Source organism: Pseudomonas sp. TE4620, assembly GCF_056279045.1.
In genome coordinates this window covers 3,687,037-3,797,992 of record NZ_JBWBQO010000001.1, presented here as the reverse complement: position 1 = coordinate 3,797,992, position 110,956 = coordinate 3,687,037, and the positions used below count along the sequence as shown (strand labels likewise).

Sequence of the window (110,956 nt, the reverse complement as noted above, 5' to 3'; positions counted from 1 at the left end):
TGACGATGATCGCCCCCAGGTCGTCGATGATCGCCAGGGTCATCAGGAACAGCTTGAGTGAAACCGGTACGCGCTTGCCGAGCAAGGCCAGCACGCCGAGAGCGAAGGCGATGTCGGTGGCCATGGGGATTGCCCAGCCAGCCACGGCAGCCGGGTTGTCCTTGTTGAGGAACCAGTAGATCAGCGCCGGTACCACCATGCCGCCGATAGCGGCTGCGCCGGGCAAGACGATCTGCGAAGGCTTGGACAGATGCCCGTCGACCACCTCGCGCTTGACCTCCAGGCCAATCAGCAGAAAGAACAGGGCCATCAGCCCGTCGTTGATCCATAACAACAGGGGCTTGGCGATTTTCAGCGCGCCAATCTGGGCGACTACGGGAACATCCAGCAAGCCGTTGTACAGGTACGACAAGGGCGAGTTGTTGATGATCAAGGCCAGGGCAGCTGCAGCAATCAGTAATAGACCGCTGGCAGCTTCCAACTGAAAGAAACGAGTGAAAGTGCTACGCAGGGGCAAGGGCGCTCTCCATCCTGAAGGTTCTGATAGGGGCACACCCTACCCTGTGGTGATATTCTTTAAAACAAAAACTATATTCTTTTTTGTTATAAGCTGTAACCAACTCACGCCATGCAGCCTAGCAGTTGCAGTCGATAATTCACCGTGGCTGTATCTGTAGCAATTATCAGAATTTTCCTAACATGTTCTGCTGAACTTCGAACTTTTTGCCCGAGAATCGACTATGACCGATCACCGCCAGTGGGCCCGTGAAGCCATCCGCATCATCGAAGCGGACTTCCAGCGCAGCGCCGATACCCACCTGATCCCGCTGCCGCTGCCTGGGTTTCCTGAGGTCGAGCTGTATTTCAAGGATGAGTCGAGCCACCCCACCGGCAGCCTCAAGCACCGGCTCGCGCGTTCGTTGTTTCTTTATGCCCTGTGTAACGGCTGGTTGCGTCCGGGCGCGCCGGTGATCGAGGCGTCGAGCGGCTCGACGGCGATTTCCGAAGCCTACTTTGCGCGCTTGCTTGGGCTGCCCTTCATTGCCGTGGTACCGGCCAGTACCTCGCAGGAAAAGATCGCCCAGATCGCCTTCTATGGTGGCCAGAGCCACCTGGTGCAGGATCCGACGCAGATCTACGCCGAGTCCGAGCGTCTGGCCCGGGAAAGCGGCGGACACTTCATGGACCAGTTCACCTATGCCGAGCGCGCTACCGACTGGCGGGCGAACAACAACATCGCCGAGTCGATCTTTGCCCAGATGCGCTTCGAGCAATTTCCCGAACCGAGCTGGCTGATTTCCAGCCCCGGTACCGGTGGCACTACCGCGACCCTGGGCCGTTACGTGCGTTATCGCCAGCACGCCACCCGGGTGTTGTGCGCCGATGCCGAGCGCTCGGTATTTTTCGACTGCTACAAGACCGGTGACCGCTCGCTGCGCCTGGACTGTGGTTCGCGCATCGAAGGCATCGGCCGACCGCGGGTCGAGGCGTCGTTCCTGGCGCAGGTGATCGACGCCATGGTCAAGGTGCCGGACGCCCTGTCACTGGCGGCCATGCATTACCTGGCCCAGCGCCTGGGGCGGCGGGTCGGCGGCTCCAGCGGCACCAACCTGATCGGCGCCCTGGCGGCGGCGCAACACATGCGCGCGGCGGGGGAGGCCGGCTCGATCGTGGCGATCCTCTGCGACGGCGGCGATCGCTACGCCACTACCTACTATGACCAGGACTGGTTGAGCGGGCAGGGGTATCAGCTGGAGGGGATGATCGCGGCGGTGACGGCGTGTGTCGAGCGCGGTGAGGCGTTGCCGGAGTCGGTGTTGCGCGAGGGTGTTTGAAGGCGGGCTGCCTTGCAGCCCATCGCGGATCACGTCGAGTCGTCGCACCGCTGCTCCCACAGGATTGCAGATATCTCTGTGGGAGCGGCGGTGCGGCGACCCGACTTGACCCGCGATAGCTACTTAGGCCTGCAGACCGAGCATGCTGCGCGCCACCGCTTCAGCAATGCGAATCCCGTCGACACCTGCCGAAAGGATCCCGCCGGCATAACCAGCACCTTCACCCGCCGGGAACAGGCCCTTGAGGTTCAGGCTCTGCATGCTGGCATCACGGGTGATGCGCAGCGGCGATGAGGTGCGGGTTTCGATCCCGGTCAACACCGCGTCTGGCAGGTTGTAGCCCTTGATCTGCCGATCGAAGGCTGGCAATGCTTCGCGAATGGCTTCGATGGCAAAATCCGGCAGGCTTGGCGCCAGGTCGCCGAGGTTCACCCCCGGTTTGTAGGACGGCTCGACACTGCCGATGGCGGTGGACGGCCGCCCGGCAACGAAGTCACCGACCAGCTGCGCAGGTGCCTGGTAGTTGCTGCCGCCCAGCACGTAAGCGTGGGCTTCGAGTTTTTCCTGCAGCTCGATACCGGCCAGCGGGCCACCCGGGTAGTCCTGCTCGGGGGTAATGCCGACAACAATACCGGAGTTGGCATTGCGCTCGTTACGCGAGTACTGGCTCATGCCGTTGGTGACTACCCGGCCCGGCTCGCTGGTAGCGGCAACCACGGTGCCGCCCGGGCACATGCAGAAGCTGTAGACCGAACGGCCGTTCTTGGCGTGGTACACCAGCTTGTAATCGGCTGCACCGAGTTTCGGGTGGCCGGCATACTTGCCCAGGCGCGCCTGGTCGATCAGCGATTGCGGGTGCTCGATCCGAAAACCGATGGAGAACGGCTTGGCTTCCATGAACACGCCACGGGCGTGTAGCATGCGGAAGGTGTCACGGGCACTGTGGCCCAGGGCCAGGACGACGTGGCGCGAGTGCAGCTGTTCGCCACTTTCCAGGACTACGCCATTGAGCTGGCCGTCGTCCATCAACAGGTCGGTGACCTTCTGTTCGAAGCGTACTTCGCCGCCCAGCGCCTGAATTTCCTGACGCATGTTTTCGACCATGCCGGTCAGGCGGAAGGTACCGATGTGCGGCTTGCTGACGTAGAGGATCTCGTCCGGTGCACCGGCTCTGACGAACTCGTGCAATACCTTGCGGCCGTGGTGCTGCGGGTCCTTGATCTGGCTGTACAGCTTGCCGTCGGAGAAGGTCCCGGCGCCGCCTTCGCCGAACTGCACGTTCGACTCGGGATTGAGCACGCTTTTGCGCCACAGGCCCCAGGTGTCCTTGGTGCGCTGGCGAACTTCCTTGCCGCGCTCGAGGATGATCGGCTTGAAGCCCATCTGCGCCAGCAGCAGGCCGGCGAAGATCCCGCACGGGCCGAAGCCGACCACAATGGGCCGCTCCTGCAGGTCGGCAGGTGCCTGGCCAACCACTTTGTAGCTGACATCGGGGGCGACGTTGACGTTGTGATCGTCGGCGAACTTTTGCAGCAGTTCGGCTTCGTTGCTCGCCTGCAGGTCGATGGTGTAGATGAACAGCAGCTCGCTGTTCTTCTTGCGCGCATCGTAGCTGCGCTTGAACAGGGTGAAGTCCAGCAGTTGCTCGTCGCTGATCCCAAGGCGTTGCACGATGGCCTCGCGCAGGGCTTCATCAGGATGATCCAGCGGCAGCTTCAGTTCGGTGATTCGTAACATGGCAGGGTCCAGTATCCCGGCCATGGACGGCCGGCGGCTTTACACAAACCGCCAAGTATAAGCTGTTCGCCGCCTTTGCAGGCAGGTTAAACGCAGGCGCCGATGATCAGTCGTTGCGTGAGCCACCGTAGTAGGCGCAGCCGCGCAGGGTCTGGCCGTCCACCCGTAGCTCGGCGATCAGATGCTGGACACTGCCGGTGGCGCTGTCGACGCAGCGTTGCGGAGCGACCCAGAGCTCGACTTTCTGGCCGTTGGCCTCGGTGTTGAGGCTGAAGCGCCCGTCGGGCAGCTGTTCTTCCAGGAAAGGGACCGCCAGTGTTGGCTGGCCGAGGCGTTCGAGGACCATGCCCTTGCCGCCGGCCTTGAGGTTCCAGTCCGGCTCGTGGCCACTGGCGCGCAGGGTCAGGCGCTTGAAGTTGGGGTCGCTGCAGGCGCTGCTGGAGTGTTCGATGCGGTACAGGCGTTGTACGTTCAACTGGCCGTCGTTGCCGGCCTTTGCGCTGGCCGACAAGGTACCGCGCACGTCGGCGAACAGGGTGCCGGGGGTGGCCGCCAGCGCGCTGGCTTCCTGCAGCAGGCCGGTGTTGCCGCTGTCGGTCACGGCAAAGCGGCGGGTCTCTTCACAGGGCTTGAACAGCAGTTGTCCGCCCTGGGCCGTCAGTTCGCCCTGCATGCGGGTCTGGCCGGCGGTAGAGGCGGCTTGCGGCTTTTCAGCCAGCATCTGGCAGCCGGCGAACAGCGGCAACAAGGCGACAAGCAACAGCGAAGGGGCAGCACGCATCAAGCAAACTCCAGCATCTCGAGCAAAAGGTGCCGCCACGTTACGCAGGCTGGTCGCCGATCACAAGGCCTTAGCCCACCTGGTAGGTCTGGCCGGTTTGCAAACCTTCGACGCTCTTGGCATAGGCCAGTGCCACGTCGGCGGCCGGAACGGGTTTGAAACCGCGAAAATATGGCGCATAGGCCGGCATGGCTTCGACCAGTACAGTGGGGCTGATGGTGTTGACCCGCAGGCCACGGGGCAATTCGATGGCGGCAGCCTTGACGAACGCATCGAGGGCGCCGTTAACCAGCGCGGCCGAGGCCCCGGTGCGAATCGGGTCGCGGTTGAGGATGCCGCTGGTAAAGGTGAACGAGCCGCCATCATTGATGAACTCGCGGCCGATCAGCAGCAGGTTGACTTGGCCCATGAGCTTGTCGTTCAGGCCCAGGGCGAAGTGCTCCGCGTTCATTTCATCGAGGGCGGCGAAGGTGACATTGCCGGCGGCGCAGACCAGGGCATCGAAGCGGCCGGTTTGCTCGAACAGGCGCCGGATCGAGGCGCTGTCGCTGATGTCCACCTGATAGTCGCCGCTGCTGCGGCCGATGCGCAGCACTTCATGACGTTGCTCCAGCTCTTTGGCAACCGCCGAACCGATGGTACCGCTGGCGCCGATCAACAGGATTTTCATTGAGCCATTCCTCGTAGGGTGTGTAGACAAGGCTCAAGTCTAGGGTGGATTTTTCTGTAGATAAGCGTGCTAATAGGCAACCTTTGGTTTTCATATGGAAACAATCCATGAGCGACCTCGATGATCTGGCGGCCTTTGCCGTGCTGATGGATGCCGGCAGCTTTACCTTGGCCGCGCAACAACTGGGCTGGAGCAAGGGGCAACTGTCCAAGCGCATCAGCGCCCTTGAAGCCAGCCATTCGGTGAAGTTGCTGCACCGCACTACCCGGCGGCTGAGCCTGACCGCTGCCGGCGCCATGTTGCTGCCCCAGGCGCAGGCACTGGTGCGGCAAATGGAAGGGGCGCGGCAAACCCTGGCCATGCTCAAGGACGAACTGGCGGGACCGGTGCGTATCACCGTGCCGGTGTCGTTGGGCGAGACGTTTTTTGAAGGATTGCTGCTGGAGTTCGCCGCTCGCTACCCGGACCTGCAAGTGGAGCTTGAGCTCAATAACGGCTATCGCGACTTGCTGGGCGACGGCTTTGACCTGGCGATTCGCACCGATGTCCAGGATGACGCGCGACTGGTTGCCCGCCCGGTGCTGGCCATGCAGGAGCTGACCTGCGCCAGCCCGGCCTACTTGCAGCGCTATGGCGAACCGATGGTGCCGGGCGAACTGAGCAGCCATCGCTGCCTGCTCAACAGCCATTACAGCGGCCGTGAAGAGTGGTTGTATCACCAGCAGCACGAACTGTTGCGGGTGCAGGTGGCGGGCAGCTTTGCCAGCAATCATTACAGTTTGCTGAAGAAGGCGGCGCTGCTGGGCGCCGGGGTCGCCCGTCTGCCGTCGTACATGCTCCATGCAGAACTGGCTGACGGCCGCTTGCAGTGGTTGCTGCGCGACTATCAGACGCGCAGCGTGCCGTTGTTCCTGGTGCACCCCTATCAAGGCGGGATGCCGCAGCGGGTCCAGGTGCTGGCCGATTACCTGCTGGCCTGGTTCAGGCGCAGCAGCCAGGCCTTGCGGACCCTGTAGGGGTTACATCTTGTCGTCGTGCATTTCGTTTTTCATCATCTTGTCGTTCTTGTCCATCTTCTTGTCCATCTTCATGTCGTTGCTCATGTCCATCTTCTTGTCGTCGGCCATTTTCTTGTCCATTTTCATGTCTTTCTCCATGCTTGCTTCCTTGCTCATTTTCATGTCGTCGGCGGCGTGGACAACAGGCAGGAAGGCCAGGCTCGAGCCCAGGGAGAGGATAAGTGCGGCGGCGCTGAGGGACTTGGTCATGATGAGGCTCCAGTAGTAAGGGGAGGTTAGAGCCAGCGCTTCTGGCCCACCTGCAGCACTAGAGTCCGGTGCCCTGGAGGCGTTACAGCAGGCAAGAAAAAAGGCCCGAAGGCCTTTTTTCATTTGTGGCATAAAGCGTCTGGCATCAACCGCCCAGGTAGGCGTCGCGGACTTTCGGGTCGGTCAGCAGCGCTTCACCGGTGCCTTCCATCACCACCCGGCCGTTTTCCAGCACATAGGCACGGTCGGCGACTTTCAGCGCCTGGTTGGCGTTCTGTTCGACCAGGAACACCGTCACGCCATCACGGCGCAGTTGTTCGATGATGTCGAAGATCTGCTGGATGATGATCGGTGCCAGGCCCAGCGATGGCTCGTCGAGCAGCAGCAGCTTGGGTTTGCTCATCAGCGCCCGGCCGATGGCGAGCATCTGCTGCTCGCCGCCGGACATGGTGCCGCCACGCTGGCTGAAGCGCTCCTTCAGGCGCGGGAACAGTTGCAGGACCTTGTCCATCTGCTCCTGGTAATCGCCCTTGTCGGTGAAGAAACCGCCCATGGCCAGGTTTTCTTCCACGGTCAGGCGGGCGAACACGCGGCGGCCTTCAGGGACCACAGCGATGCTCTTGCGCATGATGTGCGAGGACGGCTGGCCGACCAGCTCTTCACCCAGGTAGCGGATGCTGCCGCTGCTCGCTTGCGGCGAGCCGCAGAGGGTCATCAGCAGGGTCGATTTGCCGGCACCGTTGGCACCGATCAGGGTGACGATCTCGCCCTGGCGGATCTCGACGTTGACGCTGTGCAGTGCCTGGATCTTGCCGTAGAAGGTGGAAACGTTTTCGAACTGCAGCATTTACGCTTCCCCCAGGTAGGCTTTGATCACTTCAGGGTTGTCGCGGATCTGTTCCGGCGTACCGTCGGCCAGGGGCGTGCCCTGGTTGATCACCACGATGTGGTCGGAGATGCTCATGACCAGTTTCATGTCGTGCTCGATCAGCAGCACGGTGACGTTGTGCTCTTCACGCAGCACGCTGATCAGCGCTTTGAGGTCTTCGGTCTCTTTCGGGTTGAGGCCGGCCGCCGGTTCGTCGAGCATGATGATCCGTGGACGGGTCATCATGCAGCGGGCGATTTCCAGGCGCCGTTGCTGGCCGTAGGCAAGCGTACCGGCGGGGCGGTTGGCGAACTCGAGCAGGTCGACCTTCTCCAGCCAGTACCGTGCGTACTCTTTTGCTTCGAGCTCGCTGCGGCGGAAGGACGGGGTCTTGAGCAGGCCGGCAAAGAAGTTGGTGTTCAGGTGCCGGTGCTGGGCGATCAGCAGGTTTTCCAGGGCGGTCATCTCTTTGAACAGACGCACGTTCTGGAAGGTCCGCACCACACCCTTGCGGGCGATCTGATGGCCGGCCAGGCCCTGGATCGGCTGGCCGTCGAGCAGGATGCTGCCGGCGCTCGGCTTGTAGAAACCGGTCAGGCAATTGAACACCGTGGTCTTGCCGGCGCCGTTCGGGCCGATCAACGCCACTACCTGTTTTTCCTTGACGGTCAGGGCCACGCCGTTGACCGCCAACAAGCCGCCGAAGCGCATGCTCAGGCCGCTGACTTGCAGAATTTCGCGGCTCATCGACGCAGCTCCATATGTGGACGTTGCATAGGCAGCAGGCCTTGCGGACGCCAGATCATCATCAACACCATCAGCGCACCGAACATCAACATGCGGTATTCGCTGAATTCACGCATCAGCTCAGGCAGCAGGATCATCACGATGGCCGCAAGGATCACGCCCAGTTGCGAGCCCATGCCGCCGAGCACGACGATGGCGAGGATGATGGCCGATTCGATGAAGGTGAACGACTCCGGTGTCACCAGACCCTGGCGTGCGGCGAAGAAGCTGCCGGCGAAACCGGCGAAGCAGGCACCCAGGGTGAACGCCGAGAGCTTGATGATGGTCGGGTTCAGGCCCAGTGCGCGACAGGCGATTTCATCTTCACGCAGGGCTTCCCAGGCGCGACCGATCGGCATGCGCAGCAGGCGGTTGATCACGAACAGCGCCAGCAACGCCAGCAGCAGCGCCACCAGGTAGAGGAAGATCACCTTGTTGATCGAGTTGTACTGCAGGCCGAAGAACTCGTGGAAGGTCTGCATGCCCTCGGCGGCCTTGCGTTCGAAGGTCAGGCCGAAGAAGGTTGGTTTCTCGATGTTGCTGATCCCGTTGGGGCCGCCGGTAAGACCGGTGAGGTTTCGCAGGAACAGGCGGATGATTTCACCGAAACCCAGGGTCACGATGGCCAGGTAGTCGCCGCGCAGACGCAATACCGGGAAGCCGAGCAGGAAGCCGAAGGTCGCCGCCATCAGGCCGGCAATCGGCAGGCAGATCCAGAAGCTCAGGCCGTAGTAGTGCGACAGCAGGGCGTAGCTGTAGGCGCCGACGGCATAGAAGCCGACGTAACCCAGGTCGAGCAGGCCAGCCAGGCCGACCACGATGTTCAGGCCAAGGCCCAGCAACACGTAGATCAGGATCAGGGTGGCGATGTCGACCGCGCCGCGTGAGCCGAAGAACGGCCACACCAGTGCAACCATGATCAGGCCGATGATGATCCAGCGCTGGGTCTTGGGCAGGGTCAGGAAGTTGCTCATGGCCGGCGAGATCAACTTACGGCCCGAACGGCGGCTGGTTGCCGCGCTCCATTGCTTGTCGAACAGCACGCGCAAGAACATCAGCACCGAACACACGGCGATGACCGTGAGGGTGAAAGGCCCTTGGCTGTGAACGATCAGGTTGATGCCGTCGATGCTGAGTTTCAGGCCCAGCACCGGGAAGGCGACAGCCCAGACCAGCAAGGCGCTGAAGAACGCCTGTTTAAGATTTTTGTTCATACTTTTTCAACCTCCGGACGGCCGAGGATGCCGGTCGGACGGAACAACAGCACCAGAACCAACAGGCCGAATGCCACGACGTCCTTGTACTGGTCACCGAAGATATCGGCGCCAAAGGCTTCAGCCACCCCCAGCACCAGCCCGCCGAGCATGGCGCCCGGAATGCTGCCGATGCCGCCCAGCACAGCCGCGGTAAAGGCCTTCAGGCCCACCAGGAAACCGGCGTTGGGGTTGATCACCCCGTACTGCATGCTCAGCAGCACGGCCGCCACGGCCGCCAGGGCGGCACCGATGACGAAGGTCAGGGCGATGATGTTGTTGGTGTTGATGCCAAGCAGGTTGGCCATCTTGATGTCTTCGGCACAGGCCCGGCAGGCCCGGCCCAGACGCGAGCGGGAGATGAACAGGGTCAAACCGGTCATGGCCACCAGGGTGACTACGAAAACCAGGATCTGCATGTAGGAGATCAGCACTTCCTCTGCGCCGCCCGGGCCGAAGGAGATACTCCCAGGGATCAGGTTGGGGATGGACTTGTCCTTGGAGTCCTGGGATAGCAATACGGTGTTTTGCAGGAAAATCGACATACCGATGGCAGAAATCAGCGGGATCAACCGGTTGCTGTTACGCAACGGACGGTAGGCGACCCGTTCGATACTGTAGCCATAGGCACTGGTAACGAAGATCGTGGCGACGAAGGCGACGGTCATCAATATCGGCAGTGAATCGATCCCCATCATGGCCAGGCCCGCAAGGGCGATGAAGGCCACGTAGGAACCGATCATGTACACCTCGCCATGGGCGAAGTTGATCATTCCAATGATGCCGTAAACCATTGTGTAGCCAATGGCTATCAAGGCATAGGTGCTGCCAATGGTCAGGCCATTAACCAGCTGTTGGAAGAAGTGATAGATCTCAGGCATTACAGCGCTCCTAAAAACCTGATACGCATTTCACTGGTGGGGATGCCCCCGGCCTGGTCTTGTGGTCTTGGCCACTTCGGCACAGGCAACTGCCAGCGAACCGCTGGTGACGGTTTTAAGATTTTCAGGTGAACCTGCTCCCGGATCGCGGGAATCAGGCCCATGAACCTCGTAAAACAAAGCCCACTGCTCGCACAGTGGGCTTGTAGTCATATAGTCAGACGGGATTACTGAGGGGAAACTTCGGTTTTAGGTTTGCCGAAATGCCATTCGTAGACCACGAATTTGAAGTCTTTCAGGTCGCCTTTGGCGTCGTACGACAGGTCGCCGGTCGGGGTCTTGAAGGTGCCGGCATGGATGGCTGCAGCCACTTTATCGGTGTCTTCGGACTTGGCCGCCTTGATGCCTTCGGCGATCAGCTCGACAGCCGAGTAGGCCGGGAACACGAACGGGCCGCTTGGGTCTTTGCCGTCAGCCTTGATGGCATCGGCGATGGCCTTGTTCGCAGGGTCGGCGTCGAAGGATTTCGGCAGGGTCACCAGCAGGCCTTCGGAAGCGCCTTGGGCGATCTGCGAGATGGAGTCGTTACCGACACCTTCAGGGCCCATGAACTTGGCGTTCAGGCCTTTCTCTTTGGCTTGACGCAGGATCAGGCCCAGCTCCGGGTGGTAGCCGCCGTAGTAGACGAAGTCGACATTGGCTTGCTTGAGCTTCTGAATGATCGAGGAGAAGTCCTTGTCGCCGGCGTTCAGGCCTTCGAACACGGCAACCTTGACGCCTTTGCCTTCGAGGGTGGTTTTGACCGCGCTGGCGATGCCTTCACCGTACTGCTGCTTGTCGTGCAGTACCGCAACCACTTTCGGTTTCACATGGTCGGCAATGTAGTTGCCAGCCGCAGGGCCCTGGGCGCTGTCCAGGCCGATGGTGCGGAAGATCAGCTTGTAGCCGCGGGAGGTGATTTCCGGGCTGGTGGCAGCCGGGGTGATCATGATCACGCCTTCGTCTTCGTAGATGTCGGACGCAGGCTGGGTGGAGCTGGAGCACAGGTGGCCGACTACGTACTTGACGCCGTCGTTGACCACTTTGTTGGCGACTGCCACGGCCTGTTTAGGGTCGCAAGCGTCATCGTATTCTTTGGCTTCAAGCATCTTGCCGTCGACGCCGCCCTTGGCGTTGATGTCCTTGATGGCCTGTTTTGCACCGATGAACTGCATGTCGCCGTACTGAGTGACCGGGCCGGTTTTCGGGCCGGCGATGCCGATCTTGATGGTATCGGCTGCAAACGAATGGCTGGCAACCCCGGCCAGAACCATTGCGGCAAACAGTTTGGAAATCTGCTTAGTAGCCTTACTCATAGTGCTCCACTCATTCTGTTGTAATTTTTATAGTCCTGGCGGCCAGAGCTTGAGGACCGGATCAGGTTCCATGAGAGGCCACGCCTCGTCACGGACCCGGATAACCCCCGGAACGGCCCTGGCAACTGTACCGGTACAGTGTAGAGCGCTGCTTTGTCGCTTGAAAAGCAGGCCCGCCGGGGCAAAAACCAGGGGTGTCGCCTAATCGACAGAAAGTTATAGAAAAACGCCGTTGTTTTGCCAGTTTCTCTGGTCAAACCCGGGCATTTACCACCTTGTCGATCAATTACTTATTTTGAAACTGGGTTTTTCTGCAAAAATACCGACCTTTATCGCGGTCGAATTATTTCTGGTAGGAACCCATGACAGATCAACCAAGCACCCTCTATGCCAAATTGCTCGGCGAGACAGCAATAATCGAGTGGAAAGCGCTGGAGCGTTTTTGGGCCAAGGGTGACCTGATTTGGGTCGAGCCGACCCTGGACCTGATCGATGTTGCACAGGCAATGGCCGAAAACCGTAGCGAAAGCGTCGCTGCATGGCGTAATGCTGGCACTGTCGGAGCGGTCACTGCAGAGCAGGCACTAGACCTTCAGAGCCGCGATCCAGAGATCTGGGCCGTGGTGGTCTCGCCGTTTATTGTGATTCAGGAAAAGACCAACGGCTGATCACGCGCCAAAATGGTGCGTGAAAATGCACAGCGGGATGGTTTTGGTGCGCGGGACTGTTCAGCCGGGGTGGCTGTTGGTAACAGTTGGGTGTGCCAAGGCAGTGCGGTAACAGTCTGATCGCGGGGCAAGCCTGCTCCTACCGATGTAGGAGCGGGCTTGCCCCGCGATGCTTTCAATCAGTAATCCACTTTGCCGGTATGGCTGTTCAACGAGATCACCCGGGTCTTGCCGATGCGGTGACGGTAGATCTCACGCAGGTATTTCACCGCTTTCTTCACGCATTCGCGTGACAGCCGGATGTCATTGATCGAGACGAACTTGCTCTTGTCGTTGATCAGCTCGCGGTATTTCTTTTCGTACATCGGTTTGATCGCGTACCAGTTGGTATCGAGGATCTTCGCCGGGTTCTCGAACTCGTTGAGCAGGTCATCGATGCGGTCTTCATCGAAGGCATCGCTGGTGATGAACTCAAGGATGGCATTGTCCAGGGTATCGTCGAAGCGGTACGGGTTACGCGCAAAACAGCGCTTGATAAAGGCCACGATCAGGGTCAGGAAGTCGTCCGACAGGCACGGGCTCTTGGCGATCAGGGTGGTCAGCGACAGGTTCGCCGAGGCACCGATCACCAGCGCATAGCGCTTGAGCGTGGTGTTGGGGAACAGGCTGTTGAGGTGAGTCTTGAGCCGGTTCAGGTCCATGTACGACAGCTTGTAGTCCTTGGGCAGCGACACGATCGACACCACCGACGAGCAGTTCTTGAAAAAATGCAGGTCGTGCAGCGCCGCCGCGTCGTAGCCGGAGGCCTGGTATTGCTCAAGGGCGGCGCGGTAGCGGCGGGATTCAATCGGCAGCAGGCTGATGCCTTCGATCGCCTGGGTCACCTTGTTGAAGTGCGGCAGGTCGATGGAGCGGAAGAACAGGTCGTCGATGTTCAGCCGCGGCTGCTCTTTCTCGAACACTTTGAATTTGTCCGAGCTGGGCGAGGGCTGTTCCGGCACTACCGATTCGGCGTAGGCGATGGCCACGGGGCCTGCCAGGCTCATGAACAGGTCGTTGGCATCCAGGCGGATGGTTTCGCCGATGTCGATGCCGGCACGACGGAAGTAGTTCTGGTCGTAGTCGGTGGTCACTGCCTGGGCGGTGAGGATGTTGAAGATCTGCTGGGAGATGTACTGGTTGGCGTGCTTCTCCATGGCGTTGACGTCGATGTTCTGGATGTTGCCGTCATCGTTCTCTTCGGCGTAGCGCATGATGTCGTTGGAGATCAGCATCATGGCGTTCCAGGGGCGGATGCGGCCCATGACGCTGGCCTCGCTGCTGTCTTCATTGTCGAAGTTGTACGAGAAATCCCATTCCTCGGACAGGTACTTGCACAACAACCGGCCGGCGTTGATGTGCAGGGCTTCGGACATTTCGCTGCGATGATCGGAGATGTTCGGCAGCACGCAGATACCGCTGGTGAAGATCGGCTCGAAGACGAACGAATGACCGCTCTTGCCATCGTTTTCGTCGGCCGGCTTGGTGTCGAAAGTCTTGTTCATGTACGAATATTGCTGGGCCAGGCCGAACTCCGAAGCCATGCCCGAGCCGGTACCGCCACCGGCGCTGAAGATGTAGAAATACAGGCGTGACTGGTTGGCCTTGATCCCGCAGGAGTCGATCAGGTACGAGTGGATCAGCTTCCAGTCGGCGCTGGAGAAGCGGTGGGTTTCCTTGTTGAGGATGATCTTGGCCAGGTACTGGCCGAGGATCGGCGCGTTACCGGCGCCACCGGCATGGACTTCCGACAGGTCCATGATTTTCATCTTGCTGTAGTCGCGGATAAAACCGCTCTTCTCACCCTTGCGCGAAAAACGGATGCGTCCGGCGATGTCCTTGTCGAGGTCGCCGAGCATCACCAGCGGCTCTACCAGGAACACCGGCTTGGTGCCCTTGTTCTGCACCAGGCGCAGGTTGTTGCGAATCCAGCGCGCCGGGCTGTAGTTCGGTTCGCTGCCGGCGCGGTCTTCGTTGTTGAATTCGTTGAGGTAGAAGGTCCTGGCGTTGTATACAAGTTCTGCGACATCCAGGGCGATGTTCGAGCCACAACGGCCCAGGCCAATCAGGCACACCGAGGGGAACTGCTGGTCCAGGCGCAGCTGGGTGTCGTCTTCGACATGCACGCTGGGCGGGAACACCAGGTCACGCAGGCCATCGAGGTTGTCGAGGATGCGCTGGATATCGGTTTCGGTGAAGTACAGGTACTGCTGCGGGTTGAGCGCCCGCGGGCTGTAGTAGCTCGAGCCGGGAGCGCTGTACGCGGGAGTGGGTGATGTCAGCTCGGAAACCGCGTTGGCAGAAGTAGTCTTGGAGGTCATTTTGCGCCATTTGCCTGGGGGTGGGTGGCTGTTCTAGTAGGTAGCATAGAGCCATCACTGGATGAGGTTCGCGACTGTATCAGTGCGCATTTGGCGTGGGCGATAGGGGTTAACCCGATGCCTGTGTAGGAGTTTTCCTTGCCACGCCTGCAAACTGAATCGTCCGATCAGTCAACTTCTTTAATCTGTCTGGAGCTGTACATGAGCACTGCACGTCCTTCGTTGGGGTTTGCCGGTATCGGGCTGATGGGCTTGCCCATGTGTCGGCGGTTGCTGGCCGCAGGTTATCCGCTGACGGTGTGGAACCGCTCGGCGGACAAATGCGCCGAACTGGTCAAGGCCGGTGCCCGCCAGGTGGCGACTCCGGCCGAGCTGTGCCAGCACGCCGAGGTGCTGATGCTGTGCCTGGCCGACACGGCGGTGGTGCGCGAGGTGGTGTTTGGTGAGCAGGGCATTGCTGGCGCAGGCAAGGCCGGCCAGTTGCTGGTGGATTTTTCCAGCCTCGAGCCGACCGCTACCCGTGAGATGGCCAGCGAACTGGCGGCGAAAACCGGCATGCACTGGCTCGACACCCCGGTCTCCGGCGGCACGCCAGGCGCCGAAGCCGGCACTTTGGCGATCATGGCCGGTGGTGAGGCGGCCGACCTTGAGCGCGTGCGCCCGCTGTTGTTGACCCTTGGTCAACGCGTGACCCACATGGGGCCGGTCGGGGCAGGGCAGGTAACCAAGGCCTGCAACCAGATGATCGTTGCCTGCAATGCGCTGGTGATTGCCGAGGTGGTGGCGCTGGCCGAGCAATCAGGCGTCGACGCCAGCCTGATCGCCGAGGCCCTGGCGGGTGGTTTCGCCGATTCAAGGCCGCTGCAGATCCTGGCCCCGCAAATGGCCGCCAGTCGCTTCGAGCCGGTGAAGTGGCACGTGCGCACCTTGCTCAAGGATCTGGATAGCGCGGTGAAATTTTCCCGCGAACAGGGTTCGTCGACCCCGATCAGCGGCCTGGCCGCCCAACTGATGCGCTTGCATGGTAGCCAGGGCTATCTGCAAAAAGATCCGGCGACACTGATTGATCTGTACCGGCGTAAGGATTGATGCTGCTCAGCGCCTGTTCATGGCGCTGGTTGAGTTCGCCCAGGATCGGCCGCAGTTCACCCAGTGGCACGGGCCGGCTGAGCAGGTAGCCCTGGAGGTAATCGCAGCCTTGCTGGGCGAGGAACTGGTACTGTTCGGTGGTTTCAACGCCTTCGGTGATCACCTGCAGGTGCAGGGTGTGGGCCATGACGATGATGGCCTGGACGATTTCCATGTCCTGGCGGCAACGCGGTACATCCTGAATGAACGAGCGATCGATCTTCAGGGTGTCCAGCGGCAAGCGCTTGAGGTAGGCCAGTGACGAGTAGCCGGTGCCAAAGTCATCGATCGACAGCGACACGCCCTGGGCGCGGATGCGCTTGAGCAGGGCGATGGTGTTGTGAATGTTGCCCATCAGCGCGTTTTCGGTGACTTCCAGCTCCAGCTGGCGCGCCGGAATGCCGGCCTGACGCAGGGCATCTTCGACTTCCTGGGCCAGTTCTTCGCGGGCCAGGGTCAACGCCGAGCAGTTGACGGTCACCTTGAGCCCGTCGTAACCGTGGCGGTTGAGCTGGGCCAGGTCTTCGCAGGCATGGCGCAACACCCATAGGTCGAGTTCGGCGATCAGGCCGTTGGCTTCGGCAATGCCGATGAAGCGGTCCGGGCTGAGCAGCCCGTGCTGTGGATGTTGCCAGCGCACCAGGGCCTCGAGCTTGGCCACCTGGCCGCTGTGAAGGTCGAAAATCGGTTGGTAGTGGATGCGCAGGCCACGTTCTTCGAGCAGGGCGATGCGCAGTTCTTCTTCCAGTTGCAGCTCGAGGGTGGCGCGGGTTTTCAGGTTGCTGTTGAAGAAGTTCAGGTTGTTGCGCCCGCAACCCTTGGATTGATACAGGGCCAGGTCGGCGTTTTTCAACAGCTCGTCACAACTGCGGCCATCATCGGGGAACACGCTGATACCAATGCTGGTGGTCATGACCATGCGCCGACCGGCCAGGTCGATCGGCTCCTTCATCTTCTGCATGATGCGCTGGGCCAGGTGCCGGGCCTCATCGCGGCTGTGCAGGGCGGTGAGGATGCAGAACTCGTCGCCACCGAAACGGGCGACCACGTCCTGGCTGCGGGTGGCGGTCTTGATGTGCGCGGCAATCACCTTGAGCAACTCGTCGCCTGCATCATGGCCGAGGCTGTCGTTGATGCGCTTGAAGTGATCGATGTCGAGGAACATCACCGCCAGCATGCCGTCATTGGCGGTTTGCTCGGCCAGGCGCTCGGCGAACACCTGGTTGAAGCCGCGGCGGTTGACCAGGTTGGTCAGGGCGTCGTAGTGGGCGGCCTGCTGCAAGGACACCCGGGCCTGGTCGAGCTGGCTGAGCAGCACGTTGACCCGGCGCAGGTCGTGCTCCTTGCTTTGCAGCTTCTTGTCCGAGAGCGCGGCGCTGATGCTGCTGGCGCTGATCAACAGGGTAATGAAGGCGATGGTCAGGCTCAGTTGCAGGCTGTTGTCGCTGACCGGCAGCGACAGCGCGGTGTCCGCGGGTAGTACCAGGGTCAAGGCGGCCATGCCCAGCAGATGGGTCGCGACAATGCCGCCGGCCATCAGCAGGCTGGCGCCGTATTTCATCAGTTGAAAGAGGGTGCCGCTGCCATTGCGCAAATAACGGGCGAACAGCAGCGCCGCGAGGCTGGTGGCGATGGCGGCAGCGACCGAGGCGGCGAACAGGTCGGGGCGATAGAACTGCTGGGCGCTGGAGCGCATGGCGGCCATGCCGGTGTAGTGCATGGCAATGATCCCCAGGCCGAAGCACACCGCCGCTTGCAGGTAGTGGCGCGGCAGCAGTTGCTGGCGGCTCAGGGTATTCATGGCCATCCAGCCGGCCAGCAGCATAATCAGCAGCGAGACCCCGGTCAGGGCCACGTCGTAGTGAACCTCCAGCGGCGTTTGCAGGGCCAGCATGCTGATGAAGTGCATGGCCCAGATGCCGCCAGCCAGACAGCAGGCGCCGAGCAAGCGCCATTGCCGCTGGGCCGCGGGTTGCTCGACGTGGCTCAGGCGCTCGGCCATGTCGAGGGTGGCGAAGCTGCCGGCACAGGCGATCAGAAAGGCAAGCAGCACCAGGTAGGGGTTGTGCCTGCAATCGAGAAGGATCTGTCCGGTTGCCGGAAGTTCGGCGAGCATTTGCAGCCCCAGCCACTCCATAGCATGCCTCTTTTTCGAGTTGGCACTCGTCCCCCTATAGCCCGCTTGGAGACCGTTGTGCAGGAGTATAGGAACTCAGCATTAGTCCATCCTGAATAATGGCATATTGATTCCTACGATTTGGTCATTGAACCAATAGCGCCAGGTTCTAAAACTGCAAATGGTTACAATTACCCGGTATCAGTCCGGTCAATGGTGGCAGACAGATCGGCAAGTGCCCTCTAGATTCAGTTCGGCGTGCTGGAAAGCCCCGAACAATAATAACGAGGGACTGATCGATGCAGAGCTCCACTCAAGCGGCCAACGCCTGGCGAATCCTGTTCCTGCTGTTTCTGGCCAACCTGTTCAACTTCTTCGACCGCACCATTCCCGCCATCATCATCGAGCCGATCCGCCTGGAATGGCACCTGAGCGACTTTCAGATCGGCTTGATCGGTACCGCCTTCACCCTGGTCTATGCCATTGCCGGCCTGCCGCTGGGGCGCCTGGCCGATAACGGTTCACGCAGCAAACTGATGGGGTGGGGGCTGATGGCCTGGAGCGGGTTGACAGCGGTCAATGGCATGGTCGGCAGCTTCTGGAGCTTTTTGCTGGTGCGCATGGGCGTAGGCATCGGTGAGGCCAGCTATGCGCCAGCCGCCAACTCACTGATCGGCGACCTGTTCCCCGCCGAGAAGCGCGCGCGGGCCATGGGCATCTTCATGCTCGGCCTGCCGTTGGGCCTGTTGCTGGCGTTCTTCACCATCGGCGCGATGGTGCAGGCCTTTGACAGCTGGCGGGCGCCGTTCTTTATCGCCGCAGTGCCCGGGTTGTTGCTGGCGCTGTTCATGTTCATGATCCGCGAGCCGGCGCGCGGCGCGGCGGAGTCGGTGGCGATCTCCCAGGCGCCCGTGGACCGGCCGTTGCGCCGGGTTCTGAGTGTGCCGACCTTCTGCTGGCTGGTGCTTGCGGGCCTTACCTTCAACTTCGCCACCTACGCCTGCAACTCGTTCATGGTGCCGATGCTGCAGCGTTACTTTTTGCTCTCGCTGCAGCAGGCCGCGGTGGCCACCGGGGTCATTGTCGGCCTGACCGGGCTGGTTGGCCTGACCCTTGGCGGCTGGATTGCCGACAAGGTACACCAGCGCTTTGCCAACGGGCGCTTGTTGTTCGGTGCCCTGAGCATGCTGATCGCCACCCTGGCCACCGCCTGGGCACTGCATGCCGGGCGGATCGAGATCGGCGTGTTCGTGGCGGTGTTCGGTGTCGGCTGGTTGTTTGCCTACAACTTCTATACCTGTGTCTACACCGCGATTCAGGATGTGGTGCAGCCGCGTCTGCGGGCCACGGCCATGGCGCTGTTCTTTGCCGGGCTTTATCTGCTCGGTGGCGGCCTGGGGCCGGTGGTGGTGGGGGCGCTTTCGGACCATTTTGCCGTGGCGGCCATGCAGGCAGCGGGGGCGGTGCAGATGAGCGAGGCATTCAAGGCTGAAGGCCTGCACGGGGCGATGTACCTGATACCGGTGGCGTTGATGTTGACGCTGGTGTTCCTGCTGCTGGCCTCGCGGTGCTTCAGCCGGGATGCGCAGAGGATGCGCGAGGGGATGGTGGCTGACAGCGAAATGATGGCCGCCAAGCCTGTGGTGGCTTGAAAAAGCATCGCGGGTCAAGTCGAGTCGTCGCACCGCCGCTCCCACAGAATCATCAATATCTCTGTGGGAGCGGCGGTGCGACGACTCGACTTGACCCGCGATTGAACCGATGCAAATTATCCGGCGACCAGCACCCGAATCGCTTCCAGGCGCAGCGCCGCTTTATCAAGCATCGCCAGGCCTTGTTCACGCTGCTTGCGCAGGGCGTCGATTTCGCTGTCGCGAACGGTCGGGTTGACCGCTTGCAGGGCGATCAGGCGCGCCAGCTCTTCATCGGTTTGCGCCGCCAGCCGGCGTTGGGCTTCGGCGACACGTTCGGCATGGCGCGGCATGATCTTGGCTTCGCCGTCGTTGATCCGCGGCGCCAGCACGTCGCGCTGGGCCTGGATGAACTTGTTGGCGCTGGCCTTGGGCACGCTCTCGAGCTGGTCGTTGAGGGTCTCGAAGGACACCCGCGAAGCCAGGTCGTTGCCGTTGGCGTCGAGCAGGCAGCGCAGCGCGGCCGGCGGCAAGTACCGGCCCAGCTGCAGGGCGCGCGGAGCCACCACTTCACTGACGTACAGCAGCTCCAGCAGCACGGTGCCGGGCTTGAGCGCCTTGTTCTTGATCAGCGCCACCGAAGTGTTGCCCATCGAACCGGACAGCACCAGGTCCATGCCGCCCTGGACCATCGGGTGCTCCCAGGTGATGAACTGCATGTCTTCACGTGACAGCGCCTGGTTGCGGTCGTAGGTGATGGTCACGCCTTCGTCGTCGCCCAGCGGGAAGCTGGCGTCGAGCATTTTTTCGCTCGGCTTGAGGATCAGGGCGTTTTCCGAGTGGTCTTCACTGTCGATGCCAAACGCGTCGAACAGGGTTTCCATGTAGATCGGCAGGGCGAACTGGTCATCCTGCTCAAGGATCGCCTCGACCAGCTCCTGGCCTTCACCGGCGCCACCGGAGTTGAGCTCCAGCAAACGGTCGCGACCGCTATGCAGCTCGGCTTCGAGGCGCTCGCGTTCGGCATGGGCCTCGTCGACCAGCGCTTGCCACTCATCGTCATCGCCGCTTTCGAGCAGCGGCAGCAGGCGCGGGCCAAACTGGTGCTGCAGGGCGTTGCCGGTCGGGCAGGTGTTGAGGAAGGCGTTCAGGGCCTGGTTGTACCACTGGAACAGGCGCTCTTGCGGGCTGTTCTGCAGGTGCGGCACGTGCAGCTCGATGGTGTGCTTCTGGCCGATGCGGTCCAGGCGGCCGATTCGCTGCTCGAGCAGGTCCGGGTGGGCTGGCAGGTCGAACAGCACCAAGTGGTGGGCGAACTGGAAGTTGCGGCCTTCACTGCCGATTTCCGAGCAGATCAGCACCTGGGCGCCGAATTCTTCGTCGGCGAAGTAGGCCGCAGCGCGGTCGCGCTCAAGAATGCTCATGCCTTCATGGAACACCGTCGCGGGGATACCGGAACGCACGCGCAGGGCGTCTTCCAGGTCCATGGCGGTTTCGGCGTGGGCGCAGATCACCAGGACCTTGACCCGCTTGAGCATCTTCAGGGTGTCGATCAGCCAGTCGACCCGAGGGTCGAAGCGCCACCAGCGCTCTTCTTCGCTGCCTTCGCTCTGGGACTGGAAAGCAACCTCAGGGTACAGCTCGGCGTGCTCGCCCAGCGGCAGCTCCATGTACTGGTCGGGGTTGGGCAGCGGGTAGGGGTGCAGGTTGCGCTCAGGGAAACCCTGGACCGCCGCGCGGGTGTTACGGAACAGCACGCGGCCGGTGCCGTGGCGGTCGAGCAACTCGCGAATCAGGCGGGCGCTGGCCTGGGTATCGCCATCGTTGACCGCAGCCAGCAGGGCTTCGCCTTCGGCACCGAGGAAACCCTCGATGGTGGCGTGGGCCTTGGGCGACAGGCGGCCTTCGTCGAGCAGCTCCTGGACCGCTTCGGCTACCGGGCGATAGTGCTCGCTTTCGGCGCGGAACGCGGCCAGGTCGTGGAATCGGTTCGGGTCGAGCAGGCGCAGGCGCGCGAAGTGGCTGTCCTGGCCCAGTTGCTCCGGGGTCGCGGTGAGCAGCAGCACGCCGGGGATGACCTCGGCCAGTTGCTCGACCAGGGCGTACTCGGGGCTGACCTGGTCTTCATGCCAGACCAGGTGGTGCGCCTCGTCGACCACCAGCAGGTCCCAGCCGGCGGCAAACAGCGCGTCCTGGGCCTTTTCGTCTTCAGTCAGCCATTCCAGGGCAACCAGCGCCAGTTGGGCATCCTCGAAGGGGTTGCTGGCGTCGCTTTCGATAAAGCGCTCGGCATCGAACAGCGCGACCTGCAGGTTGAAGCGCCGGCGCATTTCCACCAGCCACTGGTGCTGCAGGTTCTCCGGGACCAGGATCAGCACACGGCTGGCGCGGCCCGAGAGCAACTGGCGATGGATCACCAGGCCGGCTTCGATGGTCTTGCCCAGGCCTACTTCGTCGGCCAGCAGAACCCGCGGGGCGATACGGTCGGCCACTTCACGGGCGATATGCAACTGGTGGGCAATCGGTTGCGCGCGGGTGCCGCCCAGGCCCCAGAGCGACGACTGCAACTGACGGCTGGTGTGCTCGAGGGTGTTGTAGCGCAACGAGAACCACGGCAGCGGGTCGATCTGCCCGGCGAACAGGCGGTCACTGGCCAGGCGGAACTGGATGAAGTTCGACAGCTGGGTTTCCGGCAGGGTACGCGCCTGGTTCTGCGCGTCGAGGCCGTGATAGACCAGCAGGCCGTCGACATCCTCGACCTCGCGCACGGTCAGCTTCCACCCTTCGAAATGGGTGATCTGGTCGCCAGGCGAGAAGCGCACCCGGGTCAGGGGCGCATTGCGCAGGGAGTACTGGCGGGTGTCGCCAGTGGCCGGGTAGAGCACGGTCAACAAGCGGCCGTCCTGTGCCAGAACGGTCCCCAGACCTAGCTCGGCTTCGCTGTCGCTGATCCAGCGTTGCCCCGGTTGATACTGCTGCGCCATACTGCCTGACTCCCGCCATGAAAAAGCCGACTATCTTAACGGATAGCTCTGTGCAGACCAAAGAGTCTAGCAACTTCATCGACGAAAACCGCTGTCGCCATTGAGGGCCCGATACAGCCATGCCGATCTCCAACCCGTGGTTCATCCGAACGCTGGCCGTGGCGGGCGTGCTTCTGCTGGCTGCCTGTGACAACAAAGGTTTCGAAATTCTGGCGCCGATTCCCGCTGCGCAACTCGAGGCCCTGGGCGTGCAATCGCCGGTGCAGAGCGTGCATTACCACGACCGCGAGGGCGAAGGTTTGCTGGTGCTCAGCCGCAATGACGACCAGGTCAGCGATGAAGAGACCGATCAGGACGTCGATCGCGTGGTGCTCACGGCAACGCTGTATGAGCGCCAGGGCGATGACAGCTTCAAGCCGCGCTGGAAGATCGAGAACGAGACCACCTGCTCCGGGCTCGACCTGGATGTCGGCTTTTATACCGACGTCAGCGGCGTCAGTGACCTCGACAACAACGGCCTGGCCGAGCTGACGGTCGCCAGCCACGCCTTTTGTGGCGGCGGCGTCGACCCCCATGAACTGCGTGTCGAGTTGCGTGAGGGCCAGGCCAGCTATGCTATCAATGGCCAGTCGCTGATCGCTATCGAGGGCGAGCAGCCATATGGCGGTGAGCGCGAAGACAGCCCGTCGCTCAAGGATGCACCACAAGTGTTGCGCGATCACGTGAACGACGTCTGGAACAAAGTGCTCAAACGGCCGTGGAGCGAAGCCCAGCCCGCCCCGACGGACGAGGACGAAGAACAGTAGCCGGCAACTGTGAAGCGCCCCGCACATTTTGCCGGCACTGGCTCAAGGCCCGTGGCCATCAGCCGACACACTGGCGACAGGAGATCATCCCATGCTGCCGCCCCTCATCCCGCTCAGTGCTGCACCCGTGACACAACAACTGGACCCGGTAAAGCCGACGCCAGACATCAAGCCCGTGGTCCCGGCGCAACCGAGCTCCAGCGACAGTACCATTGACCTCAAGCAGCGTGACCCGGAGCAGGCCGCGATCCTCTTGCGCGAAGAGCAGCGCCGTCAGCAGCGCCGACGCCCGTCGAGCCAGGACGAAGAGCTGTACCAGGCGTTGCCCGGCGATGAAGTCAACGCCGACAACACCGTGCCGGTGGCACCCTTGATGGGTGAGCAGCCGCGCCAGGGGCTGCTGGTGGACATCGAAGTCTGAAGATACAAGCGCCACTGGTCAGCGCCGGCTGCAGCCTTCATGATTGCAGCACTGCAGTCAGCTTTCCGAGCCCGCCATGAGCCAAGAAAACAACCTGATCGACCTCGGTGCCGAACGTGCACGCCGGGTCCACGACCTCAATGAAAAGCGTCTGAACGAAGTTCGTCAGGCGTTCGAGCAGGCCATGCCGCTGGGCAAGGCCAAGAAGAAAAAGCCCAAGGGCAAACCCAAGAAGCGCTGAAAACTTGATGCAGGTCAAGCCTGCACCCGCCTTGCGCGCCCGGTTCCGGGCGCTATTGACCTCGGTCAATTTCCTCCCCCGAACCATTCGCTACCTTAAGCCCATCGGACAGGTTCAGGCGAATGGAGGCCGACATGTTCTTCGATAATGTGGTTATCGCTGGAGTGATTACGGTCGGTCTGATGCTGATGTTCTTCGTCGGATTCGGAATTTTCATCTGGAAAGACTCGAACAAGCGCAAAGAGCGCTGATCCTTTCCAGTCACGAGCACGCAAGGCATTTAGGGCGACTTCGGTCGCCCATTTTTTTGTCTGGTGAAAAAACCTTTCAGCACCTCTGGACTATTAATAGTTAGCTAGCTAATAATTAAGCCCTGAACTTCTCGCTTCATCCTGACTATCTTTACTACACCGTCGTTCAAGGTGCGTCCCGTGCCCATCACGTTGCAGGCCCTGCTGGCGCCAAACAAAACCGCTGTGCAATTTGCCCTCAAAACCCTGCTCGGTGGCGGCCTGGCCCTGTGGCTGGCGCTGCGCTGGGGGCTTGAGCAGCCGGCCTGGGCACTGATGACCGCGTTCATCGTTGCCCAGCCGCTGTCGGGGATGGTGGTGCAGAAGGGCCTGGCGCGCCTGCTCGGCACCCTGGTCGGCACGGTCATGTCGGTGCTGTTCATTGGCGCCTTCGCCCAGACCCCGTGGCTGTTCCTGTTCGCCCTGGCCTTGTGGCTGGCGCTGTGCACCGCCTGCTCGACCTTGCTGCGCAGTGCCTGGGCTTATTCGTTCGTGCTGGCCGGTTACACCGTGGCAATCATCGCTTTGCCGGCCATCAACCATCCGCTGCTGGTGTTCGACCAGGCGGTGGCGCGCTGTACCGAAATCTGCCTGGGGATTGTCTGCGCCACGGCCACCAGCGCCTTGCTCTGGCCGATGCGCGTCGAGCAACAGCTGAGCGGGCAGGCGCGCCAGGCCTGGCAAAGCGGGCTGCAGGCCGCCAGCGCCGCCTTGAGTGGTGAAGAACAGGGGCGCAAGGGCCTGCTGGAGATTCTCGGGCGCATCGTGGCGGTGGATTCCCAGCGTGAACATGCCTGGTTCGAAGGCAGCCTCGGCCGTCAGCGCGCCCGGGCGATTCGCGGGCTGAGCCAGAAACTGCTGGTGCTGCTGCGCATTTCCCGTTCGGTGCGCCGGCAATGGCGGCAACTGGATGAACAGCAGGCGCAGCACCTGGCGCCGTGGCTGGAAGAGGTTCAGGCGCTGCTGGCCAGCCCCGACCAGGCCAGCCTGTTGCTGTTGCGCCAGCGTGTCTGGGATGCAGCCCACGATGAGCAAATCAGCTCCGCCGAGCATTACTGCCTGGCGCGCCTGACCTTGCTGCTGGACAACGCCATGGCTGCGACCCTAGCCCTGCGTGGGGTAGAGGAGGGCAAGCCGGCCGTCGATGTACCCGACAGCCTGGCGGTTCACCGCGATGTATCGCTGGCGCTGCTGTTCGGCTCGCGCAGCGCCCTGGCGTTCCTGGCCATGGCCAGCTTCTGGTTGGCCACTGCCTGGCAGGCTGCCCCCGGTGGCCTGGTGCTGACCTGCGTGGTCTGCAGCTTGTTCGCCAGCCGCGAGAATGGCGCGCAGATCGGCATGAGTTTTTTGCGCGGGATACTGTTGGCGATACCGGTGGCATTCGTGGTCGGGCAGATCCTCCTGCCGGAGCTCAGCGGTTTTGCCATGCTCTGCCTGGCCATGGGCGTGCCGCTGTTCTTTGGCGCCCTGGGCATGGCCAATCCGCGTATTGGCGCCACCGCTACTTCTTATTGCCTGCACTTTATCGTGCTGGTGGCGCCGCTCAATGTCATGAGTTTCGATGTCGCCAACTTCTTCAACAGCGCCCAGGCCATGCTCATGGGGGTCGGCGCCGCAGTGCTGGCGTTCAAGTTGCTGGTGCTGCGCAACCCGGCCTGGCATGGCAAGCGCCTGCGCGCTGCCACCCAAAGCGATCTGGTGCGCCTGACCCGCTGCGACCTGCGCGGCGCCGACAGCTGGTTTGGTGGACGCATGGCCGATCGCCTGTTGCAACTGGCCCGGCACTACGGCGCCTTGCCCGAACAGGAGCGCGGGCGTTGGGACGATGGCCTGCACGGCCTGGATATCGGCGACGAGCTACTGCACCTGCGCATGTGCCTGGCAGTCGCCCAGGCGCCGGTGGCCGCCGCCGAGCGCCAGTACCTGCAACAACTTGAATCAGTATTGGCCAGCGGCCCGGCCCCGGGGCGTGGCCAGCGCCTGGATGCGGCCAGCGAGCAGTTCATCGACGCACTGCAGAGCGTGCCTTCGAGTGACCCGCTGCGCCTGGCCATCGGTGCTGTGCTGCAATTGCAGAAGAGCTGGGGCAAGTGGTGCCGTCGACAGGAGGAAATCCATGGGCTTGCGTGAATGGGCGCTGGGCGGTGTGTTGCTCAGTCCGTTTCTGCTGTATGTGTTGTTGGCCTTGCTGCTGACCGGGGTGTTGCGCCTGTTGTTGCGCTACACGCCGTTGGGGCGCTGGGTCTGGCATGAGGCGTTGTTCGACTGCGCGCTGTTCGTTTGTATTCTGACCCTGGTGACCCACGTGCTGGGGCCGTTATAAGGAGTGTGACCATGCGTGCTGCTGTACGTATCGCAGTAACCCTGTGCCTGGTGGCGGTGGCGATTTTTGCCGGCTGGAAGCTCTGGCAGTACTACATGCTCACGCCCTGGACCCGTGATGCGAAGATTCGCGCCGACGTGGTGATCATTGCCCCGGACGTATCTGGCTGGGTACGTGAGCTGAAGGTGCGTGACAACCAGCAGGTCAAGGCCGGCGAGTTGCTCATGTCGATCGACCGTGACCGCTTCGAGGCCGCCCTGGACAAAGCCAACGCCGTGGCCGAAACCCGCCAGCAACAACTGCGCCTGCGCGAACACGAAGCCTCGCGCCGTGCCGCCCTCGGCCCTCAGGCGATCAGCGCGGAACTGCGCGAAAATGCCCAGATCAACGCCGCCGTTGCCCGTGGCGAATTGCGCGAAGCGTTGGCTGAGGTCAAGGTCGCGGCCATCAACCTGGCGCGCAGCCAGGTCAAGGCGCCGCGCAGCGGGCATATCACCAACCTGCGCCTGGCCGAAGGCAACTACGTCAATGCCGGGCAGTCGGTGATGGCCCTGGTGGACGACTCGACCTTCTACGTCCAGGCCTACTTCGAAGAGACCAAGCTGCCACGCATCCGCGTCGGTGACCCGGTCAAGGTCTGGCTGATGAGCGCTGGCGAGCCTATGCAGGGGCATGTCGAGAGCATCAGCCGCGGCATCACCGACCGCAACGCCAACCCCGACAGCCAGTTGCTCGCCGAAGTAGAACCGACCTTCAACTGGGTGCGCCTGGCCCAGCGCATTCCGGTGCGGATCAAGCTTGATCAGGTGCCTGAAGGGGTCAACCTCAGCGCCGGCATGACCGCCAGTGTGCAGGTGCGCGAGGACCAAGTGCAGCGCTGAGCGCTTAAAGAAACATGCCGCCGGAGACTTCCAGACGCTGGCCGGTAATCCAGCCGCCGCCATCGCCAAGCAACAGGGCAACTGCGGCGCCGATGTCGTCTGGCAGGCCGACCCGGCCCAGGGCGGTGTTGCCGGCGATAAAGTCATTGACCTCGGTGTTGTCACGCACCACGCCGCCGCCGAAATCGGTTTCGATCGCCCCCGGGGCGAGGATGTTGACGCGAATGCCACGCGCCCCTAGCTCTTTGGCCTGATAGCGGGTCAGCACCTCCATGGCGCCTTTCATGGCCGCATAGGCGGCATAGCCGGGCAGGGCAAAGCGGGTCAGGCCGGTAGAAATATTGACGATCCGGCCCTGCTCGGCAATCAGCGGCAGCAAGCGTTGGGTCAGGAAGAACGGGCCTTTGAGCTGGATATTGAACAGCTGCTCGAACTGCGCTTCGCTGGTTTCGCTGAACGGTGCATTGATACCGATGCCGGCATTGTTGACCAGAAAGTCCAGCTGCTGACGGCCAAACACCTGTTGCAGGGTGGCGCTCAGCTGGTGGGCAAAGGCCTCGAAGCTGGCGCTATTGCTCACGTCCAGTTGCAGCATGGCCGCTCGAACGCCGCTGGCCTCAAGGGTTTTGACCAGCGCCTGGGCTTCGTCGGCCTTGCTGTGGTAGGTGCCGATGATATCGATGCCCTGGGCAGCCAGGTGCTGGGCGGTGTTCTTGCCCAGGCCGCGGCTGGCGCCGGTGATCAATGCGATTTTGCGGGTCATGGTGTGGTCCTCGTGGTCGAACCGGTGGCTGAAGTCGGGAGGAGTTTATTGGTCGCACATGGGCTGATAAATCCACCGAAATCGGAAATACTGGTCGGATAATCCGAACAGTTGGATGCCCCTTCATGAACAAGCTGGAACTGCTGCGCACCTTTGTCCGGGTCAGCGAGCTGGCAAGTTTTACCTTGGCCGCCGAGAGCCTGGGGTTGCCGCGCTCGAGTGTCTCCGAACAGGTTCAGGCCCTGGAAACGCTGCTTGGCGCGCGCCTGTTCAATCGCACCACGCGGCGGGTGCAGGCGACCCAGGATGGCCTGCAACTGTACGAGCGTAGCAAAGACCTGCTGGGGCGCATGGATGAGCTGGAGGGGCTGTTTCGCACGGATGCCGCCGCCCTCAGCGGACGCTTGCGCATCGATCTGCCGACCTTGGTGGCACGGCGCATCATCTTGCCGAACTTGCCGCAGTTCGTTGACCGCCACCCGGGCCTGACCCTGGAAATCAGTTGCACTGATCGCCAGGTCGACCTGCTGCGTGAGGGTTTTGACTGCGTGCTGCGCATCGGCATGTTGAGCGACCTGAACCTGGTCGCCCGGCCCCTGGGTAGCTTGCCCATGATCAACTGCGCGAGCCCCGCCTACCTGCAGCGCTTTGGTACACCCACCCGCCTGTCGGACTTGGCCAACCACCAGTTGATTCACTATGTGAGGCAACTGGGCGCCCGCAGCCCGGGCTTCGAATATCAACAGGATGGCGCCACGCGTTACCAGGCCATGCCCGGGGTCATCACCGTCAACAGCAGCGAAGCCTACGAAAGCGCCTGCCTGGCCGGGCTGGGGCTGATTCAGGCACCGGCCGCAGGTTTGCGCGAGTACATCGAGCGCGGCGAGCTGGTACCGGTGCTGCAGGCCTTCAATGCGCCGCCGATGCCGGTGTCATTGCTTTACGCCGGGCAACTGCACCTGCCGCAACGGGTGCGGGCTTTCATGGACTGGCTGGCGCAGTTGCTTCAGGCACCACTCGATCAAGCGGCAAGCGAAAGGTAAACAGCGTACCGGCTTCGGCGCTCGACACCACCTCCATGCGTCCGCCGTGGGCCAGGGCAATCTGGTTGGCGATATACAGGCCCAGGCCCAGGCCGGGTTGCGGCGCATCATCGCGTGGCCGTGAAAAGGGCTGGAACAACTGCGCCATCACCTGGGGTGCAATCGGTTCACCGAGGTTGTGCACACCGAGGACGAACACCCGCTCGCGGATATCGGCCATGACATTTACCGGGCTGTCGGCGGCGCCGTGGGTGAGGGCGTTGGCAATCAGGTTGGACAGCAATTGGGTGACCCGTTCACGGTCGCATTGGATGTCGCCGAGATCGCCGATGTTCAGCCGAATCAAGCGCTGCGGATGCACCCGTTGCAGCTCCGAAGCCACGTGGCTGAGGGCGTCGGCTAGATCCGGGCAGGGTTGGACGTTGATCATGATGCCGTTGCCCAGGCGGCCACGGGCAAAGTCCAGGACATCGCGGACCAGCTGGTTGGCGCGCCGGCCACAGGTCAGGATGTGCTGGGCGATGGCGCGGCTTTTTTCGTCTTGCAGGCGCTGGCTGAGCAGTTCGGCACCGGCGGTGATGGCGAACAGCGGATTGCGCAGGTCGTGGCCGAGCACGGCGATGAACTGTTCACGCAAGTCGGCGATGGCGCGTTCTTCTTCCAGGGCCTGTTCGGTTTGCTGGGCGTTCTCTTCGCTTTCGATCTGGATCGACAGCAGGCGGGCGAAGGACTCCATCATCGGCTGGATGGCGCTGCCTTTGAGATTGGCCGGCAATGGGTCGAGGGCGCAGATGGTGCCGAAGAAGCTGCCGTCGGTGCGAAACACCGGCACCGAAATATAGCTTTCGAACTTGTAGATACGCGGGGTGTGGTGGTTGCAGTACAGCTCGTCTTCGCTGGCCTTGTCGATCACGATGGTCTGGTGGCTGGCGCGGATCTCGTGACACAGGGTGGTGATCAGGTCGAGTTCGCCGCCGACCTCCAGGCCAAAGCCCAGCGAGTCGAGCACCGCGCAGGCCGTCCAGCTGCTGTCGGTGACCCGGGCGACGGCGGCGAAACGCAAGCCGGTGGTCTCGCAGATCACCTGCAGGATGGCCGGTACTGCGTTGATTCGGCTGATCGTGGCGATATCGGAAGTGACGGCGGTGCTCATGAATCATCCACGTTCGCTGACTACTGGAAGGCGTTGAGAAAGATAAGTCTAGCGAGCAACTGCCGCTTGGGTAAAAAAATCCTTTACCGAATGCGATGAATTTCCATTAACCTTGATCCCCGAGTTGCCCGCCAGAGCGCAACCCCTATCGCCCAGCGTGCCAATCCCCTTTTTCAAGTGAGGTTTGACATGCACATCACATCCCAGGATATCTGCGCCGCTGCTGACCAGCTCAAGGGCTTTGTCGGCTTTCATCGCAAGCTTGGCAAGCACATCGTGCGTTTCAGCGAAGACTCGTTCGGCATGGACGTGGCTGACGATAGCATCACCCCGAGCAACGAATTCGTCTGGCAGGCCGCCGAGGCCGAGGTCATGACCTTGAGCCGAGCCTTGATCGAGATTCTTCTGGCGCAGAACGTCGATGAACGGTTGAATGTGACCGAGCCGCTGCGGGTTTACCTGCGCCGCAAGGATTTGCCGGAGATCGCCGCGCAGCGACGGCTGCGGGCCTGAGCGGCCACATCGCCGGCGTTGCCGGCGGTGCTTTTCAACTATGCGCCGCCCAGACCGGCGGGGTGCGCCCGCGCCAGGGCAACGCCTGCTCCAGTTGCCCGGCCAGGCTCAGCAGCAGGCGCTCCCCCGCAGCCCCGGCGGTAAACTGCATACCCACCGGCAAGCCGCTGGCCGGATCCTGATACAGCGGCAGCGACATCGACGGCGTACCGCCGATGTTGGCCAGGGCGGTGAAAGGCGAGTGGTTGAACACCCGGTGCATCCAGCCCAACCCGTCGAGCTGTTCCTGGCCGGCGTTGTAGGCGCCGATCACCGGCGGCAACTGGCTCAGGGTCGGGCTCAGCAACAGGTCAAAACGCTTGAAGAACCCGCCCAGTTGCCGGCTGACCTGATTGCGCTGGTCCATCGCCGCCAGCAGGTCGGTAGCCGGCAGCGCCTGGCCGTAACGGTGAAGCGCCAAGGTTGCCGGTTCAAGCCAGTCAGCATCGAGCGGGCGACCCGTCTGGGCACTCAATGCGTCGAGCCAGGCTGCGGTATTGCTGGCCCAGAAGCGCGCGTTCATCTCGACAAAAGCATCCCACGACAGGCCGATGTCCAGGTCTACCTGATCGCACTGGTGGCCAAGACCTTCAAGGGTGCGGACCAGGCCCTGTAGCGCCTCGAGCATCAGCGGATCGCTGCGCTGGCCATTGAGCGGATGCAACTGCACGGCAATTTTCAACGGCCCAGGCGCTTGCTTGAGCGCACTCAGGTAACTGCCCTGTGCTGGCGCCACCTGGAACGGGTCACCGGGTTCTGCCCCGGCCATGCAATCGAGCAGCAGGGCGCTGTCACGCACCGAACGGCTGAGCACCCCCTGTACCGCCAGGCCGTTCCAGGCCTCGTCCAGGAACGGCCCCATGGAAATCAACCCGCGGCTGGGCTTCAAGCCAAACAAGCCGCAGGCTGCAGCCGGCACCCGGATCGAACCGCCGCCATCGGTGGCATGGGCGACCGGCACCATGGCGCTGGCTACCGCTGCTGCCGAACCGCCGCTGGAGCCACCGGCGCTGCGGTTCAGGTCCCAGGGGTTGCGGGTCGGGCCGCACAGGCGCGATTCGGTGGTGGTGCTGATCGCCAGTTCCGGGACGGTAGTGCGCCCCAGGGTGAGCAATCCTGCGCGGCGAAACCGCTGCATCAGGAACGAGTCGGCACTGCTTCCGGTGCCCTGGGCCAGGCGGCTGCCGAACTCATGAGCACGGCCCTGCATGCTGATCGCCAGGTCCTTGATCAGAAACGGCACGCCATACAACGGACCTTCAGCAGCGCTTGGCAGAGGTTCGTCCTGCCAATGTTCAGCCAGCGCATTGAGCCGGGGTTCGACGTTGGCGATGGCCTGTCGCGCCGCCGCCTGCACTTCAACGGCACTGACTTGCCTTCGAGCAATCAGCTCGGCCAGGCCAATGGCATCGAATTGCACATATTCACTCACCTTCATTGCGCACTCCCGGGGCAATTGACGATAAAATACCGATGGGTATCGAGCGATACTCAAGAGTATAGAATGATACTGATTAGTATCGTCGTCAACCGGAGTTTGCCCATGCGTTCGCAACGAATCGCCCGCTTGCCCCCACGCGAGCGGGTCCTGGATGCCGCCCACGAGCTGTTTTTCAACGAGGGCATCAGCCGCGTCACCGTCGATGCCATTGCTGCCAAGGCAGAAACCACCAAGATGACCGTGTACCGGCATTTTGAATCCAAGGACGTGCTGGTAGTGGAGTGGTTGCGTCTGTTGATGGCCGAATACGATGAGCTATGGGCGCGCCTGGCCGAACAGTTCAACGGCCAGCCGACGCGACAGATCCTCGGATTTGCCGAATTCCTGGTCCAGGAACCGCTGCTGTCTTCGCACCGTGGCTGCGCCTATACCAACACCCTGGCGGAGTTGCCGGTGTGTGACAGCCCGGCACGCGAGTTGATCGAGGCGCACAAGCGTCGTCAGGCGGCGCGCCTGGTGCGCTTGTGCGAAGAGGCAGCGATGGTCGAACCGCAGCAGGCAGCGTTCGAGCTGACGCTGCTGCTTGAGGGGGTACAGATCGTTGCGCAGAACAAGGGCTTCGACCAGGTCGGGCCGAACCTGCTCAAGCTGGTGCGGGCGCGGTTGGGGTTACCTGCGGCCTAGGAGACGCTGGCGCGGTTGTTGGCGGCAGATTGCAGCAGCGCCTCGAAAGCCAGTTTGTCGATCGGTTTGCTCAGGTAGTAGCCCTGCACCTCGTGGCATTGCTCCTTGCCCAGGGCCTTGAGTTGCTGCTCGGTCTCCACCCCTTCGGCGGTCACGGTCAGGCCCATGGCCTTGCCCAGGTTGATGATCGCCTGCACCACGGCGCGGTCGTTGCCATCGCTGCTGAGCCCGGCGATGAAGCGCTTGTCGATCTTGATGCTGTCGAACGGGTAGGTACGCAGGTAGCCCAGCGACGAGTAACCGGTGCCGAAGTCATCCATGTTCAGGCGCACTCCCAGTTCCTTGAGTGCATTCATGGTGCCCAGCGCACCTTCGATATCGTTGAGCATCACGTTCTCGGTGATCTCCAGTTCCAGGCGCTGGGCCGGGAAGCCGGTCTCGACCAGAATCTGGTGAACATCCCTGACCACGTCGCTGCGCGAGAACTGCGCAGGCGAAAGGTTGACCGAAACCAGCAGGCCGGCCGGCCAGTTGCGCGCGGTTTCGCAGGCTTCGCGCAGCACCCAGCGGCCCAGGGGCACGATCAGGTCGGTCTGCTCGGCCAAGGGGATGAAGGTGTCCGGGCCTAATAGACCCTCGACTGGATGCTGCCAGCGCACCAAGGCCTCGACCGAGACGATCTCGAGGGTCTCGAGGCGGTAGCGGGGCTGGTAGTGAAGGATGAACTCGTTGTTTTTCAGCGCCTTGCGCAAGTCGTTTTCCAATTGGCGGCGGTACTGGATCTGCTCGTTCATCTCTGGCGAGAAGTAACGCCAGGTGTTCTTGCCCTCGGCCTTGGCCTGGTACAGGGCGATGTCGGCGCAGCGGATCAGCTCGCCGGCATCGAAGCCCTGCAGGCGCGTTTGCGCCACACCGAGGCTGGCGCCGATGTGCAGGGCCTGTTCTTCGAAGTAGATCGGCTGGTGCAGGCTGTCGATCAAGCGCGCGCAAAAGCGGTCGATTTCGTTGCGGCTGTCCATGCCGTTCATCACCAGCACGAACTCGTCGCCACCCAGCCGCGCCACCAGGTCGCCGTCACGGGTCGATTCGCGCAGGCGCGCGGCTACCTCAAGCAACACGGCGTCGCCGGCAGCGTGGCCGAGGGAATCGTTGATCGGCTTGAAGCTGTCCAGGTCAAGCAACAGCAAGGTCAATGGAGTGGCGTCCTGGCCCTTGAGCAATGCCTGATCAAGAAAGCGTGAGAGCTTGTTGCGGTTGGCCAGGCCCGTCAGCGCGTCGTGCATCGACAGGTGCTGGATGCGCGCATGGGCCGCCACCTCATCGGTAATGTCGCTGGCGGTGCCGCGATAGCCGACCAGCTTGCCATCGAACACGATCGAGCGCGCCGAGACCCGGCAGAAGCGCACCTGGCCGGTATGGTCGCGGTAGGCGCAGCGCAGGTTGGCGACCTGCTGCGAGTCGGAATCGGCCTGGTTGTCGAGCCACTGGATCAGCGGCGTGGTCTCGCAACTGAGCAATTGATTGAGCGGCTGGCCCAGCCAGTCTTCACTCTGAAAACCGGTCACGGCGACGAAGCGCTGGGACAGGTAGCTGAGGCGGTGATGGCGGTCGGTTTCCCAGATCCAGTCCGAGGCCGCCTCGGCCACGGCGCGAAAGCGTTGCTCGCTGGCTTCCAACGCCAGGTTGCTGGCTTGCAGGCGGCGCAGGTTGGCATCGATTTGCCGTGAAGTGCGCAGGGCATAGCGGAAGAAGTACACCATCAGCAGGCCCAGCACCAGCATGGCGCCAAGCAGCGGCGGCAACACGGCCCAGAGCAGTTGGTCGCCAGGGCGCGGGGTGATCCAGTCGAGCCGGTAGCCGGTGTCGCCGAGCATCAGGCTGGGCTGGTCCGCCAGCGGCGCGTCGGCTTTTTCGATGTGCATGCCGGCAAGGCCGACACCGGTGCCCAGGCGGGTGAGTTTTTCCGGGGTCAGCTGATCGACGAAGAGCATGACCGAGGTGGTTTGCGGGTCGATGCTCAGCACCTCGTCGTCCGGGCGAATGGCGGCGGCAACCAGCACGGCGGGCCAGCCGTTGAACAACACATGCTCGGTGATCTGCTGGCGCTCGGCTGCAACTTTGCGCGCCTTGGCGATAATCGGGCCCAGCGGGTTCTCTATATAGGTGCTCGCTGGCGCCTTGCTCAACTGGCCTTTGAACAGGGCGTATTTGGTGGTTTGGTCATCGACGACGAACACCCCTTCGTAGCCGCTGGCGGTGTACAGCGAATCGCCGACGTTCTTCTCGTCATAGGCCCAATGCAGGTCGGGGCTGGCATTGAGGTGCTCGTAAGCGGCGTTCCATACCGCATAGCTGGAGAGAAACTGGCGCGACGACTCCAGGCGCTGGTCCAGGGCTTTATGGGCGTAGAAACTGCTTTTTTCCCGCTCGTTGGCATTGAGCGTGGTGGCGATGTTGAACAATGCCCCCAGGGCGATCAGGCAGGCCAGGGCGAACAACGCGGCAATCGCGGCAATAAGCTTGCGCGTCTGCAGGCTGGGGCGCTGGCTGGCTGGCGGAACATCGGCAATCCTGTCCATACGCGAGCTGTTCCTTAATGAAGCAGCATCCCTGCGGCCGTACCGCAAGGACGAACGTTCAGTCAGGATAGGCCAGCTTCAGCGCGCTGAGGTCCGAATGGGCGAAATTGACCTGGTTACGCCCGGCTTTCTTCGCGCAGTACAGGGCTTTGTCGGCCTCGTTGAGCCAGGCTTCAGGGTCGGGCAGGGCCGCGCTGCAACTGGCCAGGCCGATACTGAGGCTGATGCGCAGCTCCGGCAGTTGCGGGTTGCGGTAGCTGCCAACCCGCTCGCGCAGGCGTTCCATGGCCTGACTGGCGTGTTCCATGCGGGTATCCGGCAGAATCACGCAGAACTCGTCACCGCCGTAGCGTCCGGCCAGGTCATCTTCGCGCAGGGTGCGTTTGAGCTCGTTGCTCAACTGGTGCAGGACGCAATCGCCGACCACATGGCCGTAGGTGTCGTTGATGGCCTTGAAATGGTCAATATCGATGATCGCGATCACCGCCTCGCGGCCTTGCTGCTGGCAGATCTGGAACTTGAGCTGCAGCAGGTCCTTCCACGAGCCGTGATTGAGCAGGCCGGTGAGGCTGTCGGTACGGCTCAGGGCGCTTAGCCGGCGCTTGTGCTCAGACAGCTTCATCGCCAGGCGGTAGCAGACCCAGCCAACGGCCATGGGATACAGGGTCAGCATCGGCAGGCAGGCATAGACCTGCAGGGTGCTGGCATGCAATTGCAGCCCGGGGCCGAACAGGGCCATCGACACCAGCATGCCCAGGCCCTGGATCAGCAGGCCCTTGATGAACAGGCGCTGGCCACCGGCAGCGAAGTTGTTCATGGCCATCATCGCCAGGATGGTCACGCTGGGCAGGGGATTGAACTGCAGGGTGGCGGTCCAGAACCCGCCCATCAGCGAGTCCAGTTGCAGGTTGCGGTACTCGGCGTGATACGGAACCTTGGCGCGCAAGGCAATCTGATAAGCCAGGTGCGGCCACACCAGGCCGTTGAACAGCAGCAGGCCCCATACCCAGGCGGGCACCGGCAGGCTGGAAATCCCGGCCATAACGCTGAGCATGCCGATCCCCAGGCCGATGATGCGCGGCAGGTAGATCCGCTGTACAAATGAAAGTCCCTTGCCGTTTTTCTTTTCCATCATGGATGCTGGTCTGTTCCGGGGCGCCGTTTATCGCATAAATGCTGTCAATATTGTTGAACAATCGCAGGCTGTTGAAAAATGGCCTTACAAGCCATTTCACGGTTGATGCAATCACTGTGGGGTACCATGAAACTTACCTTCATCCTTGGAGTGTTTCTGCTCATGGCCCCGCTGACTCCCCAGGCCGGTGAACCGGCGCAACGCCAGGATGGGCGTTATCGCAACCAGGCGCAGTTGCCCCAGGACGGGGTGATGAAAAAACTGCGTATCGGCCTCAAGTACCTGTTCCTGAAAAAGCCCGCCGATACCCGCCCCAGTGTCAGCATCGCCGTGCAGCCACTGAGCCGCCAGCAGTTGCTCGAGGCCCCGGACCACAGCGTCTGGCGCCTGGGGCATTCCACGGTATTGCTGAAACTGCGCGAGCGCTTCTTCATTACCGACCCGGTGTTCGCCGAGCGCGCCTCGCCGGTGCAATGGGCCGGGCCCCTGCGCTTTCACCCGCCACCGCTGAAACTCGAGGAGTTGCCGCCGTTGACCGCGGTGATCCTCTCCCATGACCACTTTGACCACCTCGACGAGCAGGCCATACGCCAACTGGCCGTTAGCGCCGAGCACTTTATTGCGCCTTTGGGGGTGGGCGATATTCTGATCGGCTGGGGCGTACCGGCGGCCAAGGTCAGGCAGCTGGATTGGTGGCAGGAAACCAGCGTCGAAGGTGTGCGATTTGTCGCCACCCCGGCGCAGCATTTTTCTGGCCGCGGCCTGTTCGACAGCAACAGCACCCTGTGGGCCTCCTGGGTGATGATCGATGACCAGCTGAAAGTGTTCTTCAGTGGCGATACCGGCTATTTCGACGGCTTCAAGGAAATCGGCAGGCAGTACGGTCCCTTCGACCTGACCCTGATCGAAACCGGCGCCTACAACGTCAATTGGCCTGATGTACACATGCAGCCCGAGCAAAGCCTGCAGGCGCACCTCGACCTGCGCGGGCGCTGGCTGTTGCCGATTCATAACAGCACCTTCGACCTCTCCACCCACAGCTGGCATGAACCCTTCGACCGTATCCTGGCCCTGGCCAACGCGGTGCAGGTACCTTTGAGCACGCCGCAGATCGGCGAGCGGGTCAGTATCGAGCAGCCACACAGCGGGCCGGCCTGGTGGCAGCCCAAGCCACAACGGGAATTACGCAAGGGCGGTGAGCGGGCGCTGGCGGCGCGCGAGCCCTAGGGCTCCTTGTCTGCCGACGGTTGTTTGTGCGGCTCACGGCGGGGCAGGGCGGAGGGTGGCTTGCCGCTATCGCTGCGCACCTGGGCGTGGCTGATCAGGGCGAATATAAAGCTGCCGCCTATGATGTTGCCGATCAGCGTCGGTGCTGCGAAGTCCAGCCAGAAGGCCGCCCAGCTTACCTCTCTGGCCCAGACCAGGTAGGAAACTTCCACCGAGCCTACAACAATATGGGTGAAATCACCCAGGGCCATCAGGTAGGTGATCATCAGGATGATCCATACCTTGGCAGTCTCCATCGACGGGATCATCCACACCATGGTGGCGATCATCCAGCCCGAGATGATGCCCTTGGCGAACATCTGGTTCAGGTCGTTCTCCATCACCTTGCGGCCAACGTCGAGAAAGGCGACGTCGGTCTTGCTGTCGAAGATCGGCAGGTTGAGCATCACGTAAGACACCAGGATGGTGCCGGCCAGGTTACCGACCAGCACCACCGACCATAAACGCAGCAAGCGGCCGAAGTTGCGCACGGTCGGTTCGGTCATTACCGGCAACACCGCCGTCAGGGTGTTTTCGGTAAACAGTTGCTGGCGGGCGAGGATCACCGCGAGAAACCCGGCCGAGTAGCCGAGGCTGGCAATCACTTGGCTGCTGTCGCCTTGCGGCAGGCGCGAATAGAACAGCCCCATGGCCATCAGCGACAGGCCCATGGTCAGGCCGGCAGCCAGCGCCGACCAGAACAGTGCGGCAATGGTGCGCTCCAGTTCCTGATCACCCTGATAACGAATGATCTCGTGTAGCACCGCCGCGCGGGGCGGCTGGTTGTGGCTGACTTCCTGCTCTTCGTCTGCAGACAGGCCCGGGGTCTTGCCGCTTTGCGCTTCACTCATGGCGGTGGCTCATCTTGTAGGGTGCCTTATCTACAGATCAACGCGGCTTTGAATAGTTGCTTTAAAGGATGGTAGCTGCAAGCTTCAAGCTTCAAGTTGAGCGCGGTGCTGCCGCTTTTACTTGCAGCTTGAAGCTTGTGGCTTATAGCCAAAACGCCCCCGCTGAAACAAAGTTGAAATAAGTCCTTGACGCCCCCGCGGATGTGTCTATAATTCGCCCCACTTCCGGCGCAGTCGGAACTGAAAACTCCTTGAGTTTCAAAGAGTTAGCGGTTCCAGGGTCATCCGGAGGTGCTTCGATCGAAAGATCGGCAGCGGTGAAAAAGGCAGTTGACAGCGGTTTGAAACGCTGTAGAATTCGCCTCCCGCTGACGAGAGATCGCAGCGAGTCAAGTGGTTGAAGTTGAAAGAGAAATTCTGAAAAACTTCAAAATAAACGCTTGACAGGCTCTGAGGAAAGCGTAGAATGCGCGCCTCGGTTGAGGCGAAAAGCTCTTAACCAACCGCTCTTTAACAACTGAATCAAGTAATTCGTGTGGGTGCTTGTGAGCTCAGACTGATAGTCAAAAAGATTATCAGCATCGCAAGTGGCTACACGAAAATCGAAAGATTTGAAAGTAAGTCATTTGAGATTGCTGAGCCAAGTTTAGGGTTTTCTCAAAACCCAAGCAGTATTGAACTGAAGAGTTTGATCATGGCTCAGATTGAACGCTGGCGGCAGGCCTAACACATGCAAGTCGAGCGGATGAGAAGAGCTTGCTCTTCGATTCAGCGGCGGACGGGTGAGTAATACCTAGGAATCTGCCTGGTAGTGGGGGACAACGTTTCGAAAGGAACGCTAATACCGCATACGTCCTACGGGAGAAAGCAGGGGACCTTCGGGCCTTGCGCTATCAGATGAGCCTAGGTCGGATTAGCTAGTTGGTGAGGTAATGGCTCACCAAGGCGACGATCCGTAACTGGTCTGAGAGGATGATCAGTCACACTGGAACTGAGACACGGTCCAGACTCCTACGGGAGGCAGCAGTGGGGAATATTGGACAATGGGCGAAAGCCTGATCCAGCCATGCCGCGTGTGTGAAGAAGGTCTTCGGATTGTAAAGCACTTTAAGTTGGGAGGAAGGGTACTTACCTAATACGTGAGTATTTTGACGTTACCGACAGAATAAGCACCGGCTAACTCTGTGCCAGCAGCCGCGGTAATACAGAGGGTGCAAGCGTTAATCGGAATTACTGGGCGTAAAGCGCGCGTAGGTGGTTTGTTAAGTTGGATGTGAAATCCCCGGGCTCAACCTGGGAACTGCATCCAAAACTGGCAAGCTAGAGTAGGGCAGAGGGTGGTGGAATTTCCTGTGTAGCGGTGAAATGCGTAGATATAGGAAGGAACACCAGTGGCGAAGGCGACCACCTGGGCTCATACTGACACTGAGGTGCGAAAGCGTGGGGAGCAAACAGGATTAGATACCCTGGTAGTCCACGCCGTAAACGATGTCAACTAGCCGTTGGAATCCTTGAGATTTTAGTGGCGCAGCTAACGCATTAAGTTGACCGCCTGGGGAGTACGGCCGCAAGGTTAAAACTCAAATGAATTGACGGGGGCCCGCACAAGCGGTGGAGCATGTGGTTTAATTCGAAGCAACGCGAAGAACCTTACCAGGCCTTGACATGCAGAGAACTTTCCAGAGATGGATTGGTGCCTTCGGGAACTCTGACACAGGTGCTGCATGGCTGTCGTCAGCTCGTGTCGTGAGATGTTGGGTTAAGTCCCGTAACGAGCGCAACCCTTGTCCTTAGTTACCAGCACGTTATGGTGGGCACTCTAAGGAGACTGCCGGTGACAAACCGGAGGAAGGTGGGGATGACGTCAAGTCATCATGGCCCTTACGGCCTGGGCTACACACGTGCTACAATGGTCGGTACAGAGGGTTGCCAAGCCGCGAGGTGGAGCTAATCTCACAAAACCGATCGTAGTCCGGATCGCAGTCTGCAACTCGACTGCGTGAAGTCGGAATCGCTAGTAATCGCGAATCAGAATGTCGCGGTGAATACGTTCCCGGGCCTTGTACACACCGCCCGTCACACCATGGGAGTGGGTTGCACCAGAAGTAGCTAGTCTAACCTTCGGGAGGACGGTTACCACGGTGTGATTCATGACTGGGGTGAAGTCGTAACAAGGTAGCCGTAGGGGAACCTGCGGCTGGATCACCTCCTTAATCGACAGACATCAGCTGTCTTATGAGCTCCCACACGAATTGCTTGATTCATTGAAGAAGACGATATCGGTAACAGCTCTTAACTGGGTCTGTAGCTCAGTTGGTTAGAGCGCACCCCTGATAAGGGTGAGGTCGGCAGTTCGAATCTGCCCAGACCCACCAGTTTCTTGTTGGGGCCATAGCTCAGCTGGGAGAGCGCCTGCCTTGCACGCAGGAGGTCAGCGGTTCGATCCCGCTTGGCTCCACCACCCCTTGCTACCGTGTCAAAGCTTAGAAATGAATATTCGTATCGAATATTGATTTCTGAACTTTTTCAGAATCGTTCTTTAAAAATTTGGGTATGTGATAGAAAGATAGACTGGACAGCACTTTCACTGGTGTGTGTTCAGGCTAAGGTAAAATTTGTGAGTAATTACAAGTTTTCGGCGAATGTTGTCTTCACAGTATAACCAGATTGCTTGGGGTTATATGGTCAAGTGAAGAAGCGCATACGGTGGATGCCTTGGCAGTCAGAGGCGATGAAAGACGTGGTAGCCTGCGATAAGCTTCGGGGAGTCGGCAAACAGACTTTGATCCGGAGATCTCTGAATGGGGGAACCCACTCAGCATAAGCTGAGTATCTTGTACTGAATACATAGGTGCAAGAGGCGAACCAGGGGAACTGAAACATCTAAGTACCCTGAGGAAAAGAAATCAACCGAGATTCCCTTAGTAGTGGCGAGCGAACGGGGACTAGCCCTTAAGTGGCTTTGAGATTAGCGGAACGCTCTGGAAAGTGCGGCCATAGTGGGTGATAGCCCTGTACGCGAAAATCTCTTAGTCATGAAATCGAGTAGGACGGAGCACGAGAAACTTTGTCTGAATATGGGGGGACCATCCTCCAAGGCTAAATACTACTGACTGACCGATAGTGAACCAGTACCGTGAGGGAAAGGCGAAAAGAACCCCGGAGAGGGGAGTGAAATAGATCCTGAAACCGTATGCGTACAAGCAGTGGGAGCCTACTTGTTAGGTGACTGCGTACCTTTTGTATAATGGGTCAGCGACTTATATTCAGTGGCGAGCTTAACCGAATAGGGGAGGCGTAGCGAAAGCGAGTCTTAATAGGGCGTTTAGTCGCTGGGTATAGACCCGAAACCGGGCGATCTATCCATGGGCAGGTTGAAGGTTAGGTAACACTGACTGGAGGACCGAACCGACTACCGTTGAAAAGTTAGCGGATGACCTGTGGATCGGAGTGAAAGGCTAATCAAGCTCGGAGATAGCTGGTTCTCCTCGAAAGCTATTTAGGTAGCGCCTCATGTATCACTGTAGGGGGTAGAGCACTGTTTCGGCTAGGGGGTCATCCCGACTTACCAAACCGATGCAAACTCCGAATACCTACAAGTGCCGAGCATGGGAGACACACGGCGGGTGCTAACGTCCGTCGTGAAAAGGGAAACAACCCAGACCGTCAGCTAAGGTCCCAAAGTTATGGTTAAGTGGGAAACGATGTGGGAAGGCTTAGACAGCTAGGAGGTTGGCTTAGAAGCAGCCACCCTTTAAAGAAAGCGTAATAGCTCACTAGTCGAGTCGGCCTGCGCGGAAGATGTAACGGGGCTCAAACCATACACCGAAGCTACGGGTATCACTTAGGTGATGCGGTAGAGGAGCGTTCTGTAAGCCTGTGAAGGTGAGTTGAGAAGCTTGCTGGAGGTATCAGAAGTGCGAATGCTGACATGAGTAACGACAATGGGAGTGAAAAACTCCCACGCCGAAAGACCAAGGTTTCCTGCGCAACGTTAATCGACGCAGGGTTAGTCGGTCCCTAAGGCGAGGCTGAAAAGCGTAGTCGATGGAAAACAGGTTAATATTCCTGTACTTCTGGTTATTGCGATGGAGGGACGGAGAAGGCTAGGCCAGCTTGGCGTTGGTTGTCCAAGTTTAAGGTGGTAGGCTGAGATCTTAGGTAAATCCGGGATCTTAAGGCCGAGAGCTGATGACGAGTTGCCATTAGGCGACGAAGTGGTTGATGCCATGCTTCCAAGAAAAGCTTCTAAGCTTCAGATAACCAGGAACCGTACCCCAAACCGACACAGGTGGTTGGGTAGAGAATACCAAGGCGCTTGAGAGAACTCGGGTGAAGGAACTAGGCAAAATGGCACCGTAACTTCGGGAGAAGGTGCGCCGGTGAGGGTGAAGGACTTGCTCCGTAAGCCCATGCCGGTCGAAGATACCAGGCCGCTGCGACTGTTTATTAAAAACACAGCACTCTGCAAACACGAAAGTGGACGTATAGGGTGTGACGCCTGCCCGGTGCCGGAAGGTTAATTGATGGGGTTAGCTAACGCGAAGCTCTTGATCGAAGCCCCGGTAAACGGCGGCCGTAACTATAACGGTCCTAAGGTAGCGAAATTCCTTGTCGGGTAAGTTCCGACCTGCACGAATGGCGTAACGATGGCGGCGCTGTCTCCACCCGAGACTCAGTGAAATTGAAATCGCTGTGAAGATGCAGTGTATCCGCGGCTAGACGGAAAGACCCCGTGAACCTTTACTATAGCTTTGCACTGGACTTTGAATTTGCTTGTGTAGGATAGGTGGGAGGCTTTGAAGCGTGGACGCCAGTTCGCGTGGAGCCATCCTTGAAATACCACCCTGGCAACTTTGAGGTTCTAACTCAGGTCCGTTATCCGGATCGAGGACAGTGTATGGTGGGTAGTTTGACTGGGGCGGTCTCCTCCTAAAGAGTAACGGAGGAGTACGAAGGTGCGCTCAGACCGGTCGGAAATCGGTCGTAGAGTATAAAGGCAAAAGCGCGCTTGACTGCGAGACAGACACGTCGAGCAGGTACGAAAGTAGGTCTTAGTGATCCGGTGGTTCTGTATGGAAGGGCCATCGCTCAACGGATAAAAGGTACTCCGGGGATAACAGGCTGATACCGCCCAAGAGTTCATATCGACGGCGGTGTTTGGCACCTCGATGTCGGCTCATCACATCCTGGGGCTGAAGCCGGTCCCAAGGGTATGGCTGTTCGCCATTTAAAGTGGTACGCGAGCTGGGTTTAGAACGTCGTGAGACAGTTCGGTCCCTATCTGCCGTGGACGTTTGAGATTTGAGAGGGGCTGCTCCTAGTACGAGAGGACCGGAGTGGACGAACCTCTGGTGTTCCGGTTGTCACGCCAGTGGCATTGCCGGGTAGCTATGTTCGGAAGAGATAACCGCTGAAAGCATCTAAGCGGGAAACTTGCCTCAAGATGAGATCTCACTGGAGCCTTGAGCTCCCTGAAGGGCCGTCGAAGACTACGACGTTGATAGGTTGGGTGTGTAAGCGCTGTGAGGCGTTGAGCTAACCAATACTAATTGCCCGTGAGGCTTGACCATATAACACCCAAGCAATTTGAGCGAAAGCCAGATTGCGGTGTTGTGAAGACTGCACAGCCGAAGATTTGTAACTCACAAACATCACATACCCGATTCGCTGGAGTGTCTAACAAGACCTTCTGGCAACAGAATTTCTTGACGACCATAGAGCATTGGAACCACCTGATCCCATCCCGAACTCAGCAGTGAAACGATGCATCGCCGATGGTAGTGTGGGGTTTCCCCATGTGAGAGTAGGTCATCGTCAAGATTAAATTCCGAAACCCCTATCTGCATATGCAGGTAGGGGTTTTGTCTTTCTGGCGATTCAACTGCTAGTTGCGATCCCTGTGGGCGCCGGCCTTGCCGGCGATGCAGGCAACGCCTGATTAGCTGGAAACACCCGCTAGCATGATTGCCCTTTCCCCAACCCAAGACCATTCCCGCCCCAGCTTCAGACCCGCCTGACTGTCTTATCTAACCGAGTGTCCGCTTAACTGGCGTCCCTCCATAACGATAAGAAGGCCAACGCCCATGTCTGCAAATGCTGCCCCGATCAGTCTCTCTCGCTCCTGCCATCTGGTTACAGGAGCTGGCGTATGACCCTGCCCAAACTCGCCATAGGAACCCTGGGCGGTACCCTGAGCATGCTCCAGTCAGCGGCAGGCGAAGGTGTCACGCCGGGCCTGGACAGCTTGCAGATGCTCGCCGACGCGCCCGGGCTTGCAGATCTTGCGCACATCTCGGCGAAAACCCTGCAGCTGTTACCCAGTGCCTCGTTGTCGTTCATTCAACTGATCGATGTCCTGTACTGGGCCAAGGTCCAGGTGGAAGAGGGCGCCCACGCCGTGGTGCTGAGCCAGGGCACTGACACCCTGGAGGAGGTAGCGTACTTTCTCGAACTGCTCTGGCCCTTCGATGCGCCCCTGATCCTCACCGGTGCCATGCGTGCCGCCAGCGAGCCCGGCGCTGACGGCCCTGCCAATCTGCTGGCAGCGGTGCGGGTGGCGCTGGATGCGCAGAGCCGCGGTCGTGGTGCGTTGGTAGTGATCAATGATCAGATCCATGCCGCGGCCCATGTGCGTAAAACCGAGAGCCTGGCCATGGCGGCTTTCAGCTCACCGCACTTCGGCTGCGAAGGCCTCCTGATAGAGGGGCGTGTCTGTTACCTGAAACCCGCCCGGCCGCGTCAGCCGTTACCCGAACCCTGGCGCCTGGATCAGCGTGTGGTGCTGCTGGAGGCTTATTTTGCCGCCGATACCCTGCTGCTCGAGCAAGTCGCCGGGCTTGGTTATGAAGGGCTGGTGATCGCCGGGTTCGGCGCCGGGCATGTGTCGGCAGCCTGGGCCAAGTGCTTGGGTTACATCACCACCCGGATGCCGGTGATTATTGCCTCGCGAACCGGTTCGGGGCCTACGGCAAATCACACCTATGGCTTCGACGGCGGCGAAATGGACCTGCAACGCAAAGGCGCACTGATGGCGGGTTTCTTGTGTCCGCGTAAATGCCGGGTACTGCTGTGGGTGCTGATCGGCTGCGGGATGGATGACGAGCTGGAGCACTGGCTGGCCGGGTATCGTCAGCCGCGATGAGGGGAAGGTCACGTGGGGCCGCGTGTCGGCCCCACGTGTCTTCGCAGGGGCCCTTAGACGAAGCGCTGAGGTGCTACGCCGCGCGGCAGGCGGCTGCTGCCAGGCAGGGCGCTCAGGCGTGCACGCCAGTTGGCCTTGAAGCAGAACGTGCTCGGGGCAGGGCTGGCCTTGGCCATGCGTTGTTTACGCAGCTCTGCCAGGGACGGGGTGGATTTCTTGGCCGACGCAGGCGACTCCGTCTTGACCAGGGACCGCTGACACGATTTGCAGGAAACCTGGTCAGGGGTGGAGGTGCTGGTGAGGTTATTACCGGCGCGACCGCAAGCGACTGCGTCGCCGCTGGTTGAGTAGTGCATTACCAAGCTGTACATCTCCAAACATATGAACAAAAGCCCCCTATTTTCGCACAGGTTGGCGGCGGATGCGGCGCCATCGTCAACGCGATGCTGGAGGCTTGAGTCAGAAGGTTGAAGAACGGCGTTGTTTACAGGGGAGAAATGGTACCGAGTGCGCCAATCGCAATGGCCAGCGCCAGAAAACCCACGACGAAGATTGCAAGCTTACCCATGGAGCGCTCCAGATGAAGGTTTTGCGGTGCAGCGCCAGGCTGCAGTCGCGAAATGCGCCCGGTAGAGCGGGGCGCAAGACTATTTTCGCTCTGGCGCTGTTACCGAAACAGATTCAGATGGCGCGGCAAAATGCGGATCAGATCAACTGGAGTGCTGTTGTTCAACGTCGCCAGGCACCTTCAGGCACTTCAACCTCCCGCTCGGCTTGCGCCAGGGCGCGCTTCAAGTCCTCGGCATCAAAAGGTATGCAATAAGCCGGTTTGGCCCGTTCGAACCGCCAGCTTTCATCCAGGCCCCCGGCATCGACCGCGTCGTAACCCAGGTCGTCGAGCAGCCTGCTCACCACCGATTTCGCTTCATCATCATCGCTGGCAACAGGCAGGGCGCGCCGATCTGCTGCGCCGTTACCACGGGCGTCTTTCTCCAAATCCTGGGCAAGAATTGCATTGAATACCTTCACTACCCGCGAACCCGGCAGATGCTCGGCAAGCAGGCGACTGGTAGTGGTTTCGAAACGGTCCAGCGCAGGAAACAGACCATCGCGGTCCGGGTAGTAGTTGTTGGCGTCCATGACGATTTTGCCCTGCAGCCACTGCGCGGGCACGCTGAGGTAGTGCGCGAAGGGAATTGCCAGCAGTACCACGTCAGCAAACCGTGCAGCTTCTTCTGCACTGCCCACTTCGCAGCCGAGAATGCCGCTGCGCACGCTGCTCATGGTCTGCGCCCCCCGTGAGTTGCTGAGCATCACCTTATGCCCGGCGGCCAGCGCCAGCTGCGCCACTGCCCGACCGATAAAACCTGCCCCGATTATGCCAATGCGCATGTCCTTGCTCCGTTGCGTGATAGGAGCGTTTATGATGATTGGCAACCAGTAGTAGATAAATTACCAAGCTGGATCGAGTGTCGTTACCAGGAGTGTTGAATGATGGATCGCCTGACCAGCATGGGCGCCTTTGTAATGGCCGCTGAAGAGGGGTCCTACGCCAGTGCGGCGCAGCGTCTGGGCATGTCGCCGCAGATGGTGGCCAAGCATGTAGCCGCCCTGGAGCATCGCCTGGGCGCGCGCCTGCTCAACCGTACAACTCGACGGCAAAGCCTGACCGAGCTTGGCAGCGCCTACTACGAGCGCTGCAAGCATATCCTCAGCGAGGCGCAGGCGGCCGATTCCCTGGCGCAGATCATGAATGATACGCCGCGGGGCAAACTGAAGGTCAGTGCGCCAGTTACCTTTGGCTCCTACAGCCTGATGCCAATGGTTACCGACTTTCTACGCCAGTACCCGCAGGTCGAAATTGACCTGCACCTGACCGACCGTTTCGTCGACCTGGTCGAGGAGGGCTTCGAAGTGGCATTTCGCATCGGCCCCCTGGGCACTTCCAGCCTCACCGCCAGGCCCCTGGCACCTTACCGCCTGGTGACCTGCGCTTCACCGCGCTACCTGACCGCCCACGGTATCCCAGGAACGCCAGCCGATCTCGAACAGCACGACTGCCTGGGCTACGCCTACTGGTCGCGCCCAGCCGACCGTGAATGGCAATTCGTCCAGGGCGATACGCTGCACAAGGTGCAGGTCACCAGCCGTTTGCAGGTCAACGAGAGCAGGGCGCTGATGTCAGCGGCGCTGGATGGCTTCGGCATTGTGCTGGGGCCGGAAGACTTTCTGCGCCCGGCGCTGCAAAGTGGCGAGCTGGTGCGGGTGCTGGCGGACTACCAGCCGCCGAGCCGGCAGATGCATTTGCTCTATACGGCAAGCCGTCAGCGCACGGCCAAGCTTCGGTGCTTTGTCGAGACTGTACTTGGGCGTTTCGCTGAGGCTTGAGCAGGACAAATAAAAAAGGCCGCCTAGCGGCAGCCTTTTGTTGTCGAACATGAACGTGGAAATCAATCCCAGCTCAACGCCCCACCAGTCTGATACTCGATAACCCGAGTCTCGAAGAAGTTCTTCTCTTTCTTCAAGTCCATGATCTCGCTCATCCATGGGAACGGGTTGGTGGTACCTGGGTACTCTTCCTTCAGGCCGATCTGCGACAGGCGACGGTTGGCGATGAACTTGAGGTAGTCCTCCATCATCGCTGCGTTCATGCCCAGCACGCCGCGCGGCATGGTGTCGCGGGCGTATTCGATTTCCAGCTGGGTGCCCTGCAGAATCATCTGCGAGGCTTCTTCCTTCATTTCGGCATCCCACAGGTGCGGGTTTTCGATCTTGATCTGGTTGATCACGTCGATACCGAAGTTCAGGTGCATGGACTCGTCACGCAGGATGTACTGGAACTGTTCGGCAACGCCAGTCATCTTGTTGCGACGACCCATGGACAGGATCTGGGTGAAGCCGCAGTAGAAGAAGATGCCTTCCAGGACGCAGTAGTAGGCGATCAGGTTGCGCAGCAGCTCTTTGTCGGTCTCGACGGTGCCGGTGTTGAACTCAGGGTCGGAGATCGCGCGGGTGTAGCTCAGGCCCCAGGCGGCTTTTTTAGCGACCGACGGGATCTCGTGGTACATGTTGAAGATCTCGCCTTCATCCATGCCCAGCGACTCGATGCAGTACTGGTAGGCGTGGGTATGGATCGCCTCTTCGAAGGCCTGGCGCAGGATGTACTGGCGGCACTCGGGGTTGGTGATCAGGCGGTACACGGCCAGGGCCAGGTTGTTGGCAACCAGGGAGTCGGCGGTGGAGAAGAAGCCCAGGTTGCGCATGACGATGCGACGCTCGTCGTCGGTCAGGCCTTCCGGGTTTTTCCACAGGGCGATGTCCGCGGTCATGTTGACCTCTTGCGGCATCCAGTGGTTGGCGCAGCCGTCCAGGTACTTCTGCCAGGCCCAGTCGTATTTGAACGGTACCAGCTGGTTGAGGTCGGCGCGGCAGTTGATCATGCGCTTTTCGTCAACCGCGACGCGGGCAGCAGAACCTTCCAGCTCAGCCAGGCCTTCGGCGATGTCGAGTTTGTCCAGGGCCGCCTTGGCGCGTTTGACCGCTTCGGAGTCGTCGGCAGTCACGGCGCGCGCTTCCAGGGCAGCCACACCGCCAGCGTTATCGAGCTTGTCGATGCCTGCGGCAGCAGCTTGAGTGGCGGTAGTGCCTTTTGCGGCTTCTTCGCCTTCGTCTTTATCGAATTCGTCCCAGCTCAGCATGGTGGGTCTCCTGCTTGAGGGCCATATCAGTATGGCCGGTGGATCTTGGTTGCGGTGCTTGCGGTTGGGTACTGCGGTGCACGCAAAAACTTGGAATGCTTCCCCGGGCTGAGGCCCTCGGGGGAGGTCGGGGTGGCCCCGACCTTGTTGTTCGGCGCTTTGGAAAGGGGGCGGCAGGGCCGGCCCTTTCGCGGGTCAAGCCCGCTCCTACAGGGAGCGGGCCTTCAGGCGCTTATTGGCAGGCTTCGCAATCCGGCTCGTCGATCGCGCAGGCCTTTGGTACCGGAGCAGGGCCGGCTGGCGCTGCCTGTACCGGGGCGCTGTCGCCACCGCTGGAGACGGCGTTGAGCTTGCCGGTGTTGATGGTCGACTTCTCGGTGCTGGTCGCGGCCAGGGCACGGAGGTAGTAGGTGGTTTTCAGGCCACGGTACCAGGCCATGCGGTAGGTCACGTCGAGCTTCTTGCCCGAAGCGCCGGCGATGTACAGGTTCAGCGACTGGGCCTGGTCGATCCACTTCTGGCGACGGGAGGCGGCATCGACGATCCACTTGGTTTCCACTTCGAAGGCGGTCGCGTAGAGGTCTTTGAGCTCTTGCGGAATGCGCTCGATCTGCTGCACCGAACCGTCGTAGTACTTCAGGTCGTTGATCATGACCGAGTCCCACAGGCCGCGGGCCTTGAGGTCGCGAACCAGGTACGGGTTGATCACGGTGAATTCGCCCGAGAGGTTCGATTTCACGTACAGGTTCTGGTAGGTCGGCTCGATGGACTGCGATACGCCGGTGATGTTGGCGATGGTCGCGGTCGGCGCGATGGCCATGATGTTCGAGTTACGAATACCTTTTTGTACACGGGCACGTACCGGTGCCCAGTCCAGGGTTTCGTTCAGGTCGACGTCGATGTACTTCTGGCCACGGGCTTCGATCAGGATCTGTTGCGAATCCAGCGGCAGGATGCCTTTGGACCACAGCGAGCCCTGGAAGGTCTCGTAGGCGCCACGCTCGTCGGCCAGGTCGCAGGACGCCTGGATGGCGAAGTAGCTGACCGCTTCCATCGACTTGTCGGCGAACTCGACGGCAGCGTCGGAGCCGTAAGGGATGTGCTGCAGGTACAGCGCGTCCTGGAAGCCCATGATGCCCAGGCCGACCGGACGGTGCTTGAAGTTCGAGTTACGCGCTTGCGGCACCGAGTAGTAGTTGATGTCGATCACGTTGTCGAGCATGCGCACGGCGGTGTTGACGGTGCGCTGCAGCTTGGTGGTGTCCAGCTTGCCATCGACAATGTGGTTCGGCAGGTTGATCGAGCCCAGGTTGCAGACCGCGATCTCGTCCTTGTTGGTGTTCAGGGTGATCTCGGTGCACAGGTTCGAGCTGTGCACCACGCCCACGTGCTGCTGCGGCGAACGCAGGTTGCACGGGTCCTTGAAGGTCAGCCATGGGTGGCCGGTCTCGAACAGCATCGAGAGCATCTTGCGCCACAGGTCTTTGGCCTGGATGGTCTTGAACACCTTGATCTTGTTGTACTCGGTCAGGGCTTCGTAGTACTCGTAGCGCTCTTCGAAGGCCTTGCCGGTCAGGTCGTGCAGGTCTGGCACTTCCGATGGCGAGAACAGGGTCCACTTGCCGTCATCGAAGACGCGCTTCATGAACAGGTCAGGGATCCAGTTGGCGGTGTTCATGTCGTGGGTACGACGACGGTCATCACCGGTGTTCTTGCGCAGCTCGATGAATTCTTCGATGTCCAGGTGCCAGGTTTCCAGGTAGGCACAGACAGCGCCCTTGCGCTTGCCACCCTGGTTAACGGCGACGGCGGTGTCGTTGACCACTTTCAGGAACGGCACGACGCCCTGGGATTTACCGTTGGTGCCCTTGATGTAGGAGCCCAGTGCACGCACAGGGGTCCAGTCGTTGCCCAGGCCACCGGCGAATTTCGACAGCATGGCGTTGTCGTGGATCGCGTGGTAGATGCCCGACAGGTCGTCCGGCACGGTGGTCAGGTAGCAGCTCGACAGCTGCGGGCGCAGGGTACCGGCGTTGAACAGGGTCGGGGTCGAGGCCATGTAGTCGAAGGACGACAACAGGTTGTAGAACTCGATGGCACGGGCTTCTTTGTCTTTCTCTTCCAGCGCCAGGCCCATGGCCACGCGCATGAAGAACACCTGAGGCAGCTCGAAGCGTACGCCATCCTTGTGGATGAAGTAGCGGTCGTACAGGGTCTGCAGGCCCAGGTAGGTGAATTGCTGGTCGCGCTCGTGGTTGATCGCCTTGCCCAGTTTTTCCAGGTCGAAGTCGGCCAGGGCAGGGTTGAGCAGTTCGAACTCGACACCCTTGGCGATGTAGGCAGGCAGGGCCTTGGCGTACAGCTCGGCCATTTCGTGGTGGGTGGCGCTCTCGGCGACTTCGAGGAAGCCCAGGCCTTCGGCGCGCAGGGTGTCCATCAGCAGGCGGGCGGTCACGAACGAGTAGTTCGGCTCGCGCTCGACCAGGGTACGGGCGGTCATCACCAGGGCGGTGTTGACGTCGGTGAGGGCCACGCCGTCGTAGAGGTTCTTCAGGGTTTCGCGCTGGATCAGGTCGCCATCGACTTCGGCCAGGCCTTCGCAGGCTTCGCTGATGATGGTGTTCAGGCGGTTCATGTCCAGTGGCGCCAGGCTGCCGTCGGCGCGGGTGATGCGGATGCTTGGGTGCGGCTGCACGCCGGCGTCTTCGGCGTGGCCACGGGTGGCACGCTCCTTGGCACGCTGGTCGCGGTAGATCACGTAGTCACGGGCGACTTTCTGTTCGCCGGCACGCATCAGGGCCAGTTCGACCTGGTCCTGGATTTCTTCGATGTGGATGGTGCCGCCCGAAGGCATGCGACGCTTGAAGGTCGCGGTGACTTGTTCGGTCAGGCGGGCAACGGTGTCGTGGATGCGCGACGAGGCGGCGGCGGTGCCGCCTTCAACTGCGAGGAACGCTTTGGTGATGGCCACGGTGATCTTGTCATCGGTGTAGGCGACGACAGTGCCGTTACGCTTGATCACGCGCAGTTGGCCCGGAGCGGTGGCAGCCAGATCCTGGTTCGAATCAGCGGCCTGCGGCGCCAAAGCCTGCGGGTTCTCGCGAGTTGTGTCGGTTTGCATGGGTGTCTCCACGTTCTCTAAGTATGTTTAGGCGCTTTGTGAGCGCCAACCGTTCCGTCCGAAAGCCCAACAACCGACCTTGAGGGCGCGCAGGAACGAGCGTTCCGGCATGCCGCACAGGTCGGGCATACTCACTTCGGGACAGTTCAGGAATTAGGGCAAATGCTTGCCGCTCCCTGGCCGAAGTCAAAGGTCTTGAATCTACGACTCAAAACTGTTGCTGTCGGGTGTGCCGATGGCTTGCAACACCCGTACCCGAAACAACACCCTCCAAGGGTTTGCAACGGAAGCCTGCGCAGGAGCGGTTTGGCTGCTGATCTCTTCTAAAGTTCCAGCAAAAAATCTAGCCGTTGAGGGCTTGAGTTCTCTGCTTGACTTGTGCTTGGGATTTTCAGGAAACCCCAAGATGTAGTGTTTTGTTTCGCTTGGGATACAAGATAATGCGGTCTTGGGGGTAATGCAAGGTCGCGGTCTGTGGATAACTTGTGCGTATTTTGTGAGTGATTTCACTCAACCCCTTGTAGGCCGCGTCTTAGCGCGCAATGACCGCCCGTCACCGATTTTTTCGCGGGGCAAAGGGTCGCAGGCGGATTTTGCGGGCGCGAACCCTATCACAAAAAATCGGCTTGTCCGAGCGCCTTGCCCACTGGTTTTTTACTGCGGGTAACGGCGGTTGGCAGGCGCCGGTACCCGACGTAGTATCCGGGGCCAATGTTGCCTTTTGGTGATCTGGGCACTCTTTATAACAACAAGCTGTTGAGGTGAGCCGTGGAGCAGAGCAGTCGGGTATTGATCGTCGAGGATGACCAGCGGCTGGCTGACCTGACCCGTGAATACCTGCAGGCCAATGGCTTTGTCGTGGACGTGGAGGGCGATGGCGCCCGGGCGGCGGCGCGAATCATCGCCGAGCAGCCCGACCTGGTGATCCTCGACCTGATGCTGCCTGGCGAGGACGGCCTGAGTATCTGCCGCAAGGTGCGCAAGCAGTACCCCGGGCCGATCCTGATGCTCACCGCGCGCAGCGACGACCTCGACCAGGTCCAGGGCCTGGACCTGGGCGCCGACGACTACGTGTGCAAACCGGTGCGCCCGCGCTTGCTGCTGGCGCGTATCAACGCCCTGCTGCGGCGCAGCGAGGCTGCGGCCGAGCCGCAAGTACCGCAAGCTTTGCAGTTCGGCCCGTTGCGGGTCGATAACACCTTGCGCGAGGCCTGGCTGTACGACAGCGGCATCGAACTGACCAGCGCCGAGTTCGACCTTTTATGGCTGCTGGTAAGCAACGCCGGGCGCACCTTGTCGCGCGAGGAGATCTTCACCTCCCTGCGCGGCGTCGGCTATGACGGCCAGGACCGCTCCATTGATGTGCGTATTTCGCGCATCCGCCCGAAAATAGGCGACGACCCGGAGCACCCACGGATGATCAAGACCATCCGCAGCAAAGGCTACCTGTTCGTTCGTGAAGCGGCCCAAGCCATGGGCCAGGTGCCATGAACTCGATCTTTTTGCGCATCTATGGCGGCATGCTCGCCGCCCTGGTGCTGGTGGCGGTGCTTGGCGTGCTCAGCCTGCACCTGCTCAACGAGGTGCGCGCCGGCCAGTACCGCGAACGCCTGGCCCACGGCACCTTTACCCTGATGGCTGACAACCTGGCGCCGCTGGATGCTGTCGAGCGCAAGCGCGCGCTGTTGATCTGGGAGCGCCTGCTGGGGATTCCCCTGGAGTTGCAGGCGCTGAGCAGTACTGCGCTGGACGGTAGCCAGCGCAGCGGCTTGCAGCGTGGGCAGGTACTGGTCGAGAAGACCGGCCCGCACGCGGCCAAGGTGCTGCGCCAGGTCGGTGATCAGGATTTGCTGCTGGTCGGTGAGGTGCAGCAGATCAGCGAGCAACTGGCCCGCGCCACTATTTATCTGCTCGCCGATGAACTGGTGCGCTACCCGGTGGCCGAGCAGCCCCAGCGCCTGGCCGCCCTCAAGCAGAGCAAGGGTTTTGGCTTCGACCTGCGCCTGCAGCGGGTCAATCAGACCGACATGGACGAAGACCAGCGCCGGCGCATCGATGAAGGCGACACGGTGATGGCCCTGGGCAAGGACGGTGACTCGATCCGCGTGTTCGCCGGCCTGGTCGGCACGCCCTGGGTACTGGAAATCGGCCCGCTGTACCAGATGAACCCCTATCCGCCGCAGTTGCTGGTACTGATTGCGGTGCTGGGCCTGTGCCTGATCGGCCTGATCGTCTACCTGTTGGTGCGCCAGCTGGAGCGGCGCCTGTCGGGGCTTGAGGCCGCGGCAACGCTGATCGCCCAGGGCAGCCTGGAAACCCGCGTGGCGGCCGACGACGCCGACTCGGTCGGGCGCCTGGCCGCAGCGTTCAATGGCATGGCCGAACACCTGCAGCGCTCGCTGACCATCCAGCGCGAGCTGGTGCGGGCGGTGTCTCACGAGCTGCGCACGCCGGTTGCGCGCTTGCGCTTTGGCCTGGAGATGATCGCCAGCGCCAGTAATGACCAGGCCCGGGACAAGTACCTGACTGGCATGGACGGCGATATCCAGGACCTCGACAAGCTGGTCGATGAGATGCTCACCTACGCGCGCCTGGAGCAGGGCGCGCCGGCCCTGCATTTCCAGCGCGTCGACCTGGATGCCTTGCTCGACCAGGTGATCGCCGAGCTGGCGCCGCTGCGCCGCGAGGTGCGGGTGCTGCGCGGTCCCTGCCAGGGCGGCGAAAAGGGTCCGGACGGGCAGGGGCCGTGGGTCGAGGCCGAGCCGCGCTACCTGCACCGGGCGCTGCAGAACTTGGTCAGCAATGCCATGCGCCACGCCGAATCACAGGTCAGCCTCAGCTATCAGCTGGGCCTGCAACGGTGCCGGATCGATGTCGAGGACGATGGCCCCGGCGTGCCGGAAAGCGTCTGGGAGCGCATCTTCACCCCCTTTACCCGCCTCGACGACAGCCGCACGCGTGCCTCTGGCGGGCATGGCCTGGGCTTGTCTATCGTGCGGAGGATCATTTACTGGCATGGCGGGCGGGCGTCTGTGGGGCGCAGCGAGCGCCTGGGCGGCGCCTGCTTCAGCCTCAACTGGCCGCGCAACCAGGACGGCGCATGAGTTCGCCGATCACCCTGCAGGCGTTGCTCGACGAAACCCGCTTCGATGCCTTGCTGCTGGCATTGTATGGCCCCGAACTGATGCCAGCGCAGCGGCCGGTGCTGGTCTCGCAGTGGTCCAAGTACTATTTCGCGCTGCTCTGGCGGACGTTGCGCGAGGGTGCAAGCCTGGCGGCTTTCAGCCAGACATCGCTGCTGCTGGATGAGCGCGGCTTGCCGCTTGCGCTGATCGCCGACGGCGCCCCCTGCCAGGACTTGCTGGCTGAGCATCTGCAACCGCTGGTTGCGCGCCTGGCCGAGCGGGGCGCGCTGGCAACGGCGGTGTTGTGGGGCAATGCCGGTGATTGCCTGGATCAACTGCTGCAAGGCAGTGGCGACAGCTCAGGCTTGCAGGTGCTGCTGTCAACGCCCGGCAGCCCTTTGTATGCCGCCGTCAGCCAGGATGCTCGAGGACGGCGTCGGCGCCGCACCTGCTGCCTGAGTTACAAGGTCAACTGGGTCGGGCATTGCGAACATTGCCCGTTGCTGCCCTGAAACTCAGACGCTGATCAGGCTCAACAGCTGGTCATCCTGCAGGCAGAACTGCCCCTCAAGCTCCCGGCCGTGGTGCCAGTGCGCCGACAGGTCGGTCAGCAGGCGCAGGCGCGCATGGCCGTCTGCGGACCACTCCAGCACTTCGGCATGCTCGAAATAGAAGCGCTGCTTGACGATCGGGTAGAGCGCCTTGAACAGGCTTTCTTTCAGCGAGAAGGTCAGGGTCACGGTCAGGCCCACCTGGCCGGGGTCCATACGCTGCAGTTCGGCGTCGGTAAGAATCTCCCGGGCCAGGCGTTCGGCGCGCTCGTCGCTGAGCAGGCATTCCTGGTCCAGGCCCAGGCCCTGGCAATCGCTGCTGCGCGCCACCACGGCGGCGGCCCAGCCTTTGCCGTGGGTGATCGAGCCGCAGATGCCGGCCGGCCAGATCGGCGCGCGGTCTTCATCGGTGCCGGGGACATAGTCGCGGCCATCGAGCTGCATCAAGGCGGCGCGGGCACACACCCGGCCGGCCAGGTACTCGGCCTGGCGCTTGGCCACCGAGCGTTGCAGGCTGGCGGTTTGCTCGATACCGGCGCGAGCGAAGTCGTCGCTGGCAAGCAGGGCGGGGTCGAACGGGCAACTGACCAGGATCGCGCCGGGGACCGGACGCGGCAGGGGCCAGTGGTGCAGGAGCGGGGCGCAGCAGGTGGGCAGTCGGTTCATGGCCGGTATTGTGCCGTGGCTGCTGCCAACGTGTCACGGTATAGGCGCGGGCTTGCCTCGCGCTAGCGGCGTGTCTGTCACACCGCTAGCGCGGGGCAAGCCCGCTCCTGCCGGGGGTCAACCTTTAGTGAAGATCTTCTTGAAGAACGCCTGCAAGTCCGCCCACGAGCTTTCATCCGCCGCCTTGTTGTAGCCAATATCCGGCCCGCCATGCTCGCCATGGCTGAGGCGGTCGGCATCGGGGTTGGTAAAGCCGTGCTTGGCCCCGGGAATGCTGACGAACTCATAGGTCGCCCCGGCTGCGTCCATTTCTTCCTTGAATTTCTCCACCTGCTCCGCGGTCACCATGCTGTCGCTGGCGCCATGCTCTACCAGCACTTTGGCCTTGACGCTGCCCGCTGTCGCCGGCGTGTTGGTGACCAGCGCACCATGGAAGCTGGCCACCCCGGCCAGCGCTTCACCACGGCGCGCGGCGTCGAGCACCACCTTGCCGCCGAAACAGTAGCCGATGGCGGCGATCTGCTCTTTATCGGTCTGTGGCTGAAGCTTGAGCAGTTCAACCCCGGCATCGAAGCGCTCGGCTGCCGCGCTCGGGTCTTTCAGCGCGGCAGCCATGAACGCCTGGGCATCGGCCGGGTGCTCGGTGTGCTTGCCGTCGCCATACATGTCGATGGCCAGGGCGCTGTAGCCAAGCCCGGCAAGGTCGCGGGCGCGGCGCTTGGCATAGTCGTTGAGCCCCCACCATTCATGCACCACCACCACGCCCGGGCGTTTGCCCTCGGCGGCGTCGTCGTAGGCGTAATAGCCGACCAGGCGCTTGCCATCGGCATCCTGGTAGGGAATCTCACGGGTTTGCACCGCCGCCTGGGCCAGGCTGGCGGCACCGATCAGGGCCAGAGCGAGCAGACAACGCATGGTCGTACTCCTTGATTGCAGTCGGTTTTGCTCTCAGTGCAGCTGTTCAGCCGAGGTTCAGCCAGGGTTCAGCGGCGGTTCAGGAGGGCTTGCTTACTCTAGCTTCCACACCAACACAGTGCATCACCTGGAGTACCACACGATGAAAAAGCTCAACACCCTGCTGCTCACCGTTGCTTTCCTTGGCGCCAGCGCCGCCGCCCAGGCCGCTGACACCACCTTCGCCGGCGTCACTTATGGTCAGACCAGCGACAAGATGAAAAAGTCCGGCCTGTTGACCCGCAACACCGATCACCTGAACACCGACGGCATCATCAGCAAGAACAGCACCTACGGCATCCGCGTCGGCCAGATGAACGACCAGGGCCGCTACTACCTGACCTACGACAACGTCTCCAACGACCACAGCGGCCTGAAAGTACGCCAGGAAAACCTCCTGGGCAGCTACGACATGTTCTACCCGCTGGGCAACACCACCAAGCTGTTCGGTGGCGCCAGCGCCGGCCTGACCAAGATGAGCATGGAATCCTCCGGCTACAGCCGCGACACCGACACCGGTTACGCCATCGGCCTGCAGGCCGGCGTACTGCAGCAAGTCAGCGACAATGCTTCGGTTGAACTGGGCTACCGTTACCTGCGCAGCAACGCCAGCACCGAGCTGTCCGAGCATGACGGTCCGAAAGTCGGCAGCCTGCGCCTGAACAGCAGCGCCCAGACCTACCTGTCGGCCAACTACGCGTTCTAAGTCGCCTGGCGATGTCCGAACCGGCCTGCATGCGCACGGCCGGTTCGCTGTTATTCTGCATTCGTCTACAAAATTGACTGGCCAATGAAGGCCGGCACGGGTCTGGAGGAGCGTATGAAACTGCTGGTGGTCGAGGATGAGGCACTCTTGCGTCATCACTTGTACAGCCGCTTGACGGAAAGCGGGCATGTGGTCGAAGCGGTGGCCGATGCCGAGGAGGCCCTGTACCAGGCCGAGCAGTTCAACCATGACCTGGCGGTGATCGACCTGGGCCTGCCGGGCATGAGCGGGCTCGACCTGATCCGCCAATTGCGTTCCCAGGGCAAGAGTTTCCCGATCCTGATCCTCACCGCCCGTGGCAACTGGCAGGACAAGGTCGAAGGCCTGGCCGCCGGCGCCGACGACTATGTGGTCAAACCCTTTCAGTTCGAAGAACTCGAAGCCCGTCTCAACGCCTTGCTGCGCCGCTCCAGCGGCTTTACCCAGTCGACCATTGCCGCCGGTCCCCTGGTGCTCGACCTCAATCGCAAGCAGGCCACCCTCGACGAACAACCCCTGGCGCTGACTGCCTATGAATACCGCATCCTCGAGTACCTGATGCGTCATCACCAGCAGGTGGTGGCCAAGGACCGCCTGATGGAGCAGCTGTACCCGGACGATGACGAGCGCGACCCGAATGTCATAGAGGTGCTGGTCGGCCGCCTGCGGCGCAAGCTTGAGGGCAGCAACGGCTTCAAGCCGATCGATACCGTGCGCGGCCTGGGTTATCTGTTCACCGAGCGTTGCCGATGATCCGTTCGTTACGTCTGCGCTTGATGCTGGCGGCTGCGGTGCTGGCGCTGCTGTTCATGCTCGGCTTGCTGCCGGCCTTGCAGAAGGCCTTCAGCCTGGCCTTGCAGGAATCGATCGAGCAGCGCCTGGCCTCGGACGTCACTACCTTGATTTCCGCCGCGCGCATCGAGAAAGGCAACCTGCAGATGCCGGTGCTGTTACCCGACGAGAAATTCAACCTGCCCGACAGCCGCCTGCTCGGCTACATCTACGACCGCCAGGGCAACCTGGTGTGGCGCTCACGGGCCACGGCGGATGAGAACATCAACTACACCCCGCGCTACGACGGGCGCGGCAACGAGTTTGCGCGGATTCGCCAGGACAACGGCGAGGAGTTCTTCGTCTACGACGTCGAGGTCAAGCTGCTTGGCGGCAAGACCGCCGCCTTCAGCATCGTCGCCCTGCAACCGGTGCGTGAATACCAGCACACCCTCGACGGCCTGCGCGAAAAACTCTACCTGGGCTTTGGCGCGGCGTTGCTGGCGTTGCTGGTGCTGCTCTGGGCCGGCCTGACCTGGGGCCTGCGTTCGCTGCGGCAGATGAGCCGCGAGCTTGATGATGTCGAATCCGGTGCCCGCGAAGGCCTGAGCGGTGAGCACCCGCGGGAGTTGCTGCGCCTGACCGATTCGCTCAACCGCCTGCTGCGCAGCGAACGCGAGCAGCGCCGGCGCTATCGGGATTCGCTCGGGGACCTGGCCCACAGCCTGAAAACCCCGTTGACCGTGCTCCAGGGCGTCAGTGAGAGCATGGCCCAGCGCCGCGAAGACCGTGAGCAGGCGCGGGTGCTGCAAAGCCAGATCGAGCGCATGAGCCAGCAGATCGACTACCAGTTGCAGCGCGCCAGCCTGCGCAAGAGCGGCCTGGTGCGCCACCAGGTGCAGTTGCGACCATTGCTCGACAGCCTGTGCAGCACCCTGGCCAAGGTCTACCGCGACAAACATGTGCACATCAGCGTGGACGTGCCGGCCAACGCCATGGTGCCTATGGAGCAGGGCGCCTTGCTCGAGCTGCTCGGCAACCTGCTGGAGAACGCCTACCGCCTGTGCCTGGGCCAGGTTCGCATCAGCCTGCAGGCCAATGAGGCACAGGTGGTGCTGTGCATCGAGGACGACGGCCCGGGCGTGCCGCCCGACCAGCGCGAACGCATCCTCCAGCGTGGCGAGCGCCTCGACCGGCAGAACCCGGGGCAGGGCATTGGCCTGGCGGTGGTCAAGGACATCATCGAAAGCTACGACGCCACCCTGACCCTCGATGACTCGCCGCTGGGCGGTGCGGCCTTTCGCATCCGTTTTGAGCTGGAGCGAAATACCTAGGCGGATTACCGCCATCATTGTCACAAACCTTTGCATGGCGTGCGGAAATCCGCCAACCCCAGCCCCTCGACCTGCAACCTCTTTGTGCATCGCAGCCCCGTAAAACCGGGGCTTGCACCGTTAAAGCGCATTTTGGCATCGGGCTTGCTATGGACTCATCAGAGTTCTGCCAGGCAGCTCGACACAACAAATCCCTCCAGTGCAGGAGGGTTCGCGCTTTAGGTACCCCGCATCCTGGGAAGGATGAGCCGGTACCCTTGAGGAATTAGCCATGACGACGCGTCAGCCACTGTACAAATCGCTGTATATCCAGGTGTTAGTAGCGATCACCATCGGTATCCTGCTGGGCCATTACTACCCTGAAACCGGCGTGGCCCTGAAGCCACTGGGTGACGGGTTCGTCAAACTGATCAAAATGGTCATTGCTCCGATCATCTTCTGTACCGTGGTCAGCGGCATCGCCGGCATGCAGAACATGAAGTCGGTCGGCAAGACCGGTGGCTACGCGCTGCTCTACTTCGAAATCGTCTCGACCATCGCCCTGATCATCGGCCTGGTGGTGGTCAACGTGGTCAAGCCGGGCGCCGGCATGCACATCGATGTCAGCACCCTCAACGCCAGCAGCGTGGCCGCTTACGCCGCCGCCGGCGCGCAGCAGACCACCGTCGGCTTCCTGCTCAACATCATCCCCAACACCGTGGTCGGCGCCTTCGCCAACGGCGACATCCTGCAAGTGCTGATGTTCTCGGTGATCTTCGGCTTCGCCCTGCATCGCCTGGGTGCCTATGGCAAGCCGTTGCTGGACCTGATCGACCGCTTCGCCCATGTCATGTTCAACATCATCAACATGATCATGAAGCTGGCGCCGGTCGGTGCATTCGGTGCCATGGCCTTCACCATCGGCCAGTACGGCGTCGGTTCGCTGGTGCAACTGGGCCAGCTGATGATCTGCTTCTACGTCACCTGCGTGCTGTTCATCCTGGTGGTGCTCGGCGGTATCGCCCGCGCCCACGGTTTCAGCATCCTCAAGCTGATCCGCTACATCCGTGAAGAGCTGATGATCGTCCTCGGTACCTCCTCCTCGGAGTCGGCGCTGCCACGCATGCTGACCAAGATGGAGCGTCTGGGCGCGAAGAAATCCGTGGTTGGCCTGGTGATCCCGACCGGCTACTCGTTCAACCTCGACGGCACCTCGATCTACCTGACCATGGCCGCGGTGTTTATCGCCCAGGCCACCGACACCACCATGGACATCACCCACCAGATCACCCTGCTGCTGGTGCTGCTGGTGGCTTCCAAAGGTGCTGCCGGCGTTACCGGTAGTGGCTTCATCGTCCTCGCCGCAACCCTGTCGGCCGTTGGCCACCTGCCGGTTGCCGGCCTGGCGCTGATCCTTGGCATCGACCGCTTCATGTCCGAAGCCCGCGCCCTGACCAACCTGATCGGCAACGCTGTGGCCACCGTGGTCGTGGCCAAGTGGGTCAAGGAACTGGACGAAGACAAGCTGCACGCCGAGCTGGCGTCCGGCGGCTCGCCGCTGACCGACACCCGCCCGATGGATGACCTCGGTGTGGCTGAAGGCCCTGCTCGCTAACCGGCAGGCGCTGTAATGCAAAAAGCCCATCTTTGGATGGGCTTTTTTGTGTCTGCGGGGGCTTCATCGTGGGGCAAGCCCGCTCCTGCAGATGGGGTGGGAGCGGGCTTGCCCCGCGATGCTTTTACTCCACCCGGGTCTCGCCGCTATACACCAGGGTATGGCGACAGCGCCGGCACAGGTAGCGCCGCCCCTGGCGCACCAGGCTGTGGCGTTGCGCCGAGAACGGGAAGTCGCTGCCGGCGCACGGGCAGCGGTAGATGTAGCGGGTGACCGTGCGGCGCTTGACCGCGTAGTTGTGGCAGCGGTGTGGCGGCAGCTCGTACACGCCGCGCATGATCAGCTGCCATTCCTCGCCATGGGGCTGGATACGCTCGCCAAACAGTTGGTGGGCCACCAGGTGGGCGACCTCGTGGGGTACGGTCTGCTTGAGGAAGTCTTCGCTGTTTTCGCGGTACAGCTGCAGGTTGAAGCGCAGCAGGTTCTCGTGCAGGTGCGCGACGCCGGCCTTCTGGCCGCGCAGCTTGAAGCTGACTTCGGGGCGCGGGAAGGGCCGTTTGAAAAAGGTTTCGGCTTGCTGGTAACAGGTTTCGACGCGGGATTTGAGCAGTTCGGGCATATCGGGGAACACTCCTGGCCGACAATTATGCCGCAACCGCGGCGGCGCTGCCGAGCCACCTGTCAGCGCACAGTATCAGGCCGCCTTGCGGCGGCCTGATGGTGAGTGCACCTATGTTGCTGTTTCTAATAATGCAGGTCAGTTGGTGTAGACGGGCCCCACGCCCAGTCCCCAGACAATCACGGTGAAGGCCATGATGGCGACCAGCACCACCAGCCCTACCGCCAGTACCGAACTCGAGAACAGAAAGCCCTCATCGGAAGGAATGATCATGAAGGTCGGCAGGCCGACATACAGCAGGTACACCGTGTAGCACACCGCTGCGGTGCCGACGATCATGCCCAGCCACAGGTGCGGGTACAGCGCCGCCAGGCCGCCGACGAACAGGGGCGTCGCGGTGTAGGTGGCAAAGGCGATGCAGCGCGCCAGGCTTGGGTTGGCATCGTAGGTGCGGGCCATCCAGTGGATGAACGCGCCCATCACCGCCACGCCGCCGAGCATGGCCAGGTAGGACATGATGGTCATCCACAGCGCGCTTTCCTGGGTCAGCATGACCGGCGCGCGATCACCGATGACCCAGCCGACCTGGGTGGTGCCGATAAACGCCGAAACCGCCGGGATCGCGGCGAGGATCAGCGTGTGGGTCAGGTACATGTGGCTTATGCTTTCTTCTTCACCGCGTATTTCTTTCCATTCCTGATCGGGATGGGTAAATAGCCCAACAACGTGATGGATCATGCCGGTCACTCCTTTCGTTGTTGCCATCGCCCCCCAGCGGAGCGCTTGCGGCCCCAAGTCTGGGCCAGAGGTTGGAGGTCACCTTTGTGTGGCCTTATGTCGCAGTATAGGAAGGCGTTCGCCGCATAAAGCCGGCTTTTTAGAGCAAATCGCGCTGTCAGGGCCGTGCTTAATCACGATGCAGTCTTTATCGGATTGGCCTACGCCCACTGGCGGTTTAAGGGTAAAATGCTCGGCTTTTGTCACACCTCGCGGATTCCAAGCGCTATGGGCACCCTTTCGGTCAACCAGAACAAACTGCAAAAACGCCTGCGTCGTCTCGCCGGCGAAGCCATCACCGACTTCAACATGATCGAAGACGGTGACAAGGTCATGGTCTGCCTGTCCGGCGGCAAAGACAGCTACACCATGCTCGATGTTCTGCTGCACCTGCAGAAAGTGGCGCCGATCAAGTTCGACATCGTCGCGGTGAACATGGACCAGAAGCAGCCGGGCTTTCCCGAGCACGTGCTGCCGGCCTACCTCGAGGCGCTCGGTGTCGAGTACCACATCGTCGAGAAAGACACCTACTCGGTGGTCAAGGAACTGATCCCGGAGGGCAAGACCACCTGCTCGCTGTGCTCGCGCCTGCGCCGTGGCACCCTGTACACCTTCGCCGACGAAATCGGCGCGACCAAGATGGCCCTGGGGCATCACCGCGACGACATCGTCGAGACCTTCTTCCTCAACATGTTCTTCAACGGCACCCTCAAGGCCATGCCGCCCAAGCTGCGTGCCGACGACGGGCGCAACGTGGTAATCCGCCCGCTGGCCTACTGCAGCGAGAAGGACATCCAGGCCTACTCGGACATGAAGGAATTCCCGATCATCCCGTGCAACCTCTGCGGCTCCCAGGAAAACCTGCAGCGCCAGGTGGTCAAGGACATGCTGGTGGAGTGGGAGCGCAAGACCCCGGGGCGTACCGAGAACATCTTCCGTGGCCTGCAGAACGTGGTGCCGTCGCAGCTGGCTGACCGTAACCTGTTCGACTTCACCAGCCTGAAGATCGACGAAACCGCCACCCCGCGCTTTGTCGACGTGCTGAACATCTGACGGCCATGCGCGATTACCAATGGCTGCATGAGTATTGCCTGAACCGCTTCGGCTCGGCCGCCGCCCTCGAAGCGCACCTGCCCCAGGCGAAAAGCCCCGGGCAGTTGCGTGAGATCGGCGCCGACCGCTACCTGTCGACCCTGGCCCTGCGGGTGTTTCGCGCCGGCTTGAAGCACAGCCTGGTGGACGCCAAGTGGCCGGCCTTCGAGCAGGTGTTTTTCGGCTTCGACCCGCAAAAGGTCGTGCTGATGGGTGCCGAGCACCTGGAGCGGCTGATGCAGGACACGCGCATCATCCGCCACCTGGGCAAGCTCAAGAGCGTGCCGCGCAATGCGCAGATGATCCTCGACATCGAGAAGCAGCACGGCAGCTTTGGCGCGTTCATTGCCGACTGGCCGGTGACCGACATCGTCGGTCTGTGGAAGTACCTGGCCAAGCATGGCAACCAGCTGGGCGGGCTGTCGGCGCCGCGTTTCTTGCGCATGTGCGGCAAGGACACCTTCATCCCCACCAATGACATGGCCGCGGCGCTGATCGCCCAGGACATCATCGACAAGCCGCCGACCAGCCAGCGCGACCTGGCCCTGGTGCAGGAAGCCTTCAACCAGTGGCATGCGCAGAGCGGGCGGCCGCTGTGCCAGCTGTCGGTGATGCTGGCGCACACCGTCAATCACTGAAATCGCTGGTGCCGCCATCGCTGGCAAGCCAACTCCCGCAAAACCCTGTGGGAGCGGCGGTGCGGCGACCCGACTTGCCCCGCGATGAACTCACCGCCTAGTGCGAACCTTCTCCGGCCAACCGCCGCTCATACTGAAAGCGCCAGCGCACATACAGCAAGGCACTGACGAACAGCGCCAGGCTGATCGCCACTTCCAGCCAGCCGAACAGCGCCCGCGCCGGGTCGAAGGCGGCGAGCACGCCCTTGATGAAGTACAGATTGACCACAAAGCAGGTCCAGGCATGGGCGCGGGCGTTGCCCAGCAGCATGCCTGGCAGCAGCAGGGCCAGCGGCACCAGCTCGATCGCCAGGATCACCCCGACCCGCGCACCATGAAGGTCGGCGAACAGCAGGTTGTTCAGGGTCAGCAGGGCGACCAGGCCGAAAAAGCTCGCCAGGCTCAGCGCCCGGGTCAGGCGCAGGCGCGGCGCCAGCCATTCGAGCGACGGCAATACCTTGGGCTTTTTAGCCACGGCCGTTCTCCAGTAGTTTGGCGGTAGACGCCAGACGCTGGCCCAGGGCGCGGCACAGGGCGATTTCGTCGGCATCCAGGTCGCGCTTGCCGTCGGCGCCAGCATGGTGGCTGGCGCCATAAGGCGTACCGCCGCCCCGGGTTTCCAGCAATGCCGACTCGCTGTAGGGCAGGCCCATGATCAGCATGCCGTGGTGCATCAGCGGCAATAGCATCGACAGCAGGGTCGATTCCTGGCCGCCGTGCAGGCTGGCGGTGGAGGTGAACGCCGCCGCTGGCTTGCCGACCAGGCCGCCGCTCAGCCACAGGCTGCTGGTGCCGTCGATGAAGTACTTGAGCGGTGCGGCCATGTTGCCAAAGCGCGTCGGGCTGCCCAGGGCCAGGCCCGAGCAGTGGCGCAGGTCGTCGAGGCTGGCATACAGGGCGCCGGTGTCGGGGATGTCCGGGGCGACGGCTTCGCACTCGGTGGAAATCGCCGGTACCGTGCGGATACGTGCCTCAAGGCCGGCCATCTCGACGCCGCGGGCAATCTGCCGGGCCATCTCGCTGGTCGAGCCGTGGCGGCTGTAGAACAGGATCAGGATATATGGCGCGCTCACGGCAGGATCTCCAGCACCTTCTCTGGTGGCCGGCCGATCGCGGCTTTATCGCCGGCAATCAGGATCGGCCGCTCGATCAGCTTCGGGTGCTGGACCATGGCCTCGATCAACTGCGCCTCGCTGAGGCTGGCATCGGCCAGGTTGAGCGTCTTGTATTCGTCTTCACCGCTGCGCAGAAGCTGGCGGGCACTGATGCCAAGCTTGCCGAGCAGGGCCTTGAGCTCGCCGGCCGTCGGCGGGGTTTCCAGGTAGCGCACCACGGTCGGGGCCAGGCCGCGGGCTTCGAGCAGCTCCAGGGCGCCACGGGATTTGGAGCAGCGCGGATTGTGATAGAGGGTCAGGTCAGTCATGTTCGGGTCGCATCCAGCAGGGTGTGGCGGCTATTCTAACCGCAGCGACTTCGCATTTTGCTTGAATCTTCGAGAAGGATTGACCCATGACAAGGCGTTTGGCAGCAGCACTGGCCATCACCGCGAGCCTGTTGCTCGGCGGTTGCGGTGCAGATTACGGCCTGGACCAGCACGGCCAGGCAGTGAAAGCCGAGCAGATTGAAGGGCACTGGCTGGTGCTCAACTACTGGGCGGAATGGTGCGGCCCGTGCCGTATCGAAATTCCCGAACTCAACGCCGCGGCCAAGCAATGGCAGGGGCAGGGCGTGCAGGTAGTGGGGGTGAACTTCGACGGCCTGCAGGGTGAAGACCTGAAAAAGGCCAGCGAAGCCCTGGGTATCGGCTTCACCGTACTGGCCAGCGACCCGGCCGAGCGTTACCAATTGCCGCGCAGCGAAGCCTTGCCGGTGACCTACATCATCGATGACAAGGGCAAGGTGCGTGAGCAGTTGCTGGGCGAGCAGACGCTTGAGGGCCTGAACCAGAAGATCAAGGCGCTCAAAGGCGCCTGACGGCTCAAGCTACAAGCTACAAGCTGCAAGAAAGAGCCAGAGCGCGCACAGTCTGCTCTTACTTGCGGCTTGAAGCTTGTGGCTTGCCGCTTAAGTCACCCCTCCTCAGGCCAGAAACGCAGCGGCTTGCCCTCGGCGGGCCAGAAGCGCACTTGCTCGATCGGCGAGATATCCCAGCGCTGCACGGTTTCCAGCGCCTGCAGGAAGCGTCTTTCCTGCTCCATCAGCGCCGGTGCACACAGCTTGCGGGTACTGCCGACCTTGCCGAAGCTCAGCTTGTCGCCGTCCAGCTGGTACGGCGCGAACCAGTGGTTGCAGCCGCCGTTGCCATAGGCGCGGCCGTCGGCGGCGAGGGTCAGGGTCAGGTGGCTGTAGTCCATCAGCGGACGCTCGCCAATCCATTCCAGCAGGTAGCTGCGTTCCTGTTCCAGCTTCATCGGCTCGGCGGCGCAACCCAGCAGGGCAGTGCCGATCAGGGCTGAGAGCAACAGCGTTTTCACTGGGCCGTCTCCTTGCATTTCGGGCACAGGTGTTTGTCGCCGCGGCTGATCCAGCCAAGCTCGGCGATGCGTGCGCTGGCGGCCGGTTGCTGGGCTTTTTTACCCAGTTTGGCGTCGACCGCGAATTCGAAGCTCAGGGCGGCCTGGCAGCTGTCGCAGTTGACCTCCCAGGTGTGGATCGCCAGTTCGCCGAACACCGGGCCGCTGGCTACCGCGACCCATTGGCCGGTCGGGTTGATCAAGTGGCGCACCGACTCCACGGTCAGGCGCATGGACAAGTCCTTGCTGCCCTTGAGGGTCACCAGCAGAACGTCGTTCTTCTGGATCGAGCCGCCGTTGCCGGTCACTTGATAGCGACCTGGCACCAGGGCGCGGCACTCGATCAGGGTGTGTTGCGGGTTAAACAGGGTGTAGCGGAAATCGTGTTCGACCATGGGTCCTCCAAATCTGCCGCGTATCCTAGCATCAACCCTCGACCAAGTTCTGCGGATTGCCTGCCGCCCAGCGGCTTATGTTGTCCAGGGTGGTGGCGGCGATGGCCGCCAGCGCTTCACGGGTGAGGAAGGCCTGGTGGGCGGTGACGATGACATTGGGGAAAGTCAGCAGCCGCGCCAGCACGTCGTCCTGCAAGGGCAGGTCGGAGCGGTCTTCGAAGAACAGCTGGGCTTCCTCTTCATAGACATCCAGGCCCAGGTAGCCGAGCTGGCCGCTTTTCAGTGCCTCGATCAGCGCCGGCGTGTCGACCAGGGCGCCGCGGCCGGTATTGATCAGCATGGCCCCGGGTTGCAGGTCGGCCAGGCTCTGGGCGTTGATCAAGTGGCGGGTGTCGTCGGTCAGCGGGCAGTGCAGGCTGATGACCTGGGCCTGGCGCAGCAGCTGCGGCAGGCTCAGGTAGCGCGCACCGAGCGCCAGCAGTTCGGGGTTGGGGTAGGGGTCGTAGGCCAGCAACTGGCAACCGAAACCGGCCATGATCCGCGCAAAGGCCGCGCCGATCTGCCCGGTACCGACCACGCCGACGGTCTTGCCGTGCAGGTCGAAGCCGGTCAGGCCGTGCAAGGTGAAGTCGCCTTCGCGGGTGCGGTTGTAGGCCCGGTGCAGGCGCCGGTTGAGCGCCAGGATCAGCGCCACCGCATGCTCGGCCACGGCATGTGGTGAGTAGGCCGGCACCCGTACCACGGCCAGGCCCAGGCGTTTGGCGGCGGCCAGGTCGACGTGGTTGTAGCCGGCCGAGCGCAGGGCGATCAGGCGCGTGCCAGCGGCCGCCAGGCGCTCCAGTACCGCAGCGCCAAGGTCGTCATTGATGAAGGCGCAGACCACTTCGTGGCCGGCCGCCAGCGGCGCGGTGTCTTCGGTAAGGCGCGCCGGTTGAAAGTGCAGCTCAACCTCCGGCGCCGGTGAAGCGCTGGTGAAGCTGTCCTGGTCGTAGGTCTGGCTGCTGAAAAACAATACGCGCATGGGATGTTCCTGAAGGCTTTGCCGGAAAGTTTAACCAAGGGGCAAGGATCGGGCCTTGCCCCAGGTCAGCCAGGGTTCAGGCGCTCATGCGCGCCTGGGCAGTCAGCCGGGTGATGGCCCGGTCCAGTTCGTCCAGCGCTTGCGGCGCCTGTGGGTCATCCTGCTTGAGCAAGGTTTCACTGCGTTGGCAGGCGGCGCGCAGTTGCGGCACCCCGCAGTAGCGCGAGGCGCCATTGAGGCGGTGCACGCGCTCGATCATGCCATTGCGGTCGGCTGCCTCGCGGGCGACACGAATCGCTTCGCGGTCGGACTCCAGCGACGCCAGCAGCATCGCCAGCATGTCGGCGGCCAGGTCCGGCTTGCCGGCAGCCAGGCGCAGGCCTTCCTCGGGGTCGAGCACCTTCAGTTCGCTGCTGTCCGGCGTGCGCTCCAGCGGGCGTTCCGGGCGCGGCGCACCGAGGGCCATGCCGGTCCATTTGAGCACCACCTGGGCCAGTTGGCGCTCGCTGATCGGTTTGGTCAGGTAGTCGTCCATGCCGCTGTGCAGCAGGGCGCGTTTTTCGTTGGCCATGGCGTGGGCGGTCAGCGCCACGATTGGCAGCGCCGGGCCGCTCTGGCTGGTTTCCCACTGGCGGATCTGCTCGGTGCATTCGCGCCCGTCCATGCCGGGCATCTGCACGTCCATCAGCACCAGGTCGAAGCGCTCGTCCTGCACCGCCTGAACCGCCGCATAGCCGCTGTCGACCGCCAGCACTTCGGCACCCAGGTCTTCGAGCAGGGTTTGCACCAGCAGCAGGTTGGCCGGGTTGTCGTCGACGCACAGCACCTTCGGCAACGGCTGGTCGGACACCGGCTTGCTCTCGCTGCCCGGGCGCCGCGGCTGGACCATCTCGACCAGGGCCCGGCGCAATTTGCGCGTGCAGGCAGGCTTGGCCTGCAACTGGCCGTGAGCATTGGGCAGGTAAGGGTGGTACAGCGCCTGTTCGGTGGTCGGGCACAGCACCAGGGCCTGGCAGGCGAGGTTTTCCAGTTGCTGGATGTACTGACCGAGGCGCTCCGGCGAGAGGCTGTCGAGGTTGACCCCAAGCACCGCCAGCTCGAAAGGTTGCCCGGCCAGGCTGGCGGCTTCGACCGCGTGCAGCAGTTGTTCGACCGTGGTGTACAGGCTGACGCTCAGGCCACAGTCTTCCAGTTGATGCTCCAGGGCCTGGCGCGCCAGTTCGTGGCTGTCGACAATTGCTACGCGGCGGCCCACCAGCGGTTGCGTTGGCAGGTCTTCGGCGTCGTCGCGGGCCTTGGGCAGGCTCAGGCTGATCCAGAACTGCGAGCCTTCGCCGGGCGTACTGTCGACGCCGATCTCACCGCCCATCTGTTCGATCAGGCGCTTGGAAATCACCAGGCCCAGGCCTGTGCCACCGGGTTGGCGCGACAGCGAGTTGTCGGCCTGGCTGAAGGCCTGGAACAGTGCCCGCACATCCTGGCTGGACAAGCCGATGCCGGTGTCCTGAACGCTGATGCGCAACTGCACGCTGTCTTCGCGCTCGTCCTCGAGCATGGCCCGGGCGACGATGGTGCCCTCGCGGGTAAACTTGATGGCGTTGCTGACCAGGTTGGTAAGGATCTGCTTGAGCCGCAGCGGGTCGCCAACCAGCGACAGCGGTGTATCGCGGTACACCAGGCTGACCAGCTCCAGCTGTTTGGCGTGGGCCGCCGGGGCGAGGATGGTCAGGGTGTCCTGGATCAGGTCGCGCAGGTTGAACGGAATGCTGTCGAGCACCAGCTTGCCGGCCTCGATCTTGGAGAAATCGAGGATCTCGTTGATGATGCCCAAGAGGCTGCCGGCGGACTTTTCGATGGTGCCCAGGTAGTCGAGCTGGCGCGGGGTCAGTTCGCTTTTTTGCAGTAAATGAGTGAAACCAAGAATGCCGTTCAGCGGCGTACGGATTTCATGGCTCATGTTGGCGAGGAACTCGGACTTGATCCGGCTGGCCTCCAGGGCCTCCTTACGCGCCATGTCCAGCTCGATGTTCTGGATCTCGATGGTTTCCAGGTTCTGGCGCACATCTTCGGTGGCCTGGTCGATGCTGTGCTGCAGCTCTTCGTGGGCGTTGTGCAGGGTTTCGGCCATACGGTTGATCCCCGCAGCCAGTTCATCAAGCTCGTAACTGCCCATTGCCGGCAAGCGTTCTTCGAGGTTGCCGTCTTTCAACTGGGTGACTGCGTATTTGATCTGGCCGATCGGGCCGTTGATCGTGCGGCTCATGCGCAGGGCCAGCAGGGCGGTGGCGGCCAGGCCGAGGAAAATCAGCAGCAGGCTGGTAAACAGGCTGCGGTAGCCGCGCAGCAGGGTGCCGTCGTGGGACAGCTCGATTTCCACCCAGCCGAGCAGGCGATCGGCTTCGCCGGGAATCAGCTCGCCGGCCAGGTCGCGGTGGCGGCCGAACACCGGCAGCAAGTAACGGGTGGCGTCATTGCCGGTGCGCTGCAGCAACTGCGTGCCGCCACCGGTGGGTGCCTGGTTGAGCATGCTCGGGCCGGCGTGGGCCAGGGCGTTGCGGTCGGGGCCGAGAAAAGCCACGGCACGCACATCGGACTGCTCCAGGGCCTGGGCGGCAATGCGCTCCAGCTGCGCCGGGTCGTGCCGTGCCAGGGCCGGCGCCACCAGCGGGGCCAGTTGCTCGGCAATCATCTTGCCGCGTTGCAGCAGTTGGGTCTGCAGCTCGCTCTGCTGCAACCAGGTGAAGTAGCCGCCCAGCACCAGCGCCATCAGGCCGGCTGGCAACAAGGCGAGCAACAGCACGCGGCTTCTGATCCCCAATCTATTCAGCACGCCACTCTCCTGTGCCCGGTAAGCGCTGTAAGCCTCCGCCAGCTCCTGCTGACGGACCAGTCGGAAAAGTACCGCGCCTACTCGCGTAATGCACTCATTTGTATCTGCTTTTGTCGATTGCCAAGGATAACCGGGGCTTTGGTCGAGCTGCGGTTGCCTGTGCAGGGGGAATGCCGAATAATCGCGTGATTGAGAATTGCTAGCATCGGCCAATGACTCCTGTATCTATTAGTACCTCCAACATCCTTGCCATCGAGGACGATCCGGTCCTGGGTGCCTACCTGCGCGAAGAGCTGCAACGCGGCGGCTTCAAGGTCACCTGGTGCCAGAATGGCAAGGAGGGCCTGCAGGTCGCGCAGAGCAGCCGCTTTGATGTGGTGCTGATGGATATCCTGCTGCCCGGCCTCAACGGCCTGGATGTACTGGCGCAGTTGCGCAAAAGCAGCTCGACGCCGGTGATCCTGATGTCGGCGCTGGGCGCCGAGGCCGACCGCATCAGCGGTTTCAAGCGTGGCGCCGATGACTACCTGCCCAAGCCCTTCAGTATGGTCGAGCTGCAGGTTCGCATCGAAGCGATCCTGCGCCGGGTAGCGCTGGAGCGGCGCCACCAGCAACCGGCTGCGATGCTGGCCGGTGAACTGCGCTTCGACGAAGAGGCCAGCGATGTCTGTTATGGCCAGCAGTGGGCGGGGTTGACCCTCAGCGAGTACCGCCTGCTCGACACCCTGCAGCGCAGCGATGAAGAGGTGCTGAGCAAGGCCTTCCTTTATCAGCAGGTGTTGCAGCGCGGCTATGCTCGCCACGATCGCAGCCTGGACATGCACGTCAGCCAGATCCGCCGCAAGCTCAAGGCCATCGGCTACCTGGAGCGCGAGGTGCGCACGGTGTGGGGCAAGGGCTACGTGCTCAGTAGCGTTGAGGTGCACTGAGGTGCCCAATCGTCATTCCGTGTTCTGGAAACTGGCGATCCTGCTGGTGGGCTTCTGCCTGCTGATGATCGGCCTGAGCTGGACCTGGGGCCGGCACATGGACACCCAGAACGCCTTCCTTTCCGAACAGGCCAAAAGCATCCTGCAAGGCTATGCCAGCGAAGCCGAGCAGGCCTGGCTGCAAGGCGGGCAGGCCGGTATCGACGCCTGGCTGGCGGCGGTGGGTGAAAAGGAAAGCGGCTGGGTCGGGGTGATCGGCCCGAACCTGCAGTCGTTGAGCAGCACGCCGCTCAACGAGGCTGAAAGCCGGCGCCTGACCTTTCTGCGCGGCATCGACTGGCCAGTAAGCCCGCGCGCGATCGGCATGCCGTGGATGCGCCTGCCGTTCCCGCAACAGCCACATTTGGGCACCTTGGTCATGGAGCTGCCGCAGCGCCTGGCGCCGGGGCAGTACCGGGTGCTGTGGCGGGTGGTGACCAACGGCATCATCCCCGGGCTGTTTACCTTGCTGCTATGCGTCGGCCTCTACCGCATGCTGGTTGTGCCGCTGATCCAGTTGCGCGAGCAGGCCAATGCCTGGCGTGCCGACCAGCTATCGGCCCGGGTCGCCAGCAGCACCACCAGCCGCCAGGACGAGTTGGGCGAACTGGGCCGTGCCTTCGATGACATGGCCGAACGTCTGCAGGGCACGGTGGCCTTGCAACAGCAGCTGTTGCGCGACCTTTCCCACGAGCTGCGCACGCCCTTGAGCCGCTTGCGCGTGGCCTGCGACAGCGAGGCGGATGCCAATCAGCTACGCGTACGCCTGGGGCGCGAAATCGACTGCATGCAGCATCTGGTCGAAGATGCCTTGCAACTGGCCTGGCTCGACACTGAGCGGGCGCCCTTGAGCAAAGAGCCGATTCAGGTCCAGGCCCTGTGGGAAATGCTCGCTGAAGACGCCTGCTACGAAAGCGCCTGGCCGGCCGCGCAACTGCGCTGCGGGCTGGATGCCTCGTGCTGGGTGCAAGGCAACCTCAACAGCCTGGCCCAGGCCCTGGAGAACATCCTGCGCAATGCCATTCGGCATTCCTCGGCCACGGGGGTGATCCGTCTGGACGGGCGGCGCCAGGGCGATACCTGGCTGATCTGGCTGGAAGACCAGGGTGGTGGCGTCGCCGAAAGCGAGCTGGAGCGCATTTTCGCACCCTTTACCCGCCTGGACGGATCGCGCCCCGGCGATGGCGGCTTCGGGCTGGGCCTGAGCATTGCCCGCAATGCCGTGGTCCGCCAGGGCGGGCGCTTGTGGGCGCAGAACACCGGGCAGGGCTTGCGCCTGAACATGCAGCTGCCAGCAGTGTGATCTCCTTTGGGAGCGGCGGTGCGGCGACCCGACTTGACCCCCGATAGGGCTGCAACAGGCTCCGCAATCCCAGCTTATAGCTCGCAGCTATAACCCCAACACATTGCGTGATATGGGCAAATCCCGTTTGCCGGTATGATAGGCGCCCCCGCAGTCTGGATTGCGAATACGCCATGACCTTGCAGTACCCAACCATCGCCGATTGCGTCGGCAACACGCCTCTGGTCCGCCTGCAGCGCATTGCCGGCGAAACCAGCAATACCCTCCTGCTCAAGCTTGAAGGCAACAACCCGGCAGGCTCGGTCAAGGACCGGCCGGCGCTGTCGATGATCACCCGCGCCGAGCTGCGTGGGCAGATCAAGCCGGGCGATACCCTGATCGAAGCGACCTCGGGCAACACCGGCATCGCTCTGGCCATGGCGGCGGCGATCAAGGGTTACAAGATGATCCTGATCATGCCCGACAATTCCAGCGCCGAACGCAAGGCGGCGATGACCGCCTATGGCGCCGAGCTGATCCTGGTCAGCAAGGAAGATGGCATGGAAGGCGCCCGCGACCTGGCCGACCGCCTGCAGGCTGAAGGCCGTGGCCTGGTGCTCGACCAGTTCGGCAATGGCGACAACCCTGAAGCCCACTACGTGAGCACCGGCCCGGAAATCTGGCGCCAGACCCAGGGCAGCATTACCCACTTCGTCAGCTCCATGGGCACCACCGGCACCATCATGGGCTGCTCGCGCTACCTCAAGGAGCAGAACCCGGCGGTGCAGATCGTCGGCCTGCAGCCGATGGAAGGCTCGGCCATCCCCGGCATCCGTCGCTGGCCGCAGGAATACCTGCCGAAGATCTACCAGTCCGAGCGCGTTGACCGTGTGGTCGACATGGCCCAGAGCGAAGCCGAAGAAACCACCCGCCGCCTGGCCCGGGAAGAGGGCATTTTCTGTGGTGTGTCCTCCGGTGGTGCAGTGGCAGCCATGCTGCGCCTGTCCCGCGAGCTGGAAAACGCCGTGATGGTGGCGATCATTTGCGACCGTGGCGACCGTTACCTGTCGACCGGCATTTTCGATTCAGTGAACTGATGTCCAAGAACAAACGTAACAGCGGCCTGCGCTTTCAGCCGGCCGGTGGCACCCGCGCGCCACAGATCCCCACCGGTAAAAAGCAGCGCCTGAGCATCGAGCGCCTGGCCGGTGACGGCCGGGGCATCGCCTTTCTCGACGGTCGTACCTGGTTCGTCAGTGGCGCGCTGGCCGAGGAAGAGGTCGAAGCGCGGGTGCTCAACACCCACGGCAAGGTGGTCGAGGCGCGCCTTGAGCGGGTGTTCAGTGCCAGCCCGGCGCGCCGCGAGGCCCCGTGCAAGCACTTCGACCGCTGTGGCGGCTGCAACCTGCAGCACCTGCCCCATGCCGAGCAACTGGCGCTCAAGCAACGCCTGCTGGCCGAGCAGTTGCAGCGGGTTGCCGGCGTGCAGCCCGAGCATTGGGCCGCGCCGCTGAGCGGTCCGGAATTCGGCTACCGGCGCCGGGCGCGGGTTGCGGTGCGTTGGGACAACAAGGCAAAACAGCTTGAAGTCGGTTTTCGCGCCGAAGCCAGCCAGGACATCGTCCCCATCGACGACTGCCCGGTGCTGGTACAACCCTTGCAATCAATCATGCGTCACCTGCCTACGCTGTTACGCAGCCTGAGCAAGCCGCAAGTGGTGGGTCACGTCGAACTGTTCAGCGGTACCGCGCTGGCGCTGCTGTTGCGCCACACCGGGCCATTGGGTGAGGGCGACCTGGCGCGCCTGCAGGCGTTCTGCGCCGAGGCCGGTGCGCAGCTGTGGCTGCAAGGGGAGAGTGAACCTTTGCCGCTGGACGCCGGTCAGAGCCTCGGTTTCCGCCTTGAACCGTGGAACCTGGAGCTTGCGTACCGGCCGGGCGATTTCGTCCAGGTCAACGCCCAGGTCAACACCGCGATGATCGAGCAGGCCCTGGCCTGGTTGGCGCCGCAGGCCGATGAGCGCGTGCTCGACCTGTTCTGTGGCCTGGGCAACTTTGCCTTGCCGCTGGCCCGGCAGGCCAAGGAAGTGGTGGCGGTGGAGGGGGTGCAGGCGATGGTCGAGCGGGCCGCCGCCAATGCCCGTAGCAACAATTTGCATAACACGCAGTTTTTTCAGGCCGATTTATCGCAGCCTTTGGCGGCGTCGGGCTGGGCCGCAGGAGGCTTTTCTGCGGTACTCTTGGACCCACCGCGTGATGGTGCATTTGAGGTTGTGCGAAAAATCGCAGACCTCGGCGCGAAACGTCTTGTTTATGTATCGTGCAATCCGGCGACCCTGGCCCGCGACACCGTTGAACTGGTCAGGCAGGGTTACCGGTTAAAAAGTGCCGGGATTCTCGACATGTTTCCTCAGACGGCGCATGTCGAAGCCATGGCGTTATTCGAAGCGGGTTAGCCAGGCTGACGCGTTCGGCGCTGCACCTTGGGTCCGGCAGGGGCAGCACCAGTGATTTCAAGCGCATCGCGAATGCGCTGTAGGGAAAGGTAAACAAAGATGGTACAGGTGAGAGTGCACCAGCCGGTCAACACCGACGGCAGTATCAATCTCGAAGCATGGCTGGATCATGTGGTGAGCGTCGACCTGGCGCTGGACCGGGAGGCCCTCAAGGCCGCTTGCGAGTTCGCCCAGGACATCGAAAAAAAGGGCAACCCGGCCAAGCATTCCTGGGCCGATGGTACGTCGAGTTTCCAGGCCGGCCTGGAAATCGCTGAAATCCTGGCCGACCTCAAGCTCGACCAGGACTCGCTGGTCGCCGCGGTCATCTACCGCGCCGTGCGCGAAGGCAAGGTGACCCTGGCTGAAGTCGGCCAGCGTTTTGGCCCGGTGGTCTCCAAACTGATCGACGGCGTGCTGCGCATGGCAGCCATCAGTGCCAGTCTCAGCCCGCGCCAGTCGCTGGTGCTGGGCTCGCAGGCGCAGGTCGAGAACCTGCGCAAGATGCTCGTGGCAATGGTCGACGACGTGCGCGTGGCGTTGATCAAGCTGGCCGAGCGGACCTGCGCGATTCGCGCGGTCAAAGGCGCCGACGACGAGAAACGCAATCGCGTCGCCCGCGAAGTCTTCGATATCTACGCACCGCTGGCCCACCGACTGGGCATCGGTCATATCAAGTGGGAGCTGGAAGACCTGTCCTTCCGCTACCTCGAATCCGATCAGTACAAGCAGATCGCCAAGCTTTTGCACGAGCGCCGGCTGGACCGCGAGCGCTTCATCAGCGACGTGATGAACCAGCTGCAGAACGAACTGCTGGCCACCGGCGTCAACGCCGACATCAGCGGCCGGGCCAAGCACATCTATTCGATCTGGCGCAAAATGCAGCGCAAGGGCCTGGAATTCAGCCAGATCTACGACGTGCGCGCAGTGCGCGTGCTGGTCCCGGAAATGCGCGACTGCTACACCGCGCTGGGTATCGTCCACACCCTCTGGCGGCACATTCCCAAAGAGTTCGACGACTACATCGCCAACCCCAAGGAAAACGGCTACCGCTCGTTGCACACCGCGGTGATCGGCCCTGAGGGCAAGGTCCTCGAGGTGCAGATCCGCACCCATGCCATGCACGAAGAGGCCGAGCTCGGCGTCTGCGCGCACTGGCGCTACAAGGGCACCGATGTCAAACCCAGCTCCAACCACTACGAGGAGAAAATCTCCTGGTTGCGCCAGGTGCTGGAATGGCATGAGGAGCTGGGCGACATCGGTGGCCTGGCCGAACAGCTGCGCGTTGATATCGAACCGGACCGGGTCTACGTATTCACCCCCGATGGCCACGCCATCGACCTGCCCAAGGGCGCCACGCCGCTGGACTTTGCCTACCGGGTGCACACCGAGATCGGCCACAACTGCCGCGGGGCGAAGATCAACGGCCGCATCGTGCCGCTCAACTACAGCCTGCAGACCGGCGAGCAGGTCGAGATCATCACCAGCAAGCACGGCAACCCCAGCCGCGACTGGCTGAACTCGAACCTGGGCTACGTCACCACCTCGCGGGCGCGGGCGAAGATCGTCCACTGGTTCAAGCTGCAGGCCCGCGACCAGAACGTCGCCGCCGGCAAGACCCTGCTCGAGCGCGAACTCAACCGCCTAGGCCTGCCGCAGGTCGACTTCGAACGCCTGGCGGAAAAAGCCAACCTGCGTACCGCCGAGGACATGTTCGCCTCGCTGGGCGCCGGGGACCTGCGCCTGGCGCACCTGGTCAACGCCGCGCAGCAACTGGTCGAGCCCGAGCGCAGCGATCATGTCGAGCTGGTGCCGCGCAAGGCCACCGGCTACAAGCCGGGCAAGCGTGGCGACATCCAGATCCAGGGCGTCGGCAACCTGCTCACGCAAATGGCCGGTTGCTGCCAGCCGCTGCCGGGCGATGCGATTGTTGGCTACATCACCCAGGGCCGTGGCGTGACCATCCACCGTCAGGACTGCGCCTCGGTGCTGCAACTGGCCGGGCGCGAGCCGGAGCGGATCATCCAGGTCAGCTGGGGGCCGGTGCCGGTACAGACCTACCCGGTGGATATCATCATCCGTGCCTACGACCGTCCGGGCTTGCTGCGTGACGTTTCCCAGGTCCTGCTCAACGAGCGGATCAACGTGCTGGCGGTCAACACCCGCTCGAACAAGGAAGACAACACCGCACTGATGTCGCTGACCATCGAGATTCCTGGCCTGGATGCCCTCGGGCGCCTGCTGGGGCGGATTTCGCAACTGCCGAACATCATCGAGACGCGGCGTAACCGTACGCCGTGAGACTGCTATCGCGGGCCAGGCCCGCTCCTGCAGGCATCCTCTGTGGGAGCGGGCTTGACCCGCGATAAGGAACCCAAGATGTATACCCTAGACGACCTGCTCCACCTCATGGCCCGCCTGCGCGACCCGCAGCATGGCTGCCCGTGGGACCTCAAGCAGACCTACGCGACCATCGTCCCCTACACCCTCGAAGAAGCCTACGAAGTGGCCGACGCCATCGAGCGCAGCGACTTCGAGCACTTGCAGGGCGAACTCGGTGACCTGCTGTTCCAGGTGGTCTACTACAGCCAGCTGGCACGCGAAGAAGGCCGTTTCGAGTTCGATGGCGTGGTCGACAGCATCACCCGCAAGCTGATCCGCCGCCATCCGCACGTATTCCCAAGCGGTGAACTCTACGCTGCCCTCGACACACCCAAGCTCGACGAAGCCCAGGTCAAGCAGCGCTGGGAACAGATCAAGGCCCAGGAGCGCGCCGAGAAGGGCGAGCCCGAGCAGTTGTCGTTGCTCGACGACGTGCCGGCCGCGTTGCCGGCCTTGTCGCGGGCGGCCAAACTGCAAAAGCGTGCCGCCCAGGTCGGTTTCGACTGGCCACACGCCTTGCCGGTGCTCGACAAGGTTCGCGAAGAACTCGACGAAGTGCTGCAGGCCATGGCCGACGACGACAGCGTGGCCCTGGCCGACGAGCTTGGCGATTTGCTGTTCGCGGCGGTCAACCTGGCCCGGCACCTGAAGGTCGACCCGGAAAACGCCCTGCGCGGGGCGAACAAAAAGTTTGAGCGACGTTTCCGTTTTATCGAACAGGCATTGCGCGACATAGGCCGTCCGATTGAAGATTGCACCCTCGAAGACATGGATGCGCTCTGGGGCGAAGCCAAACGTCAGGAAAAGAACCTGCCCAGCTGCGGCTGAGCTGTTGCATAAGTGAGTGAACGATGAGCCTTTCCCTTCGCGACCAATTGCTCAAGGCCGGTCTGGTCAACCAGAAACAGGTCAAGCAGGTCAGTAAAGATCAGAAGAAACAAAAGCGCCTGGAGCACAAAGGCCAGGTCGAGGTCGACGATACCCAGCAGCGGCTGGCCAAGGAAGCCATGGCGGAAAAAGCCAAGCGCGACCAGGAGCTCAACCGCCAGCAGCAGGAGAAGGCCGAGCAGAAGGCCCGCGCCGCCCAGGTCAAGCAATTGATCGAAGTCTCGCGCCTGCCCAAGCTGACCACCGAGGACTACTACAACTTCGTCGACGACAAGAAGGTCAAGCGTCTGTCGGTCAACGCCCTGATGCGCAGCAAGCTGAGCAGCGGTTCGCTGGCCATCGTGGCCCATGGCGGTGGTTACGAAGTGATCCCCCGTGAAGCGGCGCTGAAAATCCAGGAGCGCGACCCGCAGCGCATTGTCCTGCTCAACACCCAGGTTGAAGAGCCGGATGCCGACGATCCGTACGCGGCCTACGTGATCCCTGACGATCTGATGTGGTAAAGACGACAAACCCCGCTTCGGCGGGGTTTGTTTTTTCTGGAGGGGGTTATTGCTGTTGCCGTCTGTTCTCGAGGTATTCCAGCTCGATGCGGTAGCTGTGGGCCTCATGCTCGTTGTGGAACATGCCGACCAGCTCACCCTGCTGATGCACATCCCAGATGCGCACGCCTGCAGCCAGGCCTTCGTGAGACATTTTGCTTTCGTCGCGCTCAGTTACTTTGACAGTCATCTGCAAACTCCACTTTCAGTTAACTGCGGCACCGTGTCGCAGGTCTCTTTTATAGAATTTGTTAGCAGGCTAAGTAAATAAACGGCGCATGAAACATCTTTCATGTCCCTGTGGGGGCGGGCTTGCCCCGCGATGCGATGTGACTGGTAGCCTGCGATCGCGGGGTAAGCCCGCTCCTACCAAGGGTGTAAAAAAAACCCCGCACTTGGCGGGGTTTCGGGTGTTACCAGCAGTCAGGCAATCAGTTGCCCTTGACTGTCTTGCCGTCGACCGTGCCGTCCTGCAGGACGATCACGTACTCCTTGCCGTCGGTCTCGACCTGGCGCAGTTGCACCAGCAGGTAATCCCAGTCCTTGGCGAACCACAGCTCGGTGATGCGCTTGCTCTGGCTCGGGTCGCGCACGCGCTCGACCTTGATGGCATCGACCTGGCCGGTCTTGGTGGTGACTTTCTCGCTGCCCAGGACGCGGAAGTCGTAGGTGTCGATCTCGTCGCCATCGACCACCTGGTAGCTCACGCTCTTCTTGCCGGCTGCCACGTCATGCTGCAGGGCCAGTTGATAGGTGGACTTGTCGAGCACACCGCGGTTGAGCGGCAGGTTGATCGCATCGCCGCGGTCGGTGCCGGTGATCTTCTTGCTGCTCCAGTCGAAATCCAGATCGACCTTCTTGGCCTTGCCCAGGCCGCCACGTTCGAAGTGGTAGGTCTGGGGCAGCAGGGTGTCCTTGTCCAGCTTCAGGGTACTTTGCTCAATCAGGCTGGCAATCATCATCGACGCCTTGAAATTGAGGTTCCAGGTACCGTTGGCGTTCTTTTCCAGGCTGCGCTCGGCAGTGCCACTCATGGGCAGTTGCTTCCAGTCGGCGGTGTAGCTGGCCGAGAATGGCTTCAGATCGGCTGCCTGCAACGGCAGCGCGAGCACGGCGAGAGCGAAGAGCAGGGCACGACGCATAATTTCTCCTAGGGTCGAATCAAGTGGCCGCTGGCCGCCAGAGGCTGGCCATCCAGTAGAGCACCGTGCTCGCCCAGGCGCAAACGGCCCTCGGCAAACCAGCGCACCGCCAGCGGATAGATCAGGTGTTCCTGGCTGTGAACCCGCTGTGCCAGACGTTCTGGCGTGTCATCCAACTCTACCGGTATCACTGCCTGTACGACCAGCGGTCCGCCATCGAGTTCCTCGGTGACGAAGTGCACGCTGCAGCCATGCTCGGCATCGCCGGCTTCCAGCGCTCGTTGATGAGTGTGCAGGCCCTTGTACTTGGGCAGTAGGGAAGGGTGAATGTTCAGCAGGCGGCCCTGGTAGTGACGGACAAAGCCGGCACTGAGGATGCGCATGAAACCGGCCAGCACCACCAGTTGCGGGCGGTAGCCATCGATCAGTTCGACCAGTGCCGCGTCGAATGCCTCGCGGCCGTCGAAGGCCTTGTGGTCGAGCACGGCGGTGGCGATACCGGCGTCTTTGGCGCGCTGCAGGCCATAGGCGTCGGCGCGGTTGGAGATGACCGCGCAGATCCGCACCGGGCTGTCGCCGGTGCGGGTGCTGTCGATCAATGCTTGCAGGTTGCTGCCGGTGCCGGACAACAGCACCACGACATCACAGGTCTTGCTCGGCATCAGTGTGCCTTGACGTTCTTCAGCTCAACCTGGGCAGCGCCTTCGGCGGCGATGCCGATCTGGCCGATGACCCATGGCTGCTCGCCGGCTTCACGCAGGACCTTCAGGGCGATGTCGACCTGGTCCTGGGCGACGCAGATGACCATGCCGACGCCGCAGTTCAATACGCGGTGCATTTCGTGCTCGTCGACGTTGCCTTGCTGTTGCAGCCAGTCGAACACCACCGGGCGATTCCAGCTGGCCACGTCAACCACAGCCTGGGCGCCTTTTGGCAGGACGCGCGGGATGTTGTCGAGCAGGCCGCCACCGGTGATGTGGGCCATGGCCTTGACCGCGCCGGTGTCCTTGATCAGCTTGAGCAGCGGCTTTACGTAGATGCGCGTCGGGGCCATCAGCAGTTCGGTCAGCGGCTTGCCGTCGAGCTGGACGGTTTCGATGTCGGCACCGGAAACTTCGATGATCTTGCGGATCAGCGAGTAGCCGTTGGAGTGCGGGCCGGACGATGGCAGGGCGATCAGCGCGTCGCCAGTGGCAACCTTGGAGCCGTCGATGATTTCGGCTTTTTCTACCACGCCAACGCAGAAGCCGGCCAGGTCGTAGTCTTCGCCTTCGTACATGCCTGGCATTTCAGCGGTTTCACCGCCGACCAGGGAGCAACCAGCCAGTTCGCAGCCAGCGCCGATACCGGTGACCACGGTAGCGGCAACGTCGACATTGAGTTTGCCGGTGGCGTAGTAGTCGAGGAAGAACAGCGGCTCGGCACCGCAGACCACCAGGTCGTTGACGCACATGGCGACCAGGTCCTGGCCGATGCTGTCGTGCTTGTTCAGGTTCAGTGCCAGGCGCAGCTTGGTGCCGACGCCGTCGGTGCCGGAGACCAGAACCGGCTGCTTGTAGCCGGCCGGGATCTCGCAGAGGGCGCCAAAACCGCCCAGGCCGCCCATGACTTCCGGGCGCGCCGTGCGCTTGGCAACGCCTTTGATGCGTTCGACCAATGCTTCACCGGCGTCGATGTCTACACCGGCGTCCTTGTAGCTCAGGGAGGGTTGCTTGCTCATGATCCAGGCCTTTAGGGGGGAGGGATTCAGGGGAATCGACCGTGACCTGCCAGGCAAGGCGGAGGGAATCCGGCTGCCTGACCGTCGCCGGTCTGCGAAGGCGCGCGATTTTATCAGGGTTGCCCGGTAGCGGCCATCCTCAGGCCGACGGGCAGGGCCTTAAATGTTGCGAAAAATACGCTTTAACAGTGCGCGACTGGTTGCCACGGCGCAGGCTGTATAAGGTATAGCAAAGGCGATGGGCGCAATTTGCCGCCAGCGGTTGAATGTTTTACCGGGTGCTGCGGTCTGAGCTGCGTCCGTTTTTGTCGCCCACGCTTCTTTATTACCTGGACAGGAATCCTCCATGCGTTTGCGTAATTACCTGGCCGCCGGCTGTCTGGCCCTGTTCGGCCTCTCGGCTCAGGCCGAAACCCTCTCCGGCCTTTATCAGGTCCGCGAACCGGTCACCGGCCAGGGCGCCGAAGCCCGTACCCAGGCCACCGAAAAAGCCCTCGAAACCCTGGTGTTGCGCCTGACCGGCGACGCCAAGGCTGTGCAAAGCCCGGGCCTGGCTGCGCTGCGCAAAGACCCGCAACAAATCATCAGCCAGTTCGGCTTCGAGGCCGGCCCGCCGGAAACCGTGCTGGTCGACTTCGACCCGGGCAGCACCGAGCGCGCCTTGCGTCAGGCGGGCCTGGCCCTGTGGGGCAATAACCGGCCAGCGATCCTCGGCTGGTGGTTGAACGACAGCGTCGAAGGTTCGAACCTGGTTGGTGACGGCCAGGGCAGCGCCGAACCGCTGCGTCGCGCCGCCCAGCACCGCGGCCTGCCGCTGCGCTTGCCGCTGGCCGATCTGCAGGAGCAACTGGTGGCAACCGGCAAGAATCTTGAAGGCACCGACCCGGCGCCGCTGCGCGAGGCTTCCGAGCGCTACGGCGCCGATGCCTTGCTGGCGGTGCACGCCAGCGAAGCCGATGGCAAATGGCAGGGTAAGTGGCGCCTGTGGCTGGGCGAGCAGCGCGAGCAGGGCACTGCCGAGGGCGCTGATCAGGCGGCCCTGGCCGATGCCGTGATGCTCGCCGTCAGCAACCGCCTGGCGCCGCGCTTCGTCGCCCGTCCAGGGGCCAGCAGCGAAATGCAGGTGCAGGTCCAGGGCATGACCCTGGAACGTTATGCCGAACTGGGCCGGGTGCTCGAGCCTTACGGCGCGCGGCTCAAGGTGGTGCAGGGCGATACCCTGACCTATCAGGTCACCGGCAACAGCGATCAGTTGCGCGCGCAACTGGGCCTGGCCAAGTTGCAGGAGCTGCCGGCCGATGCGCCCGCGGCACCTGCAGCCGTCGATCCGGCCAACCCCGGGGCAACCCAGGCCGCCGCCCCGCAACCTTTCAACGGGCTGCGTTTTCGTTGGTAAACCCTGACCTGGCCGGGAGCCGTTCATGACTGATACACGTCGCTGGGTATGGGTAGGTGGGGCGCTGCTGTGCGCGGCCTTGCTGTATTGGCTGCACCCGATTCTTTCGCCGTTTCTGGTCGGCATTTTGCTGGCCTACCTGGCCGATCCGCTGGTCGACCGTCTGGAGCGCGCCGGCCTGTCGCGCACCTGGGGTGTGGTGGTGGTGTTTGCCCTGTTCACCCTGCTGCTGACCTTGTTGCTGCTGGTATTGGTGCCGATGCTGGCCAAACAGCTGGTGCGCCTGTATGAGCTGGCGCCGCAGATGCTCGACTGGCTGCAGCACCAGGCCCTGCCCTGGGTGCAGACGCGCCTGGGCCTGGCCGACGGCTTCTGGAAGTTCGACAAGATCAAGGCCGCCATCAGCGAGCACATGGGCCAGACCACCGACATCGTCGGGGTCATCCTGTCCCAGGCCACTGCTTCGGGCCTGGCCCTGATTGGCTGGCTGGCCAACCTGGTGCTGATCCCGGTGGTGAGCTTCTACCTGCTGCGCGACTGGGACCTGATGATGGCCAAGATCCGCAGCCTGCTGCCGCGCCAGCGCGAGGAACGAGTGGTGGCCCTGGCCGGTGAGTGTCACGAAGTGCTGGGCGCCTTCGTCCGTGGCCAGCTGCTGGTGATGCTGGCCCTGGGTATCATCTATGCCTCGGGGCTGATGCTGGTGGGCCTGGAGCTGGGCTTGCTGATCGGCCTGCTGGCGGGTCTGGCGGCGATCGTGCCGTACATGGGCTTCATTATTGGTATCGGCGCGGCGATGATTGCCGGGCTGTTCCAGTTTGGCGGCGACCCTTATCCTTTGCTTGGCATCGCAGCCGTATTCATGGTCGGCCAGGCGCTCGAAGGCATGGTGCTGACACCGCTGCTGGTGGGCGATCGCATTGGCCTGCACCCGGTGGCGGTGATCTTCGCGATCCTGGCCGGTGGCGAGATGTTCGGTTTTACCGGGGTGTTGCTGGCCTTGCCGGTGGCGGCGGTGATCATGGTGCTGCTGCGCCATGTGCATGACCTGTATAAAGAGTCGGATATCTACGCGGGTGAAATCGACCCGGATCTCTAGCTTGATAGCACCTGGCTTGCATTGGCCTTTACCCGCTAATGCAAGCCTTTGATTTTACTTGTGGTCTGCGCCGATTGTGCGAGGGGCTCCACGGGTATAAACTTTGCAGACTTTTCACAAAAGGCCCCTTGCGGTTCCCCGGAACTGCCCAGCCAGCATGAAACCGATCCAGTTGCCCCTGGGTGTGCGTCTGCGTGATGACGCCACCTTCATCAACTACTATCCGGGTGCCAACGCCGCCGCTTTGGGCTACGTCGAGCGACTCTGCGAAGCCGACGCCGGCTGGACCGAAAGCCTGATCTACCTGTGGGGCAAACAGGGCGTGGGCCGCACCCACCTGCTGCAGGCCGCCTGCCTGCGCTTCGAGCAACTGGGTGAACCGGCGGTGTACCTGCCCCTGGCGCAATTGCTCGATCGCGGCGTCGAATTGCTCGACAACCTCGAACAGTATGAACTGGTCTGCCTCGACGACCTGCATGTCATTGCCGGCAAGCCGGAGTGGGAAGAGGCCATGTTCCACCTCTTCAATCGCCTGCGCGACAGTGGTCGGCGCCTGTTGCTGGCTGCCTCCAGCTCGCCCCGCGAACTGCCGATCAAGCTCGCCGACCTCAAGTCGCGCCTGACCCTGGCGCTGATCTTCCAGATGCGTGCGCTGTCGGACGAAGACAAGCTGCGCGCCCTGCAATTGCGTGCTTCGCGCCGCGGCCTGCACCTGACCGACGAGGTCGGGCACTTCATCCTCACCCGTGGCACCCGTAGCATGAGCGCACTGTTCGACCTGCTTGAGCGCCTCGACCAGGCCTCTTTGCAGGCTCAACGCAAGCTCACCATCCCGTTCTTGAAAGAAACTTTGGGCTGGTAAGGCAGGGGCTAGAGCCTCGGCACATAAAAGTCACATTTTTTTCGATTGAATTTGCAAATCGATGCGATAGAAGGCATAGTCTCGACTTCTTTAAATTCCAGACACGGTCGTGCCCATGCTAAATCGCTTCGCACCCCTCGTGCCCCTCGCACTCGTGACCCTGCTTTTTGGCTGCGCGACCACCGGTCCCGTATCGCAGCAGCAGGTTCAGCAGCAACCGGTTTCCGCTCAGGTTTCGACCAAGTCCTCCGTCCAGGCGACGTTCGAGGAAGAGCTGGCCACCGAAGAAGAGCTGCAAGATTTCTCCAGCAGCAAGCCTTACCAGCTGCCAGCCCTGGCCGACAACATTCTCGAGCGCGGCATGTCGCTGATCGGTACCCGCTACCGTTTCGGTGGTACCTCCGAGAACACCGGCTTTGATTGCAGCGGCTTCATCGGCTACCTGTTCCGCGAAGAAGCCGGCCTCAACCTGCCGCGCTCTACCCGCGAAATGATCAACGTCAAGGCCCCGCTGGTTGCTCGCAACAACCTCAAGCCAGGCGACCTGCTGTTCTTCAGCACCAATGGTCGCGGCCGCGTCAGCCACGCCGGTATCTACCTCGGCGACGATCAGTTCATCCACTCCAGCAGCCGCCGCAGCGGTGGCGTGCGCATCGACAAGCTCGGTGATCGCTACTGGAGCAAGACCTTCATCGAAGCCAAGCGTGCACTGGCCATGGCTCCGGCCGCGACCACGCTCTCGCGCAACTGATCCTTCGACAGGTTTGACCACGGCGACGTAGCTGAAAAGCTCGTCGCCGTGCGTGTTTACAGAAAGCGTCTAATCTAAATTCTCAACTCTTTTCGGCTCTTGGCCGAAGCGGCTTCAGACAGGATGTTCTGACCATGGCGATGATGGCGCGCTTCGCTCTACTTTCCCTCGCAGCACTGCTCGGTGCCTGCTCAAGTCATGCCCCGGCCCCGCGTAAAGTGGTCGAGCCGGCAGTCATGGCCCCGCAAGTGTATTTCTCCCCGGTTGCCGAAGACGTGCTGTTCCGCGCCCTCGGCCTGGTCGGCACGCCGTACCGTTGGGGCGGCAACACCCCGGATTCGGGTTTCGACTGCAGCGGCCTGATTGGCTACGTCTATCGTGATGCTGCGGGCATCTCGTTGCCCCGTTCGACCCGGGAGATGATCGGCATCCGCGCACCGAGCATCGAGCGCAACGACCTGCAGTCCGGCGACCTGGTGTTCTTTGCCACCAATGGTGGCTCGCAGGTCAGCCATGCCGGTATCTATGTCGGCGAAGGGCGCTTCGTCCATGCCCCGGCCACCGGCGGAACGGTGCGCCTGGACTACCTGTCCAACAGCTATTGGCAAAAGACCTACCTGAACGCCAAGCGGGTGCTGCAGCCAGCGCACCTGGCGCGCAACCCCTGACCTGTGCGAGGTAGACGATGACCGCCCAGACGCTCTACCTCGACGACCCCCTCTACCACTACCTGCAAAGCGTGTCGCTGCGCGAGACGCCGTTGCTCGCCCGTTTGCGTGAAGAAACCCAGGCCCTGGCCGAAGCACGCTGGCAGGTGGCACCGGAGCAAGGCCAGTTGCTGGCGCTGCTGGTGCGCCTGATCGGTGCCGAGCGGGTGATCGAGGTGGGTACTTTCACCGGCTACAGCGCTTTGTGCATGGCTCAGGCCATGGCGCACGGGCAGTTGCTCTGTTGCGACCTTGAAGGCAGCTACAACGCCGTGGCCTGGCGCTACTGGCAGGAGGCTGGAGTCGCCGAGCGCATCGAGCTACGCCTGGCGCCGGCGTTGCAGACCCTGGCGACACTGCCATCAGCGCGCTACGACCTGATCTTCATCGATGCCGACAAGGCCAACTACCCGCACTATCTGGAAGAGGCCCTGCGACTGCTGCGAGTGGGCGGGCTGGTACTGTTCGACAACACCTTGTGGAGCGGGCGGGTGCTTGAGCAAAAGCCGGACAGCGAAGATACCCGCGCCATTCAGGCCTTGAACCGCACGCTCAAGGACGACCCACGGGTGGACCTGTCGATGTTGCCGATTGGCGATGGCCTGACCCTCTGCCGCAAACGCTAAGCTCCCCCGGCTTACCGGGCCTTGCTCACCCGCCAGATCGTGTTCCCGACATCATCGGCTACCAGCAGCCCGCCGCGCTGATCGTTGATCACCCCGACCGGCCGGCCCATGGCCTTGCCTTCATCATTGAGAAACCCGCTGAGCACGTCGATCGGCTTGCCCGCAGGTTTGCCGGCAGTGCTGAAGGGTACGAAGATCACCTTGTAGCCACTGTGCGGCTTGCGGTTCCACGAGCCATGCTGGCCAATGAACGCGCCTTGCTCGAACGGTGCCGGCAGCACCCCTGCTTCGGCGAAGGTCAGGCCCAGCGACGCCGTGTGCGGCCCCACCGCATAGTCCGGGGCAATGGCGCTGGCCACCAGGTTCGGATCAGACGGGTTGACCCGCTGATCGATGTGCTGGCCGTAATAGCTGTAGGGCCAGCCATAGAAGCCGCCATCCTTGACCGAGGTAATGTAGTCGGGCACCAGGTCGCTGCCGATCTCGTCACGCTCGTTGACTGCGGTCCACAGCTGTCCGGTGTGCGGCTCCCAGGCCAGGCCGTTGGGGTTGCGCAGGCCTGAGGCGAAGATCCGCGTCTGGCCGCTGGCCGGGTCGATTTCCCAGATCGCCGCGCGGCCTTTTTCCTGGTCCATGCCGTTCTCGCCGACATTGCTATTGGAGCCGACGGTGACGTAGAGCTTCTTGCCGTCACGGCTGGCGATCACGTTCTTGGTCCAGTGATGGTTCAGCGTGCCGCCCGGTAGTTCGGCCACGGCTGTACCCGGGCCCTTGATCGAAGTCGCGCCGGGTTCATAGTGAAAGCGCAGCAGGCGATCGGTGTCGGCGACGTAGAAGTCATTGCCGACCAGGGCCATGCCGAACGGTGAATTGAGGTTCTCGATAAACGTCGTGCGGGTTTCCGCCACGCCGTCGTGGTCGCTGTCGCGCAGCAGGCTGATGCGGTTGGCGCTGGGCACGCCGGCGCCGGCGCGGTCCATGACCTTGCCCATCACCCAACCGCGAATACCCTTGCCGTCATCGGGTTTGGGCGGGGCATTGGTTTCGGCCACCAGGATGTCGCCGTTGGGCAGGGCATAGAGCCAGCGCGGGTGGTCCAGGCCTGCGGCGAAGGCCGCCACCTGGGTGCCGGGCGCGGCCTTGGGCGTCATGCCCTGGGGCCAGCCAATGGCGGGGGCGATGTTGACGGTGGGGATCAGGGTCTTGTTCGGTTCGGGCAATTGCGGCGACGGGCCGACCCCGTCGCTGACCTCAAGGCGGGCGTTCTCGCCGCAGCCGCTTAACCCCGCAGTCACTGCCAGCAGCAGTGCAATCGGCTTGATACCCATGTCGTTTCCCTCGCAATGATGGCCGCTATTGCCAGTAGAGGCACGCCAGGGGTGGGAGGTTCCCCGGGTCAGGCCTGCTTGAGCAACAGGGCGATGCCGGGGTGATACTGGCCGGCTTCGTTGTGCAGCTTGCGGTAGGCGTAGGGAAAGTACCAGGCGATGGCGCAGGCGTTATGCTTTTGCAGGTCGTCGACCAGGTCCTGCAGCTCTTCGGGGCTGGCGTGCTGGCCGGCTTTCCAGGGGCTGGCGAACAGCGCAGCGACTTTAAGCTGGCTGGGCGCGGCAATTTGCCGAGCAGCCTGGACAGTTTCGCCCAGGGCGTTATTCAGGTCGAGCTTGGCGATGCGTGGCCAGCGCTGGCTGGCCTGCAGGTAGGCGGCCTCTTCGCGGTTGGCGATGTACAGGTCGCAGCGGCCTTCGCGATCGCCGTCATCGCGCTGCTTCTTGCTCTGGTGCTGCTGCAGGGTCACCAGCTCGGCCTGCCAGGCGGCGGCCGAGAGCAGCCCGAGGTTGGCCTGGGCGCCGTGCCAATAGGGCGCCTCACCGTCACCGAGGGTCTGGTTGAAGCGGTCGATGCAATCGACCCAGCGTTCCAGGGCCGGGCGCAGGAACTCCAGGCGCGCATTATTGATGATCAGGCCTTGCATGCTGCTCTCCCTTATAGTTGTGATCGAGTACAGCCGAGGTATGGCTATTTGATATCACTGAAGTCAGTGTTGCACAAGATGACAAAGGCGCCATTGATCCAGGCCAGTGCAGCGCCTTTCATTGACGCTCCGGGTGCAACCCTCTAACCTTCGCGACTTGTTTCAGGTGCTCTGCAGGCGATGGCCTGGCAGGGTGAAACAGGGAAGCCGGTGGGCGCGTAAAACGCGCGAATCCGGCGCTGCCCCCGCAACGGTAGGTGAGTCAAGGCTGTGCAGGGCCACTGGGCATTCATGCCCGGGAAGGCGCGCAGCCCCGGGTGTCGATGGCCCCGCTCACAAGCCCGGAGACCGGCCTGTAACAGCCAACGGCATCACGGAGGGTGATGCGCGGTTCCTCCGGCCTGTGCCGCAGCCCTGCGCGTTTTCCGTCTGCCATATCCATTCATCTGTCACGCCCGTTCCTTCGATACGCTGAGCAGCCGTCGGCTGCTGCGTTCGGTGAGATCGGCCGACAGTGGTTTGCGGAGAACCTCATGACTGAATCCACCGAGCGCGACGAACGCCACCTGGCGCGCATGCAGCGCAAAAAGGCCGTGATCGACGAGCGCATCGCCAACTCGCCCAACGAATGCGGCTTGCTGCTGGTACTTACCGGCAACGGCAAGGGCAAGAGCAGTTCGGCCTTCGGCATGCTCGCCCGGGCCATGGGCCACGGCATGCAGTGCGGCGTGGTGCAGTTCATCAAGGGCCGCAACAGCACTGGCGAAGAGCTGTTCTTCCGGCGCTTTCCCGAGCAGGTGCGCTACCACGTGATGGGCGAGGGCTTTACCTGGGAAACCCAGGACCGCCAGCGCGACATCGCCGCCGCCGAAGCTGCCTGGGCAGTGTCGCGGCAGATGCTCCAGGACCCGTCGATCGCCTTCGTGGTGCTTGATGAACTGAACATCGCCCTCAAGCACGGCTACCTCGACCTCGACCAGGTGCTCAGCGACCTGCATGCTCGCCCGCCGATGCAGCACGTGATCGTCACCGGTCGCGCGGCCAAAGACGAAATGATCGAACTGGCCGACACCGTCACCGAAATGGGCATGATCAAGCACGCCTTCCAGGCCGGCATCCGTGCCCAGAAGGGCGTCGAACTATGAGTGATGCGCGCCATTGCCCGGCGGTATTGATCGCCGCACCGGCCTCCGGCCAGGGCAAGACCACGGTGACCGCCGCACTGGCGCGCCTGCATCGCAACCAGGGGCGCAAGGTTCGCGTATTCAAGTGCGGCCCGGACTTTCTTGACCCGATGATCCTCGAGCGCGCCAGTGGTGCGCCGGTGTATCAGCTCGACCTGTGGATGGTCGGCGAGCAGGAAAGCCGCCGGCTATTGTGGGAGGCGGCGGGCGAGGCCGACCTGATCCTCATCGAAGGGGTCATGGGCCTGTTCGACGGCACGCCATCGAGCGCCGACCTGGCCCGGCATTTTGGCGTGCCGGTGCTGGCGGTGATCGATGGTACCGCCATGGCCCAGACCTTCGGCGCCCTGGCCCTGGGCCTGGCGCGCTATCAGCCGGACCTGCCGTTTGCCGGGGTGTTGGCCAACCGTGTCGGTACCCTGCGCCATGCCCAGTTGCTTGAAGGCAGCCTGACCGAGGGGCTGCGCTGGTACGGTGGGCTGTCGCGAGAAACCGGCATCGAATTGCCGAGCCGTCACCTGGGGCTGGTGCAAGCCAGTGAACTGAACGACCTTGATGCGCGGCTGGATGCTGCCGCAGCGGCCCTGGGCGCCAGTTGCGATGCGGCGTTGCCGCCAGCGGTGCGCTTTGCCGCGCCGACCGAGTTTGCCATCGAGCCGTTGCTGCAAGGCGTGCGCATTGCGGTTGCCCGCGACGAAGCCTTTGCCTTTACCTATGGCGCCAACCTCGACCTGCTGCGGGCCATGGGCGCGCAGCTGGCGTTTTTCTCGCCGCTGCATGACACAAGCTTGCCGCCAGCCGACAGCTTGTATCTGCCTGGCGGTTACCCCGAATTGCATCACCAGGCGCTGGCGGCCAACACACCGATGCTCGAGGCTATCCGCGCCCATCACCACGCCGGCAAGCCTTTGCTCGCCGAATGCGGCGGCATGCTCTACCTGCTCGATGCGCTCACCGATGTTGCCGGCGAGCGTGCCGAACTGCTCGGCCTGCTGGCAGGCGAGGCAGTGATGCAAAAGCGCCTGGCCGCCTTGGCCCTGCAGGCCGTAGAGCTGCCTGAAGGCACCTTGCGCGGGCACACCTATCATCATTCGCTGACCCATACCGAGCTTGAGCCGGTTGCCCGCGGCCAGAGCCCCAACGGTGGTCGTGGTGCCGAGGCGGTGTACCGCCAGGGGCGCTTGACCGCCTCCTACGTGCATTTCTATTTTGCTTCCAACCCCCAGGCGTCGGCGGCGCTGCTGTGTCCATGACTGAACATGCTTTTACCGAGGCCGAACGTGCGGCGGTCTACCGCGCCATCGGCGAGCGTCGCGACATGCGTCACTTCAGTGGCGGCGAAGTCGCCCCCGAGTTGCTCGCGCGCCTGCTTGAGGCCGCGCACCAGGCGCCCAGCGTCGGGCTGATGCAGCCCTGGCGTTTCATCCGTATCACCCAGCGCGAACTGCGCCAGCGGATCCAGGCCCTGGTGGAAGAGGAGCGCCTGCGTACAGCGCAGGCGCTCGGTGAGCGCTCCGATGACTTCATGAAACTCAAGGTCGAAGGCATCAACGACTGCGCCGAGCTGCTGGTGGCGGCGCTGATGGATGGGCGCGAAGCGCACATTTTCGGCCGCCGGACCTTGCCGGAGATGGACCTGGCGTCGTTGTCCTGTGCGATCCAGAACTTGTGGCTGGCGGCCCGCGCCGAAGGTCTGGGCATGGGCTGGGTGTCGCTGTTCGAGCCCCGGGCCCTGGCCGAGCTGCTCGGCATGCCGGCCGGTGCCAAGCCGTTGGCAATCCTCTGCCTGGGTCCGGTTCACGAATTTTACCCGGCGCCGATGCTGGTGCTTGAAGGCTGGACCACAGCGCGGCCGCTGCACGACATGCTGTTTGAAAACCAGTGGGGGGAGTCTTGATGAGCGTGGCGTTGCTGACAGTGGCCGGGGTGGCGCTGGATGCGCTGCTGGGTGAGCCCAAGCGCCGGCATCCGCTGGTAGCCTTCGGGCGCCTGGCCGGGCGCCTGGAACAGCGCTTGAATGCCGGCGGCCGTGGCTGGCGCAGCCACGGCGTCAGCGCCTGGTTCCTGGCGGTGGTGCCGCTGACCTTCATCGCCATGCTGTTGTCCTGGCTGCCGTACATTGGCTGGCTGATTGAAGTTTTGGCGCTGTACTGCGCCCTCGGCCTGCGCAGCCTTGGCGAGCACGTAACGCCGGTGGCCGAAGCCCTGCGCCAGGGCGACCTGGAAAAAGCCCGCCAGCGCGTCGGTTATCTGGTCAGCCGCGAAACCCGCGAGCTGGACGAAACCGCCGTGGCCCGCGCCGCCACCGAGTCGGTGCTGGAGAACGGCAGCGATGCGGTGTTCGCCGCGCTGTTCTGGTTTGTCGTTGCCGGCGTACCGGGGGTGGTGCTCTATCGCCTGAGCAACACCCTCGACGCCATGTGGGGCTATCGTAATGAACGCTTCGAGCGTTTTGGCTGGGCTGCGGCGAAGATCGACGATGTGCTCAACTATATTCCGGCACGCTTGGTGGCGCTGACTTACGCGCTGCTGGGCAAGACCCGCCTGGCCCTGAGCTGCTGGCGGCGCCAGGCGCCGTTGTGGGACAGCCCCAATGCCGGGCCGGTGATGGCGGCCGGGGCCGGAGCCCTGGGCGTCGAGCTGGGCGGGCCGGCGGTGTATCACGGCGAGTTGCACGAGCGCCCGCAACTGGGCGAAGGCCCGCAGGCCGATGCCGACGCCATCGAACGCGGTTGGCGCCTGGTTTGCCAGGGCGTGTGGTTGTGGTTGCTGCTGTTGTGCCTGGGGGCTGAATTCTATGCTTGAACACGGTGGTCGCCTGCAACGCGCAGTGCAGCAATACGGCATCGCCCGCGAAGACTGGCTGGACCTGTCCAGCGGCATCGCCCCGTGGTCTTATTCCATCCCTGAGATTCCGCTGCGGGCCTGGGCGCGCTTGCCCGAAACCGAAGACGGTCTCGAGCAGGCGGCCCGTGATTACTATCAGGTCGAGCAACTGTTGCCAGTGGCCGGCTCCCAGGCGGCGATCCAGGCTTTGCCACGCCTGCGTCGCCCCGGCACGGTCGGGGTGCTGTCGCCGTGCTACGCCGAACACGCCGAAGGCTGGCGCCGCGCTGGGCACCGGGTGCGCGAGTTGCCGCTGGACCAGGTCGATTATTACCTCGACAGCCTCGATGTGCTGGTGGTGGTCAACCCCAACAACCCCACCGGGCAGTTGATTGCTGCCGAGCAACTGCTGGAATGGCATGGTCGCCTGGCCCGCCGTGGCGGCTGGCTGCTGGTTGATGAAGCGTTCATGGACAACACCCCGCAACACAGCATTGGCGCCCATGCCGAGCGCAGCGGGTTGATCGTGCTGCGCTCGTTCGGCAAGTTCTTCGGCTTGGCCGGCGTACGCCTGGGCTTTGTTCTGGCCGAGCGCCAGTTGTTGCAACTGCTCGCCGAACAGCTCGGGCCCTGGACCATCAGCGGCCCGACGCGGATCCTCGGCCAGGCCTGCCTGCTCGACGGCGCCGCCCATCAGCAGCAGATCATCCGCTGCGCCGCTGCCAGCCAGCGCCTGGCCGAGGTGCTCAGTGCGGCAGGTTTCGCCCCCAGCGGCAGCTGCGACCTGTTCCAGTACCTGGTCACCGAGCAGGCGCCGCGCCTGCATGAATTCATGGCCCGGCGCGGCATCCTCCTGCGCCTGTTCAGCCAGCCGCCGAGCCTGCGTTTCGGCCTGCCGGCCAGTGAACCGGACTTTCAGCGCCTGGCCCAGGCTTTCAGCGATTACCGCAAGGAACAAGCATGACCACCCTGATGGTGCAGGGCACCACCTCCGATGCCGGCAAAAGCACCCTGGTGACCGCGCTGTGCCGCTGGCTGTTGCGCCAGGGTATTGCCGTGGTGCCGTTCAAGCCGCAGAACATGGCGCTCAACAGTGCTGTGACCGCCGAGGGCGGCGAGATCGGCCGCGCCCAGGCGGTGCAGGCGCAGGCCGCGGGCCTGGCGCCCCACACCGACATGAACCCGGTGCTGCTCAAGCCCAACAGCGACACCGGCGCCCAGGTGATCGTCCATGGCCGCGCGGTCACCAGCATGAACGCCGTGGCCTATCACGACTACAAGGCCATCGCCATGCAGGCCGTGCTGGCTTCGCACCAGCGCCTGAGCGCGGCCTATCCGGTGGTAATGGTCGAAGGCGCCGGCTCGCCGGCTGAAATCAACCTGCGTGCCGGCGACATTGCCAACATGGGCTTTGCCGAGGCAGTCGACTGCCCGGTGATCCTGATTGCCGACATCAATCGGGGCGGGGTGTTTGCGCATCTGGTCGGTACCCTGGAGTTGCTCTCGACGAGCGAACAGGCGCGGGTCAAAGGCTTTGTCATCAACCGTTTTCGTGGCGATATCGCCTTGCTCCAGCCGGGTCTGGACTGGCTTGAAGAACGTACCGGCAAGCCAGTGCTGGGCGTGCTGCCCTATGTGCTGGACCTGCACCTGGAAGCCGAAGACGGTATCGACCAGCGCCAGGGCCTCAAGGCCGGGCGCCAGCTCAAGGTGATCGTGCCGGTGCTGCCGCGCATCAGCAACCACACCGATTTCGACCCGCTGCGCCTGCACCCGCAGGTCGATCTGCAGTTTATCGGCCCCGGTCAGCCGATTCCGCCCGCTGACCTGATCATTTTGCCTGGCTCCAAGAGCGTGCGCGGCGACCTGGCGCAATTGCGTGAGCGTGGTTGGGACCAGGCGATCAGTCGCCACCTGCGTTACGGCGGCAAGGTCCTGGGCATTTGCGGCGGGCTGCAGATGCTCGGCCAGCGGGTGGAAGACCCCTTGGGCCTGGAAGGCCCAGCGGGGGCCAGCGATGGCCTCGGTCTGCTGGATTTTGTCACCGTGCTCGAAGCCGAAAAGCAGCTGCGCAATGTCGCCGGCACCCTGCAGCTGGAGCAGGCGGCCATCAGCGGCTACGAGATTCATGCCGGGGTAACCCAGGGGCCGGCGCTGGAGCGCCCGGCAGTGTTGCTCGACGGCGGCCGCGCCGATGGCGCCATCAGCGCCGACGGGCAGATCCTCGCCACCTACCTGCATGGCCTGTTCGAGGCGCCGCATTGCTGCGCCGCGCTGTTGCGCTGGGCCGGGCTGCAGGAGGTCGAGCAGATCGACTACCACGCCCTGCGCGAACGCGACATCGAGCGCCTGGCCGACCTGGTCGAGCAGCACCTGGACACCGCGCGCCTGCGCCAACTCTGCGGACAGAACTGAAATGCTCAACCTGATCCTTGGCGGCGCCCGTTCGGGCAAGAGCCGCCTGGCCGAACAACTGGCGGTGCAGAGCGGCCTGGCGGTCACCTACATCGCCACCAGCGAACCGCTCGACGGCGAGATGAATGCACGGGTGCAGTTGCACCGCGAGCGGCGTCCGGCCGAGTGGGGATTGATCGAAGAGCCGCTGGAGTTGGCGCGGGTGCTGCGTGCCACTGCCAGTGCCGAGCGCTGCCTGCTGGTCGATTGCCTGACCCTGTGGCTGACCAACCTGCTGATGCTCGACAACCCGGAGCGCCTGGCGGCCGAACGCACGGCGCTGCTCGAGTGCCTGGCAGCGTTGCCGGGCGAAATCATACTGGTCAGCAACGAAACCGGCCTGGGCGTGGTGCCCATGGGCGAGCTGACCCGCCGTTATGTCGATGAAGCAGGCGCGCTGCACCAGGCCATTGCCGAGCGCTGCCAGCGCGTGGTGCTGACTGTCGCCGGCTTGCCGCTTACCCTGAAAGGACCTGCACTATGAGTCAAACCTGGTGGCGTGAAGCCTGTCGAGCTGTCGACCCGATTGTTCGCGAACAGGCCCTGGCGCGGCAACAGCAACTGACCAAGCCGGCAGGCTCGCTGGGTCGCCTGGAGCAGCTGGCAGTGCAACTGGCCGGCTTGCAAGGCCAGCTCAAGCCGAGCGTCGAGCAGGTGTGGATCGCGATTTTTGCCGGCGATCACGGTGTGGTCGCCGAAGGCATCTCGGCTTACCCGCAGGCGGTGACCGGGCAGATGCTGCTCAATTTCGTCAGCGGCGGCGCTGCGATCAGCGTGCTGGCGCGGCAGCTGAATGCTCACCTGGAAGTGATCGACCTGGGTACCATCGACCTGGCCCTGGACCTGCCGGACGTGCGCCACCTGCGCGTCGGCCCGGGCACGGCCAACTTCGCTCGGGTACCGGCGATGACCTACGAACAAGGCCTGCAGGCTCTGCAAGGCGGGCGCGAGAGTGCCCTGCGCGCGGCCGCCAGCGGCGCCCGGTTGTTTATCGGCGGCGAGATGGGCATCGGTAACACCACCGCCGCCAGCGCCCTGGCCTGCGCCGTGCTCGGTTGTCCGGCCAGCGAGCTCAGTGGTCCGGGTACCGGCCTGGACGCCGCCGGTGTGCGGCACAAGGCCGAGGTCATCGAGCGCGCCTTGCTGCAGCATGCCAATCTTGGCGACGACCCGCTGCAGCGGCTGTTGTGTTTTGGTGGTTTCGAGATCGCCGCGCTGGTCGGCGCCTACCTGGGTTGCGCCCAGGCTGGTGTTGCGGTGCTGGTGGATGGGTTTATCTGCACCGTTGCCGCGCTGGTGGCGACGCGTATCAATCCGGGTTGCCGCGACTGGCTGCTGTTCGGTCATCGCGGCGCCGAGCCCGGTCATCGCCGGGTGCTCGCCGAACTCGACGCCGAGCCGCTGCTGGAGCTGGGCCTGCGCCTGGGCGAGGGCAGTGGTGCGGCACTGGCGGTGCCGCTGTTGCGCCTGGCCTGTGACCTGCACGGGCAGATGGCGACCTTCGCCGAAGCTGCGGTAGCGGACCGCCCGGCATGATCATCGACCTGCTGCGCCACGGAGAAACCGAACTGGGCGGCGGCCTGCGCGGTAGCCTCGACGATGCCCTGACTGACAAGGGCTGGGCGCAGATGCGCGCGGCGGTGAGTGATGCCGGCCCTTGGGATGCATTGGTCAGCTCGCCATTGCAGCGCTGCGCACGCTTTGCCCAGGAGCTGGGCGCGCAGTTGAACCTGCCGCTGCAGCTGGCGCCGGGGCTGCAAGAGCTGCATTTCGGTGAGTGGGAAGGGCGCAGCGCGGCAGCGCTGATGCTCACCCATGAAGCCGAGCTCGGCCGGTTCTGGGCTGACCCTTATGCCTACACACCGCCAGGTGGCGAGCCGGTGGCGGATTTCTCCGTACGGGTGTTGCAGGCCATCAGCACCTTGCACCAGGCCCATGCCGGCCAGCAGTTGCTGCTGGTCACCCACGGCGGCGTCATGCGCCTGTTGCTGGCCCGCGCCCGTGGCCTGCCGCGTGAACAGCTGCTGCAGGTCGAAGTGGTCCATGGCGCCTTGTGCCGCCTGGAACTGCTGGCCGACGGCAGCCTGCGCGAGGTGTGCTGAGATGCTGGGGTTCTGGATCGCCCTGCAGTTTCTCAGCAGCTTGCCGGTGCGCCTGCCGGGCATGCCGGCGCCGGAACAAATGGGCCGCTCATTGCTGTTTTACCCGCTGGTAGGGCTGTTGTTCGGGGTGGTGCTCTGGGGGTTGAACGCGCTGCTGGCCGGTAGGCCGGTGCTGTTGCACGCCGCCTTGCTGCTCAGCGCCTGGGTGCTGCTCAGCGGCGCCTTGCACCTGGACGGCCTGGCCGACAGCGCCGATGCCTGGCTCGGCGGTTTCGGCGACCGCGAACGTACCTTGCTGATCATGAAAGACCCGCGCAGCGGGCCGATTGCCGTGGTCACCCTGGTACTGGTGCTGTTGCTCAAGTTCTGCGCCTTACTGGCGTTGATCGAGCGCGGTGACGGGCTGCTGCTGTTGCTCGCACCGCTGATCGGCCGCGCGGGGTTACTGGGCTTGTTCCTGTGCACGCCCTATGTGCGCAGCGGCGGGCTCGGCCAGGCGCTTGCCGATCATTTGCCGCGTCGGGCGGGCCAGCTGGTGATGCTCGTCAGTGCGTTGGCCTGTGTGCTGCTGGCAGGGTTCAAGGGCCTGTGGGTGCTGCTGGTTGCCGCCATCGTCTTCGCCTGGCTGCGCCACGTGATGGTGCGCCGTCTGGGTGGCACCACCGGTGATACCGCCGGGGCCCTGCTCGAGCTGCTGGAGCTGGCGGTATTGATCGCTTTGGTGCTGTGAGCGGCGAATAAAAGCTTGCAGTTGCCAAAGTGCGGGTATATACACGCATTATGTTGACCAGCGAATGCATCTGCACCCACCTGCGTCGCGCCGCCCGTGGGGTGAGCCGACACTACGACGAGGCCCTCGAAGGCTTCGGGATCAATGTCGCGCAGTTTTCCCTGTTGCGTCATTTACGCCGCCTGGATCAACCGAGTATTTCCACCCTGGCCGAGGCCATGGGCCTGGACCGCAGCACCTTGGGGCGCAACCTGCGGGTACTGGAAGCCGAGGGCCTGGTGGCCCTGGCCGAAGGGCAGGACTTGCGCAACCGTATCGTGTTGCTGACCGAGCAGGGCCGGGCACGCCTGCAAGCGGCGGAGCCGGCCTGGGAGCAAGCGCAAAGCGGCTTGATCGAGACCCTCGGCGAAGGTCAGCGTGACGAACTGGTGCGCCTGCTGGAGCTGTTGGCCTGAGCTTTTTACGATTATAAGCGGGTATATACCCGCATAACCTTGCGGCACTGGAGACAACAAAAATGACATCAGTATGGCGAACCAGTGGGTGGATTCTGCTTGGCGCGGCGCTGATCCTGGCCTTGTCGCTGGGCGTGCGGCACGGCTTTGGCCTGTTCCTGGCGCCGATGAGCGCCGACTTTGGCTGGGGGCGCGGCGTGTTTGCCTTTGCCATTGCCTTGCAGAACCTGATCTGGGGCCTGGCCCAGCCGTTTGCCGGAGCCCTGGCCGATCGCCTCGGTGCTGCCAAGGTGGTGATGGTCGGCGGTATGCTTTATGCCGCCGGCCTTGTGCTGATGGGCATGTCCGACTCGGCCCTGACCCTGTCGCTCAGTGCCGGTTTGTTGATCGGTATCGGCCTGTCGGGCACCTCGTTTTCGGTGATCCTCGGCGTGGTTGGCCGTGCCGTGCCGCCAGAAAAACGCAGCATGGCCATGGGCATTGCCAGCGCCGCCGGCTCCTTCGGCCAGTTCGCCATGCTGCCGGGTACGCTCGGCCTGATCGGCTGGCTGGGCTGGTCGGCGGCCTTGCTGGTGCTGGGTTTGCTGGTGGCCTTTATCGTGCCGCTGGTAGGGCTGCTGCGTGATCGTCCGCTGCCCAGTCAGGGCAATGACCAGACCCTCGGCCAGGCCCTGCGCGAAGCCTGCTCGCACTCCGGTTTCTGGCTGCTGGCCCTGGGCTTTTTCGTCTGTGGTTTCCAGGTGGTGTTCATCGGCGTGCACCTGCCGGCCTACCTGGTCGACCAGCACCTGCCGGCGACCATCGGCACCACAGTGCTGGCGCTGGTCGGGCTGTTCAATATCGTCGGCACCTACACCGCCGGCTGGCTGGGTGGGCGCATGTCCAAGCCGCGGCTGCTGACCGCGCTGTACCTGCTGCGCGCGGTAGTCATCGTGTTGTTCCTGTGGGCGCCAATCAGCCAGTTCAGCGCCTACCTGTTCGGCATTGCCATGGGCCTGCTGTGGCTGTCGACCGTACCCTTGACCAACGGCACCGTGGCCACCCTGTTTGGTGTGCGCAATTTGTCGATGCTCGGCGGTATCGTCTTCCTGTTCCACCAGTTGGGGGCATTTCTGGGCGGCTGGCTGGGCGGGGTGGTGTATGACCGCACCGGCAACTACGATTTGGTCTGGCAAATTTCCATCCTCCTCAGCCTGCTCGCCGCAGCGCTGAACTGGCCAGTACGCGAACGCCCGGTAGCGCGCTTGCAGGCGCAGGCAGCATGAAGCGGGTCGCCATTGGCAGCGTGCTCGGCCTCGCCGCGCTATTGCTGCTGGCGCTGGCCTGGTGGGGCTGGCATGAGGGCGGCCTGGCGTTGATGCAGTTGGGCATGGGCGTGTGCTAGGAGTACTCTGAATACTTCGGGAACGTTCGAGGGAGAGAGACGATGCGCGCACGCTGGATGTTGGTTCCGTTGTTGACCTTGGCCGCTGCGGCCAATGCCCTGGCCGCCGATTGCCCGGCGCTGCTCAAGGGCTCGTTGCCGGAGCTGCGCGGCAAGGAGCAGATCGACCTGTGCCAGCGCTTTGCCGGCAAGCCTTTGGTGGTGGTCAATACCGCCAGCTATTGCGGCTTTGCCCCGCAGTTCGAAGGGCTTGAAAGCGTCTACAAGGAGTACCACGAACAGGGCCTGGAAATGCTCGGGGTGCCGTCCAACGACTTCAAGCAGGAAGACGCCGATGCCGAGAAAACCGCCAAGGTCTGCTACGCCAACTATGGCGTGACCTTCACCATGACCCAGGCCCGGCCCGTGCGCGGCGACGATGCCACACCGCTGTTCAAGGAGCTGGCCGCGCAGAGCAGTGCGCCGAAGTGGAATTTTTACAAGTACGTGGTTGATCGCCAGGGCAAGGTAGTGGCCAGTTTCACCAGCCTGACCAAGCCGGATGACCCGGCGTTCAAGGCGGCGATTGAAAAGGCCATTGCTTCCCGGCCCTGAGCGGCGTCAGTGGCTCGGATGCACGGTCCAGGCCACCAGCTTGAGCACGATCGGGCGCACCACCAGCACACAGGCAAAGGCTACTGGCATGGCCAGTTGATAGGCTTTGAGCACGTTGCCCAGGTACTGCTCGTTGATGCCTGCGTTGGCGGCGGTAATCACGAAGCACATCAACAGGGCCATGATTGCCGACATGTAGAAGGCAAACACGTAGGGGGTGGCGCGAACGCCGAGTTTGCGCCGGCCGCGGGCGCTGGTCTGGGAGGTCATGCTGACTCCTTCTGGTGGGTGAGGGGGCAGCCTAGCAAGGGGGCGTTGGACTGCGGTAGACGAGCTGGACTTAGGTCTTTATAAAGAAGATCTTACGAATGCCTGGATGCCGTCATGAACCTGCTCGGTTCGATCAAGAGTTTCATCAAGGTGGTCGAGGCCGGCAGCATCGCCGGTGGCGCTCGCAGCCTGGGCTTGAGCGCCGCCGCGGTGAGCCAGAATATCGCCCGCCTGGAAGCCCACCTGCAGGTGCGCCTGCTGGCGCGTACCACGCGCAGTATGGTGCTGACGCCCAGTGGCAGCCTGTACTACGACAAGGTCAAGCACATCGAGCGCGACCTCGAGCAGGCCCAGCAGGCGGTCACCGCCCCGGATTGCGAGCCCAAGGGGCGCTTGTGCATCGCTTCGTCGTCGGCCTTTGGCCGCCATGTACTGGCGCCGCTGATTCCGGCCTTCAGTGCACGCTACCCGCAGCTTTCAATTGAATTGGTTACGAATGATCGGCGGGTCAATCACGCCCAGGAAGGCGTTGATGTCAGTATCCGCATCCAGCCACAGCTCGAAGACGGCCTGCTGGCCCAGCACATTGCCCGGGTGCCGTTCATTTGCTGCGCTTCCCCGGGCTATCTGGCGGCGGCCGGTTGGCCACAATCGCCCGAGCAGCTCAAGGAACACCGCTGCCTGGTGTTCCGCTACCCGGTGGACGGGCGCTTTTTGCGCTGGGGCTTTATCCGCGAGGGGCTGCGTTTTGATGCCGAGTTCGACAAGGTGCTGATCAGCGATGACATCGACGTACTGACGCAGATGGCGGTGCGCGATGGCGGTATCGCTCGCCTGGCCGAGTTCGTCGCCCGCCCTTTGCTCGAGCGCGGCCAGCTGGTGGCGTTGTTCGAGTATTCGCAGCCGGCACGGGCCTACGCCCAGACCGAACTGATGGATATCTACCTGTGCGTGGCCGACCGTTTCGCCTTGAGCCTCAAGGTGCGGGCGTTCATGGAGTACCTCCAGCTGGAAGTCGGGCACGCCTGGCCGATTGCTCAGGCATAAAAAAACCGCCGATGACGGCGGTTTTTCGTTGCGGCGCTGTTATCAGAAGCGATAGGTCAGCGACGCGCCAATACCGTGAGCGCTGTTTTCGTACTTGGCGTTGTACGAACCCTTGGTCGGGCTGGCCAGGTTGACCTTGGTGTCTTCTTCCCACAGGTAGGAGTACGCCACGTCGATGGTCATGTCGTCGGTTGGGCTGTAGCCGGCGCCCAGGCTGAAGATCTTGCGATCGCCAGTCGGGATGCGTGGCGAACGGTCGTGGTTGTTGGTCGGCGACTGGTCGACGGTGAAGCCGGTACGCAGTACCCACTCCTTGTTCAGCTTGTAGGACGCGCCGATGGCGTGGGCCCAGGTGTCGTGCCAGTTCTGCTCTTCGCTGATGGTGCCGAACTGGCCGGCCAGCGGGGCAGGAACCTTGTTGGTGACGGTGATGGCTTCCAGGCGGCTCCAGCGGGTCCAGGTGCTACCAGCATAGATAGTCCACTGGTCATCCAGCTCGTGGGTAACCGAGAAGTCGACCGATTCAGGGGTCTTGATCTTCAGTTCAGCGTCGAACTTGCTGCCGCTGAACGGGCCGATCAGGGCGTTGTTGATCTTGGTGTTGCCTTCGAGCTTGTAGTCGACCATCGAGTGGTAGGTCAGGCCCAGGCGGGTCTTGTCGGTGGCCTGGACCAGCACGCCGATGTTGTAGCCGACGGCAGTGTCGTCACCCTTGATTTTCACTTCGCCATCGTTGAAACCCGGGGTGCGCGGGTTGAGGGTGTTGGCGCTGAGCTCACCCTTGATCTTGTTGATGGTCGGGCCGAAACCGATCGACACCTTGTCGTTGAAGGCGTAGCTGATGGTTGGCTGGAAGGTGACCACTTCAACGTGGCTTTTCTTGCCCCAGTAACGGCTGGCGGCAGTGCTCTCGTAATCGGTGACCAGGCCGAACGGCGCGTAGACACCGAAACCGACGGTCCAGTGATCATCCAGAGGCTTGACGTAGTAGCCCATGGGCACGCCGACGAACGGCACCATGTCGCCGTCGGTGGTGCCACCTGGGCGCCCGCCGCCGGAAATATCGGACTTGGCGATGACGGCTGCGCCGCCAACGGTGATCTGCTCGCGTTTCAGGCGCGACATACCGGCAGGGTTGCCGAATACGGTGCTGGCATCATCGGCAGAAGAAGAACGACCCGCGAAACCTGTGCCCATGCCACTGACGCTTTGTTCGTTGAGGGCAAAGCCGCTGGCGAACAGTTGAGTCGAGGCGAGAGTGACGGCGAGGCTGAGAGAGGTTTTGAGCATTACTTTTTTCATTATTAGAACTCCTTGGGATCTCCGGGGCGAAAATTACCATCAGTTCGCCCGCAGCGCTATAGGCTGTATCGCAGGAGATAGAGCGGTTTTGTAGGACAATCCGACCAAAATGGCGGGAATTTTCCGATTATGGAAAGCAGTGACTCTCAGCAGGCCTGAAGAGTCACAGGGGCGATGCAGGTTTGCCAGGCGCAGGTGAAATCGCGCAGGCGCCCCTGAGGCTGGAAGGTTTGTCGCCAGATACGTGCAAGCCCGAGCAGATCGTCGGCGGCGGGCAGTTCGGGGGCTTGTTCTTCGATCAGCATCCAGGCGATGGCGGTGGCATAGCGCAGGTTTACGGTCAGTTCCAGGTGCGGGCCGCTGAGGAAGGCATGCTGGCTGGCAAGGCCACGGACCAGGCTGGCGAGATCCGGGTCGCGGGCCAGGAACTGGTCCCAGAGGCTTTGGTGGCGCAGTTCGCCAATGCGGTACAGGCCGTGGCCGCGGCGGTCGTGCAATGCTGAGCCGAGTGCTGACTGGCTGGCGGCGACGCCGAGCAGCAGGGCTTCGGCGCTGGCGCAGTGGCGACCCAGGTAGATCAGGGTCGGACGAATGACAAACTGGCTCAACTCGCTCGCGGCGATACCCATGATGCCCTCGAACTTGAAATTGGCCGGCGGACGCTGGAGCTTGGCAGCTGGAGAGTCGGTCAGGCCCGCCGGAAGCGGCCTTTGCCGCTTGAGTTGAAGTGTAGTGTCATATTCGCGCTGTAAAGGTCTGTTTTTAAAACATTTGCGGCTTTTAGTTATAAATCATATGCCGTGCGGCAATTAGTGATTGCTGGGCGCCAGGCATAAAAAAGCCCCGCCAGAGGGCGGGGCTTGAGCGTTTGCAGCGTCGTGCGGATCAGGCCACCAGGGCCTGACGGGTGCGCTCGATAACGGCCTGCAGCGGCTCGGCTTCGGAGTATTGCTCCGGGTACAGGCGCTCGCTGTGCCGGGCAATGCCGTGCTCGTTGACCAGGGTGAAGCTGAAGCCGCCTTTGCGCGACGCCAGGATCAAGCAGTTCAGAGGGGCAAATGCCTGGGAAAGGGTGCGAATGGCAGCCTGAGTATGAGTAGAGTGATTCATAGTTATTAGATGTTCCTGCAATAGACACGGTTTCGATCCGTGCACATATAAAACGTTCCAGTAACGCGAGCATTTAAGCCGGTGCGAAGAACCTGACTGGAACAGGGCAGCCAGTTTTGGGCGCATTTATCATGTGGCGCTGGGGCTGACTGGTAGGTACGTCAGAGGACAGGCAACAGCCAGGGTCGGGTTCAATGCCGCTGGGTGAAGATCCTGATCAATCTGCAGGTTGGTTCGGTCAGAGTAAGAAGTGATTTACCTGGGGAACCATCGAGTGGGCCGGTCCTGGTTTCAACAGGCCTGTCCGATGTGAGGGGGCAGGGCACTGTAAGGACTGCTTTGGCCAGAATTGACTTTCAGCTTGGTACTAACGGCGGCAAGACTACCGCAGTTTTTCGTTGCTGGCAAGCTTTTTGGCTTTTCGTCTGGCGAGCCGATCAGTATGTCGCGTTCCAGGCTGTCTGTGAAGGGCTAATTCGCCGGCTTTGCAGTGCAACAAGGCAGGGAACGTGCCAATTTCGTGCAGGGAAATACCTCGCTAAAGGGCGGTTGTGCACACTTGGGGCAGCCCTTGTTACAGCGCTGCAACAAGGCGGCAAGTGGCCGCCAATGACTTGGCCGTTGCCTTAAGTCAATGAAAAAAAACACTTATTTTAGCTGGTGAAAAAATCGACAGTTTGACTGAAAGCCCCATTCCATAGGGGTTTGCGGGGAGGTTTAGGGGGTTGTCCACCGAGTTATCCACAGCTTCTGTGGATTGTCCCGAGCGCTTGCTCTAGGACGGGCGTGCCAGCTTTTTGGCCGGTGTCCGACAATCCTTCGACAGTCTTCCGTCAGGGACAAAATACCCGTCCTGACGTCAAGAAAAAAACACTGAAATATTTTGAAAAAAGTGCAGAAAAGCACCGGGCCATTGTCAGAAAAATGGAGTAGAGTGGCGCGCCTCTCGAGTTGCCTCCGCTGTTTTTTATGAAGTTTCGCTCCAAAAAACTCGTTGCCCCCACTGCCCAGTCGCCTCTGCCCGAGCCCAAGCGCTTCTCCTTGAAAGTGGCCTTGTGGTTGCTCGACAGCCCGCGCCTGGGTGACAACCCCAACGTCAAGCACTTTGCCGGGCGCTTGCTCAAGCAGCCAGCGCGCCAGGGCGTGGTGGTGGCCCAGAGCCGCCTGGGGCAGATGCTCTGCCGTGATTGTGGCAATGCCCGCGACCGCCGGATCGGCCACGAACTGCTGCGCCAGGCGGCGCGCGCCGGTGATCGCCGGGCCCAGCTCGAGTACGGCCGGCTGTGCGCCTTGGGGCAACTGAACGAACCCGCCCAGGGCCGCTACTGGCTCGAACAGGCCGCTGCCCAGGGTTCGCAGGAGGCCTTGCGCCTGCTCAGGCAATTGCCTGAAGCCTGAATGCGGCGCGTGCGCCCAAGGCTGATAAGCTGAGCCGTTGATCGTTGGCCGAGGGAGATCGGGGTGGCTATGGCAGTGGATCTGACCAGCATTGTGCTGGGTATTGTGGTGGCGGCCGTGCCGTCGCTGGCGCTGGTGCTGCAGGTGCAACGGCGCCTGAGTGCGCGGCAGGCCGACGCGGCCTTGCTTGAGGAGCGCCTGAGCAGTGTGCAGCTGGCTCAGGAAGGCTTGCTCGCCCAGCTCGATGCCAGCCGCGACGAAATCAGCGACCTGAGCCAGGCCAATGCCGCCAAGCAGGCGACGCTGGCCGCTCAGGCCCGTGAGCTTGAATTGCTGCAGATCGATCGCGACGAAGCGCGCGATGCCGCCCATGCCTGGCAGCTCGAACGCGCCAGCCGCGAAGCCGAATTGCGTCGCCTGGACGCCCAGAGCGCAGCCCTGAGCGCCGAGCTGCGCGAACAGCAGGAAAGCCATCAGCAACGCCTCGACGACCTGCAGGGCTCGCGTGACGAGCTGCGGGCGCAGTTCGCCGAAATGGCCACGAAGATTTTCGATGAGCGCGAACAGCGCTTCGCCCAGACCAGCCAACAGCACCTGGGGCAGTTGCTCGACCCGCTCAAGGAGCGCATCCAGGCCTTTGAAAAGCGCGTCGAAGACAGCTATCAGCAAGAGGCCCGCGAGCGCTTCTCGCTGGCCAAGGAGCTTGAACGCCTGCAGCAGCTCAACCTGCGCCTGAGCGATGAGGCCACCAACCTGACCCAGGCACTCAAGGGCCAGAAGACCCAGGGCAACTGGGGCGAGCTGATTCTGGAGCGGGTGCTGGAGCACGCCGGGCTTGAGAAGGGCCGCGAGTACCAGACCCAGGTCAGCCTCAAGAGCGCCGACGGCGAGCGCTTTCAGCCCGACGTGCTGATCATGCTGCCGGGCGACAAACAGGTGGTGGTCGACTCCAAGGTCAGCCTCACCGCCTACCAGCAGTACGTTGGCGCCGACGACAGCGAGATTGCCCAGGCCGCGCTCAAGCAACACGTGCTGTCGCTGCGCAACCATGTCAAAGGCTTGTCCGGCAAGGACTACAACCGCCTCGAAGGCCTGCACAGCCTGGATTTCGTCCTGCTCTTCGTGCCTATCGAGGCGGCGTTTTCGGCCGCCTTGCAGGCAGAGCCGAACCTGTTCCAGGAAGCCTTCGACCGCCAGATCGTGATCGTCAGCCCGACCACCTTGCTGGCCACCTTGCGGGTTATCGACAGCCTCTGGAAGCAGGAGCGCCAGAGCCAGAACGCCCGGGAGATCGCCGAGCGTGCCGGTTGGCTGTACGACAAGTTCGTGCTGTTCATCCAGGACCTGGACGAGCTTGGCAGCCGCCTGCAGCAGGTCGACAAAGCCTATAGCGCGGCGCGCAACAAGCTCTGCGAAGGGCGCGGCAACCTGATCAGCCGCAGCGAACAGCTCAAGCTGCTCGGTGCCCGGGCCAGCAAGAGCCTGCCGGCCGACCTGCTCGAGCGCGCCATGAGCGAAGGCGACCCGCTGGCTGCCAGCGCCCTTACTGGACCAGGCTCAGATGCCGATTGAGCAGGGCGCGCAAGGCCGCCGGCTTGACCGGCTTGGCCAGGTAGTCGAGCCCTGCGGCATGCACCTGGGCGACCATCTCGCTGCGCCCGTCGGCGCTGATCACCACGCCGGGGACCGGCTCGCCCAGGCGTGTGCGTAACCAGGCCATCAGCTCGGTGCCGACCTCGCCGTCGTCAAGGTGGTAGTCCACCAGCGCCAGGTGCGGGCGCAGGCCGCTTGCCAGCAAGGCTTCACACTCGGCGCGATTGCGCGCGATGGATACCTGGCAGCCCCAGCGGCTGAGCAGGCTGTTCATGCCGATGAGGATGCTGTCTTCGTTGTCGACGCACAGCACCTGCAGGCCTGCCAATGGCTGCCCGGCCTGTTCGGCAGGGCTGGCCACCGGGGCCGCCGGCGCCGTGGCCAGCGGCACGCTGACGCGGAACACGCTGCCCTTGCCCGGCCACGACTGCACCTCAAGCGGATGGCCAAGCACCTTGCACAGGCCATCGGCGATCGCCAGGCCCAGGCCCAGGCCTTTTTCCGCGCGGGTCTGGTGGCTGTCCAGGCGTTTGAATTCCTCGAAGATCACCTGCAGCTTGTCGTCGGCGATGCCGCTGCCACGGTCCCAGACCTCCAGCCACAAGCGCCCCTGCTGGCGGCGCACGCCGAGCAGAATCGGGCTTTTGCCATAGCGGAAGGCGTTGGTGAGGAAGTTCTGCAGAATCCGGCGCAGCAGTTTCATGTCGCTCTGCACCCGCAGGCGGCTGCCGCGCAGGCGGAAATCCAGGCCTTGCTGCTGGGCCAGAACCTTGAATTCAGCGCCGAGGGTGTCGAACAGTTCGTTGAGGGCGAAGGGTTTGACGTCCGGGGTGATCTTGCCGTTTTCCAGGCGCGAGATGTCCAGCAGGTCGCTGATCAGCTCTTCGGCCGAACGCAGCGAGCTGTCCATGTGCTGGACCAGTTGCTGGGCATCGGCCGACAAGCCATCGCCCTGATGCGACAGCGCCGCCGAGAACAGCCGCGCGGCGTTCAGCGGCTGCATCAGGTCGTGGCTGACCGCTGCGAGGAAGCGGGTCTTGGACTGGTTGGCGGCCTCGGCGTGGCTCTTGGCTTCGCTCAGTGCCTGGTTCAGTTGCGACAGCTCGTGGGTGCGTTCGGCGACCCGTTGCTCAAGGCTTTCGTTGGCGCCCTTGAGCGCCTGTTCGGCTTCGCGGAACGGGGTGATGTCGGTAAAGCTCATGACAAAGCCGCCGCCGGGCATCGGGTTGCCGATCAGCTCGATCACCCGGCCGTTGGGGAACAAGCGCTCGGAGGTATGCGCACGGCCCTGGCGCA

Annotated in this window: 103 protein-coding genes, 2 tRNA genes, 3 rRNA genes and 1 riboswitch (2 of these 109 running past the window's edge); of the genes, 63 read left to right on the top strand and 45 right to left on the bottom strand. The window is 62.5% G+C overall.

Translation table 11 applies throughout. The features are described from left to right. Positions 1-517: the 5' end (the start) of a Na+/H+ antiporter NhaA gene (gene nhaA, locus ACZ9A3_RS17565; RefSeq protein WP_093380192.1), read on the bottom strand. It extends 665 nt beyond the left edge of the window; the window shows 517 of its 1,182 coding nt (coding positions 1-517); the start codon lies at positions 515-517; its stop codon lies off the left edge, out of view. A 223-nt stretch (positions 518-740) separates the two neighbouring features. Here nhaA and ACZ9A3_RS17560 point away from each other — a divergent pair, with 223 nt between their 5' ends. Then, entirely contained in the window at positions 741-1,835 is a 1,095-nt protein-coding gene (locus ACZ9A3_RS17560) for a PLP-dependent cysteine synthase family protein (protein ID WP_045197810.1), read from the top strand. Between the two features lie 123 nt (positions 1,836-1,958). On the opposite strand, the gene ACZ9A3_RS17555 is transcribed toward ACZ9A3_RS17560, so the two are convergent. The 3 genes from ACZ9A3_RS17555 to ACZ9A3_RS17545 form a co-directional block, all read right to left on the bottom strand. Further along, positions 1,959-3,572 carry an NAD(P)/FAD-dependent oxidoreductase gene (locus tag ACZ9A3_RS17555; RefSeq protein WP_045197811.1) on the bottom strand — a complete coding sequence of 538 codons (1,614 nt, stop codon included), beginning with the start codon at positions 3,570-3,572 and terminating at the stop codon, positions 1,959-1,961. A gap of 106 nt (positions 3,573-3,678) precedes the next feature. Continuing rightward, complete coding sequence (locus tag ACZ9A3_RS17550; RefSeq protein ID WP_045197813.1) at positions 3,679-4,353, bottom strand: COG3650 family protein; 675 nt, start codon at positions 4,351-4,353, stop codon at positions 3,679-3,681. Positions 4,354-4,423: 70 nt separating this feature from the next. Then, the gene (locus ACZ9A3_RS17545; protein ID WP_045197815.1) at positions 4,424-5,023 is read right to left on the bottom strand and encodes a short chain dehydrogenase; all 600 of its coding nucleotides are present in this window, start codon (positions 5,021-5,023) and stop codon (positions 4,424-4,426) included. Positions 5,024-5,130: 107 nt separating this feature from the next. Here ACZ9A3_RS17545 and ACZ9A3_RS17540 point away from each other — a divergent pair, with 107 nt between their 5' ends. Then, positions 5,131-6,039 carry a LysR family transcriptional regulator gene (locus ACZ9A3_RS17540; RefSeq protein WP_093380195.1) on the top strand — a complete coding sequence of 303 codons (909 nt, stop codon included), beginning with the start codon at positions 5,131-5,133 and terminating at the stop codon, positions 6,037-6,039. 3 nt (positions 6,040-6,042) lie between these two features. On the opposite strand, the gene ACZ9A3_RS17535 is transcribed toward ACZ9A3_RS17540, so the two are convergent. From ACZ9A3_RS17535 to ACZ9A3_RS17510, 6 genes are all read right to left on the bottom strand, one after another. After that, entirely contained in the window at positions 6,043-6,291 is a 249-nt protein-coding gene (locus tag ACZ9A3_RS17535) for a hypothetical protein (RefSeq protein ID WP_258594632.1), read from the bottom strand. A gap of 145 nt (positions 6,292-6,436) precedes the next feature. Further along, entirely contained in the window at positions 6,437-7,138 is a 702-nt protein-coding gene (locus ACZ9A3_RS17530) for an ABC transporter ATP-binding protein (protein WP_045197821.1), read from the bottom strand. Further along, positions 7,139-7,906 (bottom strand): high-affinity branched-chain amino acid ABC transporter ATP-binding protein LivG, encoded by a 768-nt coding sequence (gene livG, locus ACZ9A3_RS17525; RefSeq protein ID WP_045197823.1) that lies wholly within the window; start codon positions 7,904-7,906, stop codon positions 7,139-7,141. It abuts the gene before it with no gap. Next, a complete protein-coding gene (locus ACZ9A3_RS17520) occupies positions 7,903-9,159 on the bottom strand; it encodes a high-affinity branched-chain amino acid ABC transporter permease LivM (RefSeq protein WP_045197825.1) in 1,257 nt (418 codons plus the stop codon). Before ACZ9A3_RS17520 ends, livG begins: the two co-directional genes overlap by 4 nt. After that, positions 9,156-10,079 (bottom strand): high-affinity branched-chain amino acid ABC transporter permease LivH, encoded by a 924-nt coding sequence (gene livH / locus ACZ9A3_RS17515; protein ID WP_028943524.1) that lies wholly within the window; start codon positions 10,077-10,079, stop codon positions 9,156-9,158. The genes ACZ9A3_RS17520 and livH overlap by 4 nt, the downstream gene beginning before the upstream one ends. 227 nt (positions 10,080-10,306) lie before the next feature. Then, positions 10,307-11,434, bottom strand: a complete 1,128-nt coding sequence (locus ACZ9A3_RS17510; RefSeq protein WP_045197827.1) for a branched-chain amino acid ABC transporter substrate-binding protein — start codon at positions 11,432-11,434, stop codon at positions 10,307-10,309. Between the two features lie 362 nt (positions 11,435-11,796). Here ACZ9A3_RS17510 and ACZ9A3_RS17505 point away from each other — a divergent pair, with 362 nt between their 5' ends. Next, the gene (locus tag ACZ9A3_RS17505) at positions 11,797-12,102 is read left to right on the top strand and encodes a DUF2288 domain-containing protein (protein ID WP_045197829.1); all 306 of its coding nucleotides are present in this window, start codon (positions 11,797-11,799) and stop codon (positions 12,100-12,102) included. 179 nt (positions 12,103-12,281) lie between these two features. Here ACZ9A3_RS17505 and ACZ9A3_RS17500 read toward each other — a convergent pair whose 3' ends face one another. After that, positions 12,282-14,462 (bottom strand): hypothetical protein, encoded by a 2,181-nt coding sequence (locus tag ACZ9A3_RS17500; protein WP_045197831.1) that lies wholly within the window; start codon positions 14,460-14,462, stop codon positions 12,282-12,284. A gap of 201 nt (positions 14,463-14,663) precedes the next feature. Between ACZ9A3_RS17500 and ACZ9A3_RS17495 the strand changes: the two genes are divergently transcribed. Then, the gene (locus tag ACZ9A3_RS17495) at positions 14,664-15,551 is read left to right on the top strand and encodes an NAD(P)-dependent oxidoreductase (protein WP_045197833.1); all 888 of its coding nucleotides are present in this window, start codon (positions 14,664-14,666) and stop codon (positions 15,549-15,551) included. Here the strand turns inward: ACZ9A3_RS17495 and ACZ9A3_RS17490 are convergent. After that, a complete protein-coding gene (locus ACZ9A3_RS17490) occupies positions 15,451-17,727 on the bottom strand; it encodes a putative bifunctional diguanylate cyclase/phosphodiesterase (RefSeq protein WP_045197836.1) in 2,277 nt (758 codons plus the stop codon). The genes ACZ9A3_RS17495 and ACZ9A3_RS17490 overlap by 101 nt on opposite strands. A 278-nt stretch (positions 17,728-18,005) precedes the next feature. Between ACZ9A3_RS17490 and ACZ9A3_RS17485 the strand changes: the two genes are divergently transcribed. Beyond that, entirely contained in the window at positions 18,006-19,358 is a 1,353-nt protein-coding gene (locus ACZ9A3_RS17485) for a spinster family MFS transporter (RefSeq protein WP_093380206.1), read from the top strand. Positions 19,359-19,474: 116 nt separating this feature from the next. Here the strand turns inward: ACZ9A3_RS17485 and rapA are convergent, their stop codons facing one another. Beyond that, positions 19,475-22,321: an RNA polymerase-associated protein RapA gene (gene rapA, locus ACZ9A3_RS17480; RefSeq protein WP_258594625.1), complete on the bottom strand. Its 2,847-nt coding sequence runs from the start codon at positions 22,319-22,321 to the stop codon at positions 19,475-19,477. A 119-nt stretch (positions 22,322-22,440) separates the two neighbouring features. Between rapA and ACZ9A3_RS17475 the strand changes: the two genes are divergently transcribed. The 7 genes from ACZ9A3_RS17475 to ACZ9A3_RS17445 all read left to right on the top strand — a co-directional run bounded on the left by ACZ9A3_RS17475 (position 22,441) and on the right by ACZ9A3_RS17445 (position 27,283). Further along, complete coding sequence (locus tag ACZ9A3_RS17475; RefSeq protein WP_258594623.1) at positions 22,441-23,127, top strand: M949_RS01915 family surface polysaccharide biosynthesis protein; 687 nt, start codon at positions 22,441-22,443, stop codon at positions 23,125-23,127. A gap of 91 nt (positions 23,128-23,218) precedes the next feature. Continuing rightward, positions 23,219-23,548: a hypothetical protein gene (locus ACZ9A3_RS17470; RefSeq protein ID WP_045197844.1), complete on the top strand. Its 330-nt coding sequence runs from the start codon at positions 23,219-23,221 to the stop codon at positions 23,546-23,548. Between the two features lie 76 nt (positions 23,549-23,624). Continuing rightward, positions 23,625-23,789 carry a hypothetical protein gene (locus ACZ9A3_RS17465; RefSeq protein WP_093380215.1) on the top strand — a complete coding sequence of 55 codons (165 nt, stop codon included), beginning with the start codon at positions 23,625-23,627 and terminating at the stop codon, positions 23,787-23,789. 134 nt (positions 23,790-23,923) lie between these two features. Further along, entirely contained in the window at positions 23,924-24,040 is a 117-nt protein-coding gene (gene ccoM, locus ACZ9A3_RS17460) for a cytochrome c oxidase subunit CcoM (RefSeq protein WP_010221102.1), read from the top strand. Between the two features lie 180 nt (positions 24,041-24,220). Beyond that, positions 24,221-26,209, top strand: a complete 1,989-nt coding sequence (locus ACZ9A3_RS17455; protein ID WP_476252951.1) for an FUSC family protein — start codon at positions 24,221-24,223, stop codon at positions 26,207-26,209. Continuing rightward, a complete protein-coding gene (locus ACZ9A3_RS17450) occupies positions 26,196-26,402 on the top strand; it encodes a DUF1656 domain-containing protein (protein WP_045197848.1) in 207 nt (68 codons plus the stop codon). The genes ACZ9A3_RS17455 and ACZ9A3_RS17450 overlap by 14 nt, the downstream gene beginning before the upstream one ends. A gap of 11 nt (positions 26,403-26,413) precedes the next feature. Then, on the top strand, positions 26,414-27,283 hold the full coding sequence (locus ACZ9A3_RS17445; RefSeq protein WP_093380221.1) for an efflux RND transporter periplasmic adaptor subunit: 870 nt from the start codon (positions 26,414-26,416) through the stop codon (positions 27,281-27,283). Positions 27,284-27,287: 4 nt separating this feature from the next. On the opposite strand, the gene ACZ9A3_RS17440 is transcribed toward ACZ9A3_RS17445, so the two are convergent. Beyond that, positions 27,288-28,046 carry an SDR family NAD(P)-dependent oxidoreductase gene (locus ACZ9A3_RS17440; protein WP_093380224.1) on the bottom strand — a complete coding sequence of 253 codons (759 nt, stop codon included), beginning with the start codon at positions 28,044-28,046 and terminating at the stop codon, positions 27,288-27,290. Positions 28,047-28,171: 125 nt separating this feature from the next. Here ACZ9A3_RS17440 and ACZ9A3_RS17435 point away from each other — a divergent pair, with 125 nt between their 5' ends. Then, positions 28,172-29,089: a LysR family transcriptional regulator gene (locus ACZ9A3_RS17435; RefSeq protein ID WP_093380227.1), complete on the top strand. Its 918-nt coding sequence runs from the start codon at positions 28,172-28,174 to the stop codon at positions 29,087-29,089. Here the strand turns inward: ACZ9A3_RS17435 and ACZ9A3_RS17430 are convergent. Beyond that, positions 29,028-30,242: a GAF domain-containing sensor histidine kinase gene (locus ACZ9A3_RS17430; protein ID WP_045197854.1), complete on the bottom strand. Its 1,215-nt coding sequence runs from the start codon at positions 30,240-30,242 to the stop codon at positions 29,028-29,030. The genes ACZ9A3_RS17435 and ACZ9A3_RS17430 overlap by 62 nt on opposite strands. A gap of 189 nt (positions 30,243-30,431) precedes the next feature. Between ACZ9A3_RS17430 and ACZ9A3_RS17425 the strand changes: the two genes are divergently transcribed. Beyond that, positions 30,432-30,755: a DUF2025 family protein gene (locus tag ACZ9A3_RS17425; RefSeq protein ID WP_045197857.1), complete on the top strand. Its 324-nt coding sequence runs from the start codon at positions 30,432-30,434 to the stop codon at positions 30,753-30,755. Between the two features lie 34 nt (positions 30,756-30,789). Here ACZ9A3_RS17425 and ACZ9A3_RS17420 read toward each other — a convergent pair whose 3' ends face one another. Beyond that, the gene (locus ACZ9A3_RS17420) at positions 30,790-32,232 is read right to left on the bottom strand and encodes an amidase (RefSeq protein WP_476252950.1); all 1,443 of its coding nucleotides are present in this window, start codon (positions 32,230-32,232) and stop codon (positions 30,790-30,792) included. A gap of 105 nt (positions 32,233-32,337) precedes the next feature. Between ACZ9A3_RS17420 and ACZ9A3_RS17415 the strand changes: the two genes are divergently transcribed. Continuing rightward, entirely contained in the window at positions 32,338-32,919 is a 582-nt protein-coding gene (locus ACZ9A3_RS17415) for a TetR/AcrR family transcriptional regulator (protein WP_045197861.1), read from the top strand. On the opposite strand, the gene ACZ9A3_RS17410 is transcribed toward ACZ9A3_RS17415, so the two are convergent. After that, positions 32,916-35,498: a bifunctional diguanylate cyclase/phosphodiesterase gene (locus tag ACZ9A3_RS17410; RefSeq protein ID WP_476252949.1), complete on the bottom strand. Its 2,583-nt coding sequence runs from the start codon at positions 35,496-35,498 to the stop codon at positions 32,916-32,918. The genes ACZ9A3_RS17415 and ACZ9A3_RS17410 overlap by 4 nt on opposite strands. A gap of 58 nt (positions 35,499-35,556) precedes the next feature. Beyond that, positions 35,557-36,630 (bottom strand): diguanylate cyclase, encoded by a 1,074-nt coding sequence (locus ACZ9A3_RS17405; protein ID WP_093380235.1) that lies wholly within the window; start codon positions 36,628-36,630, stop codon positions 35,557-35,559. Positions 36,631-36,759: 129 nt separating this feature from the next. Between ACZ9A3_RS17405 and ACZ9A3_RS17400 the strand changes: the two genes are divergently transcribed. Beyond that, complete coding sequence (locus ACZ9A3_RS17400; RefSeq protein WP_476252948.1) at positions 36,760-37,860, top strand: MBL fold metallo-hydrolase; 1,101 nt, start codon at positions 36,760-36,762, stop codon at positions 37,858-37,860. On the opposite strand, the gene ACZ9A3_RS17395 is transcribed toward ACZ9A3_RS17400, so the two are convergent. Then, a complete protein-coding gene (locus ACZ9A3_RS17395) occupies positions 37,857-38,750 on the bottom strand; it encodes a formate/nitrite transporter family protein (protein WP_476252947.1) in 894 nt (297 codons plus the stop codon). The genes ACZ9A3_RS17400 and ACZ9A3_RS17395 overlap by 4 nt on opposite strands. Before the next feature lie 676 nt (positions 38,751-39,426). Here ACZ9A3_RS17395 and ACZ9A3_RS17390 point away from each other — a divergent pair. From ACZ9A3_RS17390 to ACZ9A3_RS17365, 6 genes are all read left to right on the top strand, one after another. Then, a 16S ribosomal RNA gene (locus ACZ9A3_RS17390) occupies positions 39,427-40,963 on the top strand. An 85-nt stretch (positions 40,964-41,048) separates the two neighbouring features. Then, positions 41,049-41,125, top strand: a tRNA-Ile gene (locus ACZ9A3_RS17385). A gap of 10 nt (positions 41,126-41,135) precedes the next feature. After that, positions 41,136-41,211, top strand: a tRNA-Ala gene (locus tag ACZ9A3_RS17380). Between the two features lie 222 nt (positions 41,212-41,433). Further along, positions 41,434-44,323 (top strand): 23S ribosomal RNA (locus ACZ9A3_RS17375). A 134-nt stretch (positions 44,324-44,457) separates the two neighbouring features. Further along, positions 44,458-44,573: ribosomal RNA gene (gene rrf, locus ACZ9A3_RS17370) — 5S ribosomal RNA — on the top strand. Together the 16S, 23S and 5S rRNA genes with 2 tRNA genes alongside form the textbook arrangement of a ribosomal RNA operon. Before the next feature lie 328 nt (positions 44,574-44,901). Continuing rightward, complete coding sequence (locus ACZ9A3_RS17365) at positions 44,902-45,894, top strand: asparaginase (protein ID WP_258594608.1); 993 nt, start codon at positions 44,902-44,904, stop codon at positions 45,892-45,894. Between the two features lie 53 nt (positions 45,895-45,947). Here the strand turns inward: ACZ9A3_RS17365 and ACZ9A3_RS17360 are convergent, their stop codons facing one another. Beyond that, positions 45,948-46,250 (bottom strand): hypothetical protein, encoded by a 303-nt coding sequence (locus tag ACZ9A3_RS17360; RefSeq protein ID WP_045195772.1) that lies wholly within the window; start codon positions 46,248-46,250, stop codon positions 45,948-45,950. 373 nt (positions 46,251-46,623) lie between these two features. After that, the gene (locus tag ACZ9A3_RS17355; RefSeq protein ID WP_476252946.1) at positions 46,624-47,286 is read right to left on the bottom strand and encodes an NADPH-dependent F420 reductase; all 663 of its coding nucleotides are present in this window, start codon (positions 47,284-47,286) and stop codon (positions 46,624-46,626) included. Between the two features lie 99 nt (positions 47,287-47,385). Between ACZ9A3_RS17355 and ACZ9A3_RS17350 the strand changes: the two genes are divergently transcribed. Further along, positions 47,386-48,282 (top strand): LysR family transcriptional regulator, encoded by an 897-nt coding sequence (locus ACZ9A3_RS17350; protein ID WP_476252945.1) that lies wholly within the window; start codon positions 47,386-47,388, stop codon positions 48,280-48,282. Positions 48,283-48,344: 62 nt separating this feature from the next. Here the strand turns inward: ACZ9A3_RS17350 and ACZ9A3_RS17345 are convergent, their stop codons facing one another. Then, positions 48,345-49,592, bottom strand: coding sequence for a ribonucleotide-diphosphate reductase subunit beta (locus ACZ9A3_RS17345; protein ID WP_045195614.1), 1,248 nt, complete (start codon positions 49,590-49,592; stop codon positions 48,345-48,347). Positions 49,593-49,824: 232 nt separating this feature from the next. Next, positions 49,825-52,713 carry a ribonucleoside-diphosphate reductase subunit alpha gene (locus tag ACZ9A3_RS17340; RefSeq protein ID WP_045195612.1) on the bottom strand — a complete coding sequence of 963 codons (2,889 nt, stop codon included), beginning with the start codon at positions 52,711-52,713 and terminating at the stop codon, positions 49,825-49,827. A gap of 768 nt (positions 52,714-53,481) precedes the next feature. Between ACZ9A3_RS17340 and ACZ9A3_RS17335 the strand changes: the two genes are divergently transcribed. From ACZ9A3_RS17335 to fhuF, 3 genes are read left to right on the top strand one after another with little or no spacing between them, the layout of a single operon-like run. Beyond that, positions 53,482-54,204 carry a response regulator gene (locus ACZ9A3_RS17335; RefSeq protein WP_045195610.1) on the top strand — a complete coding sequence of 241 codons (723 nt, stop codon included), beginning with the start codon at positions 53,482-53,484 and terminating at the stop codon, positions 54,202-54,204. Beyond that, the gene (locus ACZ9A3_RS17330) at positions 54,201-55,817 is read left to right on the top strand and encodes an ATP-binding protein (RefSeq protein ID WP_045195608.1); all 1,617 of its coding nucleotides are present in this window, start codon (positions 54,201-54,203) and stop codon (positions 55,815-55,817) included. The genes ACZ9A3_RS17335 and ACZ9A3_RS17330 overlap by 4 nt, the downstream gene beginning before the upstream one ends. Further along, positions 55,814-56,350, top strand: a complete 537-nt coding sequence (gene fhuF / locus ACZ9A3_RS17325; protein WP_213604364.1) for a siderophore-iron reductase FhuF — start codon at positions 55,814-55,816, stop codon at positions 56,348-56,350. The genes ACZ9A3_RS17330 and fhuF overlap by 4 nt, the downstream gene beginning before the upstream one ends. A gap of 3 nt (positions 56,351-56,353) precedes the next feature. Here the strand turns inward: fhuF and ACZ9A3_RS17320 are convergent, their stop codons facing one another. Together ACZ9A3_RS17320 and ACZ9A3_RS17315 are read right to left on the bottom strand one after the other, a co-directional pair. Next, complete coding sequence (locus ACZ9A3_RS17320; RefSeq protein ID WP_093380256.1) at positions 56,354-57,055, bottom strand: 4'-phosphopantetheinyl transferase family protein; 702 nt, start codon at positions 57,053-57,055, stop codon at positions 56,354-56,356. A gap of 117 nt (positions 57,056-57,172) precedes the next feature. Further along, positions 57,173-57,970, bottom strand: coding sequence for a dienelactone hydrolase family protein (locus tag ACZ9A3_RS17315; protein WP_093380259.1), 798 nt, complete (start codon positions 57,968-57,970; stop codon positions 57,173-57,175). A 142-nt stretch (positions 57,971-58,112) separates the two neighbouring features. Here ACZ9A3_RS17315 and ACZ9A3_RS17310 point away from each other — a divergent pair, with 142 nt between their 5' ends. From ACZ9A3_RS17310 to ACZ9A3_RS17295, 4 genes are all read left to right on the top strand, one after another. Beyond that, on the top strand, positions 58,113-58,715 hold the full coding sequence (locus tag ACZ9A3_RS17310; RefSeq protein WP_476252944.1) for an outer membrane protein: 603 nt from the start codon (positions 58,113-58,115) through the stop codon (positions 58,713-58,715). Positions 58,716-58,829: 114 nt separating this feature from the next. Beyond that, positions 58,830-59,507 (top strand): response regulator, encoded by a 678-nt coding sequence (locus ACZ9A3_RS17305; RefSeq protein WP_045195602.1) that lies wholly within the window; start codon positions 58,830-58,832, stop codon positions 59,505-59,507. After that, positions 59,504-60,859 carry an ATP-binding protein gene (locus ACZ9A3_RS17300; RefSeq protein WP_093380262.1) on the top strand — a complete coding sequence of 452 codons (1,356 nt, stop codon included), beginning with the start codon at positions 59,504-59,506 and terminating at the stop codon, positions 60,857-60,859. The genes ACZ9A3_RS17305 and ACZ9A3_RS17300 overlap by 4 nt, the downstream gene beginning before the upstream one ends. Positions 60,860-61,130: 271 nt before the next feature. Then, positions 61,131-62,453, top strand: coding sequence for a dicarboxylate/amino acid:cation symporter (locus tag ACZ9A3_RS17295; protein WP_045195599.1), 1,323 nt, complete (start codon positions 61,131-61,133; stop codon positions 62,451-62,453). Positions 62,454-62,577: 124 nt separating this feature from the next. On the opposite strand, the gene ACZ9A3_RS17290 is transcribed toward ACZ9A3_RS17295, so the two are convergent. Next, complete coding sequence (locus ACZ9A3_RS17290; protein WP_045195598.1) at positions 62,578-63,072, bottom strand: SprT family zinc-dependent metalloprotease; 495 nt, start codon at positions 63,070-63,072, stop codon at positions 62,578-62,580. A 138-nt stretch (positions 63,073-63,210) separates the two neighbouring features. Then, complete coding sequence (locus tag ACZ9A3_RS17285) at positions 63,211-63,810, bottom strand: Yip1 family protein (protein ID WP_476252943.1); 600 nt, start codon at positions 63,808-63,810, stop codon at positions 63,211-63,213. 267 nt (positions 63,811-64,077) lie between these two features. Between ACZ9A3_RS17285 and ttcA the strand changes: the two genes are divergently transcribed. Both ttcA and ACZ9A3_RS17275 read left to right on the top strand, forming a co-directional pair. After that, positions 64,078-64,902 (top strand): tRNA 2-thiocytidine(32) synthetase TtcA, encoded by an 825-nt coding sequence (gene ttcA / locus ACZ9A3_RS17280; RefSeq protein ID WP_038993896.1) that lies wholly within the window; start codon positions 64,078-64,080, stop codon positions 64,900-64,902. Positions 64,903-64,907: 5 nt separating this feature from the next. Further along, the gene (locus ACZ9A3_RS17275) at positions 64,908-65,579 is read left to right on the top strand and encodes a DNA-3-methyladenine glycosylase I (RefSeq protein ID WP_213603470.1); all 672 of its coding nucleotides are present in this window, start codon (positions 64,908-64,910) and stop codon (positions 65,577-65,579) included. 97 nt (positions 65,580-65,676) lie between these two features. On the opposite strand, the gene ACZ9A3_RS17270 is transcribed toward ACZ9A3_RS17275, so the two are convergent. The 3 genes from ACZ9A3_RS17270 to arsC are packed head-to-tail and all read right to left on the bottom strand — an operon-like array spanning position 65,677 to position 67,041. Continuing rightward, on the bottom strand, positions 65,677-66,093 hold the full coding sequence (locus tag ACZ9A3_RS17270) for a DUF2069 domain-containing protein (protein WP_093380269.1): 417 nt from the start codon (positions 66,091-66,093) through the stop codon (positions 65,677-65,679). Continuing rightward, a complete protein-coding gene (wrbA, locus tag ACZ9A3_RS17265) occupies positions 66,086-66,691 on the bottom strand; it encodes an NAD(P)H:quinone oxidoreductase (protein ID WP_093380271.1) in 606 nt (201 codons plus the stop codon). The genes ACZ9A3_RS17270 and wrbA overlap by 8 nt, the downstream gene beginning before the upstream one ends. Continuing rightward, positions 66,688-67,041 (bottom strand): arsenate reductase (glutaredoxin), encoded by a 354-nt coding sequence (arsC, locus tag ACZ9A3_RS17260; RefSeq protein ID WP_093380273.1) that lies wholly within the window; start codon positions 67,039-67,041, stop codon positions 66,688-66,690. Before arsC ends, wrbA begins: the two co-directional genes overlap by 4 nt. Positions 67,042-67,127: 86 nt before the next feature. Here arsC and ACZ9A3_RS17255 point away from each other — a divergent pair, with 86 nt between their 5' ends. Further along, the gene (locus ACZ9A3_RS17255) at positions 67,128-67,592 is read left to right on the top strand and encodes a TlpA family protein disulfide reductase (RefSeq protein ID WP_093380276.1); all 465 of its coding nucleotides are present in this window, start codon (positions 67,128-67,130) and stop codon (positions 67,590-67,592) included. 95 nt (positions 67,593-67,687) lie between these two features. Here the strand turns inward: ACZ9A3_RS17255 and ACZ9A3_RS17250 are convergent, their stop codons facing one another. From ACZ9A3_RS17250 to ACZ9A3_RS17235, 4 genes are all read right to left on the bottom strand, one after another. After that, positions 67,688-68,092 (bottom strand): META domain-containing protein, encoded by a 405-nt coding sequence (locus ACZ9A3_RS17250; protein WP_371128638.1) that lies wholly within the window; start codon positions 68,090-68,092, stop codon positions 67,688-67,690. Beyond that, complete coding sequence (locus ACZ9A3_RS17245) at positions 68,089-68,526, bottom strand: hypothetical protein (RefSeq protein ID WP_045195583.1); 438 nt, start codon at positions 68,524-68,526, stop codon at positions 68,089-68,091. The genes ACZ9A3_RS17250 and ACZ9A3_RS17245 overlap by 4 nt, the downstream gene beginning before the upstream one ends. A 31-nt stretch (positions 68,527-68,557) precedes the next feature. Continuing rightward, positions 68,558-69,547, bottom strand: coding sequence for a 2-hydroxyacid dehydrogenase (locus tag ACZ9A3_RS17240; protein WP_258715619.1), 990 nt, complete (start codon positions 69,545-69,547; stop codon positions 68,558-68,560). Between the two features lie 76 nt (positions 69,548-69,623). Beyond that, the gene (locus ACZ9A3_RS17235) at positions 69,624-72,377 is read right to left on the bottom strand and encodes a response regulator (protein WP_045195580.1); all 2,754 of its coding nucleotides are present in this window, start codon (positions 72,375-72,377) and stop codon (positions 69,624-69,626) included. Between the two features lie 212 nt (positions 72,378-72,589). Between ACZ9A3_RS17235 and ACZ9A3_RS17230 the strand changes: the two genes are divergently transcribed. The 7 genes from ACZ9A3_RS17230 to ACZ9A3_RS17200 all read left to right on the top strand — a co-directional run bounded on the left by ACZ9A3_RS17230 (position 72,590) and on the right by ACZ9A3_RS17200 (position 80,894). Next, a complete protein-coding gene (locus ACZ9A3_RS17230) occupies positions 72,590-73,306 on the top strand; it encodes a response regulator transcription factor (RefSeq protein WP_045195578.1) in 717 nt (238 codons plus the stop codon). A 1-nt stretch (position 73,307) separates the two neighbouring features. Next, on the top strand, positions 73,308-74,648 hold the full coding sequence (locus tag ACZ9A3_RS17225; protein WP_249744405.1) for a HAMP domain-containing sensor histidine kinase: 1,341 nt from the start codon (positions 73,308-73,310) through the stop codon (positions 74,646-74,648). Positions 74,649-74,821: 173 nt separating this feature from the next. Then, entirely contained in the window at positions 74,822-75,724 is a 903-nt protein-coding gene (gene cysM, locus ACZ9A3_RS17220) for a cysteine synthase CysM (protein ID WP_093380288.1), read from the top strand. Beyond that, positions 75,724-77,082: a 23S rRNA (uracil(1939)-C(5))-methyltransferase RlmD gene (rlmD, locus tag ACZ9A3_RS17215; RefSeq protein ID WP_476252942.1), complete on the top strand. Its 1,359-nt coding sequence runs from the start codon at positions 75,724-75,726 to the stop codon at positions 77,080-77,082. Before cysM ends, rlmD begins: the two co-directional genes overlap by 1 nt. A gap of 99 nt (positions 77,083-77,181) precedes the next feature. Then, a complete protein-coding gene (relA, locus tag ACZ9A3_RS17210; protein WP_476252941.1) occupies positions 77,182-79,422 on the top strand; it encodes a GTP diphosphokinase in 2,241 nt (746 codons plus the stop codon). A 78-nt stretch (positions 79,423-79,500) separates the two neighbouring features. Then, positions 79,501-80,331, top strand: coding sequence for a nucleoside triphosphate pyrophosphohydrolase (gene mazG / locus ACZ9A3_RS17205; protein ID WP_093380294.1), 831 nt, complete (start codon positions 79,501-79,503; stop codon positions 80,329-80,331). Positions 80,332-80,354: 23 nt separating this feature from the next. After that, a complete protein-coding gene (locus tag ACZ9A3_RS17200) occupies positions 80,355-80,894 on the top strand; it encodes a DUF2058 domain-containing protein (protein WP_045195569.1) in 540 nt (179 codons plus the stop codon). A gap of 46 nt (positions 80,895-80,940) precedes the next feature. On the opposite strand, the gene ACZ9A3_RS17195 is transcribed toward ACZ9A3_RS17200, so the two are convergent. From ACZ9A3_RS17195 to purM, 4 genes are all read right to left on the bottom strand, one after another. After that, complete coding sequence (locus tag ACZ9A3_RS17195) at positions 80,941-81,123, bottom strand: hypothetical protein (RefSeq protein ID WP_038993913.1); 183 nt, start codon at positions 81,121-81,123, stop codon at positions 80,941-80,943. A gap of 241 nt (positions 81,124-81,364) precedes the next feature. Further along, entirely contained in the window at positions 81,365-82,075 is a 711-nt protein-coding gene (locus ACZ9A3_RS17190; RefSeq protein WP_045195566.1) for a DUF3108 domain-containing protein, read from the bottom strand. Positions 82,076-82,083: 8 nt separating this feature from the next. Beyond that, positions 82,084-82,737: a phosphoribosylglycinamide formyltransferase gene (purN, locus tag ACZ9A3_RS17185; RefSeq protein WP_093380297.1), complete on the bottom strand. Its 654-nt coding sequence runs from the start codon at positions 82,735-82,737 to the stop codon at positions 82,084-82,086. Beyond that, positions 82,737-83,795 (bottom strand): phosphoribosylformylglycinamidine cyclo-ligase, encoded by a 1,059-nt coding sequence (gene purM, locus ACZ9A3_RS17180; RefSeq protein WP_093380300.1) that lies wholly within the window; start codon positions 83,793-83,795, stop codon positions 82,737-82,739. Before purM ends, purN begins: the two co-directional genes overlap by 1 nt. A gap of 346 nt (positions 83,796-84,141) precedes the next feature. Here purM and ACZ9A3_RS17175 point away from each other — a divergent pair, with 346 nt between their 5' ends. The 6 genes from ACZ9A3_RS17175 to ACZ9A3_RS17150 all read left to right on the top strand — a co-directional run bounded on the left by ACZ9A3_RS17175 (position 84,142) and on the right by ACZ9A3_RS17150 (position 89,236). Continuing rightward, the gene (locus ACZ9A3_RS17175; protein ID WP_093380302.1) at positions 84,142-85,191 is read left to right on the top strand and encodes a DUF2066 domain-containing protein; all 1,050 of its coding nucleotides are present in this window, start codon (positions 84,142-84,144) and stop codon (positions 85,189-85,191) included. Positions 85,192-85,216: 25 nt separating this feature from the next. Next, entirely contained in the window at positions 85,217-86,290 is a 1,074-nt protein-coding gene (locus ACZ9A3_RS17170; RefSeq protein WP_045195560.1) for an AI-2E family transporter, read from the top strand. A gap of 157 nt (positions 86,291-86,447) precedes the next feature. Next, the gene (gene hda / locus ACZ9A3_RS17165) at positions 86,448-87,152 is read left to right on the top strand and encodes a DnaA regulatory inactivator Hda (protein WP_010220358.1); all 705 of its coding nucleotides are present in this window, start codon (positions 86,448-86,450) and stop codon (positions 87,150-87,152) included. 115 nt (positions 87,153-87,267) lie between these two features. Then, positions 87,268-87,903, top strand: coding sequence for a C40 family peptidase (locus ACZ9A3_RS17160; RefSeq protein ID WP_045195558.1), 636 nt, complete (start codon positions 87,268-87,270; stop codon positions 87,901-87,903). Positions 87,904-88,037: 134 nt separating this feature from the next. Further along, positions 88,038-88,571 (top strand): C40 family peptidase, encoded by a 534-nt coding sequence (locus ACZ9A3_RS17155; RefSeq protein WP_093380304.1) that lies wholly within the window; start codon positions 88,038-88,040, stop codon positions 88,569-88,571. 17 nt (positions 88,572-88,588) lie between these two features. After that, positions 88,589-89,236, top strand: coding sequence for an O-methyltransferase (locus ACZ9A3_RS17150; protein WP_476252940.1), 648 nt, complete (start codon positions 88,589-88,591; stop codon positions 89,234-89,236). A gap of 11 nt (positions 89,237-89,247) precedes the next feature. Here the strand turns inward: ACZ9A3_RS17150 and ACZ9A3_RS17145 are convergent, their stop codons facing one another. Both ACZ9A3_RS17145 and ACZ9A3_RS17140 read right to left on the bottom strand, forming a co-directional pair. After that, entirely contained in the window at positions 89,248-90,564 is a 1,317-nt protein-coding gene (locus tag ACZ9A3_RS17145) for a PQQ-dependent sugar dehydrogenase (RefSeq protein WP_476252939.1), read from the bottom strand. Between the two features lie 68 nt (positions 90,565-90,632). Continuing rightward, the gene (locus ACZ9A3_RS17140) at positions 90,633-91,211 is read right to left on the bottom strand and encodes a hypothetical protein (protein ID WP_045195550.1); all 579 of its coding nucleotides are present in this window, start codon (positions 91,209-91,211) and stop codon (positions 90,633-90,635) included. A 147-nt stretch (positions 91,212-91,358) separates the two neighbouring features. Then, a riboswitch (cobalamin riboswitch) is annotated at positions 91,359-91,582 on the top strand. Between the two features lie 162 nt (positions 91,583-91,744). Here ACZ9A3_RS17140 and cobO point away from each other — a divergent pair. The 14 genes from cobO (at position 91,745) to ACZ9A3_RS17070 (ending at position 102,940) form a co-directional block, all read left to right on the top strand. After that, a complete protein-coding gene (gene cobO, locus ACZ9A3_RS17135) occupies positions 91,745-92,356 on the top strand; it encodes a cob(I)yrinic acid a,c-diamide adenosyltransferase (RefSeq protein ID WP_476252938.1) in 612 nt (203 codons plus the stop codon). After that, on the top strand, positions 92,353-93,648 hold the full coding sequence (locus ACZ9A3_RS17130) for a cobyrinate a,c-diamide synthase (RefSeq protein ID WP_045195546.1): 1,296 nt from the start codon (positions 92,353-92,355) through the stop codon (positions 93,646-93,648). The genes cobO and ACZ9A3_RS17130 overlap by 4 nt, the downstream gene beginning before the upstream one ends. Beyond that, positions 93,639-94,292 (top strand): 5,6-dimethylbenzimidazole synthase, encoded by a 654-nt coding sequence (bluB, locus tag ACZ9A3_RS17125; RefSeq protein ID WP_176794226.1) that lies wholly within the window; start codon positions 93,639-93,641, stop codon positions 94,290-94,292. The genes ACZ9A3_RS17130 and bluB overlap by 10 nt, the downstream gene beginning before the upstream one ends. Then, positions 94,292-95,200, top strand: coding sequence for an adenosylcobinamide-phosphate synthase CbiB (gene cbiB / locus ACZ9A3_RS17120; RefSeq protein WP_045195541.1), 909 nt, complete (start codon positions 94,292-94,294; stop codon positions 95,198-95,200). The genes bluB and cbiB overlap by 1 nt, the downstream gene beginning before the upstream one ends. Further along, a complete protein-coding gene (cobD, locus tag ACZ9A3_RS17115; protein WP_093380313.1) occupies positions 95,193-96,185 on the top strand; it encodes a threonine-phosphate decarboxylase CobD in 993 nt (330 codons plus the stop codon). The genes cbiB and cobD overlap by 8 nt, the downstream gene beginning before the upstream one ends. Next, entirely contained in the window at positions 96,182-97,636 is a 1,455-nt protein-coding gene (locus tag ACZ9A3_RS17110) for a cobyric acid synthase (protein ID WP_045195538.1), read from the top strand. The genes cobD and ACZ9A3_RS17110 overlap by 4 nt, the downstream gene beginning before the upstream one ends. A 1-nt stretch (position 97,637) precedes the next feature. After that, positions 97,638-98,159, top strand: a complete 522-nt coding sequence (cobU, locus tag ACZ9A3_RS17105) for a bifunctional adenosylcobinamide kinase/adenosylcobinamide-phosphate guanylyltransferase (protein ID WP_213603476.1) — start codon at positions 97,638-97,640, stop codon at positions 98,157-98,159. Next, a complete protein-coding gene (gene cobT, locus ACZ9A3_RS17100; protein WP_476252937.1) occupies positions 98,156-99,211 on the top strand; it encodes a nicotinate-nucleotide--dimethylbenzimidazole phosphoribosyltransferase in 1,056 nt (351 codons plus the stop codon). The genes cobU and cobT overlap by 4 nt, the downstream gene beginning before the upstream one ends. After that, positions 99,208-99,777, top strand: coding sequence for an alpha-ribazole phosphatase family protein (cobC, locus tag ACZ9A3_RS17095; RefSeq protein ID WP_213603477.1), 570 nt, complete (start codon positions 99,208-99,210; stop codon positions 99,775-99,777). The genes cobT and cobC overlap by 4 nt, the downstream gene beginning before the upstream one ends. Before the next feature lies 1 nt (position 99,778). Further along, positions 99,779-100,507 (top strand): adenosylcobinamide-GDP ribazoletransferase, encoded by a 729-nt coding sequence (locus ACZ9A3_RS17090; protein ID WP_476252936.1) that lies wholly within the window; start codon positions 99,779-99,781, stop codon positions 100,505-100,507. Between the two features lie 50 nt (positions 100,508-100,557). Next, positions 100,558-100,962: a MarR family winged helix-turn-helix transcriptional regulator gene (locus tag ACZ9A3_RS17085; protein WP_045195528.1), complete on the top strand. Its 405-nt coding sequence runs from the start codon at positions 100,558-100,560 to the stop codon at positions 100,960-100,962. A gap of 62 nt (positions 100,963-101,024) precedes the next feature. Then, positions 101,025-102,227, top strand: coding sequence for an MFS transporter (locus ACZ9A3_RS17080; RefSeq protein ID WP_401291177.1), 1,203 nt, complete (start codon positions 101,025-101,027; stop codon positions 102,225-102,227). Beyond that, positions 102,224-102,346, top strand: coding sequence for a hypothetical protein (locus ACZ9A3_RS17075; RefSeq protein ID WP_256326709.1), 123 nt, complete (start codon positions 102,224-102,226; stop codon positions 102,344-102,346). Before ACZ9A3_RS17080 ends, ACZ9A3_RS17075 begins: the two co-directional genes overlap by 4 nt. Before the next feature lie 42 nt (positions 102,347-102,388). Then, on the top strand, positions 102,389-102,940 hold the full coding sequence (locus tag ACZ9A3_RS17070) for a glutathione peroxidase (protein WP_213603480.1): 552 nt from the start codon (positions 102,389-102,391) through the stop codon (positions 102,938-102,940). Positions 102,941-102,946: 6 nt separating this feature from the next. Here the strand turns inward: ACZ9A3_RS17070 and ACZ9A3_RS17065 are convergent, their stop codons facing one another. Continuing rightward, positions 102,947-103,210: a DUF2798 domain-containing protein gene (locus tag ACZ9A3_RS17065; protein ID WP_476252935.1), complete on the bottom strand. Its 264-nt coding sequence runs from the start codon at positions 103,208-103,210 to the stop codon at positions 102,947-102,949. Between the two features lie 114 nt (positions 103,211-103,324). Between ACZ9A3_RS17065 and ACZ9A3_RS17060 the strand changes: the two genes are divergently transcribed. Further along, entirely contained in the window at positions 103,325-104,257 is a 933-nt protein-coding gene (locus tag ACZ9A3_RS17060) for a LysR family transcriptional regulator (protein ID WP_476252934.1), read from the top strand. A 42-nt stretch (positions 104,258-104,299) separates the two neighbouring features. Here ACZ9A3_RS17060 and ACZ9A3_RS17055 read toward each other — a convergent pair whose 3' ends face one another. The 3 genes from ACZ9A3_RS17055 to ACZ9A3_RS17045 all read right to left on the bottom strand — a co-directional run bounded on the left by ACZ9A3_RS17055 (position 104,300) and on the right by ACZ9A3_RS17045 (position 106,669). After that, positions 104,300-105,559: an OmpP1/FadL family transporter gene (locus tag ACZ9A3_RS17055; RefSeq protein ID WP_045195518.1), complete on the bottom strand. Its 1,260-nt coding sequence runs from the start codon at positions 105,557-105,559 to the stop codon at positions 104,300-104,302. A gap of 146 nt (positions 105,560-105,705) precedes the next feature. Then, a complete protein-coding gene (locus ACZ9A3_RS17050; protein ID WP_045195516.1) occupies positions 105,706-106,188 on the bottom strand; it encodes a hypothetical protein in 483 nt (160 codons plus the stop codon). Between the two features lie 256 nt (positions 106,189-106,444). Continuing rightward, a complete protein-coding gene (locus ACZ9A3_RS17045) occupies positions 106,445-106,669 on the bottom strand; it encodes a hypothetical protein (protein WP_045195514.1) in 225 nt (74 codons plus the stop codon). A gap of 969 nt (positions 106,670-107,638) precedes the next feature. Here ACZ9A3_RS17045 and ACZ9A3_RS17040 point away from each other — a divergent pair. After that, positions 107,639-108,067, top strand: a complete 429-nt coding sequence (locus tag ACZ9A3_RS17040) for a tetratricopeptide repeat protein (RefSeq protein ID WP_476252933.1) — start codon at positions 107,639-107,641, stop codon at positions 108,065-108,067. A gap of 183 nt (positions 108,068-108,250) precedes the next feature. After that, positions 108,251-109,639, top strand: coding sequence for a DNA recombination protein RmuC (locus ACZ9A3_RS17035; RefSeq protein ID WP_176794326.1), 1,389 nt, complete (start codon positions 108,251-108,253; stop codon positions 109,637-109,639). On the opposite strand, the gene ACZ9A3_RS17030 is transcribed toward ACZ9A3_RS17035, so the two are convergent. Continuing rightward, on the bottom strand, positions 109,611-110,956 hold the 3' end of the coding sequence (locus ACZ9A3_RS17030) for a PAS domain-containing hybrid sensor histidine kinase/response regulator (protein WP_093380333.1). It continues 2,131 nt past the right edge of the window; only the last 1,346 of its 3,477 coding nucleotides appear in the window; its start codon lies beyond the right edge, outside the window; the stop codon is at positions 109,611-109,613. The two genes, ACZ9A3_RS17035 and ACZ9A3_RS17030, sit on opposite strands and share 29 nt — an antisense overlap.

Bases quoted from the DNA above. Each gene is read 5' to 3' on its own strand.
- ACZ9A3_RS17560 (WP_045197810.1), top strand. From the start codon at position 741: ATGACCGATCACCGCCAGTGGGCCCGTGAAGCCATCCGCATCATCGAA.
- ACZ9A3_RS17555 (WP_045197811.1), bottom strand. From the start codon at position 3,572: ATGTTACGAATCACCGAACTGAAGCTGCCGCTGGATCATCCTGATGAA.
- ACZ9A3_RS17550 (WP_045197813.1), bottom strand. From the start codon at position 4,353: ATGCGTGCTGCCCCTTCGCTGTTGCTTGTCGCCTTGTTGCCGCTGTTC.
- ACZ9A3_RS17545 (WP_045197815.1), bottom strand. From the start codon at position 5,023: ATGAAAATCCTGTTGATCGGCGCCAGCGGTACCATCGGTTCGGCGGTT.
- ACZ9A3_RS17540 (WP_093380195.1), top strand. From the start codon at position 5,131: ATGAGCGACCTCGATGATCTGGCGGCCTTTGCCGTGCTGATGGATGCC.
- ACZ9A3_RS17535 (WP_258594632.1), bottom strand. From the start codon at position 6,291: ATGACCAAGTCCCTCAGCGCCGCCGCACTTATCCTCTCCCTGGGCTCG.
- ACZ9A3_RS17530 (WP_045197821.1), bottom strand. From the start codon at position 7,138: ATGCTGCAGTTCGAAAACGTTTCCACCTTCTACGGCAAGATCCAGGCA.
- livG (WP_045197823.1), bottom strand. From the start codon at position 7,906: ATGAGCCGCGAAATTCTGCAAGTCAGCGGCCTGAGCATGCGCTTCGGC.
- ACZ9A3_RS17520 (WP_045197825.1), bottom strand. From the start codon at position 9,159: ATGAACAAAAATCTTAAACAGGCGTTCTTCAGCGCCTTGCTGGTCTGG.
- livH (WP_028943524.1), bottom strand. From the start codon at position 10,079: ATGCCTGAGATCTATCACTTCTTCCAACAGCTGGTTAATGGCCTGACC.
- ACZ9A3_RS17510 (WP_045197827.1), bottom strand. From the start codon at position 11,434: ATGAGTAAGGCTACTAAGCAGATTTCCAAACTGTTTGCCGCAATGGTT.
- ACZ9A3_RS17505 (WP_045197829.1), top strand. From the start codon at position 11,797: ATGACAGATCAACCAAGCACCCTCTATGCCAAATTGCTCGGCGAGACA.
- ACZ9A3_RS17500 (WP_045197831.1), bottom strand. From the start codon at position 14,462: ATGACCTCCAAGACTACTTCTGCCAACGCGGTTTCCGAGCTGACATCA.
- ACZ9A3_RS17495 (WP_045197833.1), top strand. From the start codon at position 14,664: ATGAGCACTGCACGTCCTTCGTTGGGGTTTGCCGGTATCGGGCTGATG.
- ACZ9A3_RS17490 (WP_045197836.1), bottom strand. From the start codon at position 17,727: ATGGAGTGGCTGGGGCTGCAAATGCTCGCCGAACTTCCGGCAACCGGA.
- ACZ9A3_RS17485 (WP_093380206.1), top strand. From the start codon at position 18,006: ATGCAGAGCTCCACTCAAGCGGCCAACGCCTGGCGAATCCTGTTCCTG.
- rapA (WP_258594625.1), bottom strand. From the start codon at position 22,321: ATGGCGCAGCAGTATCAACCGGGGCAACGCTGGATCAGCGACAGCGAA.
- ACZ9A3_RS17475 (WP_258594623.1), top strand. From the start codon at position 22,441: ATGCCGATCTCCAACCCGTGGTTCATCCGAACGCTGGCCGTGGCGGGC.
- ACZ9A3_RS17470 (WP_045197844.1), top strand. From the start codon at position 23,219: ATGCTGCCGCCCCTCATCCCGCTCAGTGCTGCACCCGTGACACAACAA.
- ACZ9A3_RS17465 (WP_093380215.1), top strand. From the start codon at position 23,625: ATGAGCCAAGAAAACAACCTGATCGACCTCGGTGCCGAACGTGCACGC.
- ccoM (WP_010221102.1), top strand. From the start codon at position 23,924: ATGTTCTTCGATAATGTGGTTATCGCTGGAGTGATTACGGTCGGTCTG.
- ACZ9A3_RS17450 (WP_045197848.1), top strand. From the start codon at position 26,196: ATGGGCTTGCGTGAATGGGCGCTGGGCGGTGTGTTGCTCAGTCCGTTT.
- ACZ9A3_RS17445 (WP_093380221.1), top strand. From the start codon at position 26,414: ATGCGTGCTGCTGTACGTATCGCAGTAACCCTGTGCCTGGTGGCGGTG.
- ACZ9A3_RS17440 (WP_093380224.1), bottom strand. From the start codon at position 28,046: ATGACCCGCAAAATCGCATTGATCACCGGCGCCAGCCGCGGCCTGGGC.
- ACZ9A3_RS17435 (WP_093380227.1), top strand. From the start codon at position 28,172: ATGAACAAGCTGGAACTGCTGCGCACCTTTGTCCGGGTCAGCGAGCTG.
- ACZ9A3_RS17430 (WP_045197854.1), bottom strand. From the start codon at position 30,242: ATGAGCACCGCCGTCACTTCCGATATCGCCACGATCAGCCGAATCAAC.
- ACZ9A3_RS17425 (WP_045197857.1), top strand. From the start codon at position 30,432: ATGCACATCACATCCCAGGATATCTGCGCCGCTGCTGACCAGCTCAAG.
- ACZ9A3_RS17420 (WP_476252950.1), bottom strand. From the start codon at position 32,232: ATGAAGGTGAGTGAATATGTGCAATTCGATGCCATTGGCCTGGCCGAG.
- ACZ9A3_RS17415 (WP_045197861.1), top strand. From the start codon at position 32,338: ATGCGTTCGCAACGAATCGCCCGCTTGCCCCCACGCGAGCGGGTCCTG.
- ACZ9A3_RS17410 (WP_476252949.1), bottom strand. From the start codon at position 35,498: ATGGACAGGATTGCCGATGTTCCGCCAGCCAGCCAGCGCCCCAGCCTG.
- ACZ9A3_RS17405 (WP_093380235.1), bottom strand. From the start codon at position 36,630: ATGGAAAAGAAAAACGGCAAGGGACTTTCATTTGTACAGCGGATCTAC.
- ACZ9A3_RS17400 (WP_476252948.1), top strand. From the start codon at position 36,760: ATGAAACTTACCTTCATCCTTGGAGTGTTTCTGCTCATGGCCCCGCTG.
- ACZ9A3_RS17395 (WP_476252947.1), bottom strand. From the start codon at position 38,750: ATGAGTGAAGCGCAAAGCGGCAAGACCCCGGGCCTGTCTGCAGACGAA.
- ACZ9A3_RS17365 (WP_258594608.1), top strand. From the start codon at position 44,902: ATGACCCTGCCCAAACTCGCCATAGGAACCCTGGGCGGTACCCTGAGC.
- ACZ9A3_RS17360 (WP_045195772.1), bottom strand. From the start codon at position 46,250: ATGCACTACTCAACCAGCGGCGACGCAGTCGCTTGCGGTCGCGCCGGT.
- ACZ9A3_RS17355 (WP_476252946.1), bottom strand. From the start codon at position 47,286: ATGCGCATTGGCATAATCGGGGCAGGTTTTATCGGTCGGGCAGTGGCG.
- ACZ9A3_RS17350 (WP_476252945.1), top strand. From the start codon at position 47,386: ATGATGGATCGCCTGACCAGCATGGGCGCCTTTGTAATGGCCGCTGAA.
- ACZ9A3_RS17345 (WP_045195614.1), bottom strand. From the start codon at position 49,592: ATGCTGAGCTGGGACGAATTCGATAAAGACGAAGGCGAAGAAGCCGCA.
- ACZ9A3_RS17340 (WP_045195612.1), bottom strand. From the start codon at position 52,713: ATGCAAACCGACACAACTCGCGAGAACCCGCAGGCTTTGGCGCCGCAG.
- ACZ9A3_RS17330 (WP_045195608.1), top strand. From the start codon at position 54,201: ATGAACTCGATCTTTTTGCGCATCTATGGCGGCATGCTCGCCGCCCTG.
- fhuF (WP_213604364.1), top strand. From the start codon at position 55,814: ATGAGTTCGCCGATCACCCTGCAGGCGTTGCTCGACGAAACCCGCTTC.
- ACZ9A3_RS17320 (WP_093380256.1), bottom strand. From the start codon at position 57,055: ATGAACCGACTGCCCACCTGCTGCGCCCCGCTCCTGCACCACTGGCCC.
- ACZ9A3_RS17315 (WP_093380259.1), bottom strand. From the start codon at position 57,970: ATGCGTTGTCTGCTCGCTCTGGCCCTGATCGGTGCCGCCAGCCTGGCC.
- ACZ9A3_RS17310 (WP_476252944.1), top strand. From the start codon at position 58,113: ATGAAAAAGCTCAACACCCTGCTGCTCACCGTTGCTTTCCTTGGCGCC.
- ACZ9A3_RS17305 (WP_045195602.1), top strand. From the start codon at position 58,830: ATGAAACTGCTGGTGGTCGAGGATGAGGCACTCTTGCGTCATCACTTG.
- ACZ9A3_RS17300 (WP_093380262.1), top strand. From the start codon at position 59,504: ATGATCCGTTCGTTACGTCTGCGCTTGATGCTGGCGGCTGCGGTGCTG.
- ACZ9A3_RS17295 (WP_045195599.1), top strand. From the start codon at position 61,131: ATGACGACGCGTCAGCCACTGTACAAATCGCTGTATATCCAGGTGTTA.
- ACZ9A3_RS17290 (WP_045195598.1), bottom strand. From the start codon at position 63,072: ATGCCCGAACTGCTCAAATCCCGCGTCGAAACCTGTTACCAGCAAGCC.
- ACZ9A3_RS17285 (WP_476252943.1), bottom strand. From the start codon at position 63,810: ATGATCCATCACGTTGTTGGGCTATTTACCCATCCCGATCAGGAATGG.
- ttcA (WP_038993896.1), top strand. From the start codon at position 64,078: ATGGGCACCCTTTCGGTCAACCAGAACAAACTGCAAAAACGCCTGCGT.
- ACZ9A3_RS17275 (WP_213603470.1), top strand. From the start codon at position 64,908: ATGCGCGATTACCAATGGCTGCATGAGTATTGCCTGAACCGCTTCGGC.
- arsC (WP_093380273.1), bottom strand. From the start codon at position 67,041: ATGACTGACCTGACCCTCTATCACAATCCGCGCTGCTCCAAATCCCGT.
- ACZ9A3_RS17255 (WP_093380276.1), top strand. From the start codon at position 67,128: ATGACAAGGCGTTTGGCAGCAGCACTGGCCATCACCGCGAGCCTGTTG.
- ACZ9A3_RS17245 (WP_045195583.1), bottom strand. From the start codon at position 68,526: ATGGTCGAACACGATTTCCGCTACACCCTGTTTAACCCGCAACACACC.
- ACZ9A3_RS17240 (WP_258715619.1), bottom strand. From the start codon at position 69,547: ATGCGCGTATTGTTTTTCAGCAGCCAGACCTACGACCAGGACAGCTTC.
- ACZ9A3_RS17230 (WP_045195578.1), top strand. From the start codon at position 72,590: ATGACTCCTGTATCTATTAGTACCTCCAACATCCTTGCCATCGAGGAC.
- cysM (WP_093380288.1), top strand. From the start codon at position 74,822: ATGACCTTGCAGTACCCAACCATCGCCGATTGCGTCGGCAACACGCCT.
- rlmD (WP_476252942.1), top strand. From the start codon at position 75,724: ATGTCCAAGAACAAACGTAACAGCGGCCTGCGCTTTCAGCCGGCCGGT.
- relA (WP_476252941.1), top strand. From the start codon at position 77,182: ATGGTACAGGTGAGAGTGCACCAGCCGGTCAACACCGACGGCAGTATC.
- mazG (WP_093380294.1), top strand. From the start codon at position 79,501: ATGTATACCCTAGACGACCTGCTCCACCTCATGGCCCGCCTGCGCGAC.
- ACZ9A3_RS17200 (WP_045195569.1), top strand. From the start codon at position 80,355: ATGAGCCTTTCCCTTCGCGACCAATTGCTCAAGGCCGGTCTGGTCAAC.
- ACZ9A3_RS17195 (WP_038993913.1), bottom strand. From the start codon at position 81,123: ATGACTGTCAAAGTAACTGAGCGCGACGAAAGCAAAATGTCTCACGAA.
- ACZ9A3_RS17190 (WP_045195566.1), bottom strand. From the start codon at position 82,075: ATGCGTCGTGCCCTGCTCTTCGCTCTCGCCGTGCTCGCGCTGCCGTTG.
- purN (WP_093380297.1), bottom strand. From the start codon at position 82,737: ATGCCGAGCAAGACCTGTGATGTCGTGGTGCTGTTGTCCGGCACCGGC.
- purM (WP_093380300.1), bottom strand. From the start codon at position 83,795: ATGAGCAAGCAACCCTCCCTGAGCTACAAGGACGCCGGTGTAGACATC.
- ACZ9A3_RS17175 (WP_093380302.1), top strand. From the start codon at position 84,142: ATGCGTTTGCGTAATTACCTGGCCGCCGGCTGTCTGGCCCTGTTCGGC.
- ACZ9A3_RS17170 (WP_045195560.1), top strand. From the start codon at position 85,217: ATGACTGATACACGTCGCTGGGTATGGGTAGGTGGGGCGCTGCTGTGC.
- hda (WP_010220358.1), top strand. From the start codon at position 86,448: ATGAAACCGATCCAGTTGCCCCTGGGTGTGCGTCTGCGTGATGACGCC.
- ACZ9A3_RS17160 (WP_045195558.1), top strand. From the start codon at position 87,268: ATGCTAAATCGCTTCGCACCCCTCGTGCCCCTCGCACTCGTGACCCTG.
- ACZ9A3_RS17155 (WP_093380304.1), top strand. From the start codon at position 88,038: ATGGCGATGATGGCGCGCTTCGCTCTACTTTCCCTCGCAGCACTGCTC.
- ACZ9A3_RS17150 (WP_476252940.1), top strand. From the start codon at position 88,589: ATGACCGCCCAGACGCTCTACCTCGACGACCCCCTCTACCACTACCTG.
- ACZ9A3_RS17145 (WP_476252939.1), bottom strand. From the start codon at position 90,564: ATGGGTATCAAGCCGATTGCACTGCTGCTGGCAGTGACTGCGGGGTTA.
- ACZ9A3_RS17140 (WP_045195550.1), bottom strand. From the start codon at position 91,211: ATGCAAGGCCTGATCATCAATAATGCGCGCCTGGAGTTCCTGCGCCCG.
- cobO (WP_476252938.1), top strand. From the start codon at position 91,745: ATGACTGAATCCACCGAGCGCGACGAACGCCACCTGGCGCGCATGCAG.
- ACZ9A3_RS17130 (WP_045195546.1), top strand. From the start codon at position 92,353: ATGAGTGATGCGCGCCATTGCCCGGCGGTATTGATCGCCGCACCGGCC.
- cbiB (WP_045195541.1), top strand. From the start codon at position 94,292: ATGAGCGTGGCGTTGCTGACAGTGGCCGGGGTGGCGCTGGATGCGCTG.
- cobD (WP_093380313.1), top strand. From the start codon at position 95,193: ATGCTTGAACACGGTGGTCGCCTGCAACGCGCAGTGCAGCAATACGGC.
- ACZ9A3_RS17110 (WP_045195538.1), top strand. From the start codon at position 96,182: ATGACCACCCTGATGGTGCAGGGCACCACCTCCGATGCCGGCAAAAGC.
- cobU (WP_213603476.1), top strand. From the start codon at position 97,638: ATGCTCAACCTGATCCTTGGCGGCGCCCGTTCGGGCAAGAGCCGCCTG.
- cobT (WP_476252937.1), top strand. From the start codon at position 98,156: ATGAGTCAAACCTGGTGGCGTGAAGCCTGTCGAGCTGTCGACCCGATT.
- cobC (WP_213603477.1), top strand. From the start codon at position 99,208: ATGATCATCGACCTGCTGCGCCACGGAGAAACCGAACTGGGCGGCGGC.
- ACZ9A3_RS17090 (WP_476252936.1), top strand. From the start codon at position 99,779: ATGCTGGGGTTCTGGATCGCCCTGCAGTTTCTCAGCAGCTTGCCGGTG.
- ACZ9A3_RS17085 (WP_045195528.1), top strand. From the start codon at position 100,558: ATGTTGACCAGCGAATGCATCTGCACCCACCTGCGTCGCGCCGCCCGT.
- ACZ9A3_RS17080 (WP_401291177.1), top strand. From the start codon at position 101,025: ATGACATCAGTATGGCGAACCAGTGGGTGGATTCTGCTTGGCGCGGCG.
- ACZ9A3_RS17075 (WP_256326709.1), top strand. From the start codon at position 102,224: ATGAAGCGGGTCGCCATTGGCAGCGTGCTCGGCCTCGCCGCGCTATTG.
- ACZ9A3_RS17070 (WP_213603480.1), top strand. From the start codon at position 102,389: ATGCGCGCACGCTGGATGTTGGTTCCGTTGTTGACCTTGGCCGCTGCG.
- ACZ9A3_RS17065 (WP_476252935.1), bottom strand. From the start codon at position 103,210: ATGACCTCCCAGACCAGCGCCCGCGGCCGGCGCAAACTCGGCGTTCGC.
- ACZ9A3_RS17060 (WP_476252934.1), top strand. From the start codon at position 103,325: ATGAACCTGCTCGGTTCGATCAAGAGTTTCATCAAGGTGGTCGAGGCC.
- ACZ9A3_RS17055 (WP_045195518.1), bottom strand. From the start codon at position 105,559: ATGAAAAAAGTAATGCTCAAAACCTCTCTCAGCCTCGCCGTCACTCTC.
- ACZ9A3_RS17050 (WP_045195516.1), bottom strand. From the start codon at position 106,188: ATGGGTATCGCCGCGAGCGAGTTGAGCCAGTTTGTCATTCGTCCGACC.
- ACZ9A3_RS17045 (WP_045195514.1), bottom strand. From the start codon at position 106,669: ATGAATCACTCTACTCATACTCAGGCTGCCATTCGCACCCTTTCCCAG.
- ACZ9A3_RS17040 (WP_476252933.1), top strand. From the start codon at position 107,639: ATGAAGTTTCGCTCCAAAAAACTCGTTGCCCCCACTGCCCAGTCGCCT.